Here is a 115,343-nt window from a genome sequence, read left to right as displayed (position 1 = left end):
GCGGCGCTGATGAAGGTTTCGGACATCGCCGCCAGGGCGATGCTCATGCCGCCCGACGCGGAGCCGGTAATGCCCGCCAGCAGCGTCACGGTCACGGCTTCGTTGACCAATGGGTTGGGAATGCTCTTGAGCCAGTCGGCCAGTACCAGGAAGCCCGGCAGCGAGGCGATGACCGCGCCGAAGCCGTATTCCGAGGCGGTGTTCATCGCTGCGAGCAACGCACCGCCCACCGCACTTTTACTGCCTTCGGCCAGTTTGCTGCGAATGGCCCGGAAGCCGAACAGCAGGACCATGATGATGCCCACCAACAGCGCGGCCTGCACCGCCCAGATCGCGGTGAGCTTGGCGACGTCGCTGGTCACCGGTGTCGCCATGCCCGGCAGCGCCAGGCTGTGGGTCTTGCCGTACCACTGGGGAATCCACTGGGTGAACAACAGGTTCATGATGCCGACCGCCAGCAGCGGTGAAACGGCGATCCACGGGTTGGGCAGCTTGATGTCTTCGGCCGTTTCCGGCTCGTTGCGCAGTTCGGTGCCGTAGCCTTCGCCCACGCGCTGGGCCTTGTTGCGCTGGCGTTGCAGGAACAGCATGCCGATGCTGAAAACGAACAGCGTGCCGATCACACCCAGCCACGGCGCGGCCCAGGCGGTGGTGTTGAAGAAGGTGCTGGGGATGATGTTCTGGATCTGCGGCGTGCCGGGCAGGGCGTCCATGGTGAAGGAGAATGCACCGAGGGCGATGGTGGCCGGGATCAGGCGCTTGGGAATATTGCTCTGGCGGAACATCTCGGCGGCGAACGGGTACACCGCGAACACCACGACGAACAACGACACGCCGCCATAGGTCAGCAGGGCGCAGACCAGCACGATCACCAGCATCGCCTGGCGCGTGCCCAGCAGGCGAATCGCCGCGGCCACGATGGAGCGGGAGAAGCCCGACAACTCGATCAGTTTGCCGAACACCGCGCCGAGCAGGAACACCGGGAAATACAGTTTGATGAACCCGACCATTTTCTCCATGAACACCCCGGTGAAGGCAGGGGCGACGGCGGATGGGTCGGTGAGCAGGACGGCGCCGAGGGCGGCGATGGGGGCAAAGAGGATGACGCTGTAGCCACGGTAGGCGGCAACCATCAGCAGCGCGAGGGCTGCCAAGGCAATGATCACACTCATGGTGTGTCTCCTGGGATTGTTATTTTTGTGGTGAAGCGGTGGGAGGAGCTTTAGCGAGTTTTGTGCCAGGTTGGTAACTTGTTGAAATATATGAGGTTTGTTGTTTGACTTGAGGAGATACGAAGAGTGCTGTCTCTTTTTTGAGATTTTTTGATTCGGATGGCCTCATCGCGAGCAGGCTCGCTCCCACAGGGGAGCGCGGTCGTTTGTGGGAGCGAGCCTGCTCGCGATGAGCGCGAAGCGCTCGGAAGTAGTCGTCTACAAAAAGAGAATTGATTTCTCTCTATTGAGACTCGGCAATCCCCAACGCCACCATCTTCTTGTACAACGTCGAACGTCCCAGCCCCAGTCGCTCCGCCGCTTCGATCACCTTGCCGCCGCATTGCGCGAGGGTGGTTTCGATCAGTTGCCGGTCGAATCGGGCCCGGGCCTGGCTGAAGGTTTCCTGCGGCAGCAGTTCCAGGCTTGGGCTGGCCGAGCGGGTCACCGGGGTGAACGTGCCGATGGCCGCACGGATGTCGGCGACGGTGAGCTGCAGGTTATCGCTGAGCAGAGCGGCCCGCTCCAGCACGTTGCGCAATTCGCGGATGTTGCCCGGCCAGGCGTGTTGCCCCAGCAGGTCGAGAGCATCGGGGTTCAGTTCGTGCTGGCTGCGCAGGTCTTCGAGGATCGCCTCGCTCAGGGCCGGCAGGTCATCCAGGCGCTCGCGCAGCGGGGGGACCTGGATCGGCAGCACATTGAGGCGGTAATACAGGTCGGCGCGGAACTCGCCGCGCTTGATCGCCGCCTCCAGATCCATTGACGTGGCCGCGATCACGCGGACATCGCTTTGCAGCACCTCGTTGGACCCCACCGGTTCATATTCCTTTTCCTGTAGCACTCGCAGCAGTTTGCTTTGCAGCGGCAGCGGCATGTCGCCGATCTCATCCAGGAACAACGTGCCGCCCTGGGCGATCTGCAGCTTGCCGGCGCGGCCCTTGCGATCGGCCCCGGTGAAGGCTCCGGGGGCCGTGCCGAAGAACTCGGCTTCCAGCAGCGATTCCGGAATTGCCGCGCTGTTGATGCTGACGAATGCCTTGTGCGCCCGTGGCGAGGCACTGTGGATCGCTTGGGCCAGCAGTTCCTTGCCGGTGCCGGTTTCGCCGAGCAGCAACACCGGGGAATCGGTGCTGGCGCTGCGCCGGGCGCGGCGCTTGACCTCCAGGCCGGCGCTGCTGGTGCCGATGAAATGGGCGAAGTTGTACTTGGTCTGCCGCGCCCGCAGCAGCGAACGGGTCGAGGCCAGTTCTTCCTGCATGCTCTGGTAGCGCTTGAGCATCGGCGACAGACTATGCAGTTCACCGAACAAGGCAAAACCGATGGCGCCGATGACCGCGCCGGCGCTGTCATGGATCGGCAGACGCATGACCACCAACGGCTCCTTGGGCATTTCCTGCATGTCCAACAGGATCGGCCGCCCGGTCCGCACCACTTCCCGCAGCAGGCTGCCGGGGATCACGCTCTCGCAGGCCCGACCGACGGCCTCCTGCGCCGAGTTCAGGCCGAAGCGCCGGGCGTAGCGCTCGTTCATCCAGACGATGTTGGCGTCACGGTCGACAATCACCGTGCCTTCGCTGGACTGTTCGATGATCTCGAACAAGGAGCGAATCGCCAGGGTGCGTACGCGCTTGTAGTCCTTGAGGTTTTCGGTGGGGGTCATGGTCTGGTCCGGGTTGTGTATTGCCTGTCAGGCCGCCTTCGCGAGCAGGCTCGCTCCCACAGGTGATCGCGTTCCAATGTGGGAGCGAGCCTGCTCGCGATGGGCGCGACACGGTGTCGGTATTATGCCCACCCCGGATGCGCCGCCGCCAACAGCTCCTTGGTGTAAGGGTGTTTTGGTGCGTCGAACACCTCATGACTGGCGCCGCATTCAACCACTTTGCCGTCCTTGATCACGATCATGTCGTGGGCCAGGGCGCGCACCACCGCCAGGTCATGGCTGATGAACAGGTAGGTCAGGCCGTGCTTCTCCTGGAGCTGGCGGAGCAGGGCGACCACTTGTTTCTGCACGGTGCGATCCAGCGCCGATGTGGGCTCGTCCAGCAGGATCAGGGCCGGCTTGAGCACCAGGGCCCGGGCGATGGCGATGCGCTGGCGTTGGCCGCCGGAAAATTCGTGGGGGTAGCGATGGCGACTCTGCGGGTCGAGGCCGACTTCCTTGAGGGCCTGGATCACCCGGGCCTCGCACTCCTGGGCGCTGGACGGACTGTGGACCTCAAGGCCTTCGCTGATGATCTGCTGTACCGACATCCGTGGGCTGAGGCTGCCGAACGGATCCTGGAACACCACCTGCATCTGCTTGCGCCACGGCCGCAATGCTTTCTGCGGCAGCGCGTCGAGGGCTTCACCCTGGAAGCGAATGCTGCCTTCGGATTCGATCAGCCGCAGGATCGCCTGGCCGAGGGTGGACTTGCCGGAACCGGATTCGCCGACGATGCCCAGGGTCTTGCCGCGCTGGATGTTCAGGCTGATGCCGTCGACCGCACGCAGGTACTCCTTGCGCCGGAACAACCCACCGCCCAGGGCGAAACTCACCCGCAGGTCCTGGACCTGCAACACGTCTTCGCGCGCGTCCCGGGGCAGGGCTTCACCCTCCGGTTCGGCGTGCAGCAGTTCACAGCTGTAGGGGTGCTTCGGCGCGCTGAAGAGGGTTTCGCACGGCGCCTGTTCGACGATTTCCCCGGCCTTCATCACGCACACCCGCTGGGCGATGCTGCGCACCAGGTTCAGATCATGGCTGATCAATAGCAGGGACATGCCGAGCCGTTGCTGGAGGGATCTGAGCAACAACAGGATCTTGCGCTGCACGGTCACGTCCAGCGCAGTGGTCGGTTCGTCGGCGATCAACAGCTCCGGCTCGCAGGCCAGGGCCATGGCAATCATCACCCGTTGGCGCTGACCGCCGGAGAGCTGATGCGGATAGGCCTTGAGCCGTTCGACGGGCTTCTGGATGCCGACCAGGGCCAGCAGTTCCAGGATGCGTTGCCGCGCCGCTTTACCGCCCAGGCCCTTGTGCAGCATCAGGGTTTCGCCGATCTGCTTTTCGACGCTGTGCAGCGGGTTGAGGGAGGTCATCGGTTCCTGGAAGATCATCGCGATACGGTTGCCGCGCAACGCTCGCAGGGTGCTGGCTTGGGCACCGACCAGTTCCTGGCCGCGATAGCGAATGCTGCCGGTGGTATGGCTCTCGGTTGGCGGCAGCAGTTGCAGGATCGAGTGGGCCGTCACCGATTTGCCGGAACCCGATTCGCCCACCAGGGCCAGGCACTCGCCGGGGCGGATGTCCAGGCACAGGTTGCGCACGACGGCCTGGTCGTTGAAGGCCACGCTCAGGTCGCGGATTTCGATCAGGTTGTCTCGCACGTCCGGATCAGGACCTGGGGTCGAATGCATCGCGCAAAGCCTCGCCAATGAACACCAACAGGGAAAGAATCAGGGCCAGGGTGAAGAATGCCGTCAGCCCCAGCCAGGGTGCTTGCAGGTTCTGTTTGCCCTGGGCAATCAGCTCGCCCAGGGACGCGCTGCCGGCCGGCATGCCGAAGCCGAGGAAGTCCAGGGCGGTGAGGGTGGAGATCGCTCCGGTGAGGATGAACGGCAGATAACTCAGGGTCGCGTTCATCGCGTTGGGCAGGATGTGCCGCACGATCACCTTGCGGTCGGTCAGGCCCAGGGCCCTGGCGGCCTTGACGTATTCGAGGTTGCGCCCGCGCAGGAACTCGGCGCGGACCACGTCCACCAGGGCCAGCCAGGAGAACAGCGCCATGATTCCCAGCAGCCACCAGAAATTCGGCTCGACGAAACCGGAGAGGATGATCAGCAGATAGAGCACCGGCAGCCCCGACCAGACTTCCAGCAGGCGTTGTCCCAACAGGTCCACCCAGCCGCCGTAATACCCCTGCAACGCGCCGGCGGCGATGCCGATCAGCGCGCTGATGGCCGTCAGTGCCAGGGCGAACAGGATCGACACTCGGGCGCCGAAGATCACCCGGGCCAGCACGTCCCGGGACTGATCATCGGTGCCCAGCCAGTTCACCGAGGTGGGCGGGCTCGGGGCCGGTTGGTTGAGGTCGTAATTGGGGGTGTCGTCGCTGAACGGGATCGGCGGGAACAGCAGCCACCCGCCGTCCTTGTGGATCAGGTTCTGCACGTAGCTGCTGCGGTAGTCGGCCTGGAACGGTAGCTGGCCGCCAAACTCCTGCTCGGTGTAGCGCTTGAACACCGGGAAATACAGCGAGTCCTGATAGCTCACCACCAGCGGCTTGTCATTGGCGATCAGCTCGCCGCCCAGGGTCAGGATGAACAGGCCGATGAACAACCACAGCGACCACCAGCCGCGGCGGTTCTTCTTGAAACGCTCGAAACGTCGTCGGCCCAAGGGCGAGAATCTGAACATCAGGCGTTCCTCGCGGCGAAGTCGATGCGCGGGTCCACCAGGGTGTAGCAGAGGTCGCCGATGAGTTTGATCAGCAGGCCGAACAGCGTGAAGATGAACAGCGAGCCGAACACCACCGGATAGTCCCGGGACACGGCTGCTTCGTAGCTCATGCGGCCCAGGCCATCGAGGGAGAAGATCACCTCGATCAGCAGCGATCCGGCGAAGAACACGCTGATGAACGCCTGGGGAATTCCCGACACCACCAACAGCATGGCGTTGCGGAACACGTGCCCGTACAGCACCCGACGTTCGCTCATGCCCTTGGCCCGCGCCGTGACCACGTATTGGCGGGTGATTTCATTGAGGAACGAGTTCTTCGTCAGGATGGTCAGGGTGGCGAAGCCGCCGATCACCAGCGATGTGACCGGCAGCACCAGGTGCCAGAAGTAATCGGTGATCTTGCCCAGGGTCGACAGCGATTCGAAGTTATCCGATACCAGCCCGCGCACCGGAAACCAGTTCAGCGACGTCCCGCCCGCGAACACCACGATCAGGAACATTGCGAAGAGGAACGCCGGCATGGCGTAGCCGATGATGATCGCCGTGCTGCTCCAGACATCGAAGGCCGACCCGTGATGCACCGCCTTGCGGATGCCCAGCGGGATCGACACCAGGTAGGTGATCAGCGTGGCCCACAGCCCCAGGGAAATGGTCACCGGCATCTTTTCCAGGATCAGGTCGGTGACCGTGGCGCCCCGGAAGAAGCTCTTGCCGAAGTCCAGGCGGGCGTAGCTGCTGAGCATCAGCCACAGGCGCTCATGGGCCGGTTTGTCGAAGCCGTATTGTTTCTCGATGTCCTTGATCAGTTGCGGGTCCAGGCCGCGGCTGGCCCGGGAGGTGCCGGTCATGGCATTGCCCGAGCTGCCGACGCTGGCGCCGCCGATGCCTTGGAGGTGGGCGATGGCCTGTTCCACCGGGCCACCGGGAGCCGCCTGGACGATGACGAAATTCACCAGCAGGATGATCACCAGGGTCGGAATGATCAGCAGCAAGCGTCGCGCGACATAGGCCCACATCAGTGACGCCCTCCGGAGGTGCCACGCCTGATTCGCTCGGCGGTCATCTGTTCATTGGTCAAGGGCGTGGTGCTGACTTCCCACCAGCTCTCGATGGCTTCGTCATTGGCGGCCTGCACCTTCGGCATGCCGAAGCGGTTCCACCACACGGTCGAACTGCCCGGTGGGTAGTAGTTGGGAATCCAGTAGTAGTTCCATTGCAGCACCCGGTCCAGGGCGTGGGCATGACGGAGCATGTCGTCCTGGGTGGTGGCCTTGACCAGCCCGTCGATCAGGGTATCGACGGCGGGATTCTGCAGGGCCATGTAGTTGTTGGCGCCCGGGTCGTTGGCCGCCGCCGAACCGAAGTAATTGTAGAGCTCGGTGCCGGGGGAGGTACTGACCGGATAGCCGGTGACGATCATGTCGTAGTCACGGCTCATCAGGCGGTTGACGTATTGGGACGGGTCGATGCGACGGATGCTCATGTCGATGCCGATCTGCGCCAGGGTGCGTTTGTAGGGCAGCAGCAGGCGGTCCATGCCGTTCTGGCTGTTGAGGAAGGTGAAGCTCAGCGGCTCGCCCTCGGCATTGACCAGGCGATCGCCATCGGGTTTCCAGCCGGCCTGTTCCAGCAGCGCCAGGGCCTGCAATTGCTTGTCGCGAATCACGCCGCTGCCGTCGGTCTTCGGGGCCTGGAACACCTGGGTGAAGACCTCGTCGGGGACTTTCCCGCGCAGCGGTTCAAGGATCGCCAGTTCGCTCGCGTCGGGCAGCTCTCGGGCAGCCAGGTCGGTGTTGGAGAAGAAGCTCTGCTGGCGCACATAGAGGTTGCGCATCATCTGCCGGTTGCTCCATTCGAAATCCCAGAGCATCGCCAGGGCCTGGCGGACGCGGGGATCCTGGAACTGCGGCTTTTGCAGGTTGAACACGAAGCCCTGGGCCGTTTGCGGGGCTTCGGTGGCCAGGTGGGCTTTCTGCAGGCGGCCGTCGCGCAGCGCCGGGCTGTCGTAGCCGATGGAAAAGCCCGTGGCGGAGAACTCGCGGTTGTAGTCGTAGGCGCCGCCACGCAGCACCTGGCGCGCCACGTCGGTGTCGCCGAAGTACTCGATGCTGAAATGGTCGAAGTTGTAGAGCCCGCGGCTGACCGGCAGGTCCTTGCCCCACCAGTCGGCGTTGCGCTCGAAGGTGATGCTGCGCCCGGAGTCGACCTTGCCGACCCGGTACGGCCCACTGCCCAGCGGCGCTTCATAGCCACCGCCGCTGGCAAAGTCGCGGGTTTTCCACCAATGCTCGGGAAACACCGGCAGGGTGGCGATGTCCAGGGGCAAGGTGCGGTTTTCGTTGTTCTTGAAATCGAAGCGAACCGTGCGCTCGCCTTCGACTTCGACGCCTTTGACGGCCGCGAATTGGGTGCGATAGCGCAGGCTGCCCTGGGTCATCAGCAACTGGAAGCTGTAGCGCACGTCTTCGGCGGTAATGGGCTTGCCGTCGGCGAAGCGGGCCTTGGGGTTCAGATAGAAGCGCAGGGACAGGCCGTCGTCCGCGCGTTCCATGCTTTGGGCAACCAGGCCGTAGACCGTGTAGGGCTCATCCAGGGAACGTTGGGCCAGGGGCGAATACAGCATGCCGTCGATCTGGCTGACCCCGATGCCTTTGTCGATGTAAGGCAGCACGTGATCGAACTGGCCGATCTCGATGGCCGAGCGGCGCAGAGTGCCACCCTTGGGAGCCTGGGGATTGGCATAGGCGAAATGGCTGAAGCCTTCGGGGTATTTGGCCGGTTCGCCATAGACGGTCAGGGCATGTTGCGGTGCGGCAGACACACCGGCGGCGCCTGTCAGCAGGAGCGCGGCGGTCAGGAACAGAGAGGGAAACACCAGTCGCATTGTCAGCCTTAAAGCCGGGTGATCGATGACCACGATTTTTACGCGAGCGGCGTGCTGATCGCTAGCCCTGTGGTCAAGGAGGTGGTGAGGAGGCACGGTGGTGAGGGAGCAGGCTCCCTCGCCACCGTCATCCTCAGTCCTGGCGGCTGGTCACTTCCAGCAGGTGATAGCCGAACTGGGTCTTGACCGGGCCCTGCACCACATTGATCGGTGCGCTGAACACGACGGTATCGAACTCCTTGACCATCTGGCCTGGGCCGAACGAACCCAGGTCACCACCCTGGCGGCTGGATGGGCACGACGAGTTGGCCTTCGCGACTTCGGCGAAATCGGCACCGGCTTCGATCTGGGCCTTGAGTTCGTTGCACTTGTCTTCGCTGGAAACCAGGATGTGGCGGGCAGTGGCTTTGGCCATGGGAAATTCCTTTCAATGGATTTTAAAGGGTGTGAGCCTACCGGAATCATTAAAGGGTATGTTGTCAAAAATGCGTCAAAACCTTGAACCTGCCGATTACAGGCCCGCTTTGCGCAGGCGTTCGGCGTGCCGCACATAAAGTTCCAGCGGGGTTGTCCCCTTGTGCGCGCACCCGGACGGTTGATTGATGGCCTGCAGGTGATCCATCGGATAGTCGGAGCGGATGACCTTGCCCAGGTGCGAGCTGAAGCGACCCACCAGCCCGTCGTTCTGCCCGGCTTCGGTGATGAAGTACTCGGAAAAGGCCCGGCAGAACACCTGGAAGGGATCCGTCGCCTTGGGCCCTCCGTCGGGTGCTTCTTGCAGCGTTCCGCTCCAAGAGTAGTAGCGCACGCCGTTGACCAACTCCGGTCCCTTGCTCCCCCAGCTCTTGGGTAAACCTTGCGGGTATTTGTCGTTGAATGCGCCAACGCCTTCGGTGGTCAGTGCCGCCAGTGCGGCGATGGCGTTGTGTGGGAGCTGTGCCTGGCCGCTCAGCAAGGAAATGAAGTCGACAAACAACGTGGCGACTCTGCTTGCCACATGCTCCGGCAGGCGCCCGGGCGTGAGGGCCTTGCGCAGGAAATCGGCCAGTTCGGAGCCGTGGTTGGGCCCGCTGACCGATGTCACCGAGGCGACCTTCGCGGGTGCCAGTGCGGCGGCGTAACGGGACGCCAATGCGCCTTGGCCATGCCCGATCAGGTTGACCCGAGTGGCCCCGGTTCCGCTCAGGACCCGATCAATCTGGGCCAGTAACTCTTCACCGCGAGCCTCATTGGCGTAGGTTGCCGACAGGTAGGGAATGAATACCCGGGCGCCGGCGGTGCGCAGCGCCTGCTTGATGCCGTGGAAAAGTTCGGAGCCTGCGACCCTGTCAAACCCGAACAAACCATGTACCAACAGGATAGGAAATTGAGTGGTTGCATTCCGTTGCATGTTCGTACCTTTTTCGAAGAGGTTCATGTTGAATTTGCGACACCACTGTAATGCAGGCTCCTGCGCTGGGGTGTAGGAAGAAACCGCTGTGCCCGACCGAAAACGGACTAAAGAAGGAAGGAAGAATCAGAAAAGTGGCCGAATGATGTGTTTGGTTTCGGGATGCGTCTGATAGACCCTGTCGCATGCAGCTACAGTCTCAAGTGCAAGGGACCACCTGCACTGTCGTCTTGTCTGACTGCGGGTTTGCGAGGAGCAGGTTTTAATGGCTCTATCGGGCGCCGTTACAGGGAGATGGCGCCTTCATCCAAGGACTGGAATCCACACATGACCACTGACCCATTTGGCCGGCGAGCCCGGCTTAGCGCTCGGACGAAATTCCGGGCCCCCATCCTGGCGGCGGCAAAGGGCGGGGTGATCAACCCGGCCTGGAGCAAGGTTGCCATCACCCTCAAACCCTACCCGATGATGACGTGCGGCGATGAAGTGCTGCTGTTCTGGCACGGGCTCAATTCGGACGGCGAACCGTACCGACATGAAGTTCGTCGGTCTGTCACGGAACGACAGGTCGACCGGGACGTCATCTTCGTCGTGCGCGAACCCCATATCGCTGAGCTGGACGGCGGCTCGCTGGAGATTTCGTATCAAGTCACCGGTAAACGACTGCCGGCGCCGATGCATTCGGAGCCCCTGCAATTGGTGATCGGTGATGTAGCACCGCAACTGCTGCCGGCCATCGCCACCGATGCGGTGGGCGGCAGTCTCGATCCGAAGCGTGTCCCCGAGGGCACCTGCGTGAGCATCCGGCCCTATTCAAGAATGGCTGTCGGGGACCGGCTGATCCTGATCGGCAGCAGGGATTCCAGGGCGCTCTGGCGTGACGTGCTGGACATCGAGGCCCATGCCGTTGGCCGCGAGGTCTCATTCTGGATAGATCAGGCGCAGATTGTCCCGCATCTGGGCCATCGCCTGGACCTGTCTTACGTCGTCAGGCGGGGGCATTCCGTGCGTCGTGCCGAATCCTTGTCACTGCATATCGGCGCCCTGGTCCGCCCGCCACTGAAAGCGCCCCGGATCCTGGGTCTGAAGGAGGGGGAGCTGGATGTCGATGAGCAGGAGAAGGGCGTGAAGGTGATCATCGAGACTGGCGGATTCGAGATTGGCGAGTTGGTCTGGCTGCAATGCGATGGCAGCTATGCCTATGTCGAGGAGCGTGAAATCGTCCCGGCCAACGTCGGTCAGCCGATGACCTTCGTAGTCCCGACGGACTATTGGCAGAGTCAACGGGGCAGATCGGTGCGCGTTCGCTATCAGGTCGAGCGCCTGGACGATGTGAGCCAGCCTTTCGCCGGGGTCGAGGTTCATGTGCGTTCCAGGAGCGCCCTCCCGAAGGAGGGCGCGCACAAAACTCAGCTGGCTGACAGCAACTGACGATGGGCCTGGCGCAGCAGTTGCTCGGTGGATGCCCAGCCCAGGCACCCGTCGGTCACCGATACGCCGTAGCGCATCGACGGGCTGATGGGCTGGCAGCCTTCGAACAGGTGGCTCTCGATCATCATGCCGATCAGCGCGCGGTTTCCTTGCAGCCGCTGCGCCAGCACGTCGTTGAATACCTCTGGCTGGCGCGAGGGATCCTTGCCGCTGTTGGCATGACTGCAATCCACCATGATCCGGGCCGGTATCTTCAGGCGGTCCAGGTCATTGTGTATTTGCGCGACGCTCTGGCGGTCGTAGTTCGGGCCGCGGTGTCCACCCCGCAGCACCAGGTGGGTGTCGGGGTTGCCCTGGGTCTGGATGATTGCAGGGTGCCCCTGGCTGTCGACGCCGAAATGCCGGTGGGGGTGGGCGGCGGAGCGCATGGCGTCGCAGGCGATCCCGACGCCGCCGTCGGTGCCGTTCTTGAAGCCGACCGGCATGCCCAGGCCACTGGCCATTTCCCGGTGGATCTGCGATTCGGTGGTGCGTGCGCCAATGGCGACCCAACTGAGCAGGTCGTCGAAGTAGTTGGCGGCCATGGGTTGCAACAGTTCGGTGGCGACGGGCAGGCCGAGCTGCAGCATTTCACGCATCAGTTCCCTGGACAGGGTCAGGCCGGCGGCCATGTCATCGCGGCCATCCAGATCGGGGTCGTAGGCCAGGCCTTTCCAGCCCACCGTCGTGCGGGGCTTTTCCACGTAGGCACGCATCACCAGCAGCATGCTGTCGCTCACTTCGTGGGCCAGACGCGCCAGGTTGGCGGCGTATTCGAGGGCGGATTTCGGATCGTGGAGGGAGCAGGGGCCAACAATGATCAGCAGGCGAGCGTCCTCACCGTCGAGAATTGCGCGGATGGCCTGGCGATGGGCATCGACTTGTTGGCTCAACATGTGGCTGAGGGGCAACTGGTGTTTGAGCTGCAACGAGCTGGGCAGACGCAGGGTCAGGGCTTCGTTGGCCGGGGTGAGCGTGGACAGCGGCAAAGCGGAGACGGACGAATTCATGATCTGGCTTCCTGGGCGGGCAGCGGGTTCTTCCCGCGCCGGCCCTAGTGGGGTGTTCGACAGTTGGCCGTACTGGCCTCAAGTGTTTGCATGCCACCGATAGGTGACCGATCGGAGGCGGCAGGCTGTCCCGAGCGGAGGCTGGTAAATCGCCAGGCGCAAAAGTCGTAACGGTAATAAGTGGCGTAATTCATGGCTCGATCCTCAAAGTTGTCGGTGTTGCGAAAAATACAGGGCTGAAAAAACAAAACCCCCGGTCGGGAGGCCGACCGGGGGTTTATGAACTCTGGAAGGCGACCCGTTTAAAGTGGGCGCCGGTTGGGTATCAGGCGCGCCAGTGGCTAAACCAATACCCAAAATAAAAGTTGACCGGAGCAGCAACGCTGTTCGCCCGGACAGCCGCAACCGAGCGCGGGGCGCTAACGGATTGAAGCGGTGAGAGGGCGTTGAACATGGTCTGTCTCCGATGAATGGTCCTGAGCTTACTCGACGCTGGGGCGCGGGTTCAATAAGAAGTTTCTATCGTCGAGGTGCAATTGTTCATGGTGTTGAGTCTGGCTGGCATTATGACAAACTCGGGTTTTGATCTTTGACGAGGTGGCCATGAGTTTCCAATGGCGTGCGGCCACGGCTACGGACATCGATTTCGTCCGGCAATTGACCTGCGCCAACATGCTGCCGTATTACCTGCGTCATGATTTGCTCTGGCAGGATGAGGCGTTCGACCTGGCGTGGATCATTCGCCAGAACTGGATTATCAGTCGCGAGGATCGGGTGCTGGGGTTTGTCAGTCTCAGCCGTGATGCCCGGGCGCTGTATATCCGGGAGTTGCAGATCGATCAGGCATTCCGCGGGCAGGGTGCCGGTACCTGGGCAATCGGACAGGTCTGGGACATGGTGACCCTGGAACGGCGTCCGGCATTGCGTCTGACGGTGTTCAAGGACAATCCGGCGAGGAAACTCTATGAACGCATGGGACTATACGTCGCGGGCGAGGATGAGTGTTTCCTGAGGATGCAGCGAGACGCCGATGCTTGAGGCCTCGGATCACTTGTCCCAGGAAGATTCGCTGTAACTTTTTAATGCCTCTTGGCGCTAGGTCTGCCGGAAGCTTTTTGCTAAGGTGTAACGCAGTCCATATAAGACCAAAATGGTGAGGTGTCTGCTTGATTAGGGTGTTAGTGGTCGATGACCATGATCTCGTTCGTACGGGCATTACACGAATGCTGGCTGACATCGACGGTCTGCAGGTGGTTGGTCAGGCCGAATCCGGGGAAGAGTCCCTGATCAAGGCGCGTGAATTGAAACCCGATGTGGTCCTCATGGACGTGAAGATGCCTGGCATCGGCGGTCTTGAGGCCACGCGCAAACTGCTGCGCAGTCACCCGGACATCAAGGTGGTCGCGGTCACCGTCTGCGAAGAAGATCCGTTCCCGACCCGGTTGTTGCAAGCGGGCGCGGCGGGTTACCTCACCAAGGGTGCCGGCTTGAACGAGATGGTCCAGGCCATCCGCCTGGTGTTCGCCGGGCAGCGCTACATCAGCCCGCAGATTGCCCAGCAGTTGGCGATCAAATCCTTCCAGCCGACTAATGAGTCTCCCTTCGACGCGTTATCGGAGCGGGAAATCCAGATCGCCCTGATGATTGTCGGTTGCCAGAAAGTGCAGATCATCTCCGATAAACTGTGCCTGTCGCCAAAAACCGTCAACACCTACCGTTACCGTATCTTCGAGAAGCTTTCGATCAGCAGTGATGTCGAGTTGACGCTGCTGGCAGTGCGTCACGGCATGGTCGATGCCAGCGCCTGATAATGACCGAACTGTTTGATCCCAGTGCTTTCCTGTCCACATGCAGTGGCCGCCCCGGCGTGTACCGCATGTTCGACGGCGACGCACGCCTGTTGTACGTAGGCAAGGCCAAGAATCTCAAGAAGCGCCTGGCCAGTTACTTTCGCAAGACCGGCCTGGCCCCCAAGACCGCCGCGCTGGTGGGACGCATCGCGCAGATCGAAACCACCATCACCGCCAACGAAACCGAAGCGCTGCTGCTTGAACAGACGCTGATCAAGGAATGGCGGCCGCCGTACAACATCCTGTTGCGGGATGACAAATCCTACCCCTACGTGTTCCTGTCCGATGGGGCGTTCCCGCGCCTGAGCATCCACCGTGGCGCGAAAAAGGCCAAGGGTCGCTATTTCGGTCCTTACCCCAGCGCCGGTGCGATTCGTGAAAGCCTGAGCCTGCTGCAGAAGACCTTCTTCGTGCGCCAGTGCGAGGACAGCTATTACAAGAACCGCACCCGGCCCTGTCTGCAATACCAGATCAAACGCTGCAAGGCGCCTTGCGTGGGCTTCGTCGAGCCCGAAGTCTATGCAGAAGACGTGCGTCACTCGGTGATGTTCCTGGAAGGTCGCAGCAATGCGCTGACCGATGAATTGTCGAGCGCGATGGAAGAGGCGGCGATCAACCTCGAATTTGAAAAAGCCGCCGAGTTGCGCGACCAGATCGGTTTGCTGCGCCGCGTGCAGGACCAGCAGAGCATGGAGGGCGGCAGCGGCGACGTCGATGTGATCGCGTCGTTCATCAACCCGGGCGGTGCGTGCGTGCATCTGATCAGCGTGCGGGGCGGCCGCGTGCTCGGCAGCAAGAACTTCTTCCCCCAGGTGGGTATCGAGGAAGACGTGGCCGAGGTCATGTCGGCGTTTCTCGGCCAGTACTACGTCAGCAGTCCGGAACGCGACCTGCCGAGCGAATTGATCGTCAACGTGGTCCACGAGGACTTTCCGACCCTGATTGAAGCCATCCATACGCTTCGCGGTCGCGAGCTGACCATCAGCCACCGCGTGCGCGGCACCCGGGCGCGCTGGCAACAACTGGCGGTCACCAATGCCGAGCAGGCCCTTGGCGCGCGTCTGGCTAACCGCCAGCACGTCGCGGCGCGGTTCGATGCCCTGGCCGATGTCCTCAACCTGGACGAGCCACCGCAGCGGCTGGAGTGCTACGACATCAGCCATTCCAGCGGCGAGGCTACCGTGGCGTCCTGCGTGGTGTTCGGCCCGGAAGGCCCGATCAAGTCCGATTACCGCCGCTATAACATCGAAGGCGTGACCGCCGGCGATGACTATGCGGCGATGCACCAGGCACTGATGCGACGCTTCGGCAAGCTGAAGGACGGGGAGGGCAAGCTCCCGGACATCCTGCTGGTAGACGGCGGTAAAGGCCAACTGTCCATGGCTCGCGACGTGCTCAATGAGCTGATGGTCCCCGACCTGATCCTGCTGGGCGTGGCCAAGGGCGCCACGCGCAAGGCCGGTTTCGAGACCCTGTACCTGAACGATGCGGCCCATGAATTCACCCTGAAAGGGGATTCCCCGGCGTTGCACCTGATCCAGCAGATCCGTGACGAAGCCCACCGGTTCGCTATCACCGGCCACCGTGCCCGCCGTGGCAAGACTCGCCGCACCTCCACCCTGGAAGGCGTGGCAGGGGTTGGCCCGACCCGGCGGCGGGACCTGTTGAAACATTTCGGTGGATTGCAGGAGCTGTCTCGTGCCAGCATCGAAGAGATCGCCAAAGCCCCTGGTATCAGTAAAAAGCTCGCAGAGTCGATTTATGCAAACCTGCATAGCGAGTAGAATGCCCGTCAACCTCGCAGCCAGTTGTGCCGATGAATATCCCAAATCTGCTTACCGTTCTACGCGTCCTGCTCATTCCGATCTTCATACTGCTGTTCTATTTGCCGTACCACTGGAGCTACGTGGCCTCCGCTTCGGTCTTTGCCATCGCCGCCGCGACGGACTGGCTGGACGGTTACCTGGCCCGCCGCCTGGAGCAGAGCACACCGTTCGGCGCGTTCCTCGATCCGGTGGCCGACAAGCTGATGGTCGCAGTGGCCCTGGTGCTGCTGGTGCAGGAACACGGCAACCTCTGGCTGACCTTGCCGGCAGCAGTGATCATCGGTCGTGAGATCGTCGTCTCGGCACTCCGTGAGTGGATGGCCGAGCTGGGCGCTCGCGCCCAGGTCGCCGTGTCAAACCTCGGCAAATGGAAAACCGCCGCGCAGATGCTCGCCCTGGTCATCCTGCTGGCCAACCCCTCGGACTTCAGCTTCTGGGTGCTGCTGGGCTATGCATTGCTGCTGATTTCCGCCGGCCTGACGTTGTGGTCGATGGTCCAGTACCTGCGCGCCGCCTGGCCGCATCTGCGGACAGATGTAGAGAAGAAATAAAACTTTTTTGAATCAAAGGGTTGACGGCGTAATCTGAATCTATAGAATGCGCCACACCAAGACGCGGGAATAGCTCAGTTGGTAGAGCACGACCTTGCCAAGGTCGGGGTCGCGAGTTCGAGTCTCGTTTCCCGCTCCAATTATTTTTCTATAGACTTCCATTGAAGTATTTAGAAGTCAAAGAAAGAGGCCTCGGCCTCTTTTTTCGTTCCAGTAAAGTCTACTCTGATACATTAGTATCCACGATTTTTTAGTACATTTTTTAGTACATCAATTCGACGCTTGGTAAATCAGTTTTTTGAGCAGCTTGGTACTCTGAAAACTGTACAACACACCTTCATTTCATATGAGGGAGTTAGTACGATGGTCCTTACCAATACGGCGATCCGGCACGCCAAACCTCGCGCCAAAAACTATACCCTTCCTGACTTTGATGGCCTCGCACTTTTCGTGAATACGAAAGGCACCAAGAGCTGGCACTTCCGCTTTTCCTGGGCGGGCAAGCAGCCTCGTATTTCGCTCGGTACTTATCCTGAAATAGGTCTGCGCAATGCTCGCGCTCTGCGTGATATCGCCAGGGCGCAGGTCGCGAAGGGTATCGATCCCCGCGACCAGCGACGGCTTGAGCTCAATGCCAAACTGTTGGCGGAGAGAACACCTTCTTAGATCGATGTGGTACAAATTTTCGGCCCTTAGGGGAGCGGGACCGCCGGGAATTCAAGCAGTGCTGAGTTGGGTTATGCCAACTTTTTCGATCCACCATTGCTGGTCTTTAGCTCGCTCGCCACACCTGAAAGCCAAGATCGTATCCTTAGACTTTTCGTCCCCAGAGTCACCGTGCTGATCGACGGCATGGCGTGCTCCCCTCAATCCTACCTATGTATCCGGATGAATGGAGGCTAGGCCAGGGCTGGGGTTATCAAAGATATGCTAGTATTTGATAGCGCAGATAACTGGTGAGGAGATTTCCATGAGCGTTACAGAGCAGTCGGGCGTCTCCACTTTGGTCGGTACGCCTAAGGAGGCTCGGGCGAGCTTAAGCCGCTCGCATGCGGACCGAGTGCTGGTCGTGTCTTTTGATCAGGTCAACCTCAGCGTATTTGAGGCGTTGGCGGAAAACTTCGCCAATGTGGCTTCTTCGATGTACGAGGTGCTGCAGGAGCGTCAGGACCCGAAGTCGCTGGAGCGACTGGCCGAGGTGTTTGTGACGCGTAAGCCGCCTTCGCCTCGACTGCTAAAGGAAGCGGCAATGCTGGTCCAAGCCCGCAAAGCGGTGTTGGAAAGCGGTGACTGGCTGACCGCCGCAGACATCGCCCAGGTGGCCCAGTTGAGTACTAGAAACCCGAGTGCCCAGCCCAACAAATGGAAAAAGCAGGGGCAGATCTTTGCCATCAGCCACGGTGGGGTCGATTATTTCCCGGGGTACGGCTTGGATCCGGATGCGGGCTATCGGCCGTTCAAGCCATTAGCCAAAGTCATTGAGGCTTTCGCTGGCCACAAGGACGGCTGGGGTATGGCTTACTGGTTCCGTTCAGATAACAGTTTTCTGGGGGGCAAAAGGCCCCAGGACCTGTTGGCATCGGCGCCTGATCGGGTGATTGCTGCCGCACTGGATGAGATCCAGGGCATCGTCCATGGCTAAGCAGCGTACCGAGTCCAGTGAGGGTAGCGCGACGCCTCCCACGGATTTGGCGGCGTCCGTTACCCCAGTGCCTGCGGCTACGTTGCACGTCACTTTCACCGTGATCGCCAAAGGCGATGTGCTTCACCGTGTGCACCAGGATAAGTATCAGCCTGATCAATTCAATCCTGGTGTGCACGGCAACGCACGCTTCAGCCCGATCCAGGATGATCAGGGGCGGGCGATTCCCACCTTGTATGGAGGCACGACAGTCGATTGCGCCTTGATGGAGACCGTCTTCCACGACGTTCCCCATACGGCTGGGTTTAAGAGCTTCGACAAAGGCAAGCTGACTGGACAGGTGCATTCTGCCGTCCAGGTTAGCCAGCCGCTGCACCTGGTTGATCTGTCCAGCGTGCCACTGCGGAAACTGGGCATCACGCGCAAGCAATTGATCGACACTGAGAAAGATCAATATCCTGCGACGCGCAAATGGGCCGAGGCAATCCACCGTCAGTGTCCAGATGCCCAGGGGCTGTCTTGGGTGTCGCGACAAGATGATTTGGCACGTGCGGTGGTGCTCTTCGGTGACCGGATTCCTGACGGCGCACTCCATCCGCAGGGGGCGTCACGCAGCTTGACCGGCGACTCGACTGTATTCGACACGGTGCTCAATCTGGCAGAGCGGATTGGGGTCGTTATCATCGCGGGAAAAAGCTGAGTCAAAATGACCGAACAGTGGCCCTTGGAATCCGCTCTCTGAGACTGAAATCGTCACTCACCAGTCATTAGATCTTGCTGAAGTCGGCGGGCTTTGATGGGGCATTGATGGGATTCCGTACAAATTTTATGTGGCGTCGACGGCCAGACACGTCTCGCGTACATCCCAAGGAATTGGTGGTGCTTGCCACAGAGCGCAGCAACAACGATGGCTGGTGCCGTGCAGGCCTAGAATGCGGAGCTCGTTATGAAGGTCAACCAGATGTTAAGTGATGAACTGGTGAGCCGGCTGGAAGAGAAAATTCCAGCCATGGCGAAAGGCGCGATTCATGCCGCTTATATCAATATGCTGGCGGCCGGACTCAGTGTGATGGAGATCAGGGATGGCATGCTCATTGAAACAACGGCCGATGGTCCGCACACGGTTATTCGGATGGCCAACCTCAAGCATAAGGTAGCTTCGGGCAGGATTATCAAAGTGCGCCACCTTTCATAGCGAAAGGTTGAGGGCGTCCGTATCTTCACGATGTCGCCGCGCAGCGCGCGGGGAATCTGCACATCCGTCAGGTCAATCTTTATGCTTTGCGCGAAAAATCGCCAGGCTCGCCATCGTATGGGCGGTTAAATCAGTGACCGGTGGCTCTCAGCTTAGCCAAACCCTGTTTGATGTGTCCGGCGTTCTCGCCGATGGTCTGAAGTGCACCTCTGACGTTGGCGCCAATCTCTGTTGCATCTTGGTCTTCTACCTTCAAGGTCAGCTCCATCACCGCCGCCTCCAAGGCGAGCTGATTTTGGTAAAGCCGCTCAAGAACATCAGAAAGTGAATATTCGGTGGGCATTGTTTCGACTCCGATCGAGGAGTCGAAAGCGTAGCAGCGGGAAGGGCAGAAACCAAAAACCAGTAGGGCGGGCGAGTATTTGCAGCAATCGAGTGGCTGCGATCCTCTGAACGAATAACTACGGTATCGAGCTACCGGGCAATCTTTCTAGTGATCGGTATCGTGTTGCTCGCCATCGGCTTCGAGTCATCCAGTGCCTGGCTGCGGCTTATGGTGTTGAAATCAATGGAGCGTGTGCCAAAATAACGTTGGTTAACCGTGATATCCAGCAGATAACTGCCAGGTGCCACAAAGTCGGCATGGGAAAACTGCCCAAGACTGATATCGTCATGGCGATCAATATTCAGGAATTCCGAATTGAACTCCGTTGCGTTCAAACAACGCGCGCAAGAGATCACCGCGCAAAAAATGAATAGTTTGCGACCGGACACGAAAAATCCCTTTGTCAGTGCTTGGGCGGAAATAAAAGAGGGGAGTAGTCCCCTTCTATGCAGCCGATACAGACGTGTTAGTTATAAGCGACGGTGAAGTTGGCAACGCTGTCCGCTTCACCCGTGGTGACGGCAGTGGCGGTGGCTTCGTACATAGCGGCGAAGCTAACGGTGTTATTGCCGTTCTGTAGGCGATAGGAGCAACTTGTTGTTTGCCGTTGTCGAGCATTTCGCCGGCGTTGGCCTGCAAACGAATGCTACGTTCTGGGCCAGGCCAGTGGTGGCGAACAGCGCCGGAACCACCGGATCCTGCACGCCGCTGAAGGTGAAGCGAGCGTTTTGCTGGGTGGTGGTGTCGCAGTCGGTCAACACAATGTCGAATTTGGTCGGCGTTGAACGGTCCCCGTTGCCTTGAACTGATTCGACGGAACCTGGCCCAAGCGAACAGTCTGATCCAGGAAGTTAGCGTCGATACCGCAAGGCGTCGATACGATTTCACCAATGAAGCGCACGGCGCCCGGGTTGCCGGTGGTCGGCGTGGTAGCGTTAACGACGAAAGAAGTGAGGCCCATCACAAGGGGCGCAGCTGTAACAACTACTAATTTTTCATTACGCGAATCCCTTTGAGTAGTTATTTGTTCGGCCAACGGTGATGTCCTGAATGACGCGTGACGGCAACTAGGATTGCCTTGCGGGTCAAAAGACGAACTTCCCGGTACTACAACGGAAGTCTTTGTGCTGCGGGTAGTTGCCGTCGACAGTTAACCGGTTGGCCAGTCAGAGAAAGATGCCGTAATGGTTGTTTAGAACATGAGGCATCCTTGCTCTGGGGAGGATGATGAGCCAAACAATAAGCCAAAATGTAGAGTTTTTCCTGCGTAGCTGTAGGAAATTTTCTGCGGCTATCTTTGGGGCGGTCTGTCGTTTTTTCGGGTGTTCATTTATCGGTCGAAAGATAGCCCGAACGAGGTGCTATGCGTTCTTCAGAATTTTCCTACAGACTCTTGGGAGCCATGTCATATCGTCCTTCCCCTTCTGCTGCAACGATGTTACGCCTTGGCCCAAGGCACCGGCAGACGACAGATGACCTCATTGCGTGTTCTCGTTCTAGACAATCACTCTTTACAACGCGATATGGTCATCAATGCCCTGCAGCGCTCCGGGGTTTCGGACATTTTGCTGGCGAGCAGCGGCGAACAGGCATTGGCATCGATGCAGCGACAGGGCGGGGTGGACATTGCGCTGTGCGATCTGAGCGGCCAAGGCATGGATTGCCTTGATTTCCTGAACTGTGCCAGCCGACTTTCCCTGGTCCAGACGGTGATCATTTATTGCGAGTTCCAGCCGCAATTGCGGCGAGCCATCGAGCAAATGGCTTCGTTTTCCGGCTTGAAGCTTCTAGGCATCCTGAGTACGCCCATTCACATAAAACCGTTGCAGAAAATGTTGCTGCGTTTCAAGTATGAGCACGTCCTGAATGCGCGAGTCCCGGTTCCGGCCAGCACACTGCCCAGCGAAAGCGATATCCGTCGCGGGCTTGCCCTAGGTGAGTTCTGCGCCTTCTTTCAACCGAAGTTCAGGCTGGCTAACGGCAGGGTGGCGGGCGTTGAAGTTCTGGCGCGTTGGCAGCATCCGGTCCACGGGCTGCTATTGCCCAAGGATTTCCTGGCCGCTGTGCTGGCTTATGACTTGATCGATGAGATGTTCAAGCAGTTGCTCAAGAAGGGCTTGGGTTTGCTGGGTGTATTGGATCGGGAAAAACAGCCGTTGGAATTATCCTTCAACCTCCACGCGTCGCAACTGAAGGGCACCACGCTGATCGATCACATCCGCCAGGCACTGCGTTTCCATAACTTGCCCGGGGCAAAGTTGACGTTTGAACTGGCAGAGAACGGTTTGCTCGAAATGCCGCCGGATGTCCAGGAGAACCTGCTGCGCTTGCGGATGATGGGGTGCGGACTTTCAATCGACGATTTCGGCGTGGGCTTCTCTTCGCTCAAGTTGCTTTGCCAATTGCCCTTCACTGAAATCAAGCTGGATGGCGAGTTTGTCCAGAGTCTCCATGAGCCCCGAAGCCGGGCGGTCATCATCAGCACCATCGCCTTGGCCCGCTCATTGAATATGGAGCTGATCATCGAAGGTGTCAGCGAGGATAAACAGTGCCAGGCGCTGATCGAAATGGGCTGTGTGCTCGGGCAGGGGTTTTATTACGCAAAACCGATGTCATCCCATGAATTGCTGCTCTGGTTGCAGAGCCCGGCCATTCTCTCCCGCAAAACCTAAGGGTGGGTCGCGCGATTTGTCTACAGAAAGGACTTCTTTTCGTAAAAAGGTGAGGGCTGGCGCACGGCAAATGGAAAATTATCGGGCAGCTATTCACGCCGACCCGGCGGGGGGCTATCTTGTCTGATTATTTGCCTGCAAACGGCTTTTTACTTCGCTCGTTATTATCAAGTCATTGATTTTAGAGGTTCAAATGCTGAAGGCTATAGTCGTCGATGATCACCCGTTCATTCGTTCCGCGGTGAGAGCCATTCTGAAGCAAGAGCAGTATGAGATCGTTGCAGAAGCAGGCAATGGCGCCGAGGCCGTGCAGTTGGTACGCGAGCATATGCCAGACCTGGTCCTGATGGACATTGCGATGCCCGGTGTCGACGGCTTGGACGCCCTGGGTCGGATTGCCGATTTGAAGCTGCCGGTCAAGATCCTGGTCCTGACGTCCTTGTTGCCGGTTTTTTTCTCCATGCGCTGCATGAGAGCCGGGGCGGCGGGCTATGTGTCGAAAGCCGATGACCTGGACGAATTGGTCAAGGCGATCAACGCGATCAAATCCGGCTACACCTTCTTTCCCGATCTTACCGTCAATACAGTGTGCCGCGACGACGCCCAAGCGTCGGAGCAAGCCCTGATCCAGAAACTGTCCGATCGTGAATTGTCGATCTTGCAGCAACTCGCCAGGGGCATGTCCAACAAGCAGATTGGCGAGGAAATGCTGCTGAGCAACAAGACCATCAGTACCTATAAGGCCCGCCTGATCGAAAAGCTGAATCTGAAGTCGCTGGTGCACCTGTCGGACATGGCCAAACGTAATAGCCTGATCTGATGCGTGCCTGTTTGCGGTTTTCCCTGGTGTGGTTTTTCGCGCTATGGGCCGCTTCCTGCCTGGCCCAAACCAAGACACACGCAGAGCCTGAGCCCGAGGCGTTTCAGCTGTTCGGGCGTTCGACGGTTGATGGCTACGAAGTCGAGCTGGATGAGTCGGACTGGACCTGGCTGCGACACAAAGGCGTGTTGACCTTGGGTATTTCCACGCCCGACTACCCGCCATTCGACCTGACGACCAATGGGCATGATTACGAGGGGCTCACCGCCGACTACGCCGGACTGATTGCTCAGCTCTTGCATGTCCAAGTGCGTATTCGTCGCTTCGATTCAAGGTCGGAGCTCATAGAGGCCTTGAGGAACCGGGAGATTGATTTCCTGGGCACCGCCAATTCCTTCGAGGCGAAGGACCCGGGGGTGGCGATGTCCATGGCATACGCCGAAGACCAGCCGATGCTGGTCACGCGCAACGATGACAAGGCGACGACGGACCTGGCGGGCAAGCGAATCGCCATGCTTTATCACTATTTGCCTTCCCAGGATGTCCATGAATTCTATCCCGGCGCCCATTTGGTGCTTTATCCCTCGACATTGAGCGCGATCAGCGCCGTGGCATTTGGCCAGGCCGACGTCTATCTGGGTGACGTCATCAGCGCTAACTACCTGATCGAGATGAACTACCTGAACAACATCCAACTGGCGGATTTCTCCGGCATGGAAGGTGGTCGTTTCGCCTTTGCCTTGTGTCTGGACGACGAGCGTTTACTACGGATTATCAACAAGACGCTGGACTCCATTCCCTTGGGCGAACGGATGAATATCCTACGTCGCTGGGGCGCGACGGACGTGAATATTCCAGGGCAGCAGCGCTTGCATTTGAACGCCAAGGAACAGCGTTGGATCGAACAGCATCCCCGCGTCAAAGTCACCGCCATGGAGAATTTCCTGCCGCTCTCGTTCTTTGACGAGAATGGCCGGTTTCGCGGTGCCAGTGCCGATGTCCTGGCCAAGATCAGTGCGCGTACCGGCCTGCAATTCGATGTCGAGCGCAATAATTCGGTGGTCAGGCAAGTGGATGACGTCCAGACCGGCAAAGCGGATCTTATCGCCGGCATGACGCCCAGCACCGAGCGTGAAAACAAGGTGCGCTTTACCCGGCCCTACCTGTCGACGCCTTTCATCCTGGTCAACCGGGCGGGCGCGGAAAGTTCGGTAACGTTGAGTGATCTGGAAGGCAAGCGGGTTGCGCTGGTGCAGGGGATCATGTCCCAGGATTACCTTCGCAACAATTATCCGGACGTGAACCTGCTGTTCGCCGACAACAACGACCAAGCAATGGCCATGGTGCTCAAAGGTGAGGCCGAGGCGGCCATCAACACCTTGATCAGTGCCCGCTATACCATCGCGCGGCGCTACCAGGGGCGCCTGCAAATGACCAGCACCGTGGGAACGGAGCCGGCGAGGGTGGCCTTTGCGACCAATCGGGGCGCCTTGGAGTTGTACTCGATCCTGGACAAAGCCTTGTTGAGCATCTCCCCTGAGGAAATGGCCGAAATCACCAATCGCTGGCGCAACGATGTGGTGGTGAACGACAGCTATTGGCTACGCAACCGCGAGGCCATTGTTCAGGGCTTCGCGATTGCCGGCGGGCTGCTGTTGGTGGCCTTTGTCTGGATCGCCTACCTGGCCCGATTGATCCGCCGACGAAAAGAGGCGGAGCGGGCCCTCAGCAACCAATTGGAATTCATGCGCGTCTTGATCGACGGAACGCCTCATCCGATCTATGTCCTAGACCGGGAAGGGCGCCTGTTGATCTGCAACAGTGGTTACCTCGATGCGGTGGGGCTGCCTCAAGAAAAAGCCTTGGGTCAATGGGCGGCTGAAAGCATGTTTGCCGACCCGTCCGAGGCCAGGGCCTATCACGCGGAATATCTCCACGTCATGGCCGAAGGCGTGGCGCGCACGGAGGACCGTGAGTGGACCCTGGCGGACGGGCGTTTATTGACGATCTATCACTGGATGCTGCCGTACCGGGACAGCGACGATGCGATTATCGGCATGATCGCTGGCTGGATCGACGTCAGCGAACGCCAGCAACTGTTGGGGATGGTCCAAGAGGCGAATCGGGCCAAGACGACATTCCTCGCAACCATGAGCCATGAGATTCGTACACCGATGAACGCCGTTATCGGCATGCTCGAGCTCGCGCTGAAAAAGGCCGATCAAGGCGTGCTCGATCGTTTCGCGATCGAGGTGGCCTCCGGCGCGGCCCATGGTTTGCTGGACTTGATTGGTGACATCCTCGACATCGCACGGATCGAGTCGGGCAAATTGTCGCTGGCCCCGGAACGGGCGAACCTGCGGGAAATGCTCAAGTCCCTCGGGTGTATTTTTGATGGACTCGCGCAGCAGAAACACTTGCAGTTGACGTTGGATCTGGATGCCGGGACCGATTGTGACGTGCTGATCGATCCGCTGCGCTTCAAGCAGGTCGTTTCCAATCTGCTGAGCAATGCGATCAAGTTCACTTCCGAAGGGGAGGTGCGGTTGAGCGTTGAAGTGTTGCCGGCGAGCACCGACGAACACCTGTCCATTCGCTTGCGTGTGAAAGACTCGGGCACGGGTATCTCCGAAGAAGACCAGCAGCAACTGTTCAGTCCTTTCAGCCAGGCCAGCAACAACAGCCAATCGGCTCGCAGTGGTTCGGGGCTGGGGCTGATGATCAGCCGTACCTTGTGCGAAATGATGGGCGGCCGGTTGCAGTTGCACAGCGTGCTGGGCGAGGGCACCCAAATCGAGGTGTTGTTGCAGTTGCCGTTGCTGGAACCCGTTCAGGTTGAACAGGAAGCTGTTATCGAGGAATCTTGCGCGCAGCACACCCTGACGATTCTGGTGGTCGATGACTACCCCGCCAACCGGCTGTTGCTGTCCAAACAGTTGGGCTATCTCGGGCACAAGGTCGTTGAGGCGCAGGATGGCGCCCACGGCTTGCGGGCCTGGCGCAGCAAGCATTTCGATGTCGTCATCACCGACTGCAATATGCCGATCATGAGCGGCTATGCGCTTGCCCGCGCGATCCGTGACGAGGAGGCGGAACGACAAACCGCTCGGTGCCTGATTATCGGTTTCACCGCCAACGCCCAGCCCGACGAAAGAGACCGATGCCTGGATGCGGGCATGGATGACTGCCTGTTCAAACCGATCAGTTTGAAAGAGCTGGGCAGGCGCCTGGACCAGATCGCGCCTGAGGAAGCGGATACCTTTATGGAGCAGCCTGTATCGGAGCAAACCAGCGGTATCGACCTGGGCAGTCTCGAACAGCTGGTCCGTGGCGATGAAGCGGCCATGCAGGCGCTGGTGAACGACCTGACCGTCAGCAACCAGGAAGACCTGGAAAACCTGCCGGTTATCCTGCAGGAACAGGACCTGCCAGCGTTGTCGAACCTGGCGCACAAGATAAAAGGCGGGGCGCGCATCGTCAAAGCGTGGCGGCTGATCGCCGCGTGCGAACAAATGGAAGCCGTTTGCGAAGCCCGGGATTTGCATTTACTTGAAGAAGTGGGCGATGCCTTGCAACTTGAAATGACGGAATTAGCGGCGGCGTTGAATATTTACAGTCATAACGCCTGATGACTTGTTTGTTTTTTTGGTCGCAGGAAAATTCCTACAAAGTCTTGAGCCGATGCAGATAGGTCTGTGTCGGCTGTCCCTTTATCCTGTACTCAAATGAAAACGCATTGTTTCGTCTCTTTCTTGAGCGAGGATGTTCGATTTGAGTGCTCTTAAAAAGTTGTTCCTGTTGTTTTTTACTGTGGCGGCTTTAACTGCCGGGCAGGCCTTTGCCTTGGAATGCCAAGTAACGCTCAGCGAGTCGGATGTGAACCTCGGCGACGTCCTGAGGCTGGAACCCGAAGGGTCTCTCGGTAAAAAAGGCAGTCGTACCCTTCGTCTTGACGCGAGCTGTCCCAAGTCGTCTCAGTTGGTGCTGACGCTGCAAAGCGAATTGAAAGAGCCAGCTTCGCCACTGGCGCGGGCCGAACCGTTGACGGTGCGCTTGAGCCAGGTCGAACTTGATGGGCGTAGGGTCGATCTTTCCCAGCCGCGTTCTTTCAACGGCGGGCGCGGCGCTTATGCTTCTTCGATTGCGATGGTGCCGGGCGACATGGTGATTCCGATCCTGGGGGGACGGCCCGTCAAGGGCAGCGTACTGTCGATGAAGGTCGACATCGAAGCGCCGGAGGCGCAGGGGCTGGTTTCGCTGCTGCTCAATGGGTATTGAAGAACCCTGACTGATGGATGCAGGTAAACCACAGACTTCCCTTTTGCCCAACGAAAGTTGGGTTTTTTTTGAACACGATTTAGGGAAACAGCGTCGTGCGGCCGAAAACGCTTGGGAAAATTCCTACATCTTCTGCGGAATTCGCATCTTCAGGATAGCGGTCGCATTTGTGAATATCGTTTGACGTTTCCTGTTTCTTGCGGCTTGAGTTTATTGATCATGATTAATAACAAAGCGATGCGAATATTAATCGTCGATGACAGCCTTGAACGATCATTGCAGATTGAAAAGTGGTTGAATCGGCTGGGGTACTATCGGATCGCGCCGATTCGATGCCCCAAACAATTATTGTCATTGACTGAATATCCCAGCGCACCTTTCGGGTTGTTGATTGTAAGCCGGGCCCTGGTTGAGGAAGCGAACCTGGATATGCACGCGTTCTGCCTGGAGCGACCCAATGTCCTGCGTACATTGATCTTTTGAACACTGACCAGTTGACCCCAGGTTCGAACAGCGACGCTAGTGGAGATGATCACTTGAACATGTTTGGAGTATTCGCCGCGCTCAAGAAGTCAGGCAGATTGTTGAATCACAACCGCAAACAGTTTGACGAGCGAATCAGGCGGGCCGTCAAGGGTTGTCCGGCGGATCGTGGCCAAGTCGTCACTTTCGATGATGAGTTGTTCGAGACGGACAGGACGGAACTCAACGACGGCGCCGAGCGAAAACTACGGCTGCTCGCCGCGTTCCTCAGCGCGCACCCGGAGCGCCGGGTGCGCATCGAAGGGTTCACCGACGACTTCGGTGATGACGCCCTCAACCGACGCTTCTCCGAGCGCAGGGCTGACAGTGTCGCGTTTGCACTGGACCAGATGGGCATTGATGGCAACCGTCTGGTTACACAGGGCTATGGCAACAAATATCCCGTTGCCGACAACGGCAGCGCTCAATCGAGGCAGTTCAATCGCCGTGTCGAGGTAATCATTTCCGACGACGCGAGCGACGTCGAGGCGCGGCCTTGATCGCCTGAAAAAATCTGGGTCGCCATACAGTCACGGCGATTCCCGTTCCCCTTTGCCCAACGAAAGTTGGGTTTTTTTTCGCGGTGTTCCTCCGTCGGCTCAACACCTCAATCCAAAGCGAGCGTCCTGATGTCAATGTCTGCGTTGCGTGTCATGGTTCTTGAAGATCATTCATTCCAGCGGTCAGTGGCTGTCAGCGTATTGCGGGAGCTGGGGTGCGGCGAAATATTCCAGGCGGCGGACGGTGCCAAGGCGCTGGGTGTCCTGGAGAAGGTCGGTCCAGTGGACATCGTGCTGTGCGATTTGCGCATGGAGGGCATGGATGGCCTGGGCTTCCTTCAAGCGGCAGGCCCGGCAGGGCTTGTCGCGTCGGTGATCCTGTGCAGTTCGCTGTCCAGCGATTTACGTCGCACGGTGCGGCAGATCATTCCGTTCCTGGGGCTTGAGTTTCTCGGTGATATCGGCAAACCGCTGCGCTATGAAGCGCTGGAATTGCTAGTGGGCAAATACCTGAGCACGCCGCGAACCCGCAAGGCCCCTCGCGAACCGATCCGACTCCCAACTGAAGCCAAGGTTCGCCAAGCACTTGCCGCCGGTGAATTCCAGGCCCATTTCCAGCCCAAGTTCCAATTGGATACCGGTGAAATACGCGGCGTGGAAGTGCTGGCGCGCTGGCAACAGCCTGACGGGAAAATCTCGCCACCCTCGCACTTCATGCCGGTCCTGGAGCGCTGCGGTTTGATGGACGAACTGCTTTTCAGGCAGATACGCCAGAGCCTCGAACTGCAGCAACGGTTACGCGTCTTCGGTTACGACCTCAATTTCGCCTTCAACTTGCAGGCCGAGCAACTGCTTAACACCGCGCTGGCGCCACGGATCCAGGCCCTGCTTGACGAGCACGACGCGCGGGGCGGCAGCTTGACGTTCGAGCTGACGGAAAGCGGACTGTTGCAGTTATCCGAAGCCAACCTGGAATGCCTGTTTCGTTTGCGCATGATGGGCTGCGGCTTGTCCATTGATGACTTCGGCGCCGGGTTTTCTTCCCTCCATCGCTTGTGCCAGTTGCCGTTCAGCGAAATCAAGCTGGACGCCGAATTCATTCGCACCGCCTTGTATGACCCGCGCTGTCGAGCGGTGATCAGCAGCACCCTGGCCTTGGGGGAAACGCTGGGCATGACGGTGGTCATTGAAGGCATCGAGACCCAGGAACAACAGCAACTGTTGCTCGGCCTGGGCGGGCTGTATGGCCAGGGCTACTGGTGTGCGAAAGCCATGAGTGGTGATGACCTGTTGCAATGGTTGTTGACCGGAAGCTCACGGCTGATCGACGCCTGAACCCACGCGGCTTAGTTCCTGGTCATTACTCGCACTGTTTGAAGCTGATGCTTGGGAAATTTCCTACAAGCTCTACGGAAACCGTATCTGTGTTGCGGAGTAGGTACCTGCGAAGATTCCTACAGCTCTCCTACAGAACAAAGAGAGTTCAAGCCCTTATTAACGTGTAGCTGTTGAATGGGTTTGTAGTTTCGCTGATGCATTACGCAACTTGATAAACGAAAGATTTTCTCAACCTGAAAGGAAGACTGCTATGAAAAAGACTTTGATCGCTGTAACTCTGCTGGCCGGTACGGCTGTTGCAGGCCTGGCTAACGCCGCCGACGGTAAAATCAACTTTACCGGTACTGTAACTTCTGCGGCTTGTACCATTACTCCAGCCACCGCCACCCAGTCGGTCGCCTTGGGTACCGTCAAGACATCAGCTCTGGCAACTGTAGGTAGTGTTGCTTCTCCGACCAAGTTCAGCATCGTATTGAGTTCTTGCCCGGCCGCAGTTACCAGTGCCACCGTGAAGTTCGATGGGCCGACCGATGCAACTAACAAAAATCTGTTGGCACTGACAACCGGTACCGGTGTGGCTACCGGTGTGGGTGTCGGCCTGTATGAAAGCGATGCAACCACTCAGATTCCGGTGGGCAGCGCCTCGGCAAGCAAAACCCTTTCGACCACCGCCGACACCACCTTCGAATTCGTCGCCAAGTACATGGCTACCGGCACCGTGGCCGCCGGTACCGCGAACGCTGTAAGTGACTTCACCGTCAGCTACAACTAAGCAAAAGGGCCGGGCATTAATAAGTTAATGCCCGGCCTGCTCTGGCTATTCAAAGTTGTATCCCTGTGAATGACTGCAACGCTATTCAAGGAGAGTTATCAATGCATTGGCTAAAATCCGTTTGTATCGTCACTTGTCTTGTAGGGGTCGTTAATACCTCTTGGGCCGGCGTGGTGGTCGGTGGAACACGCGTTGTGTATGACGGTTCGAAAAAAGAAGCGTCGATTTCCGTGAGCAATCAGGAAAAGAAAACCCCTTATTTGATTCAATCTTGGGTCGAGGACGGCACCCAAAAGGCGCCGTTTATCATGACACCCCCGTTGTTCCGTCTTGATGCCGGGCAGGAAAACGTGCTACGCATCATCCGTACCGGCGGCCAGTTTCCGGATAACCAGGAGTCGGTGTTCTGGGTCAACGTCAAGTCTATTCCTGCTTCGGAAAAGACCGATACCAATCAACTGCAGATTTCCGTAAAGACCCGGATCAAGCTGTTCTATCGTCCGGCCGGTTTGCCTGGCGACGCTGCTGAAGCTTACAAGTCATTAAAGTTCACCCGCAGCGGGAATCAGTTGGTGGTGAACAATCCTACGCCTTACTACGTTTCTTTTTATAGCGTGAGTGTGGGTGATAAGGAAATCAACGATGCCGGAATGGTTGCGCCAAAAAGTACATTGACCTGGACCTTGCCTGCCGGTGCGGGCGGTGCTGTCAGTTGGACGGCGATCAATGATTATGGTGGCATTTCCCCAGCGGCTGATGCACCGCTCTGATGATATAGCTGCAATGCATCAAGTATCTATCTAGTTCAAGTTTCAATTGCCGGATCGACTGCCTGCCGGGTGTGGGGGTGGCTTGCATTTATACGTTAGTTGGGTGGAGAGTTTTATATGAGAGCGGAATGTCAGGGCCAGGCGCGACAGTGTGAATACAATACGCGCTCTTCTATTTTTACTCCCTCCCGTCTGGCAATGTTGATTACGGCCCATTGTATGGTGGGGTTCAGTTTGCAACCGGCCGTGGTAGTGGCCGAGGATTATTTCAATCCCCATGCGCTGGAAATCGACACCACCGGCCAAGGCTCCATCGACCTTCAGCATTTCTCCAGCCAGGGCGGGCAGCTTCCTGGTACGTATCGGGTGGATATCTACGTGAACGACAACCGGGTCACCCAACGTGACGTGACTTTTGTCGACGTCGAGGGCAAGTTGCAACCCGAAGTAACCCCGCAGCAATTAAAAGACATGGGCGTCAATCTGGAAGCATTGCCGAACCTGCAGAAACTGCCGGCCACCGAGGTGATTACCCGCCTGCAGGACTATATCCCTGACGCCAGCAGCCGTTTCGACTTCAGCCGGCAACGGCTGGACATCAACATTCCGCAAGCGGCGCTCACCAGTGAGGCCCGTGGCTACGTTGACCCTGCCACCTGGGACCAGGGGATCACCGCCGGGCTGTTGAACTACAACTTCAGCGGCGCCAACACTTCTCGGGATGGCCGCTCGGGTACCGACGACAACTATTACCTGAACCTGCGCAGCGGCGTGAACGTGGGCGAGTGGCGCTTGCGCAACTATTCCGCTTTCAACCAGAGCAATGGGAAAAGCAACTGGGACAACGTCAACACCTACGCGCAACGGGACCTCCAGTCGCTGAAGGGCCAGTTGACCCTGGGTGACAGTTCGACCCCAAGCGATGTGTTCAACAGCGTGCAATACCGTGGTGCGCAACTGGCGTCGGACGACAACATGTTCCCCGACAGCCTGAAAGGCTTTGCGCCAGTGGTGCGCGGTATTGCCCAGAGCAATGCCCAGGTCACCGTGCGGCAGAACGGCTACATCATCTATCAGACCTATGTCGCGCCGGGTGCGTTTGCCATTACCGACCTATACCCCACTTCCTCGAGCGGGGATATGGAAGTCATCATCAAGGAGGCCGACGGCACCGAGCGTCGTTCCCTGCAACCGTTCTCCGCAGTGCCGGTGATGTTGCGTGAAGGGCGGCTGAAGTACTCGGCGACTGCCGGTGAGTACCGCTCAAATGCCACTGAAAGCAGCAATCCTACCTTTGCCCAGGGCACGCTGATCTACGGCATGCCTCACGACACCACGTTGTATGGCGGCCTGTTAGGCTCCGATAAATACGCGGCAAGTAGCCTTGGCGTCGGCCATGGTTTTGGCGACTGGGGTTCGATTTCTACCGACGTGACCCAGGCCAAGACCGAACTGCGAGACGGTTCCAAGCATAGCGGCCAGTCCTATCGCTTCCAGTACGCCAAGGACATCGCCGCTACCGGCACCGCGTTCACCCTGGCGGGCTATCGCTATTCCACCAGCGGTTACTACGATTTCCAGGAAGCCAATGAAATTGATCCAGGCAACTTTAACAACTGGCGCGGGCTGTACAACAAGCGCAGCAAGGCGCAAATCAACGTCAGCCAGTCCCTGGGCGGGTACGGCAACTTCTACGTCAACGGCTATCAGCAGGACTTCTGGCGCCAGAAGGGTTACGAGCGCAGTGTGAGCGCCGGTTATACCGCCGGTTATAAGGGTGTGACCTATGGTGTGGATTACACCTACACCCAGGCTCCGACCTACGAAGGCCGCAACAGCAAGGATCAACAGCTGTCCGTGAGCGTGCAGGTACCTTTGGAGAAAGTACTGCCCAACAGCTGGGCGCGCTACAACCTCAGTACCAGCAAGCGGGGTAATACCACCCAGGACGTGGGCCTGAGCGGCACCGCGCTGGCGGATAACAACCTCAACTATAACGTACAGCAAAGTTATGCCAACCAGGGTGTCGGTGGCAGTGGCGGTGCCAGCGCCAACTACAAGGGCACCTACGGCGAAGCGACGGCAGGCTACAACTACGACCGTAATGCCCAGCAGGTGAACTACGGGCTGCAGGGCGGCATCGTCGCTCACCCTTATGGCGTGACGTTCTCCCAGGAGCAGGGTGAAACCCTGGCACTGGTGCGGGCACCGGGCGCTTCGGGTGTGAAGGTGCAGAACAATACCGGAGTCAAAACCGACTGGCGCGGTTACGCGGTGGTGCCGTACGTGAGTACTTACCGTCAGAACCGCGTCACGCTGGACAGCGAAACCCTGGCCGATGACGTCGACATCGAAAACACCACCAAGACAGTTATCCCGACCAAGGGCGCGGTGGTATTGGCCGATTTCCAAACCCGTACCGGCAGCCGGGCGATGATGACCCTCAAGCACCTGGGTAAACCGGTGCCGTTCGGAGCCACGGCCTCCGTGGTGGAAGACACGACGGCGACGCCGAACAGCGCCATCGTAGGGATGGATGGCGAGGTCTTTCTCGGTGGTGTACCGGATGCAGGGCAACTGCAGGTGAAGTGGGGTGATCGTGCCGACCAGCAATGCAAGGTGGACTTCACATTGCCGAAAGTTTCCAAGGACGCGATTTCGACGGTGCGGACATTCGACGCCGCGTGCAGATGAGGGCAATCCATGAAAGGGTTAAAGAGTGGCATTGATATGAAGAAATTATATTTGGCTGCGGCGTTGTTTCTGGCTGGGAGTTATTCGGCTGTTTCGCAGGCGGCCTGTACGTTTATGTCTGGGGCAGCGACGGATGGAGGGGCCATAAATTGGGGTAACCTCGTAGTACAATGGGATACCGCAGTTGGCGCAATATTATCAACTGCTACTCTCCCAGGGGTCTCCGGAAGGAATAATTTTCTTCAGTGCAATCAAGCCAATTATACGACCCGCTGGAGTGCAGAGGGCGTTACCACCATAACATTTAACGGGGAGCAACTTATCAGTACAGGTATCGCCGGAGTCGCGATGAGGGTCATCACGCCGGGCGCGGGAAGTACAACAGGCCGATATACTGGGGTGTTTCCACGAGAGGCTTCCAATAATTTGGGTTGCACTTGGAGTGGCACATATTCATATTTTTGCGGTGGCAGTTTTGGGGCGACTACCCTTCAATTGGTTAAGGTCGCTAATGTAACCGGTAGTGGGTCGTATATTGTGCCTGGATCTATTCGAGCTTCTGTTGCAAATCAAGTTTACGTATACACTATTGGTTTTGTCTCGTCTTCGATATCCACCGTTGCCTGTAGCGTATCCAACACAACTATCCCTGTCGCTATGGACAAGGTGTCGACAAAAGACTTCACCGGTGTAGGCACTACAGCCTCCACGAAAGCGGTCACCATTCCGCTTAATTGCAACGCAGGTACTAAAGTCAATGTGACCCTGGACGGCACTCGCCACAGTTCCGGTGTTACCGGTGTACTGGCGTTGAATTCGGCCTCTACTACCGTGGCTACCGGCCTGGGATTGCAACTGCTTTACAAAAACACCGCGGTCGCTTTGGGCACGCCTATCGCCGTGGGAACGACTACCAGTAGCGGTGCTTACAATATTGATTTGACCGCCCGTTATTACCAGACGGGCGCGAAGGTCACCGCTGGGCAAGCCAATAGTACTGCAACGTTTACCATGACCTACAACTAAGCATTGCAAGCGCCAGTCCTGTTTTTCTTGGTCTGGTTCTGCTGACTACCCCGCGACCCCAGTTCCCTCCCTTGAACCAGCATCTGCTGGTTCTTTTTTATCCAGTACTTTTGCTTGCCTCATCCCTTGGGAAATTTCCTACAAGGATTAAGGCCGTTACCACGGTTGTTCCCTTGAGGCATCCGACAGAATAAGCCCCATGCACTTACGTCAACTCCAGTTCGAGGTGCCAGTAGTTTCGTGGGACTGCACTTGCCAATTTCCCTTTACTGCAAGTGTCTTTAATGCGCGAGGTGACAATCATTCAATAAACCGTGTTGGTAGGTGAAACGCTATGTGCCGTTCAAGTGCACACATGAAGTGTTCGGAAAACAGTTGACCTGAAAAACTTGGAGAGTCCTTATGAAAAATCAACACTTTTACAGCCGGGCCGGCTTCGCGGGCCTGATCATCGTCATGGCCACCGTGCTGGGTGGCTGCTCCAGCGCGCCGATGCCCAATGAGCAAATCGCCTTGTCCACCGATGCTGTCAATCGGGCCGTGGCGGCCGGTGCCACTCAATACGCGCCGCTGGAAATGAAAACTGCCCAGGACAAAGTGTTCGAAATGCAGCGCGCCATTGGCGAAAAAAAATATGTAGAAGCCAAGGCCCTGGCCGAGCAGATCGAAGCCGATGCCAGCTTGGCTGAGCGCAAGGCCCGGACAGTGAAAACCCAAAAGGATCTGGAAGCCGCGAAGCAGGGCATTCAAGTGCTGAAGAACGAAATGCTCAATGCACCGAACTCCGGCATCAATCCAACTTCCGCTCAAACTCACTGAGGACGCACCCATGCGAATTTCTTTGCTGGTACCCATGGTTTCCCTGTTTGGCCTGACCCTGGTGGGCTGCGCCGCGACCCCGGAGAACGCCAATCTGCTCGCGGCCCGCTCGCAGTTCTCGGCTCTGCAGAGCAATCCAGCGGCCAGCACCCTGGCGGCCATTGAAACCAAGGACGCGTTCACGGCGCTGAGCAAGGCCGACATGTTGTCGAACCAGGACCGCAAGGCGCCGGGCGTCGATCAACTGGCCTACATCGCCCAGCAGAAAATCGCGCTGGCCGAGCAGACTATCCAAGGTCGTCAAGCCGAAGCAGGCCTGAGTAATATCGCCGTGGAGCGGACCCAGGTTCAGCTGGATGTGCGCACCCAACAGCTCAAGGCGCTCCAGGCCATCAATGCCAAGAGCACCGATCGCGGGCAAGTGGTGACGTTCGGTGATGTGCTGTTCGACACCGGCAAGGCCGAGCTCAAATACAACAGCGACAGCAATCTGCGTCAGCTCGCTGATTTCCTCAAGGCCAACCCTGAGCGCAAGCTGCGCGTCGAAGGTTTCACCGACAGCGTCGGCAACGACACCTTCAACCAGCGTCTCTCCGAACGTCGCGCCGACAGCGTTGCCTTTGCACTGACGCGCCTGGGCGTGGACCCAAGCCGTATCACCACCGCAGGTTATGGCAGGGAGTACCCGGTGGCCGACAACGCCACGGCTCGCTCGCGTCAGCTTAACCGTCGCGTCGAGGTGATCATTTCCAATGGCTCGTCAGCCGTTCAAAGTCGCGGTTGATCAAGACCCGAGGGCAGGGCAGCAGGGAAGCGCTCTGTCCTCGCGCTCGCGACGGTCATACTCGAAGTGTCCTACATGAAAGCTCAATACTTCTATGGCTGTGCCGGCTTGGCAGGGGCGTTGTTGGCCTTGGTCCTCTTGCTGGACGGTTGCGACAACGCACCATTCCCCAGCAAGCAGATAACCCTGGCCAACGATGCCTTCAATCGGGCTGTCGCCGCCGGTGCCAGTCAATTTGCACCGCTGGAAATGAGAAATGCCCTGGACAAGGTCTTCCAAATGGAGCGCACCCTTGAGCAAAAAGACTACGTGCAAGCCAAAGCGTTGGCCGAGCAGATCGAGGCCGACGCCAGCCTGGCCGAACACAAGGCCCTGACGCTAAAAATGCAAAAGGCGCTGGATGAAGCGCAGAACGGAATTCAAGTGCTGAAGCAAGAGAGTCTGCGAGCGCCGGACTCGCGTTTCAATCCAGCGTCTGCCCAAACAATCGGAGCAGCGCCGCTGTTCGTTTTCTGAGCGACTTTCTGAACGAAAAAATCGATGCTCGCCCAACGCGTGGGATGGTCTATCTGCCCATAACCCATCTCTGTAGAATCGCGCTCACAAGCCTCCGCAAATGGCGGCAGGGCAAGTCGAATTCGGCGCAGGTCGGGCCATGGAGTGGAGTTGTCTTACCTATGAATGTTGACCCCTCGAGCCGACCCAATGCGCAGGACTCGCGCCAGTCAGCTTCTGCCCTGGCGTTTCTCTCGCGCTTTTTCGCCGCCGAATCAGCCGGAGGCCTGATCCTGATGGCTGCGGCATTCCTGGCCCTCGTCGTGGCGAATTCCCCTTGGTCCGCCCTTTATTTCTCGGTGTTGCAGGTCAAAGTCATTGGCCTGTCGGTCGAGCATTGGGTCAATGACGGCCTGATGGCGATCTTCTTCATGTTGGTCGGCCTGGAGATCAAGCGAGAAATGCTCGCGGGCCAATTGTCGACCTGGAGCCAGCGCGCGCTCCCGGGTTTCGCCGCGTTGGGCGGCATGCTGGTGCCGGCGCTGATCTATGTCGCGGTCAATTGGGGCAACCCGCAGACCTTGAGCGGGTGGGCCATCCCCGCGGCGACCGACATTGCGTTCGCCTTGGGCATCCTGTCGTTGCTCGGCAAACGGGTTCCTGTTTCCTTGAAAATTTTTTTGTCGGCCCTGGCGATTCTCGATGATTTGGGCGCGGTGCTGATCATCGCTTTGATCTACACCACGGGCCTGTCCATCGGCATGCTATTGGCTTCGCTGGCGGTGGTCGTTTTCCTGATGGTCTTGAACCGTTGTGGCGTGAAGGCGCTGCTTCCCTATCTGATCGCGGGGGCGCTGCTGTGGTTCTTCATGCTGCAATCCGGCGTTCACGCGACCCTGGCCGGCGTGATCCTGGCTCTTTGCATCCCGCTCGGCGACCCGGAAAACGAACAACAGTCGCCACTGCTGCATCTCGAAGAAAAAATGCACCCGTGGGTCGCATTCGCGGTGGTACCCATCTTCGGCTTCGCCAATGCCGGCGTGTCCCTTGCCGGGATTTCGCCCAGTGACCTGGCCAATCCGGTGCCGCTGGGCGTAACCCTCGGGCTGCTACTGGGCAAGCAAATCGGCGTATTCGGCCTGGCGGCCCTGGCGATACGCGGGGGCCTGGCGAAACTTCCCGAAGGCTGCGGCTGGTTGCAGCTCTATGGCGTGGCGCTTTTGTGCGGCATCGGTTTCACCATGAGCCTGTTTATCGGTGCGCTGGCGTTTCCGGGTGCGCTGGAGCTGATCGACGAGGTCAAGATCGGCGTGCTCCTGGGCTCCATCCTGTCTGCCGTCATGGGCGTTATCGTCCTGCTGATGCCCGGTCGCCCGAAGGCGCCAGCTTCAATCTGAATGGAAGAGGGGGGTTATAACGACAGGCGCGCCCCCTAGTCCGTTTCGTTCCGTCGCCGCTTCCACGGGAAGCTATCCTCACCTGACCGTTAAAGAACGCTTCATGACTGACGACATAGGGTTTAACGACCTGAGGAGTATTCAGTATGAAAAGTCGGTGTTGGGTGATTGGCGTTTCGTTGTTCATGACCCTGGGCAGTGTCTGCCAGGCGGCGCCTGCGGTGAGCCGCGGGGTTATCCACTTCACGGGAAACATTGTCGAACCGGGGTGTCAGTCCCGCGTTGCTTCCAGTTCGGCCATTGAGTTCAATGAGTGTCCAAGTGCCGTTCGAGGCGCGACGCTCAACGTAACCCCCCTCGCCACGAAGAATACCGTCACGACAGATCGGGCCGGCGTCTCTGCCAGACTGGTTGCCGACAGTGGGTACGGCGGGCGTTATTACAACCAGCGCTATGAATTGGTGGACGGTGCCGGTAAGCCTGTGCTCGCGGGGGACTACCTGATCACCGTGACGTCGCCATAAAATCGCTTACAGGACTGCAGATCGCGTGACGGATTCTCATCAAGGCCCAGGGGGAAGTCACTTCTTGGCCTTGATACACCGCAAAAACAAGTCCAGAATCAAGTCTTTTCCTGCTCTGGCAAGAAAAGAAACCCCTTAGATTTCAATGGGTCGGACACCAGATACGAGTCTCGTTTCCCGCTCCAAGATTCAAAAAAAAGCCACTCAGATGAGTGGCTTTTTTTTTGCCTGAGATTTGGATTTGGGGTGCCGGCGATATCCCCAGCAGAGTGAAATGGCGTCTGACGTGGCGTTTGCAGCCGGCTATGAAAGCGCGTCTCAATTCAGCCGCGAGTAGGTAAGGCAATTCGGCGCCTTTCCTGCCCGCGATGCACGCGAAATACGTCAGGCAATCACCGGCGAGGCTTTTAACGCGACTTCAAGGTTTGACAACCATCAGTGAAGCCAACCGAGACTGCTTGATCAAACAGATTGCCACTTAGCGGCAGAAACTGATCGATCTCGCTTATTCAATGCGTAGGCAGGCGTGTAGGAACGTCTTTCAAATATGCATATGGATCAAGTCCATTCATGCACGCCGACTGGATCAAGCTCATGATTGGTGCCGCTCTTTTTCCACAGCGTAGCGACCCGGCAAACAACCCGTTCTAGCGCCCCAAGTGCCTATGGTGGGATTTGATTTTCGACCGGATTGTCAATGGGCACCGCCCCGTCAGCGCTACCCAGTGTTCAAAGCTGTAATCCAGGGCTTTAGCCGTCGCGGATCCGTTAGGCACTACGTCTCGCGAGCCCAGCATCCAGTCTGCGGGTTGTCGTAGGTGCCATCGGGCAGAGCCAGATGGCTACTTTGCGCGCCGGCGTAACTTATCTCTTCGTTGCTGAGGCAATCGCGCAGGTTCTGTTTTTCCAGGCGACCCAGACTCAGGATCAGACCTTCGACTTCCTGGTAGTTGACCAGTCAGTGTCGTGCGAAGAAGCACCTTTTGTTGTTTTTGTAGGCATCGCCCCCCTATTCGGTAAGGGGCTCGTCAGTGACAGTCAATCCCGTGGCACGGTGGAACAAGACGTCGGTTTCCCCCCGTCCCTATGCTTGCCTGGCTTGTTCGCGACACCCAATAAGAAGTCAATTTCAAGATTGTCCACCTTGTTCCCTGCCAAAATAATTCTAATCCAGGTGAAAAGAATGTCTCTTGCAGATGGCGTTGCTCTTAGCGACAAAAAGCCGGGTCGTCCTTTCGACCGTATCGTTTTACGTAGCCCAGCCTGGGCCAAGGCATCCTTGGGACTGGTGCTGGTCGCGTTCGATCACGGTGCATGGGCCACCACGCTTTATACGGACGATGAATCGAAGCTCGATTTTACGGTTCAAGCCATGTATGGCGCTTTTCACAGCAGTGAGTCCTATAACCAGGGTGGGCCTATCGCCTCCGGCGCTGCGGGCTGGCAAGAGGGCTTTATACGCGCAGGCCTGAAAGGCACGACGCGTTTTCCTGCGTTTTTGAACAGCTCCCTGTATGGGGGAACCACGCTGGTGGGCAGCGGTACCTGGGACGGCGGTGATGCCGCCGGATATACGGATGGTTCCGAGCGACGAGTCTCTTTCGACCATGCTTACCTGGGCTGGCGCTCGGGGGATTGGCTTGAGGGGTTGGGCAAGGACTTCGTCGACATTTCCGCTGGCAGCCAGAAAATTCAGGTCGGCGATGGTTTTATCATTAATGGCGACGGTTTGAGTGTGGGCAACAACGTGGCCAACGGGAAATTCGACCGGGGCGGTGCTTACTATTTGACCCCTCGTAACGCCTTTCACCAGACCGCCAAACTGCATTTGGGAGCCCAGGGCGAATGGCGCGGGGATCTGATCTGGCTTAAATCCGACAACGAAATCAAGGCCAAGCCCGAACTGGGGATCGCCGTGCTCGAGCACGGCGACGAGCACGCAACTCTTGGCTTGACCTACATCAAGGGACTGGGCGTCGATGAGCGCCTGGCCAATGCCTTCAGTCGCCAACGCGATGGTCTGGAAGTCACGAGTGTGCGGGGGCAGGGCGACCTGGGGGTGAAGGACTTGTTTTTATCGTTCGAGTACGCCCATGAAGACAAGGCTCAAGGGCAAGAGCACGCGTGGTATGCCGAAGCAGGCTGGACCTTTTCCGATGTGCCGTGGTCCCCTCGAGTGGGATACCGCTATACCCGCTATTCGGAAGACTATGACCCCCTCTTCAGCGGTTACAGTCGGGGATACGGAACCTGGTTCCAAGGCGAAGTTGCCGCCAACTATTCCGGACCTTTTCAGCGCAATGCTGGCATCCATATGGCCCGCCTGGATCTGCACCCGTCTGATCGCTTGACCGTCGGTGCGGTGGCATATTCTTTTCGAACACTCGATAAACGCCAGGGCGATCTGGATGCCGAAGAGGTCGACGCCTACCTCGATTGGGAGGTGGACGAGCATTGGGTCATCAGTCCGCTGGTAGGTCTGTACAAGCCGAAAAAGAGCGCCGAGCAAGGAGGCTCACAGCTAGGTAATGACAACGTGAATCTGTACAGCCAACTGGTCGTGGCTTTTCACTTCTAAGATTGCTCGAGAACGGGAGGCGCATCATGAAACGTAACTTAACCTGGCTGGCCTGTGGTTCCCTCGCCGCGGCGGCGTGCCTGATCACGCCTGCGTATGCGGCCACGCAAAAGCCCAATGTATTGCTGATCGTTGCCGACGACCTGGGCTATTCTGATCTGGGTGCGTTTGGAGGGGAAATCGACACACCCAATCTCGATGAGCTGATCAAGCACAGCACTCAACTCGAGTCTCTATATGTGGCGCCAACCTGTTCACCTACCCGCTCGATGTTGATGTCAGGCACCGACAATCACTTGGCCGGTATCGGTAACATGGCGGAGATGATCACCCCGCACCTGACTCCGGAACAGATCGACAAGCCAGGATACGAAGGGTACTTGAACGATCGGGTCGCAGCCTTGCCCGAGCTATTGAAAGACGCCGGTTACCATACCTATATGGTTGGCAAGTGGCACCTGGGCGGCGCCGATGGCCGACGGCCGCAACAGCGCGGTTTTGAAAAATCTTATGCCCTGATGGGCGGCGGCGCGGCGAATTTCAAGCAGGCTTCACCCATGCAGGTTGCTTCCGATGCGCCTGAGCCTGTGTACCGTGAGAACGATGCCAAGGTCGAGTTGGCGACGGATTTCTATTCCTCGAGCGCCTACACCGACAAGCTTATGGAGTACGTCGATTCCAACCTGAGCGACGCCAAACCGTTCTTCGCGTACGCGGCCTACACTGCGGCGCATCTCCCACTGCAGGCTCCGGACGACTATCTCAAGAAGTATCGCGGACGCTACGATCAAGGCTATGACCTAACGGCTGCGAAACGCATCGAAAAAATGAAAGTGCTAGGCCTTGTAGACGCTGAGGCGACGCCGGTGCCCATGCCCAAGGGCGTCAAGCCCTGGACCAGCCTGAGTGGCGACGAGAAAGCGTATTCCGCGCGTACCATGGAAGCCTATGCGGCTATGGTCGACGCTTTCGACCATGAAGTGGGCAGGCTCATCACGCATCTCAAGGACAAGGGAGTGTACGACCAAACACTGATCATTTTTCTGTCAGATAACGGCCCGGAAGGCAATGACTGGAGCCAGGATGTCGAGAATGACAAGTGGATTCCACAGCACTTCGATGTTTCTCTGGACAACATCGGTCGGCCCAACTCCTTTGCCTATCAAGGCCCCGCTTGGGGGCAGGTTAGCGCCCAGCCGTTCAGGATGTTCAAGGCCTATACCAATGAAGGCGGCGTGCGCTCGGCGTCCTTTATTCGCTTCCCTTCACATGTCGATTTGCAACGCAGTGATGCCGTCGTGACTGCCATGGACATTATGCCGACCATTCTCGACGCCGCTGGCGTCAAGCATCCCGGCGTCGAATACCATGGCAAGACCATTGAGCCCATGAAAGGCATGAGCCTGTTGCCCATGCTCAAGGGCAAGGCGAGTACCGTGCACAATAAGGATTACACGCTGGGTATCGAGCTGATGGGGCGCAGCGCCATTCGCAAGGGCGACTGGAAAATTGTCTACAGCTATACCGATGGCAAAGGGGCCTGGGCGCTGTATGACCTGAAGACCGACCGCGGCGAACTGCACGACTTGTCTGGCAAGAACCCCGGCAAGTTGAACGAGTTACTGGCGGAGTGGGCCCAGTACGTCCAGCAGAACAACGTCATCAGCACTGGTCGGGACACCACGTACCCGCGCCGCGACTATTGAGCCACAGGCCTCCCGCTGACCCGGGAGGCTGCCTCGATGAGTAATCACAATGAATGTTTTTGCGCCATGGGCACTGATCAGCGCACTGCTGGCATGCACTGCCGTACACGCTGAGCCTGCATCCCCCCCTCTGGGCGACGTATCGGCCTGCAAGCAGTACTCCGGCCTCCCACCCAATGGGGGCGCGACAGAGCAGGTCTGGGTTCCCGGCGGCAGTTTCGTCATGGGCTCCAATACGCACTATCCCGAAGAGGGCAAGGCCCGGGAAGCGACAGTCGATGGCTTTTGGATCGATCGGCATGAAGTGACCAATGCCCAATTTCGCGCCTTCACCACTGCCACCGGATACAAGACACTCGCCGAGCGAGGGCTCGATCCGGCGGCCTATCCCGGCCTGCCGCCCGCGATGTATCGCCCTGGGTCCACGGTGTTCGAGATGCCCCGGCAGCTCGATATCGCGAATATGCAATGGTGGCGTTACGTGGAAGGGGCTGATTGGCAACACCCCACAGGTCCGGGTAGCTCCATCGTCAACATGGACAACCATCCGGTGGTGCAGATCGCCTACGAGGATGCACTGGCCTACGCTCGCTGGGCGCACAGGAGCTTACCCGGCGAGGCGCAGTTCGAATATGCGGCCAAAGGCGGCAGCAGCACGACCTACCCCTGGGGCAAGACGTTACACCTGAACGGCAGAGATATGGCTAACACCTGGACTGGGGTATTTCCGTTTCAAAACACCGCAGGTGACGGTTTCGTGGCAACGGCGCCGGTGGGTTGTTTCGCCGAGAACGCTTTTCACCTTTATGACATGGTGGGGAATGTCTGGGAGTGGGTGTCCGACGACTGGACGCCTTACCACTCGCTTGAGGAGCAGCCGCATCCCGATGTCGATCTGGAAGACGCGCTCGCTACCCAGGCTCGCACGACCATGTTGGGCACAATCAAGGGCGGCTCGTTCCTGTGCTCACCTGCTTATTGCAAGCGCTATCGGCCCAGTGCGCGGCATGCTCAGGATCGCACTATGGGCACGAATCACATTGGTTTTCGCACTGTGGCCATCCCTTGAAAGGCAGCGCTGCGGCGATCTGTGCAAGCTCGGCCGCGTCCGTCTTTCCAATATGACGAAGCGCCTGGACGACGGCCCGGGCCAAGCTGCACGTAGAAATCAAATGCTTATCCACCCCCATGAGCGTTGCCGCCGTGCGCGGCGATGAACATGGCAACGGCCGACCGGCAATAGGATTCGACTTCATTGTCATCCGTTGCTCTCGCCTCATCGAAGCGGGCGATCGTCAATAGATCGGATCCTTTGAAAAGCGCGGCGAACAAGCGGGCGGACCCCAGAGGATCGGGCACGTTCAGAACCGCCTTCGCATGCAACTGGCGCAACAGGGCCTCGATCTGAGCGATGACATAAGCGGGGCCAGCTTCATATTGGCGCTTGCTTAACGACTTTTGATTGGTTTTGTCGGCCATGATCATGGCTTCGACACTGCGCACGTCCGGGCTTAACAGCGTGCGAAGCAGGGAGGTTCCCACTGCCATGAGCTGATCTGCCGCCGAACCGCCGACTCCCTCAATAAGGGCCTGCGGTGCAAATTGATGGCAGTGGGCCGCAATGGCCGCACTGAATAGCGCCTCCTTGTTCTCGAAGTGCCTATAGATGCTTAGCTTGGATATCTTCGCCCGCTGGGCGACCTTGTCCATTGTCGTCGCTTGAAAACCCAATTCCACAAAAAGTTCGCCCGCGGCGTTGACTATCGTTTGGCCAAGCGCCTCGTTGGCGGGCCGGCCGCGTCGGCCTTGGCTGTTTTCGGTCATAAAAAATTCCAGTACTTTACAGTATCCTAAATCTTGGATTACAGTACTTCAAAGTATCTTATACGGCAAGCCCATCGCTAGACGAGTCCGCACGCCCTCCATCCACAACACGGAGCCTTTCACCATGAATGACGTCATCATCATCGGCGGCAGCTTTGCCGGCCTCGCCGCCGCCCTTCAGCTCGGCCGTGCCCGCCGCAAGGTCACCGTTCTCGATACCGGCCTGCCACGCAATCGCTTCGCCGGCCGCTCGCATGGCGTGCTTGGCCACGATCACAAGCCTCCATCGGACATCCTGGCCGAGGCGCGGCAGCAACTGGCGCGTTATCCCGCGATCAAGCTGGTCAATGCCCGCGCCGACAGCATCTCCGGTACCCTCGACAATTTCTCCGTCCTCACTGGCGATGGCGAAAGCCTTGGCGCACGACGCTTGATCCTGAGCTATGGCGTCGCCGACCAGATGCCTGCTGTTCCGGGCTTTGCCGAAGGCTGGGGCACATCCATCATCCCGTGCCCCTATTGCGATGGCTTCGAAGTCGCCGACCAGCATTGGGGCCTCGTCTGGTTCCGCCCGCAGTCGCACATTCAGGTCAAGCTGTTTCAGCATTGGACCGACAGGTTGACGGTCTTCGCCGATGGTCACGACATTGCACCCGATATCCGGGCCGATCTGGCCCACCGCAACATACCTGTCGTTGATGGTCGGATCACCGGGATCGCCCGTCACGGGGACCATAGCGCCACCGTCAAGCTCGATACTGGCCCCGATGTCGCAGTCGACATTCTGTTCGCGCATCCGCCCACCAAGCCGTCCGCAAGCCTGCATGACTCATTGGGACTCGCCACGGTCGATACGCCCCTCGGCATCGTCCTCAAGGTCGACGAGCGCCGCGAAACCAGCATGCCCGGCATCTATGCCGCCGGCGACCTCGCCACCCCCGGGCTGCCCTCAGTCACGACGGCATCATGGCAAGGTGCAATGGCGGGTATCTTTGCCCAGCAGTCGATGCTGGTTTGAGAGCAGGCAGCATCGATCACCCTGGTTCAATTTCACAATAGACAGGAGCGCCACCATGCCCGCAGCAAAACCATTCAAACCCCTAGACGAGAAATTTCCGTTTGACCGCCAACTCGGTATCTCGGCCGGGCCTGTCGTGCTCATCAACCTATTTACGGTCGATCTCGCTGACGAAGCGGGCTTCCTGGATGCTTTCAAGGCGGCTGGCGAGATCATAACGAACCAACCAGGCTTCATTTCCATGCAACTGCATCGAGCGATCGGCGATAGCCCGACTTACCTGAATTATGTGGTGTGGGAGTCCACCGAGGCGGTTCGCGCCGGCTTTTCCCAGGCCGAATTCGTCGCGAGACTTTCAGCATACCCTTCGTCCGTCGTGGCCAGTCCGCACCTGTTCCAGAAGGTCGCCGTCCCTGGCTTTTGCACGGCCTGACTCCGGAAATGGCGACTTTGATATGAAGGACCGGTCGACCTGGGGGCGTCATGGCACGCTGTCCTGCAAGCTGACAGGGATTAACAAGGAGACGCCTACGCTTGGTGGAGCGGCGTCTTAGACCGGTTCAGATTGATGCGCCCTCTGGTTTGGACGCCGCTATTGTAGAGGTGGGTTTGGTCGAGACGATGCGCGCCTTGGCATCGGCCCAGCTTTCCCTTGCCTCGTTCAAAGGATTGCTAGTTAAGAACGAATCAAAACGAGGAGATGTCATGACAGAGCAAAATGCCCATCAGGTCGCCGACTGGAATGGCCAAAGCGGGGAGTCCTGGGTCGCCAACCAGGCTCGGCTCGACGCCATGATGGCGGTGTTCGGCGAGGCTGCGATCGAAGCGGCCGCGCCCGCCACGGGCGAACGCGTTTTGGACGTCGGTTGCGGTGCGGGCGCGTCGAGCCTGGCTCTGGCCGCTCGCGTAGGCGCGGGCGGCTATGTTCTGGGCGTGGACATCTCCGAACCGCTGATCGACCGTGCACGTGCGCTTGCGCCACAGGATACGTCGGCTCTGTTCCGTGTGGCCGACGCTAGCAATGCCGTTTTGCCCGAGGGCGCGTTCGACCTTTTGTTCTCGCGCTTCGGAGTCATGTTCTTCGACGATCCGACAGGGGCCTTCACCCATATGCGACACGCGCTCCGGCCGGGCGGGCGGGTCGCTTTCGTCTGCTGGCGCGGTGTGGGCGAGAACGATTGGGTGCGCCTGCCGATGGGCGCGATCAAGGACATCGTCCCGCTACCCGCGCCGCCCGGTCTCGAAGCGCCCGGCCCGTTCTCGTTCGGCGACCGGGGACGCGTGACGCGCATCCTAACGGCGGCCGGCTTTACCGATATCGCCATTGAGCCCTTCGATGCTTCCATTTCATTCGGCGAGGGTGAGACGCGGGACGCGGCAATCGACGACGCGGTAAAAATAGCACTCGAGAGCGGCCCGCTATCGCTTGTGCTCGCCGATCAGCCCGACGACATCCGGGCCCACGCCTGGGCAGCGGTTCGTACCGCCTTCGCGGACTGCCCCGGTGAGCGCTCGGTGATAATCAACGGCGCGGCGTGGATTGTCATGGCTCGCAATCCGACAGCTAGCAGCGATTAACAGGGGGAGACGCCCCCGCAGGGGGAGTGGTGTCCAACTGCGCTACGTGCGAATCGTCTCTCTTTTGGCAGGTGCTGGAAAGTTTTCACTTCGCTAGTACGTGCTCAGGTGTTGGGAGGTTGCTGCCGTGAAACTGGCTATGGGATGAATCAAATCGCATCGTCCCGAAGCCACCCTTCTTTTGGTCCTTGATACCCCTTCGGGAAGAAGTCCAAGATTGAGTCTTTTTCTGCTCCGGCAAGAAAGGAAACCCTTTAGATTTCAATAAGTCGGACGCCAGATGCGAGTCTCGTTTCCCGCTTCAGGATTCAAAAAAAAGCCACTCAGATGAGTGGCTTTTTTTTGCCTGTAATTTACGTGCTGAAACATCGTTCTGAGCGTTTTTGATCAGTCGCAGTTGCAAATCCAGGGTGTCCTGGAGGGGGGGGCGAATGGTTCGAGCTGCAATCAGAACTTTGGCTTGACCACGCAGCTCGGTAAGAAGGCACAAGCTTTTCTGGCAGAAACGGTGGCACGACTTCAGGGCCGCGTACAACATGGGCGACCCTGGCAAACAGTATTTCACTGCCGAGTTTGATCCTTGGTTCTTAGGCGTTCCGGTAAAGCCCAATACAGCAGGGCTGCTGCCAGTAGACTGGTGCAGCCAATCACATAGAGTGCTGGGGTGGTGCTACCGGTTAAATCCTTGATGTGACCCACCATGACTGGGCTGACAATGCCACCGAACTGACCCATGGTATTGATCAGGGCGATCCCACCTGCGGCCCCGGCCCCGGCCCCCGCCAGCAATTTGGGCGGCAACGCCCAAAAGGCCGGGATCGAAGCGATAATGCCTGCGCCCAGCAGCGCCAGGGCGCCGATCAAAAAGATCGTGTGTTGTGCGAAGATGCCGGCGCTGAAGAAGCCGACCGCACCCAGCACGACCAAGCCGCACACGAACTTGCGTCGCTCCCCACTGGCATCAGAAAGTCGACCGATGACCACCATGCTGATCGCACCGCAGATGTAGGGCACAGCGGTCAACAAACCAATGATGACAGGACTTTGGGTGCCGGCACTGCGAATCAGTTGAGGCGCCCAGAAGTTCAGTCCATAGGAAGCCACCTGGATCAAAAAGTAGATCATGCCGAGCATGAGGAAGCCGGGAAGCTTGATCGCCGCCAACAGCGAGCCATGCTTGTTGGCTTCGTGGCTGGAAATATGCCGGGCCAGCAGCGCCTTTTCTTCAGTCGTCAGCCACGCCGCATCCTGCACACGGTCCTTGAGCGTCCGCAGCACGATCAAGCCCAATAGGACACAGGGAACGCCTCCCAGCAGGAACAGCCAATGCCAGCCACGTAAGGCGAGGACACCATCCATATGTCCGAGCACCAGACCGGACACTGGAGCACCGATCAGGCCCGCGAAGGCAGAGGCCAGGAAGAGTGTGGAGGTGATGCGCCCACGGTAGCTCTGGGGGAACCACAGAGTAAGGTAGTAAAGCACGCCAGGTGCGAATCCTGCTTCCATGGCGCCAATCACGAATCGCAAGACATAGAACTGCCATTCGGACGTAACGAAGACCATCAAGGCAGTGGCGACGCCCCAGGACATCATGATCCGTGCGATCCAGCGTCGTGCACCGACCTTATAGAGCATCATGTTGCTTGGCACTTCGAACAGCACGTAACCCACCACAAACAGCCCGGCGCCCAAACCGTAAGCCGTGTCGCTCAAGGACAGGTCGGCCTGCAGTTGAAACTTGGCGAAGCTGATGTTGATACGATCAAAAAAAGCGAACAGGTAGCAGATCATGATCAGGGGCATGATCCGCCAGGCGACTTTGCGCACGACCGATTTTTCAGCATTGACATCGTCGCCGAGGCTGCCGGCAGAGGTTGCGGATACACTCATTTCAATCTCCAGATAGGCTTCCGTTTTGGAGCCCGATTGTTTTTGTAGTCTGGACAACGACCAGGAACTTCGCGCAAGTCCATCGCTTGCGCTGGCGAATCTTCAGAGGGTCAATCCGGCAGGCGTCGGATGGAGATCGCAATTGCGACCGGCCTTGACCAGTTGGCCAGGCAACTCATGCCCGAGTAGTGCGGGAAGCTTGCGTGACTGGTCCAGCAGGAGGGGCAAATCGATGCCCGTCTCGATACCCATCTCATGACACAGGTTCACCAGGTCTTCGGTGCAAATGTTGCCGGATGCTCCGGGGGCAAAGGGACAGCCGCCCAGACCACTCAGCGAGGCATCGAAACGGCGGGCACCGGCCTCATAAGCCGCCAGGACATTGCAAAGCCCCAGGCCGCGGGTGTTGTGGAAGTGCAGGGTCAGCGCAGATGGAGCAACCCGAGTGAGCACGCGCCGGACAATCCGATGGACCTGGCGAGGATTGGCCATGCCCGTGGTATCCGCGAGGGTGATGCCGGTAACGCCAAGGTCCATGTACGTCTCGACGATGTCCAAGACCCGGTCTTCGTCGATGACCCCCTCGAACGGGCAGCCAAAAGCGGTGGCGACGGTCGCGTTAAGCAGGAGGGAAGTTTCTTGGGCCGATTGCACAATGTCGACGAATGCGGCAAGCGACTGCTCACAGCTCATGCGCATGTTCGCTCGGTTATGTGTCTGACTGGCGGACATCACCATGTTGATCTCATCAGCCCCCGCCTGGATTGCCCGCTGGGCACCCTTGAGATTCGGCACCAGAGCGGTATAGATGACTCCCGGCTGCCGCTGGATGCCGGAAAAGACCGCTTCGCCGTCTCGCAGGGCGGGAATTGCCTTGGGCGACACGAACGAACCCGCTTCGATACGCGAGAAGCCGGCCAGCGACAACGCGTCAATCAAGGCAATCTTGTCCACCGTCTCGACCCACACCGGCTCGATCTGCAGGCCATCGCGAGGGGACACTTCCTGCACGACTAGACGCTGTGAATAGTCAGTGATCACTGCACGACTCCTTCAGCCTTGAAGCGCTGGATCTGCGAATCGCTGAAACCCAGCTCGCCGAGAACGCCCTCGGTGTGCTGTCCTAGTGCAGGACCTTGCCAGTTCACCTGACCAGGGGTTTGTGAGAGCTTCGGTACAATGCCGGGCATCATCACCTCGGCACCGTCGGGCAAGGTTGCATCGAGAATCATGTCGCGAGCTTGATAATGGGGATCGGCAACGATGTCCGCCACCGAGTAGATGCGGCCAGCAGGAACTTCAGCCTGTTCAAGAACCCTCAACACGTGCTCGATCGGGTGGCTCGTGGTCCAAGCTGCGATCGCCGCATCGAGCATTTCACTTTGAAGCGCGCGGCCGTCGTTCTGCGCCAGGTCGTCACGTGCGGCAAGGTCAGCCCGACCGATGGCCGTCATCAAGCGCTTGAAGATCGGGTCGCTGTTGCCGGCGATCACCACGTAGGCATTGTCGGCTGTTGGGTAGGTATTGGAGGGTGCGATGCCCGGCAAGGAGCCGCCCGTACGCTCACGAACGTGCCCCATCATGGCGTACTCCGGTACCAGGCTTTCCATGACGTTGAACACACTTTCGACCAGCGATACGTCCACAACCTGCCCGTCACCCTGGCCTGTCTTGACCCGAAGCACCGACATCAGCGCCCCGATCACCGCATGCAACGAAGCGAGCGAATCACCGAGGCTCACCCCGACCCGCGCCGGTGGGATGCCAGGCGTACCGGTGGTGTAGCGAATACCTCCCATCGCCTCGCCAATGGCACCGAAGCCCGGTCGGTCGCGGTAGGGGCCCGTTTGGCCATAACCGGAAATGCGTACCAGCGTGAGCCTGGGGTTCAGTGCATGCAGTACATCCCAGCCCAATCCCAGCTTTTCCAGCGCCCCAGGGCGAAGGTTTTCGATAAGCACATCGGCGCTTTCGACCAATTGCTTGACGATGTCGATGCCCTCAGGGGCTTTCAGATTGAGCGCAAGGGACTTCTTGTTTCGCGATTGCAAGTACCACCACAGCGACGTGCCTTCGTGCATCTTTCGCCACTTGCGTAGGGGGTCACCATGACCCATCGACTCGATCTTGATCACCTCCGCACCAAACTCACCGAGTAGGCGTGCTGCAAACGGAGCGGCGATTAACGTACCGATTTCAATGACGCGAAGGCCGTTAAGGGCAGTCATGGGGATGTAGCCTCGTGTTCTTGGAATTTGATCCAAGCCTAAGAGAGGCCAACCACTCGCTACCAACCGTAAATTTGGAACGAGTCTTCGCGAAATACGAAGACCGCGATTCAGAGCCCTTGAAGATGCCTGTACAACAACTTGCTAACCGGCGAAATTGCGTCCTCGTTCCGGATCACCAGCAGCATGCTGCGAATGGCCCAATCATCTTCCAGTGCCGCCGCCTTCAAGCCCAACGACCGGCCAATAAGCTCGAAAGCCTTGCGCGGCAGTACTCCGATGCCCAGGTCAGCCTGGACCATCCGGCACACCGCGTCGAACCCCGGCACATGGATGCGAAGCCGCAGCGCTTTTCCGCAACTGCGTGCGGCCGCGTGGGTGCGCAGATTGATGAAGCTGTCGGCGTGCAGGCCGACGTGATCGAAGTCGAGCGTCTCGGCGAAGGCGATCCGTTCTCTTGCGGCCAGACGGTGTTCCGGGCGCATGACCACGACCAACTCATCCTGGCGGTACGGTACCGCGTGAAGCCCTTTGATTTCTGTATCCGCAGAGCAGATCCCGATGTCGGCCACCCCATCCAGAATACCCTTCACCACCCCGGCACTGGGGCGCTCTTCCAGATTGATCTTCACTTGCCCGTGATCGGCAATGAATGCCTGTAAGTCCTCCGGCAAGAACTCGATGATGGCGGAGATATTGGCGAGCATACGGACATAGCCACGCACCCCGTGCAGGTGCTCGCCAACATCGATACTGATCTTTTCGACATCGGTCAGAATCCGCTTGGCGTAATAAAGCAGGGTTTCGCCTGCGGCCGTCAGCTCCATGCCCTTGGCGTTGCGCTCGAACAGCTCTATTCCAAGGGCCTGTTCCATGTCGTTCATACGCTTGCTCGCCGCCGAAAGCGCGATCATCTCCAACTCCGCTGCTCGGGTCAGCGTACCCTCCTGATGCACGCTGACGAACAGCTGGAGGGTGATGAGGTCGAGCCGGCGGATGAGGTGTTTCTGGAGCATCGGGGTAAGCTCAAGCTGTATAACAGTTCAGGAAGCCGAGGTTACACTTCTGCTGACCCTTTTGTCCTTGAGTCTTACCGGCTAACTACAGATTACGCGTATAGATGGATGGGTGGCGGACCTAGGCTAACCCTCAAGTGTTGAGGATACGTTTGCGTTCTTCCTGCTGCAGATGAGTCAGTAGAAAATCGGTAAAGGCGGGAACGAAGGACATGGGATCTCCGCATCAGATTCGAAAAGGTGGTGCAAGGTTGATTGATCGGCTGACATCTATTCGGGGAGTTCATGCCGCGTTGATCCTATGGAAATTACAATGCCAGCTTGATGATCGTTCATCCTATTGGCTTGGGCAGCATCCAAAAACCTTGCATGGATTTGCCGCTGTTTTCGCTCTTGTAGCACCCCGAAAACAAGTCCGGAACTGAGTCTTTTCTTGCTTCAGCAACAAAAGAAACCCTTGGATTTCAATGGGTCGGAAACCGGATGCGAGTCTCGTTTCCCGCTCCAGGATTCAGAAAAAAAAGCCACTCAGATGAGTGGCTTTTTTTTGTGCCTGAGATTTGTAGGGTGAAGCGTGGGCCCTCGCGTTTTTGATCAATCGTTCTCGCCATCAACGATATTCATCTGTTTAGCAAGTCTGCAGGCCTTTGCAGGTGGCGATTTCGGTTGATCCATGCTGGAGTGATTACCCATTCGCAGAGGACGGCCACGGCGAGGAGTGGGACAAGTCGCAACGTCCCGCGCTGTAGAAGACGCGCTGCAAAATCTTCCGTAGCAACAATGAGAGGTGGGCCGGTTTCAGTGCTACAGTCTTGCCCTTCCAGGGTGAGGGTACATCATGCGGCTCATGCTAACGGTTTTGACCATGGCGCTGCTGACAGGGTGCGCGACTGTCAACGAAAGCTCCAGTTACGGGCACATGTGTGGCCTCCATCCTTACTGCGGCGTTACTGTCGATCTGGAGATCATCAAAGGCGCGGCTGACGACCACGCTGGGGCCATGAGTGCCCTGACTCCGTTTGCAGTCATTGACCTGCCGTTCAGTTTCGTCGCCGATACGCTGATCCTGCCGTACACGATTTTTCATATGAAGAGTGCCGACGAGTAGCGCTGGCTGATCGCGACCATCATGGCGATCACCCTGGCGGTATGTCCAAGGCTGTGCATTGCGATCGAGCGCTCGATGACGGACCAGGGAATGATCGCTTGGCTTGCGGCGGGGTCGTTAGCGGTTCATTGATGAAGAGTCTTTTGCTGAGCAGCGATTGCCTCTACGCCCGGCGCGGAAACGCTCGTTTCTTTAAGCGGTACTTCACCCACCGAAAGTGCCCGCTCGATCAGCAACTCGCAGCCCTTATCTTGCAATAAGGCTTGTAACCGCTGGAATTCGCCGCACCAGATGGTTTCAACGTCGCGATCCCGCGTCTTGTCGCGGTCGTTGCTGAGAGCGACCGCGCGAACTTGCAGGCGGCCGTTGTCGGCTTTGCCACCCACTTCAACGCCATAACCGGGCGTCGCGGTTTTGCGCAGCACGACCTTGCCGGTTTCTGCCCAGGCGGTTGCCATGCCTTCGCGTACCTCGTAGCCGAGGCTGGCCAAGCCGCCGAGCACGGCTTCGCGGCGGGCAAGGGCGGCTTGAGTCTGCAAGTGGGTTGCGATATGCGTTTTACACTGCTCGATCAGCCCAGCCATCACCGAGAGCTCGCTATCGGTCGTGCAGGCGCCAATCTGACTCAGTAAGGTTGCGTGTTCGGTGCCCATGCAGGTTTCGATTTCGCTGGCCAGGTCCTCCAGCTGTTCGAGGCACTCGCGCTGGCGTTGGAAGTTTCGAGTGGAGGTGCCGAGGTCGAGTACCAAGCTGTCGAGCAACAGATTGCGCCGTTTGGCGTCGACTTCCGTTTCAGCTCTTTCCAGTGCCAGAAGGAACGGTGCGGCACGCTCTGCGCCTTGCAGCAGTTGCAGTTCCACGATGTGGCGATCGATGCGCAGCAGACGTATGTCTCGCGTGGCTTCCGGTTCCTGTGCCGTTATCCAATCGCGCAGGGAAAGCTCGGGTTCGGCAACCTTGAGCTGCTGCGCCAGGGCGCGTTGGGTATCGCTCAGCACTGGCTTCTCGGTGGCCTTGGTCAAGTGGGTGAAACCTTCGGCCAGCAGACGTTCGGCATCTTCCCGATTGGCGCCGCTCGCCAATTGTGAGAGGGACTGCAGCAAGGTTTGATCGGCGCTTTGGGGATTGGCGTGCAAGGCGTCAAGCAATGTCGCGGCGTTTTCCTGGACGCGTCGGTCGCGTTGGCGTCGCTCGGCGGCACGAATGATCGCGCGTTCTTCGCGGTCTTCCAGGTCCCGGCGCAGGTGCTCAATCTCCAAGGGCACGGCCTTCTGCAATTCGGCCAATCGATCTTCTGCCAGCAGAGCGCGCAGGCGAGCGTGTCGCGCCGTGGCGGCGATGCGCTCCTGCTCACTGAGTTCGCCAAGCCTTGTGGCTTGTGTCTGCCAACGCTCCACGGCGCGCTCCAGGCGTTGCAGGTGGCCTTCACAGATGGCGATGATTTCTTCGCGAGTGACAATGCGAACGACCTTGGGACCACTCATGGGCAGATTTCCGTATCAACTGGAACAGGATTGGGTTGCAGTGGCTGCTCGACCTTCATGGCGTCTTCGATTGCTTCACGCAGCCGTGATCGCTCGCTGTCGCCGTTGTGATACCAGGCCTGCGATGACACGCGATGGATGTGCGGAATGGCGCGATGCAGCACGGACGGGCGCCAGATTTCCCGGGCGCGGGCGCGTTCGAGCAGAGTGTGGCAAGGCGCATCGCACTCGATGCCAATGGCGTACAGACCCGTATCTGGATGCTCGATGGCGAAGTCGAGGCCGAAAGCATCGCCTTCACTGGCGGGAGCGGCTTGCCATCCCAGAGAATGAATGAATTCGCCGACCAGCCTGACAAAACCATCACGTTGCGGACCTTGTTCGCGGTGCACGCTGCTGCGATCGGTCTGCAGGCGCTCCAGCAACTTGCCGCTGCTGCTGAACTCGCCAGAGGAGAGCGCGCGGGCATATTCCAGATAGCCTTGCAGATAGTCACGCGGGCTGGCGGGGGCACGGTGGGTGTTGAGCATGTCGGAGATATCGGCGATCGGCATCGATGTGATCATCACCACCTTGTGCCGCGCACGGGTCACCGCCACGTTCAGGCGCCGTTCGCCACCGGTCTGCCCGAGCACGCCGAAGCTGCGGCGGAAGGTGCCTTGGCTGTTGCGGCCGAAGGTGGAGGAGAAGACGATGATGTCGCGTTCATCGCCCTGCACGTTTTCCACGTTCTTGACGAACACCGACATGTCCTCGCCGTCTTCGCTGCGCTCGCGTTCCTGGGCGTAGGCTGTGCGGAACAGCTCATCCTGCTCCGCACGCTGCTCCAGGTGCTCCTCGATGAGGTCGGCCTGCTTGCGGTTGAAGGTGACGACACCCACCGAGGGGCGCTGGTCGTAAGGTTTTTGCCACAACTCGTTGAGGTACTCGACGACCCGCTCGGCTTCTTGGGCATTGCTCTGGTTCTGATACAGCCCACCGACCTGGATCAGTTCCAGCGGTTTGATCCGTTGGATGCTTGCCTGTGGATGACGGACCGGAACGTTCAGGCGATTGCCATAGAAGGAGGCGTTGGAAAAGCCGATCAGTTCACGGTAGGCCGAACGGTAGTGGATCTGCAATGTGGTGCTGGGCAGGGCGTTGCGCGCCAGTTGCAGCAGGTCAGGGCAGTCCTTGATCTCACGACGGTTCCAGGTGTCTTCGAACGCTTCGCGCTGTTCCTCATCCGCGTCCTCGTCAGGCTCGTCGCCGTCGAACACTTCGGCTTCGTCGCTTTCGATGCGACTGGAAAAGAATGCCGTCGGGGGCATTTGCTTCTCATCGCCACTGACAACAGTGACTTGACCGCGGAATAAGGTCGGCAGGGCGAACTCAACCGGCATCTGCGAGGCTTCGTCATAGATGACAGTATCGAACAGGCCGGCCTTGAGTGGCAGTACACGACTGGCGACGTCCGGGTTCATCAGCCATACCGGACGCAGGCTCATCAAGCCGAGGTTACTGCCCAGTTCAATGAATTCGCGCAGGCGCCGCGAGCGTTTGCCCGTCAGGCGGGTGACATCCTCCCATTGCTTGCGATTGCCCAAGTGATCGAGGTTGATGCCTTTGGCCAGCAGCTCACGATTGAGCAGCCGCATCTGTGCATCGGCTTGCGCGAGGCTGGCGACTTTGGCGCGGGCTTCGTCCTGGCTGAACAAGAGTTCGGGATTGGCTTGCTCGACGCGATGTTTCCAACCCAGCCGGGCTTCACGGTTGAGCAGGCGTCGCACTTCGGCTTCCAGTTGCTCGGGTGCAATGTTGTCCAACTGTTCCTGGCGTTGGCGCAGCAGGGCGAGCAACTCGAGGTCGGCTGTCGTCAACTGACCGGCACGCCCGCGGAATGTCTGGTAGGCGGCCAGGTAGGACAACGCCTCATGCAGACGATCAAGACTCAGTTGATTGCTCAGGTTGTGTTCGACGGCATGCTGCAGTTGTCGCACCAGCTCATCACCCAGCCAGTCGCCGAGTATCTTGAGTTGTTCGAGGCTGGAATGGCGAACGCCATGGCGCACCAGCGAAGCATCCAGATCGCTGAGCAGCGCCTCGAGGTGCTGTTTGTCGCCGGCGAGGGCGGCTTCATCCGCCTGTCGGGCGCGAGGCGATTGTGCCAAGGCCAGTGCCAGTGCCTGGATTTCCAGCAGATGGCGGATGTCGCTCTTCACGAGACTGGACAATTCCAGGCAGGCTTGCCTGTTCACCGTTTCCAGTTCCAATGCCTGGTGCAGGGTACTCAGCTCGGCGCGCAAAGGTCGCCACTGGCTTTCCAGGCGAATGGCTGCCTGCAGCGTTGGCAGCGCTTCAACAACCAGACTTTCCCCTTGCTCTTGAAGAAAGTTGCGCAGTCGCTTGCGCCGCAGCAGATGCAGCGGGTTGATGTTCGCCAACCAGGACCGTGCGGCGATGACCTTGGTACAGTCCTGATCCAGATGCCTGAGGGCTTTGTTTTCGAGCAGGCAGAGTGCCGGTGACAAGGTGGGGGCGTAGTGGTCCTGATCCAGTTGGCCGAGTTGCTGATCCAGTTGCTGCAGTTCGGCGAGAATCGACTCGCCCCGTGGGAGTTGGCCCTCTTCGCGGCTGCGGAACAGCGGCAGCCAGCGCGCAAGACGCAGACGTTGCTCTTGCTTCAGACCGAGGAGGGTCGCGACATGGGTCGTCATCCAGTCGCGGTACGGCGCGGGGTCGTCGATCTCGAAGCTGGCGGGGTGTGCCTGCAACGTGGCCTGACGGTTGTTTTCGGCCTGGGTGAAACTGTGCAGATTGTCGGTGAAGGCCTGCAAGGTCGCCCGATCGGCGGCGAATGACTGCAACTGGGCCAATGGACTGCCTTCGTAGCGTGCGGGCAACCACAGGCGTACCAGCGGCGCGCAGCTTTCTTCCAGGCGGGTGAGGCTGGCGAGGTCCAGGGATGCCAGGCGTTGGCGCAAGGCCGGAAACTCGAGCGGCGCTGGGCCGGACTCCAGTTCGATCAATTCGCCAAGCAGCCTGCGGTAGCTGAGGCCGGTATTGTCATCAAGGCGATGCAGGCTCTGTTGGAAGCGGTCGAGCTCGCCCTCCAGGGCTTCGATGCGGGCCGCGACCTGTTCGCGCTGGCGTTGCCAACCCTGCGCCTGGCTGCCGTCCGTGAACAGGCTTTCCAATTGTTCACGAATGCTGCGGATGACGGGCTCGCGGTCGCGGTTGACGTCATTGAGCATGACGATGCGTTGACCGAGGCCTTCGGCGACCAGACGTTTGTACACCACCTCCAGCGCCGCATGCTTCTGACAGACGATAAGCAAGCTGCGCTGGCGGCCGATAGCATCGGCGACCATGTTGACGATAGTCTGGCTCTTGCCGGTCCCGGGCGGCCCCTCGACCAGCAGTCCCGGGCTCTGCCGGGCCTGGATCACGGCCGCTTCCTGTGAGGGGTCGCTGGCCACGGTGAAATAGCGTTGCAGCTCGCCTGGCGGCGCCTCGCGTGGGGATTCGTCGGCGACCTTGAGGCGCAACGCGGTTTCCAGTCCGGTGCCGGCAGGCGAAAGCGTCTTCAGTTGGCGTAGATCTTCACCGATGGCTTGCCCCATGAAGGTCACGTGAAACAGCACGGCCGCGCAGTCCAGTTCATCCTGGTAGGGCGCGATCTCCACGGTGCTGGCGGGTAGATTGCCCAGGGTGCGTGAGCGAATGGTGGCGAGCATCCCGAAGGCGTCCATGACATCCGTTGCGCGAATGGACGAGCGCCCCAGCAGCTCATCGGCGGTCTTGTGCCAGCGCTTGCAGGTTTCGGCACCGAGTACGCTTTCCAGTGCGGGGTTGAGCCGCACTTCCTCACGTTCACTGTCGAACGCCAAGGCGGCGTGCCCACGCGAACCCAACTCCAGCAGCAGCTTCACTGGCCACAGCAGCAGCGGGATGATTCGCGTGCGCGTGGTGCCGCGAGGGTCACGGTTGAGCAGGAAAGGGAAGCCCAGGTACAGGCCATCGATGCCGGTGTCGCGTTTGTAGAGTGCGCTTTGCCGGTACAGGGTATGCAGGCGTGATTCCAGCTGGCCGTTGAGCTGAAAACTCTCCGGGTCGAGATTCACGGCCCGGGCATTACGTTGCAACAGGTGATCGAGCAGCGCCGCGGCCGGACTGCGCTCGCTGTTGAGTTCGTTGAGATCGACCCGTGCGGTGGTCTTGCCGATGCTCATGCGCACCAGCGGCCCGCGCATCACGGCGGTCACAACCTTCTTTTCGAAGAAATCGAGGATCTGTGAGACATACTGCTGTTTCTGTGGCTCCAGCCAGTGACTGGACGGTATAGCCAGCAGCACCAGTGTCTGGGCCAACGGCATACGTCGTTCCAGGCGGAACTGCTCGGCCCACTCGTCCACGACTGGCACGCCACAACGGGCAAAGCCCTGGATACGCTCATCGACACTCCGGTACAGCTCAAGTCGAGAGTGCAACAGCAGCTGGGTTGCCGCTTCGGCGTCGAACCAGCCGACATCGGCGTTCCTGGCCAGCTCGGCGGCGCTCTCTATGATCGAGGGCGCTGAACGAAACTGGCTGATCGCGGCGCTGAGCAGCACAATCAGATCTTCTTCGGCGATCACCCGGCGTTCCGACAGTGAGGCCAACCCCGGATGGTCGGTGTCGGGGAACAGCCGTTGGCGTTCCTGCCACTGTGTGGCCAGCTTGGCGCGCGAGGTCGACAGCAGGAATATCCGCAGTTGCTCTTCGACCAACTCGATGTGTTGGTGCAGGGCACGCTGACGGACGTTTTCGGCGCGGGTTTTGAGACGCGATAGCCAGTTGTCGGTCTGCAATTGCTCAAGCAGGTCCGGGACCGACCCGCTGATCAAGCGATAGCCTTCCAACGGATGCTCCAGCAGCCATCCTGGCGTGACGATGTCGCCACGATGGATCAACGGGATTTCCGGGTTGAGGATTCTCAACGCCAGCATGAGACGGAAGTCGTCCTCGATACCTTCGTGCTGGACAACCTGTCGTAAGCCGGCGACCAGGGAAGGGGCGAGACCGACCTGTTCGGCCCATGTCACGATCACACCGCGCAGCAAGTGGTCCAGGGCCTGTTGCCAGTTATCCGCCTGGGCCGCCGCCAGGGCGAATACGCCGGGCTTGTGGAAGCGACGCTCTCCCAGCCGTAGGGTGGCACCTTCACCTTCGTCCGTTTGCTGGACGGAGGAGGCCGGCGCCTCGATCGCAATGCCGTTGAGCCAGTCCTGGACCTGTTGCCATTGCCAGCGCTGATGACGGTCGCGTGCCAGCAGCCCTCGCAGCAACAGGTTCAGACGCGGGTCGAGGTCGTCGGGGATCGGCACGCCATTGGCCAGCACGTGAATAAGAAAAGCGTTGGCATTGATGCCGTCGAAGCAGGCGCCCTGGGTCAGTTGCTCGAGCAGAATCATGCCCAGGCTCCACCAGTCCGAGGCGGCCGCAACGCCACCTGCGATAGCTTCTGGCGCCATGTAGCGACTGGTTTCCAGAGGCGAGACGATGTCCAGGTCGAACTCGGACAGGCGTGCCGAACCGAAACCGCTGATGACCAGGTCCAGGGGTTCGCGGGAACGTACCAGCAGGCTGGTTGGGCGCAGGTCCCGATGGCGTAGGCCAGCTTCGTTGAAAGCATGCAGCGCCTGTCCCAGTTCCTTGACGACATGGTGCACGCTGTCGCTGTCGCGGATTACGCTGCCGAGTTCTGCCAGGGTTCCGCCGGTGAGTTCTTCAATGACCTCGTAGGCACGGTCATCCCAGCGGCCGGTGGCGATGATTTCAGGCACGTGCTCGCGGGGCAGTCGGCGAATTACATCGTAGATCGCCGGGTCCGGTTCGGCACCGGGTCGATACAACGTCAGAACTGCTCGTTGCGCGGTTTCATTGTGCTCGGCGACGTATCGCTCACGCACGCCGTCGGTACTGCTGATCTGGCGGATCAGGCGCCAGCCGTCGATCAGGGTCTGGGTGATGCCTTCCGGTTCGCTGTTGTCTGGCAGCGCGCCGCAGGGCGTTGCTTGCGCAAGTGAGCTGCCACATTCAAGGCACATCAGGTCGCCATCGACCATCGGGTGACCATTTTCGCAGAGCAGGTCAGGGACAGTTTCCTGGGCCGGACTTACCTGCGGCAGGGTTTCCTCAGTGAAGACGGTTTGCGGCCGCCAACCGGCGGCACGAATGGGTTCGCCGGCGAGGTCCCAGCCGCAGGGTTGTTCCTGAATGAGCCCTTCGCAGAATATCTCCTGGAGAGCGCGCTCGGTTTTGCAGTTGGGGCAGAAACGTATCATGGGGGCTCCACTCAGCGGCGTCGCGACGCGTGTGCGCTGATCTGTAAATGATGGCCTTGTTCATGCAGCAGGTCGCGTAAGCGCAATAAGTCGCCACGTCGTGGGATGCCGGCCATCCAGACGCTGCCGCTTTCGTCAAACATCAGGTCAAGCGCCTTGTCGGCGGGTTCCAACTGACGTTCGTAACGGCCCAGGCGTGCCCGGCCCAGTGGCGTGAGCAGGCTCAGGCGTTGATTGTCACTGCCGCGCAAGGCCATGGTCTGGCCGAGTGCTTCGATATAGGGGTCGCTGATCAAGGCGTCTATCAGGCCATTGGCTTGAAACAACGGCTCATCGAGTTGCTCCAGGGAGTAGCCGCTGTAGACCAGAATGTCGAGATCGCTGCGTTGACGCAGGCTTTCGAGCAGCGACCGCAGGGCGTCGAACTGGTCGAACGGCTCTCCCCCGGAAATCGTGATCCCGTCTGCCTCGTGCAGCCAGGGGGTGATCTGTTCAAGCAGTTGCTCCAGGGACAGGCGTCGGTGTCCTGGTCCCCAGGTATCGGCAGAGATGCAGCCCGGACAACGGATGCTGCAGCCCTGGAACCAGATACCAAGGCGCCGCCCGGGGCCAAGGGTGGTGACCGGAAAGTGTACACGCGACAGACTGAGGTCCATGTTCAGCGACGTTCCATCTTCAGCCCAGAGATGTCCAACTCGTTGATGGTGAAGTGCTCGCCTGGTTGAGCGTCCTGATCAAATAGCGCCCGCGACAGGGGATTGAGCAGGCGTGCCTCCAACTGATTGCGGATGCCTCGGCCACCGTTGGACAGATCCTGCAGACAGAGGCCATGCAATGCCTGGCGTGCCTGGGGGGCTAATTCGATAAACAGGTTCTGTCCCTGCAGATCGCTGAAGGTGGCGTTGACCATCTGTTCAAAGATCTGCATTGCAACGTCTTCACGAATGAAGTCGAAGACAATGATGTTCTCGCCGATTCGATTGAGGATTTCCGGTCGGTTGAGCACTAGCTTGAAATACCGGTCGATCTCGCTATGCACCTTGTCCTGGACCTGCTCGAAGGCTTCGCCCGGCAGGACGTTCGCGACGCGTTCGCCATTGTCGCCCTGGCGATAGATCCCGAGGTTGGAGGTGAACACAATCAGGGCCTCCGAAAAGTACACACGGTCACCACGGCCTGAAGTCAGCACGCCATCGTCGAGAATCTGCAGGAATTTATCGAGGATCCGCGGATGGGCTTTTTCGATTTCATCGAATAACACCACGCTGAACGGCTTCTCGCGGATGGCATTGGTCAGCTCACCGCCGACGTCATAGCCGACGTAGCCGGGCGGTGCGCCGATCAGGCGTTGGTCGGCATGCTCGGCGCTGAATTCGGACATGTCGAAGCGGATGTATGCACTTTCGTCGCCGAACAGCAGGCTGGTGATGGTTTTGGCGAGTTCAGTCTTGCCTACGCCAGTCGGCCCCGCGAGAAAGGCTACACCCCGTGGACGATTGCCCTTGCGACTGGCGCCGACGCCCGTCATCGCCCGTTTGACGATATCGAGCATGTGCGTCACTGCATGCTCCTGGCCTTTGACCCGCTGGTGGACGAGGGCGTCTGCCTGCCGGATACGCTGACGGTCGATCTTCAGCCACGGATCCTCGGTGACACCGATCTTGTAGCGGCGCACCGCGTCGGCAATCTGTGGCATGGGTACACCCTCGACGCGCGCCAGTTGAGCAATGGCACTGAGATCGAGCAGCAGCAAGCCTTCGGTGTTCTGTACGAAGGCATCCACAGCTTGATGCATGATCTCTTCGCTGGCGCCTTGGCTGCCACTGAGCCCCTTGAGCAGCGCCGGTGCCAGTGCGCGGCGGGCCAGTTGATCGGGCTTGGATACAGGAATGTGGCGCAGGCGCGGGTTGTCGACCAGTAGCCAGTCGGGTAGATCACCTTCTTTTTCCACCAACCACAGCAGCGTATTGAAGAAAGGCTTGCGCAATTCTGTGGCCGGACGGCTGCGAGCCTGATGGGATTGCACCAGGGCCTGGGTGAAGAGCTGATGTTCAGCCGCGTTGAGGGCGTCGTTGCGGACCGCCAGGCGCGAGGCGAAATCGATGATCAGCGCGACCGGTTCGCCAGCACGACTCACCAGCCGTGACAGGGTGGCGCCCAGCAGGTCGATACCTGCCGGTGCGACGCCGTTCACCGGGGTCAGGCCAAGTTCCTGAAGTAACGTCAGGCCGGCCTCTGGATCGGAGCCGGGTTTGCCGACTGCCCGGAAACCGGACACCGGATCCCAGGCGATAACCTGGGCGTAGCCAGCATCGAGCAATGCATTGCAAAGGGTCTGGTTGAAGCTCTGTGCGGTCACCGTACCGGGGGCCACTTCACTGGCCTGTAGGTCCCGGATGTTGCCTGACAGGACGAATTGGCTCTTCAGCGGCAAGAAGCGCAGAAGATCTCGCAGCCAACGTGGGCTTTCAAATATCGCAATCCCTGACATGTTTCAGCTCGTAACGTTGGGTCGGTATGGGCAGGGTATTGCTCAATGCGCCCATTTGCCAGTGCGCTGCTACGGAAAGTTGTGTTGAGAGAGCGCTTCTGAGGGGACGCTCGCTTCTTTTATCCTGCGGCACGTAGGCCGCGGATAATCTGCAGCCTTGAGGCATCCGCTACGCTGATCGGAGCTGAGCTTCGATCGCTACCTTATCGATGACCGACCAGACCTCGCGGATCCTGCCGTCCTCGAACGCGTAGAAGACGTTTTCGGCGAAGGAGATGCGTGTCCCATTCACCGCCAGGCCCAGGAATTCCCCAACCGGCGTGCAATTGAACGCCAGGCGAGCCGCCAACTTCGGCGGGTCGATCACCAGGAATTCAATTGCAAAGCGCAAGTCGGGAATGGCCCGATAATCCGCTTCCAGCATGCTTCGATAGCCGTGCAACCCTAATGGTTTCGCGTTGTGAACCACATCCGGGTGCACAAAATGGCCCAGGTTTTCCCAGTCCTGTGCATTCAGGCAGGCGATGTAGTCGCTATAAAGATCGGCAAGGTTCGGGCTCATGGGGCTGATTCTCCTCATCATGTCTGTTCTTGCCTTTGCGATCCTAGGTCCTGTTGTCATGTCTCATCAAGGCAGTGAGCAGAACAGAAAGTCATCGGCGCAGGCATTGACAATGGTCATCACGTCGCTGAAGAGCCATGGCGGAGCGTTCGGCGGACACGGGGCCGCCGACGCGAAGGTGCCAGGCGATGCTGACTTCCAATGGGGTTGAACGGCGACTGGCGAACTTCCCGCCGCGGTCCGGTGAGGGTTCTACAGCGTGATACTGGTGGCAGGGTAGAACAGAATATTGAGTGCGAAGAGGATCATCCAGAAACCGATTTCGAGTGTTTCGGTAATAGGCTGGATCTTTTTGATTGCGCCGTAGACATGCACGAAAAACATCAGCGTGAAGACCGCGAAAAGAATATCGAAGGCATAACTGAAACTGGTGCCGGTGGTGGCCGAACGCAACATCGCTACTTCAACGACAAGGATGAATGCACCGAGGCAACGGCCGAAATAGATAGCCAGATGTTCGTGTTCGGGAACGCTCCAGCGCATGAGCCGGGCCCATTGGAGCGGGGCGAAAAAGATGGGCAAGGCAAACAAGAGGGTGGTCACCACCATCAGCGTTGTGATGTATTCCTTGCTGTATTGCGCATAGTAACCAAGCATATAAGAACTCCTTGTCTCATCGGCGTATCTAGGCGCCCGGCAGTCATTGTTATTGTTGTGAGCGGCGTGAAGTGTTACGAGGGCTGACCAGATGCGTCAATTGTACAAAAGCGCCTGCTACCAAAAGCGCGGAGGGGAGTAGTACCACTTACACACGAAGTTTCGACCGATGGCCGCGGTATCTGGGCGGAACTCACTGCGACGAGGGCGACTGGCGTTTGCGCGGCGGGAAACAGGTAGCGTTGAGGTTGAGCACAGCTGTGGGTTAGAGGCGAAATCGCCCACGGAAGCCAGAGGATCGCTTCCCAAACAAAAAAGAGCATTTCGGCACTCTTATCGAGCATTTCGGCACAGTAGCCATTCTTTGTTCAACCTAGACTCGAGCTTCACTCTAAGACTCAGATGGAGCCGCGATGAACATCAGATCAGTCCTGCCTGCACTCTCCATGGCAGTAGCATTCAGCGGATATGCCGCCGACTTCTCACTGACCAGCCAGGATATTGCTGACAACCGTCCGCTGACCAAGCGCGAGGTGTTCCAAGGCTTCGGTTGCGAAGGTGGCAACACTTCTCCCGAGCTTTCCTGGGCAAACGCTCCCGCAGGTACTAAAAGCTATGCGATCACGGTCTATGATCCCGATGCGCCGACCGGTAGCGGTTGGTGGCATTGGACGGTGGTCAATCTGCCGACTTCTACCCATAGCTTGCCAAGAGGCGTGGGAGCGAACCTGCCTGCCGGCGCAGTACAAGGGCGCACCGATTATGGCCGGCCGGGGTTTGGCGGGGCTTGCCCACCTGTGGGGGATAAACCCCATCGATATCAATTCACCGTATGGGCATTGAAAGTAGATAAGCTACCGCTCGACAGTGAGGCCAGTGGTGCGTTGGTTGGGTACATGCTCAATGCCAACGCCCTTGCCAAAGCGACCATTACTTCAACTTACGGACGTTAAGAACGATGCGCCCTTGTGACGGCATACAGCACCGGGAAAACATTATCGATGCGTGTGTCATACGGGCGCGACAGCCATTGACCTTGCCAAGGGTGCGGGTGTTCGTGACCACCTTGTGTCGAGTGCGACAAGGGGAAAAGCTGTTGCAATGGGATGATCGGGAGATGCGCGCCGGGCCGCAACATCTGATTCTGATGCCGGCCGGACGCGAGCTGGGTTTCTCGAATTTCCCTGGGCTTCACGGTCACTACATCGCCGATGCAGTCACCTTTCCCGTCTCGATATTGCGTAACTTCAGTACCCGATATAGCCAGCAGATCATGAGCCGTCATGGTGAACTGAAGACCGATCTATGCGTCCCTCTGGACAGGCACACCACACAGGCGTGGGATCAATTGTTGGCCTCTATCCATGCGAACTCCCCGGACGCATTACGCGCGCTCTATGGGGAGGCGGTTCTTCTGAGTCTGTGCCTGGGTGGCCACATCGGACCTCTGCTGATGGGGCGCAACGATCCCGTTCGTGAACGTGTGCAGCAGATCGTAATGGGCAGCCCGGAGAAAGACTGGACAGTTGCGACCATTGCACAACGCCTGAACCTGGGTGAGTCGACGTTGCGTCGCCAGCTGGCGAATGAGGGGGACAGTTTCCGGAACATCCTGGAGGGCGTTCGACTGGCCACGGCGTTGCAAGGCTTGCAAACAACGTCTCGCCCTATCGGGGAAATTGCTGCGGCCTGCGGTTACGCCTCGGCCTCACGTTTTGCCGTGCGCTTTCGCTCACACTATGGTCTGTCGCCACGTGAATTGCGGGCAGGGATCTAAGCCTGAAACGTTGCGCTCCGATCAGGGCATTCCTTTGCAAGCACCCGCCAGAGGCAGATGCAATTGCACAGCCGGGATTGATCAGGCGCGGGTCATCAACTACCCGAAGTGGATTTGAAAACACCACTGAGGATGAAGGCATAGCGTTCCGGTCGGATGTAAAACGTCGTACGGTCGCAGCAACGGCCGTCGGCGAAATAGGACGTGCGCTCCATGACCAGCAGCGCTGCGCCGCGTTTGATCTGCAGCGCGTCGGCCAGCTTTTTGTCGGCCTCTTGCGCACGGATTGCCAGGTCGGCGCGAATGACCGGCAGGCCGGTGATGGATTCGAGAATGGAATAAATCGGTTGATGTTCGACTTCCGTCCAGGCCACCTCGGCCAGCTCGGCGGGTAAATGGCTGCGGCCCAGGGCGATGGGTTCGCCATCGACAGAGTGCAGCCGTTCCAGTAGCAGGCAATCCCCGGTGTTTTCAAACAATCCCCGCAATGCCTCTGGAACGGCCTGCAAGGCATGACTGATCACCTGCATGGTCGGCTGAAGTCCTTGCAACAACAACGCCTCATGGAAACTGCGCAACGCATCCAGGCCGTGGCGCACCTGCTTGGCCGCGACGAATGTGCCTTTGCCTTGTTTGCGCTCCACCACGCCGTCCTCGCTGAGCTTGCCGACCGCCAGGCGAACCGTGACGCGGCTCACCCCGAACCGCTCGCCCAACTGCGCCTCGGACGGCAGCTTGCCGCTGGGTTCATAGTCGCCGCGTTGAATTTCCTCCAGCAACCGGTGGGCGATCTGTTCGTAGAGCGAGGTGGTGCTGTCGCGAAGAATGGACGTAGACACTGTCAGCTTCCATGGTCTTGAGTGGGGCAGGGCCGTCACTTCTAAGGTTATAAAAATAGGTTATTAGGCTAACTTGTATTAATACGTATTATGTCGAGCATTGCCATTGTAAACGACCCGACGATACTTGCCATGCTCAAAACCCTACCGCGCCGACAGCTGCAAGCCGATGCCCTGACCGTCGCTGATATCAGCTTCAGTTACCCCAATGGGCATCGGGTGTTTTCCTCGTTCAGCCTGAATGCCAGGCCCGGTGAATTCGTCGCGATCCTCGGGCCATCCGGCTGCGGGAAAACCACGTTGCTGAACTTGTTGTCGGGGTTCGTGCAACCGCAAAACGGGCATATCACCATCAACCAAACCGCGGTGCGGCCAGAGCGTTCGGAGTTGGGGTATGTGTTCCAGGCGCCGCAATTGTTTCCCTGGTTGAGTGCCCTGGAAAACGTCCGTTTTGGCTTGCGGATGAGTGCCCGGACCAGCGAAGCGCAGCAGCGCCAAAAGGCGCTGCAATACCTGCGCCTGGTCGGTCTGGAAAAAGCGGCGCATCGGCTGCCGCATCAGCTGTCCGGTGGTATGCAACAGCGCGTCTCCCTGGCCAGGACCCTGGCGCTCGAACCCAGCGTGCTGCTGATGGACGAACCCTTCGCCGCGCTGGACGCCATCAGTCGCAACAGCATGAACGAAGAGACGTTGCGTATCTGGGCCGAGCTCGGCCAGACGGTGTTGTTCATTACCCACGATATCGACGAAGCGGTGTTCCTGGCGGACCGGGTCATCGTGTTGAACATCGCCCCTGGCGGTATTCACAGCGAACTGGAGATCCGCCTGCCGCGTCCCCGTTCCAACCTGCAAACCCGCCGCTTGCCGGCCTTCCTCGATTACCGCAATGAGCTGATGGAACGCATTTCCCAGGTCATGGACGCGCCGCAGGGTACGGCTTCTCCCACCCCCCGACTTGAGATGACAGCATGACCAAACGTTCGCTGCTTGCCTTTTCCTTGTCTGTTGCCACGTTGGCAGGCAGCGCTTTTGCCGTGGCTGGCGAGGATAAACCCTTGCGTATCGGCTACGTCTTTGCCATGGCCAACGCGCCGGCGTTGATCGCCGACAAGCAGGGGTTCTACCGCGAGGAAGGCCTGGACGTCGACCTCAAGGCGTTGGGCGATGGCCCAGTGATCCAGCAGGCCTTGGCTGCCGGGGAGCTGGATGTGGCCTACGTCGGGACGCCGCCGGTGTACCAGTGGTTTTCCCGAGGCTTGCAAAGCCGGATCCTGGCAAAGGTCAACTACGGGCAGGCCGCCGTGATTGTCGATAGCAAGAGCCTGATCACCGGCCTGGACGCGCTCAAGGGCAAGAAGCTGGCGGGGGTCAAGAAGGGCAGTGGCATGGATGTGCTGCTGCGTGGTTACGTGCTCAAGGAAAAAGCCGGCCTCAATCCTGACAAGGACCTGGACATCATCGACATGCCGCCCGGCAATATGAACGCTGCCCTGGAACGCGGCATCGTCGACGCGGCGTTTTCCTGGGAGCCTTTTGTCAGCCAGTCAGTGCTGCGCGGCTCGAGCCGGATCCTGCTGGATGTCAACCAGGCGCTGCCACAGTATCCCTGGTACGTGGTGATCGCCTTGCCGAAAACCTTGCAGGAGCGACCCGATGACGTGGTCAAGCTGCTGCGCGCCCATCGCAAGGCCATCGCCTTTCTCAACGAGCATCCGGCCGAATCGAACCGGCTCATCGCCGAGGCATTCAAGCTAGAAGCGGTGCAAGGCCTGGATGGCAAGACCATTGCCCCAGAGGCCATTGTTGCCCAGGCACGTACGCGGCTGGGCTGGTCGGCGGATTTGCAGGCCTCGGATATCCAGTTCATCCAGCGCCTGATGGATTACTCCCACGACCTGGGTTTTATCGATACCACGCTCAAGACCGAACAGATCGTGGATACCGCTTACTTGGAAAAAGCCTCGCACTGAGTCCGTCATGTCCCTACCAAAACCGAACTGGGGATGGGCTTCACTGCCGTTCCTGTTGTTGATCTGGGTGGCCTTGGCCAGCCGCTTTCCCACCTACATCCTGCCGCAGCCCTGGGATGTGGCCCGCGAGGCTGTTCGCTGGCTAGACGACAGCTCACTGTGGCAACACCTGCGGGCCAGCGTCCTGGAAGAGCTGGGTGGTTTCTGCGCGGCGGTCGTCGTCGCTGTCGTGCTGGGTACGGCGGGTGGACTGTCGTCGCGTTTTCGCGATTTCAGCTCGCCGCTCAACAGCCTGTTCATGGCTATCCCGCCGATCGCCTGGGCGCCGCTGATCATGATCATTTTCGGCCTGGGTTATGTCTCCATCGTCCTGGTGATCTTCATCGCGGCGATGTTTCCCATGGCGGTGACCATCCAGGAAGGCGTGCAAAGCATCCGTGGCGGAGAAGTCCGCGCGGCACGCACCCTGGGCGCCAACGCCTGGCAACTGCTGGCCCACGTCTACCTGCCGGCTTCGTTGCCCTTCGTGACCGCCGCGTTGCGCATCGGCTTCAGCCAGGGCTGGCGGGCGTTGGTCGCGGCGGAAATGATCGGCGCCTCCCAGGGTATCGGCTGGATGGTGTCCACCGGTGGGCAGATCGGCAACAGCAGCCAGGTGCTGCTGGGCATCGTCGTGATCGGCCTGATTGCCTGGCTGATGGAGAGTTTTGTGTTCCGGCGCATCGAGCGTCATTACCAGAAATGGCGAGTGCAATAAGCATCGCCATTGTCCTGGCCCCCTTTCAAACCTTCAGTGGACCATTGCACGAGGTGTCATGTGAGTAACGTTTTCGATCCCCGCGACGCCGGGCATTACATCGCTCCCCAGGGCCTGTACGAGCGCAATAAGCAACGGCCGTTCCTGGGCAGTATTCACTGCGACCGTGACACGCTGGTCGCCGGTCAATGGGATGAAATCACTCTGATCTACGAGGTCGGTGGCAGTGGTCTGGCCGACGGCGCCTGGCTCAAGCTGGCCTTCAAGTTCTACTCCGATTGGGCCCTGTTCCAGACCTCGAACCCGGCCGGCCCCAACTATGTCAGCGCGGAGTACCAGGCCGGCGAGCTCGTTCCGGGCCAGAGCCAGGCCACCGTGCAGCACCTCAAGGTGCGCTTCGACCAGAAGGGCCATGAGCGGCCGTTCCAAAAGGCGATCATCATCGATATCGTCGACGGCTATCTGAATCCGGGCGACAAGGTCATCATTCGCCTGGGTGATCGCCGTCAGGGCGGGGCGGGCACGCGGGTGCAGAGTTTCGTGGAAAAAGACTTCCGCTTCCGGCTGTTCATCGACCCGTTGGGCAGCTCGAAATTTGCCGAGGTGCCGGGTGATCCGTTGCTCGACATCGTGCCGGGGCCTGCCCACGGCCTGCAGTTGATCGTGCCACGGCTGGTCAGCGCGGGAGAGGCGTTCGATGTGCTGCTCAGGGTCGATGATGCCTGGGGCAACACCTGCCGTGAGTTGCCGCTCAACGGCACCCTGACGTTGGTTGATCCTGAAGGGGTGGAGCGCCAGCAGCCGTTTACCCTGGCGACTGAAGGCTGGGCCATTGCCCGGATTGCCGCCGTTGACCTCGGCACGCCGGGTGAGTGGCGCTTGCGGGCCGAGGTGAAGGCGCGGTCCGTGCGTGGGGCCCAGGCGTTTGTCACGGTCGATCCAGCGGGAACAGCATTGCGCCCTCTCTACGCAGACCTGCATGTGCATTCCGACGACACCGTGGGCACCAACGACACCTTGTACAACCTCAGTTACGGCCGCGACGTTGCCGGGCTCGATGTGCTGGGCTACACCGCCAACGATTTCAATATCACCGAGCAACGCTGGGACCAGGCGGTCAAGTTGATCCATGAACTCAATGAGCCGGGCCGGTTCGTCTGTTACCCCGGGACCGAGTGGTGCGGTAACTCTTGTGCGGGCGGGGATCGCAATGTGGTGTTCCTGCATGACCGCAAGCCCGAGTTTCCCTTCGATAATCAAGGGCGCCTGGTGCGCTCCTTCGAATGGAACGAGTTCACCGCCGGTACCATCAAGCCGGGCGCCTGGCCGGTGGATGAGTTATATGCCGCTTATGCCAAGGATCCCGAAGGCCATCTGATGATGCCTCACGTGGGCGGACGCCGTTGCAATCTTGACTGGCACCACCCGCAGCTTGAGCGGTTGATCGAAGTCGGTTCGGCCTGGGGACAGTTCCATTGGGTCTACGCCGAGGCGCTGGCCCGTGGTTATCGGGTGGGAGCCGCGGCCAATAGCGACGAACACCAAGGGCGTTGCGGCGGCGGTGTCCCGGCCACGGCGGTGTTTGGTTCCCGTGGCGGGTTGACCGGTGTGTTGGCCGACGGCTTTGACCGGGCCAGTGTCGGCAAGGCGCTTCGCGCCCGACGCACCTTTGCCACGACCGGCGAGCGCTCGTTCGCCAGTCTGCGCCAGGGCGAACATTTCATGGGCGAGATCTTCAGCGCCGATTCGACCGCCGCGCTGGACTATCGACTGCTGGGAGAGGCCGGCTGGGAACAGGTCGACCTGTTCGACGGCGACCAGTTGATCTGGTCGCGCAACCTGCATCAGGAGCTGGGTTTTTCCGCGCAACGCATCCGTCTTCGCCTGGGCGGTGCACGGATCAAGGACCGTTATCGCGGGGCCTACTGGACCGGCGAGATTCGCATCACCGGCGCAGTCATCAACGGCTTTCAAGCGTTGGGCCTCGATCACCCCGAGCAAACAGTCTGGCGCCAGGATGCTACGGTCCTGGCCTTCCGTACCGACACCAATGGCGATACCGACAGCATCGAAATCGAGCTGTCGCAACTGGCCGGCGCCACGCTGCAGATCCACAGTCGCATCGACAACTACATCAAGGTCGGCGATCCATCGGAACCGCAGTCCTACGTGCATGCGCCTATGGTGCGGATGGAAGTGCCCGGTGAGCAATTGCTGGCGCTATCGGAAGTGGTTGAAGAGTTGCCGGGTGCCGAGCTGAAGGTGTCCCTGGAGAGGGTCACGGCTGCGTCGCTGCCTCGCGAGTTGCAAGGGACAATCGACCTTGCCCGGTTGAACCTGGAACGAGGTCGTGAACACCCCCTGTTCATTTGCGCCCGGCAGCGGGATCAGTCGCGGGTCTGGACATCCGCGTTGTTTCTCACCTTGCCTGCCTGACAGTGCGCCAAGGAGAGCAGATAGCGTTCGTCGTTGACGCTGATTTCCAGGAGGCGCCTGATCAAATGACATGGGCGTTGTGCAATTCGCCGAGGGCCACTGCCTTGAGCCGAGCCAGCAACGGGTCGCGCCGGTCCCGCGGGTGCTCCAGTTGCACCGTCAGCTCTTGGCGAATGCTGCTGGGGCGGGTATCCATCATCAGCACTCGATCGCTCAGGTACAGCGCCTCGTCCACATCGTGCGTCACCAGCAACAGAGCGATGTCGTGTCGCTCGGTCAGTTGCAATAGCAGGTCCTGCAATTTCATCCGGGTGAAGGCGTCCACCGCGCTGAAGGGTTCGTCCAGCAACAGCACCCGTGGTCGCGAATACAGTCCGCGGGCAATCGCCACACGTTGTGCCATACCGCCGGACAATGCCTTGGGCAAGGCGTCGGCGAAGCCTGTGAGGCCGACTTCGTCGATCAGATGCGCGACCCAGGCTTCGTCGTAGTCGTCGTCTTCGCTGAAGCCGATGTTCTGCTGTACCGTCAGCCAGGGCATCAATCGCGCCTCCTGGAACACGAAGGCCAGTTGTTCGGTGTCGCTGAGCAGGTGTCCTTCGAAGTCTTTTTCCAGGCCGGCGACGATGCGCAGCAAGGTGCTTTTGCCGCAGCCGCTGGGACCCAGCAGGCTCACGGTTTCCCGGGGTTGCAGTTGAAGGTGGATGTTACTGAGCACGGTGGTGGTGGCGAAGGTCTTGCGCTCGACATGGATATCCAGCAGGGCTTGGGTCATGGCTCATTCCTCGGTGCCGGTAAAGGTGTCGCGCCAGGCCAGGAAACGTTTTTCCAAGCCGGCAAGAATGCCGTCGCTGAGCTTGCCCAGCACGGCGAGCACGATGATCGCCGCCAGCACGATATCCGGGCGCGAGGTTTCGCGGCCGTCGCTCAACAGATAGCCCAAGCCCTTGGTGGCGGCGATCAGTTCGGCGGCTACCAGGAACATCCAGGCCAGGCTCATGCCGCTGCGCAATCCGGTGAACAGGCCGGGCAGGGCGGCGGGCAGGAGAATCCGGCGCACCAGGCGGCGGCGATTGAAACCGTACATATGGCCGACCTCCACCAGCTTGCGGTCGATGTTGCGAATCGCGGCCACGCCATTGAGGTAGACGGGGAAGAACGCGCCGATGGCGATCAGCACCACCTTCGAAGTTTCGTCGATGCCCAGCCACAGCAGGAGCAGCGGCACCCAGGCCAGGCTGGGGATCGAGCGCAGGCCGGCGAAGGTGGGTTCTAGGTAGGCTTCGGCCTCCCGGCTCAAGCCAACCCAGGCGGCGAAGATCAATGCCAGGCTGGCGCCGATGGCGAAGCCCAGCAATACCCGCAGCAGGCTGGCGCTGATGTGTTTCCACAGCGCACCCTCGGCCAGGTCGCCTAGCGTCAGGGCGATCTCGCTGGGGGCCGGCATCTGGTAAGAGGGCAGCCAACCGATGCGCACGATGATTTCCAGGATCAAGATGATCAACACCGGCAGCGCCAGCCCCTTGAGCCGCAAGCGCCAGTCGGGGTTGAACGGGGGCGCCTTGCTCGGTAGTGATAGGGCCAGGCGTGGGCTGGAAAGGTCTTTGCTATGACTGCTCATGGTGGTTCTCCGTCAATGCCGAATCCGCGCCAGGCGCGGATCGGTTATCGCCTGGGTTATTGACGGGCCACGGCCTGCTGGCGACCGGTGTCGAGCAGTTGTTCGATCACCTGGTCCACATTCACCCCGCGACGGACCAATTCCTCGGAGACCAGGATCGGCGCGGCCGCCTTGGAGGCCAGCACATCCTTGGCGCTCAGTTGTGGGTTACCCAGGTCAGTGCGCGACAACTGCAATCTGGCCACTTCCAATGGCAGCCCGGATTCGTCGGCCAGCAACTTGGCCAGCTCCTGCGGATGACCTACCGCCCACTCACGCGCTTGTTCGTAGGCGGCAAGCACAGTCTTGATGGTCTGCGGGTGCTCCTGGGCATATCGCTCCGTGACGCTGACCACGCCGTAGCTGTTGAAAGCGGGGTTGCGATACAACAGGCGCGATCCGGCCTGGACTTCGCTGGCGGCCATGTGCGGGTCGAGGCCTGCCCAGGCGTCGACGTCACCTTTTTCCAGGGCGATGCGACCGTCTGGATGTTGCAGGTGCACCAGCTCCACGTCGTCTTTGTTCAGTCCAGCCTGTTGCAGGCTGCGCAGGGTAAACAGATAGGGATCGGTACCTTTGGTGGCGGCGATCTTCTTGCCCTTCAGGTCGGCGACCGTCTGGTACGGCGAGTCCTTGCGCACCACCAGGGCGGTCCATTCGGCGCGGCTGTAGACATACACCGACTTGATCGGGCTGCCGTTGGCTCGGCTCAGCACCGCCGCCAGGCTGGCGGAGGAGGCGAAATCGACGCCGCCGCTGTTGAGGTATTCCAGGGAACGGTTACTGCCCTGGCTCAGGACCCAATTCACCTTGGTCTGGGGCAGGGCCTTTTCCAAATAACCAAAGTGCTTGAGCACCAGACTGACCGGCGAGTAATAGGCGTAATCCAGATGCACCTCGGCCGGCGGGCTTTCTGCGGCCTGAGTCATGGACGGCAAGCCCAGTACCAGGATGCAGGCACTGATCAGGAATCTGGCACGGGCCAGGGGGAAGCGGAAGGCGGGTTTCATGGAACAGCTCCAGACAAGGCGGCGAGAGGGCTATTTTTTATTTCCAAAAGATCGGGAGGCAGAAGCAAATCCCGCTTGAATGGAAGATTGCAGGCTCCGTGCCATAGCTGGGAAAGGACTGTTTTCCGGACACTCCACGGAGTGAGGAGCTTCGGAAGATGTTGCAGGGCCAACAGTCTGTTGCTGCACTGTTGCGCCATGAGCAGTGGTGACGGGTAACGATGAGCTTATGCGCAAATAGAATTTCAAATCGTATTTGTGAGAGCGCTATGTTCTATCAAATTCAATTAGGAGCCTCTCATGACATTCTCTCGAACGTTGCGCCGTCTGCTGATCAGTACATTATTCGCCGCCCCCCTGGCCCAGGCCGCCGAGTCGCTTGTGCTGCATGTCGGTGACCAGAACTACTACAACGTACGGGCTTCGGTGGAAGCCTCCGGTGTGCTTGAAGGTGCGCCTTATCGCGTTGACTGGAAACACTTCCAGGCCGCCGCGCCCTTGGCGGAAGCCCTGGGCACCGGTGACCTGGACTTGGGATTTCTCGGTGATTCGGGCTTCCTGTTCCTGGCCGCCAAGCAGGTGCCGGTCAAGTTGATCGGTGTCTCCCGGCAAAACCCGGACACCATCGCGCTACTCGTACCCAAGGATTCGCCGGTCAAGACCATCGCCGACCTCAAGGGCAAGAAGATTGCCTATTGGCCCGGTGCCTGGAGCCAGCAACTGACGCTGCGTGCCTTGGAACAGGCCGGCTTGCCCGAGAATCATGTCCAACTGATCAAGCTGATGCCCATCGACGCGGCAGCCGCCTTGCCCCAAGGCAGCATCGATGCCTTCCCGGTGTGGGAACCCTACATCTCGCAACAGATTCTGTTTTCCGGCGCACGGCCGATCCTGACGGCGAAGAACCTGATGCCCGGCCTTAGCGCCATCGCCGCCTCGACGCCGGCCATCGACAGCAAGCGTGAAGCGATCGCCGACTTCCTCGCTCGCGTGAAACAAGCCCGCGCCTGGGTTGACACCCATACCGACCAATACGCCGACCTATGGGCGAAAAAAGCCAATCTCGACCAGAACGTCTCGCGTCATTGGTTACGTCAGGCCCACATGAGCGTCGGCCCGGTGGACCAGCAGGCCGCCGCCGATCTGCAAAATACTGCGGACTTCCTGTTCAGCGTCAAGGCACTGCCGGCTCCGCTGGCCACTGCCGGGATTATCGATGCGTCCTTCAGCCAGGCGTTGAGTCATTGAGTGCGAATAGCAGGATCAGTCACGGGCAGGTAGGCGAGCTGTTGGCAGCACTCAGCGTATAAACATATGTGTTTTGAGTCTTTGGTGAATCACTGGCTGATCGAGACGCTTCAGCGCACTATGGGAGCGGGACCCAACCAGAAGCCGCGTGGCTTCCATCCGCGAGCCATCGGACGAAAAATGCGAGTCTCGTTCCCCGCTCCAGAATTCAGAAAAAAGCCCCTCATGAGTGCCGTGAATGAAGGGCAGCGATTTAGGAACCGTCATGCAGACTTCACTGGACCATTTAGTCGTCGTGGCGCCTACGTTGGACGCGGGTGACCGCTTCGTGAGTCAACGATTGGGTGTGGCGCTTCAACAGGGCGGCTGCCATTCGCTTATGGGAACCCACAACAAACTGCTGCGCCTGGGGACGAGTTTCTATCTGGAAGTGATCGCTATTGACCCGGCGGCACCGCCTGTAGGCAGGCCTCGCTGGTTCGCCCTCGACGGGTTGCCAGACAACGCGTCTCCTCGGCTGGCCCATTGGGTTGCTAGAACCGACACCCTGATATCGCTTGGCTCGATATTCGCAGAGGTCGTCGGCCAGCCACAGCCAATGAGCCGAGGTGAGTTGAGCTGGGATATCACGATTCTTGCGGACGGTGGATTGCCTTTGGGGGGAGCCGCCCCCAGCCTGATTCAATGGGGGCAGCCGGCGCACCCTGCGCAGATGCTTGAAGACAGAGGTTGCTCATTGCAGATGCTCGATATTTTCCATCCTGCGCCAGAGAGGATCAGCCACCTGCTTGATGCCATGAATTTTTCCGGGCCGGTTCGGCTTCATCGTTGCGATAGCATGGAAACGTCACGCTTGGTTTCCTGTATCGAAACCCCAGGGGGGCTCAGGAATTTATAGGGCAAACTCGGGAATCACGGAAACCCCTTGTATTGCTGATGCTGTTCGCACCATTCCCGCTATCAACCGGCTCCGTACGCCTTCACAACAACGCTTACTTGGGTAGCGGCGAATTGACCACTGGCGCCGGCGGCCGCTGGGGCTTGACCGACGTACCGAAAGTGTTGCCCATGCGCACCCCGGTGGCCGCCGGGGTCGCCAGGCCGATGCTGTTCGGCGCGCGTTTATCGATCGGTACATTCAACCCCTCCTGCAGGTGCTGCGCAGCAGCCCCGGCCTGGGGATCGTTACCCATCTGTCGGCTCAGGCAATGGTAGTCCGGGGTCTTGTAGCCGCCGACGATCACTTCGATACAGGCCGGGGCTTCTTCGCCCTGAGCCCCGGGTAATGTCATCAGCAACCCGATACCGGCTGTCATGCTCATCCACGGTTTCATCGTTCACCTCCTGGCGCGTCACGGCGGCGGTTCGTTGCCACGGCATCAGTCTAGTGCGGGCGATGAGATTTGTATCGGTTGTCATACGACATTCATAAACACCCATCAGGATGACGTTTTTCAACGGATACGTCAGTCGTGCAGCAGGGCTTAACCGGGGGCGGACGCAGGCGTGGATCGGCCAAGGCGCCCTTAGGGTGGCTGATGGTCGCGTGGTGTCTACTTGCCTGGCCGGTCCAGGCGGCAGGCTGGGTGGACCTGGACATCGCTCCGCAGGAACTGGCTCCGGCACTGGAGCAATTCAGCCGGGCGACGGGCATGGCGGTGCTGGTGGATCACGCATTGTCGAGCAAGCGGCGTACGTTGGGGGTCCAGGGGACGTTCACCCCCGCCCAAGGGTTGAATGTGCTGCTCAGCGGCACCGGGCTGGTGGCACATTACGCCCGTGCCGATGCATTCACCTTGCAACCGGCGCGGGTCCGTGAGGTGCCGCTGCCGCCTGGCACTACCCCTGGCTTGAGCGACAGCAACTATGCAGCGTCGATCCAGGCGGTTATCCAGCGCAACCTGTGTCATTCGCCATTGACCAGGCCGGGCAGTTTTCGCGCGGTGCTGCAAGTGTGGATCGGTCGTGACGGCGTGGTGCAACACAGCCGGTTGGTCAGTTCCACGGGCGATGTATTGCGTGACAAGGCCCTGGTCAACAGTTTGCAAAACCTCAGGATCGACCGCCCGGCGCCCAGTTCGCTGCGCCAGCCGGTGACCCTGCTTTTGTTACCCGACTCATCAGGAAAAAGCATGGAATGCACAGCAGGGGAAGAGGTGTTCGGGCGATGAAAGACGCTGGCCGTAGCCCGATGGTCAAGCTGTTCCTCACCTCCTATGAAGATTTCAAGGTGCGCTTGCGCAGGCGCTTGGGCTCCGAAGAGCTGGCCAACGATGTGTTACATGAAACCTACCTGAGGGTCGATCGAATGGTCGACACGCCGGACATCGCCCAGCCCAACGCCTATCTATACCGCATGGCCCTGAATATCGCTGCCGACCGCCGGCAATCCGATGCTCGCCTGCTCACCGGCAGTGAGATCGAGGAGCTGCTGCAGATCTCGGACGACGCGTTGGACCCCGCCCGGGTGGTGGGTGGGCAGAAAGAGCTGCAGACACTGCTCAAGGCCTTGTATGAGCTGCCGGCGCGGCGCCGGCGGATCTTCATCGCCGCGCGCCTGGAAGAAGCCCCGCACCTGGAAATCTCCCAGCGCTTTGGCATTTCCACGCGCATGGTGGAGAAGGAAATCAAGGCTGCGCTGGGGCATTGCGCCCTGCGGCTGGAAAGAAAAGTCATTCAGCGGTTCGGTCCCGGCGCGGGAAAACCGTCTTGAGAGTAGAGACCCGACCCTTTGGTGAGTGTGTGTGCGCTTGAACATCTTCAGCATCGCTTCCCCTGACGATACGCCAGAGACCCGATTGGCCAGCGAGGCCCGGGATTGGCTGATCCTGCTGACCTCGGGGCGCGCCACCGTCGCCGACGCCCGCGCCTTGCGTCAATGGTGCGGGCAAAGCCCCGAGCATGCGCGGGCATTCGAACAGGCCAAGGCGCTGTGGCACGGCTTGCAACCGGCCGTCGAGGCAGTGCAGGGGCCTCGGCATTTCGGCCGGCGCGCCTTGCTGGGTGGTGCGATCGCCGCGTCGGCGGGGTTCCTGCTGATCCGCGCCACGGTGCCGGGTGGCGTTTCCGGGCTGGGTGCGGATTACGTCACCGAAGTGGGTGAGCAGCGTCGGGTCGAACTGGGAGCCGGCGTGAGCCTTGAGCTCAATACCCAGACTCGTCTCAGTCGCCGTCCGTTGGCTGAGGGCAAGCAAGGGCTGGAATTGCTCGCCGGCGAGGTTGAAGTGTCGGGCGGCGGCACGGCGACGGTCAGTGTCCAGGCCGGCGCCGGTAGGATCAGCGCCGCCGGCGCCCGGTTCAATATTCGCTACGTCGACCAGAGCGTCTGCACGACCTGCCTGGAGGGCGTGGTGCAGATCCAGGTGCAAGGCCAACAGTTTCGCCTCGAGCCAGGCATGCAATTGACTTACGACCCCCGTCATGTCGGCAGCCCACAAACCGCCGATGTGTCGTCTGCCATTGCCTGGCGTGAACAAGTGCTGGTGTTCAACGATGCGACCCTGGCGAGCGTTATCGATGAGATCAACCGCTATCGTCCCGGCATGTTGTTGCTGCTCAATCGCGAATTGGGCCTGCGCAAGGTCCAGGCTCGCTTCCGCCTCGATCAGTTGGCGGGCGTGGCGCTGCTGATTCGTGATGCCTACGGTGCCAAGTGCACCGAGTTACCGGGTGGGGTGGTGGTGCTGAGTTAAGGTCGGCGGGGCCTGGGCTGGTCTCATCGCGAGCGAGGCCGCATTACAAGGGGACGGGATTTACTCCAAAGGCCCCAGCACCTGGCGATAGTGTTCAACTCCCTGAGGCGTCTGCCGGGTCAGGCTGATCTCGATGCCCGCCGGGTTCTCCTGCCGGTTGCCGCTGAGCTTGCGCCAGCCTCTTTCCTTGTCCCAGAACCGCAGCCCCGCATCGCTGACGTCAGTGAGCACTGCAAGCCCTGCGCCCGGTGCCGGCAACGGGTAGCGGCTGCGGGACTGGCCCTGGGCGCGGTAAAGCGTGTCGCCCTTGAGCCACCAGCGCACCCGTTGCAGCCCGCCCTCCAGATCGGCGGCCTCGCGGATCACGTCCAGGCGAAACCCCTGGCCGTCGGTGCTGCGCACAGTGACGGCGGGTGGGGCCGTCGAGGGTTCGTCGTCGGCGCCAGGCTTCCCCGGTTCGCTCAACTCGACGCTGGCGCGCAGGGCGACGTCGCGCTCCAGTTGGTTCAACACCCGCAGCAACGCTTCGGTCTGCTCGGTGCTGGCCTGCAAGTGGCTGTCGGCCCGGGTCACGCTGTCCAGACCGCGCCAGGCGATCAGGCTGACCACCGCCATCAGCAGGATCGCCACCATGACTTCAAGCAAGGTGAAGCCCGTCTCCCGGCCGCTCATTGCACTTGCACCTGGCCGGCAGCGCTGCGTTGCACGCTGAGGCTGTTCTGGCCGTCCGACAGGCGGATCACTACAGGGGCGCCGATCCATTCGGCGTTGAGTACGACACGTTGCCTGGGTTCCACACGAATCTCCATGGACGGGCTCTGCCACCGCTGCGGATGCAACTGCGGGTCTTCCTTGAAGCGGTCCAGCCCCGGTCCTTGGTCCAGACGCCGGCTGAAACCGAACCCCTTGGCGTCCCCGCGCCAGGTGATCGGCCGCCCGTCGCTGCGAGCTTCCGTCTGGGCCAGTTGCAGCAGTTGCGCCAGCCGTTGGGCATCCTGGCGCAGCAGCTTCGTCGGGTCCGGCTTGATGCTCAGGCTCACGGCGGCGCTGGCGATGCCGATGATCACCAGCACCACCATCAATTCGATCAGGGTGAAACCGCGTTGCTTGTCGCACATAGGGGGCGCGCTCCTTGGCATCGGTCCTCATCCTGCCGGGTGAAGATGATAGGGATGTGAAATAAAACGGAGAGAATTGACGTGTACGCTGGGCACTGGATCGAAAAGGAGATCAAGCCATGGTGTTCATCGAGCGGGTGTCCGCGGCGCAAATCGTACAGGCGCTGGGATTGTTGGCGGCGCTGGCCGGGGTCGCGACCTGGTCTTCGCTGCTGCTGACCTCCGCCGAGTCACGCACCCCGGACGTGGCCCCGCAACGCATGGCCGAGCGCTCCGATAGCCCGGCGTTGCAGTGGTTCTCCAGCCAGCCGGCGGCGGTGGAAATCAAGGTCAGTGGGGTGCTGGCCAGTGCTCGCGGCGCTGTGGCGATCATGAGCCTCAACGACGGACCGCCACGCAGCTTCCTGGCCGGCGAACGGGTCGCCCAAGGGGTGAGGCTGGTGTCGATCGAGGCGCAATCCGTGGTGATCGAGCGCGGTGGCGAGCAAACCCGGCTGACGCTTGCGCGGTTGCCGGATTCGGTGGTGTTGCCTTCGCTGACCCGTCCCTGAGATCACCGCGTTTCATTGACTGACCTCCCGACTGAGCAGGGTCTCCAGCCGAGCCAGCGGCGGCGCTTCATGGCTGCGGTCGGATACGCTCAACTCGACCCGCAGCATCCGCCCGTTTTCCGCCGGGCGCAGGTTCTGCTCGCAGCGCAGCAGCAACCGTCCCTGGTCACAATCGAAGACCTTCGTACCCGGCACCGAGCGTCCTTCCAGGCGCAGTTGCGCCAGTTGGCTGCGAGCCGCCAGCAGGGCGATGGATTTGTCCCGCAGCAAGCCGTTGCTCTGGGTCATGACCGCGGCCACACGCACCGCGGCGGACATGGCCACGGCTATGATCGCCAGGGCCACCAGCACTTCGATCAGGGTGAAGCCGGCTTGCGAGGCAGGGCGTGGCATCGGTAGGGCTCGATGGGCGAGGGCAGCCCCCAAGCGTACTCGACGCTTTTGACAAAATGACGACGCAAGCTCCTGAGCAATTTCAATATCACTGACATATTTTCTTGCAACACTGCGCCTCGAATCGAATCCAGCGAAGGACCGTCGAGATGCAGATCGCCTATTACAACACCCCAGGTCCACGCGGGCAGCGGGGGTTCACCCTGATCGAAATCATGGTCGTGGTGGTCATCCTTGGCATCCTCGCGGCGATGGTGGTGCCCAAGGTCCTCGACCGGCCCGACCAGGCCCGCGCCACGGCGGCGAAACAGGACATTGGCGGACTGATGCAGGCCTTGAAGCTGTATCGCCTGGACCACGGCAGCTACCCCAGCATGAACCAGGGGCTCAAGGTGTTGGTGGAGCGGCCGGCCGATGCCAAGAACAGCACCTGGCGTTCCTACCTGGAACGCTTGCCCAACGACCCATGGGGCCGCCCCTACAACTACCTCAACCCTGGCGCGAACGGCGAAGTCGACGTCTTTTCCCTGGGGGCCGACGGTCAACCCGATGGCGACGGCGTGAATGCCGATATCGGCTCCTGGCAGCTATAAGGGTCGTGATGCGAACGGATTCGCCCACAGCGGCGAAGCAGCGCGGCATGGCGGTCATCAGTGCCTTGCTGATCGCCGCCGTGGTGGCGGTGATCGCCGGTGGCATGCTCAGTCGCCAGACCCTGTTCACCCGCAGCCTGGAAGCCGAGCAACTGCGCATCCAGGGCACGGCGCGGTTGCAGGGTGGTCTGCAAGTGAGCCGCCAGTTGCTTTGGGATGCCCGCCAGCGAGACCCCTTGACGCGCTTCGGCCAGGCCTGGGCGAAGCCTATCGTGATGCCGGGCTCCGGCCTGGTCGACACGCCGTTCGAAGGGCAACTGGAGGATGAACAGGGCAAGTTCAACCTGCGTAATCTCGTGGCCAATGAGCAGGTGGATCAGGAACAACTGCGGGCCTTCGAGCGGCTGTGCGAGCAGCTTGGCGTCGCCGTTACGGTGCGGACGCGGATCGTCGAGCGGGTGATTGCCGGTTATCCGCGCCTGTTGAATCCGGAGCACGCCGACAAGACGCCCGCGAACAATACGTTCGACAGTGGTCGCAGCACCGCCCCGGACGCGCCCGGCGTCCTGGCGCCGACCCGGCCAATGCTCCGCACGCTGCAAGACCTGAGCGACATCGAGGGCGTTACCCCGGCATTGCTGGAGACGCTGGCCCCTTTTGTCACGATCCTGCCGGCCAATACCTGGCTCAACGGCAACACCGCCAGCGCTCCAGTGCTGGCCGCCTATGTGCCGGGATTGTCGCTGCAACGGGCCCAGGCGCTGGTCAATGAACGCGACGGCGGCCACTGGTTCATCAATCGTGGGGATTTCGTCAATCGCCTGCGCATGCCGGAATTGGAAACGAGTGCCGTCAAAGTCGGCATCACCAGCGACTGGTTCCGCCTGCGGGGCCAGGCACGCAGCGGTCAACGGAGGGTCGAGCTGGATGCCTTGCTGCAACGCAGTCAGGACCAATTGCCACAGGTGATCTGGTCGCGGGTGGGGGTATGAGTCGTTTGCGCATCGCCCTGGCGCCGCTGGATGGCCTGGGCCTCGACAGCCCGGTGCCGTTTGCCAGGCTGGATCGCCAGGGTCAGGTTCGCGACGCCGGACGCAGCACTCTCAGGGCCCTTGGCCAGGGCACGAAGCACCTGGCGGTCGAGTGTTTCCTGCATCCGCGTGACAGCTTGCTGACGAGCCTGGAATTACCCCCGTTGTCCGCGGCGAAGATTACTGCCGCCGTGACCTGCGCGGCCCAGGCGTTGATGCTGGGTGCCGATGACCAGATGCAGGTGGCCCACGGCCCACGAGGTGCCGACGGGCAGGTGCAGGTCGCCTGGCTCGACCGTGAGTCGCTGGGCGCGCTGGGCCGGATCTTGCTCCAGGCGGGCCTGAAACTGCGCGGCCTTTATCCGGCCGCCTACGCTTTGCCGGTGCTGTCCGGGCCAGTGGCTTGCATTGAGGACGGGCACCTGTTGGTGCGCCACGGATTGCAGCACGCCGTGGTCCAGCCGTTGATGGAGGAAGCGCTGGATGAGTGGTTGCTGGAAGTAGGCCCCGGCCTGCATTGGGTGGGCGAGTCGCCGCCGCAAGGGTCGATCGACACCTTGCCCGCTACCCAACGGTGGACCGGTACTGCACCGGGCTGGGGACTGCATGCCGGGCTGACGCAGGGTCGGGGCGAACGTGGCGGGTGGGGACGGGCCGCGGGAATCTGCGCACTGGCGTTGGCGGTGTGGGTGATCGGTCTGAATCTCTATGCCAGCCGTGAAACCGCTCAGGGCCAACGACTCAAGGCGCAGATGAGCCAGCGGGTCAAGCAAGCGTTTCCTCAATTGCCACTGATTCTCAACCCTCTGCAGCAGGCGCGCCAGCAAGTCGCCGCTCGGCAAAACGGTTCGGTGTCGGACCCGGCGCAACGCTTTGCCAGCCTGGTCCAACAGGCCGGCAGCGCCATGCCGTTCATCAGCGGCAACGTGCAGGAACTGGTGTTCGAGGACGGTGAGTTGCGCTTGAAGGTCGTGGCCGAGGCGCAGAAAACCGCCGCGGGAGAGGATTGGAAAATGCCCCTGACCCAGGCCGGCATCGAGGTCGCAACCATTGACCAGGGCTGGATCCTGCGGGTGGCTCCCGTGGGGCAGGGCAGCTCCGGCGAAACCCCGGAATCGGACGATGAATAAGTCATCCGCAGGCCTGCTGTGGGCGCGTTGGCAGCACCTTCGCGCGGGTTGGCGCATGCGCTGGCAGGGCCTGGCTACGCGGGAGCGACGTGCCGTGACCCTGGCGGCGCTGGTGCTGGGCAGCGGGCTGGCCTGGCTGACGCTGATCGAGCCGCCGCTGAAAACCATCGCCTACTGGCAGGCCGAAACCCCGAAGCTGCGTTCACAGACCGAGGCCCTCGAAGTGCTGCTGCGCGACATCGGCGGGCCTGCCCGAGGCGAGCCCCTTGACGTCGCCCTGCGCCACAGCCTGGAGGCCAGTGGCCTGGGCGAGCACTACCAGTTACAACCGCCGGGGGTCGAGGCCACTGAAACCTGGCAGCTCACGTTCACTGACGCGCCGGCCGATGGTGTGATCGACTGGTTGCTGGGCAATCCACGGCAGTTTTCCCTGGAAGTGACCGAGGCCCGCTTGCACCGTACGGCCCCGGCAAATTCCGCCCAAACCCCCGGCACTCTGTCCGGAACCGTTCGCATGAATCAGGCGTCAAGCGCTAAGGAAGCTTCATGAAGGGGTCCGTATACCCGCATCATTGGCGCAAGGTCGCGCCGCTGCTATTGCTTGCATTGGGCGCGTGCACCAGTACGCCGCCGGCATCGCAGCGACCCTTGCTGGTGGACAGCGAACTGGGCATGCCGCTGGGCAGCACTCAGCGCAGCGGCGATGTACTGCTGGACCGCCAGCGGGCCCAGGCTTCGCGTGAGCAGAAGCCGCCGGTGCGGCACCAGGTCGATCTCACGGCCCGCGCCCGCGAGCCACGCAGCAGCGCTCCGGCGGCCAACCCCTTGGGCGATCAACCGGTGACCCTGAATTTCGTCGAGGCCGATATCCAGGCGGTCGTTCGGGCCTTGTCCCGTTCCACCGGGCAACAGTTTCTGGTGGATCCGCGGGTCAAAGGCAATCTGACCCTGGTCTCCGAAGGCCAGGTGCCGGCCCGCCAGGCCTACCAGATGCTGCTCGCCGCCTTGCGCATGCAGGGGTTCAGCGTGGTGGACGTCGGCGGGGTGGCCCAGGTGGTGCCTGAGGCCGATGCCAAGCTGCTGGGCGGGCCGATCTACAGCGCCGACAAACCGGGCGGCAACGGCATGCTGACCCGCACCTTCCGCCTGCAATACGAAAACGCGGTGAACCTGATTCCGGTGCTGCGCCCGATCGTTTCGCCGAACAATCCGATCAATGCGTACCCCGGTAACAACACCATTGTCGTCACCGACTACGCCGAGAATCTGGCCCGTGTCGCGCAGCTCATCGAGGGCATCGACACGCCGAGCGCCATCGACACCGACGTGGTGCCGGTCCAGAACGGCATCGCCGTGGACATCGCGCAGATGGTCTCCGACCTGTTGGAGACCCAGGGTGGCGACCAGACCCAGAAAATCAACGTGATCGGCGACCCGCGCTCCAACGCCATCATCATTCGCGCCGGCAGCCCCGAGCGGACCGAGCTGGCGCGAAACCTGATCTACAAGCTCGACAATGCCCAGAACAATCCGAGCAACCTGCATGTGGTGTACCTGCGCAACGCCCAGGCCGCCAAACTGGCCCAGGCCTTGCGCGGCTTGCTCACCGGGGAAAGCGAAGGCGAGGGCAACGACAACTCGCGTTCAGTGCTCAGTGGCATGGGCGCCAGCACCAATGGCCAGAGCGGACAGAGCAACGAAAGCAGCACCGGCACGGCGAACGGCGCAACCTCGACCAGCAGCAGCGGCTACGCCAAGGGCAGCAGCGGGCAAACCTCCACCGCCAGCCAGAGCGAGCAGAACACGGCCTTCAGCGCCGGTGGCGTGACCATCCAGGCCGACGCCACCACCAACACCTTGCTGATTTCCGCGCCAGACCCCTTGTACCGCAACCTGCGCGAGGTCATCGATCTGCTGGACCAGCGCCGGGCCCAAGTGGTGATCGAGAGCCTGATCGTCGAAGTCGGCGAAGACGATGCCAGTGAGTTCGGCGTGCAATGGCAGACGGGCAATCTGGGGGGCAGCGGCGTGATTGGCGGGGTCAACCTCGGTGGCAGCGGGCTCAACCTCAACGGCAAGACCAGCATCGATGTGTTGCCCCAGGGCTTGAACCTGGGCCTGGTCAACGGCACGGTGGACGTCCCCGGCATTGGCAAGATCCTCGACCTCAAGGTGCTGGCCCGGGCCTTGAAGAGCAAGGGTGGCACCAACGTCTTATCGACGCCGAACCTGCTCACCCTGGACAACGAGGCGGCGAGCATCTTTGTCGGCCAGACCATCCCCTTTGTCAGTGGCAGTTACGTCACCGGTGGGGGTGGCACCAGCAACAACCCGTTCCAGACCGTGACCCGTGAGGAGGTGGGGCTGAAGCTCAACGTCCGCCCGCAGATTTCCGAGGGTGGTACGGTCAAGCTCGACATCTACCAGGAGGTCAGCAGTGTCGACAACCGCGCCTCCAGCACCACGGGGATCGTCACCAACAAACGGGCCATCGATACCAGCATCCTGCTGGACGATGGACAGATCATGGTCCTCGGCGGCTTGCTGCAGGACGGCTACAGCCAGAGCAACGACGCGGTGCCTTGGTTGTCGACCATCCCCGGCATCGGCGCGTTGTTTCGCAACGAGCGGCGTCAGGTCACCAAGACCAACCTGATGGTGTTCCTGCGGCCCTACATCATCCGCGACACGGCGGCAGGACGCGGGATTACCCTTAATCGCTATGACTTTATGCGCCGCGCCCAAGGCCTGCTGCAACCGGAGCGCAGTTGGGCGCTGCCGGACGTGCAGGCTCCGCAATTGCCGGCCTCGGCCCGGGCGATTCCCGCTATCGCGCCCGCCGGGCTGCAAACCCCGAGGGCGGCGATCAAGGCGGTGCCTGTCGAAGGAGGCACTCGCTGATGAACAACAACCCTGGAAACACTGCATTTGTGGCGAGGGGATTTAGCGAAACGTCGCACCGCCCCGTTGGGCTGTGCAGCGGCCCCAAAAAATCTTACAACATCCACCTGGCATACCGTGGTGTCAGGCTGGGGGCTGCTGCGCAGCCCAGCGGGGATAAATCCCCTCGCCACAGGTTTTGTGCATGGCTAAGTGGTCGGGGGTTGTTTTCATGAGCACGCTTCCATACGCCTGGGCCAAGGCCCAGCGCCTGGTGTTGCGCCAGGCCGGGGAAGAGGCGGTGTTGATGGTGTGCCCATCCACGCCGGGCTGGTCCATCAGCGAAGTGCGTCGCCAGTTCGGCGAGGTGCGGCTGGAGCGGGTGCGTGACGAGGAGCTCGACGGCCTGCTCAACATGGCCTATGCCGACACCGGCAGCGCCGCCGCGGTGGTGGGCGCGGCAGAGAACGAGGTGGATCTCGACCGCCTGATGCAAGACATGCCCGAGATCACCGACCTGCTGGACACCCAGGATGGCGCGCCGGTGATCCGCATGATCAACGCCTTGCTGACCCAAGCGGCGCGGGACGAGGCCAGCGACATTCACATCGAGCCCTATGAGAGCCATTCGGTGGTGCGCTACCGGGTCGACGGCACCCTGCGCGACGTGGTCTCGCCACGCAAGGCCCTGCACGGCGCGCTGGTGTCACGGATAAAGATCATGGCCCAGCTCGACATCGCCGAAAAACGCCTGCCCCAGGATGGTCGCATTGCCTTGCGGGTGGCTGGGCGGCCCATCGACATCCGGGTCTCCACGGTGCCCACCGGCCACGGTGAACGGGTGGTGATGCGGCTGCTGGACAAACAGGCCGGACGCCTGCAACTGGAAACCCTGGGCATGGACCCGGACGTCCTGGGCAAACTCGATCACCTGATCCGCCAGCCCCACGGTATTGTGCTGGTCACCGGCCCCACCGGCAGCGGCAAGACCACCAGCCTCTATGCCGCCCTGGCCCGACTCGACGCCAGTGTGCATAACATCCTCACCGTGGAAGACCCGGTGGAATACGACCTGCCGGGCATCAGCCAGATTCAGGTCAATGCCAAGATCGACATGACCTTCGCCCTGGCCCTGCGGGCGATCCTGCGCCAAGACCCGGACATCATCATGATCGGCGAAATCCGTGACCTGGAGACGGCTCAAATCGCCGTGCAGGCTTCCCTCACCGGTCACCTGGTGTTGGCGACGTTACACACCAACGACGCGGTGTCGGCCATCAACCGCCTGATCGACATGGGCGTCGAGCCGTTCCTGCTGGCCTCGTCGATGCTCGGTGTGCTGGCCCAGCGCTTGGTGCGCAGGCTCTGCCCGCAGTGCAAACAGCCTGATCCGGCCACGCCCGGCACCTGGCGCCCGGTGGGTTGCCCGGGCTGTAACCAGACCGGCTACAGCGGGCGCACCGGCATCCATGAATTGTTCTGTATCGACGACGACATTCGCACACTGATCCACCAAGGGGCGGGGGAGCAGGCGTTGCGCGCCGCCGCCCGCCAGGCCGGTATGTTCAGCATGCGCGAGGATGGCGAACGCTGGGTACGCAGTGGCACCACGGCGCCTGAGGAAATCCTGCGCGTGACACGGGACGCCTGATGAATCGTTACCGTTTTGAAGCCGCCGACGCCACTGGCAAGATCGAGATCGGCCACCTGGAAGCCGACAGTCAGGGCGCCGCTTTCAACCTGCTGCGCAGTCGCGGGCTGACGGCGCTGCAGGTGCAGTTGGAACGCAACAGCGCCCAAGCCAATGGCGGCGGCTTGTTCAGCGCCAAACTGTCGGATAACGACCTGGCCTGGGCCACCCGGCAACTGGCGAGTCTGCTAGGTGCCAGTCTGCCGCTGGAAGCCGCGTTGAGCGCCACAGTGGAACAGGCGGAAAAAAAACACATTGCCCAGACCCTCAGCGCGGTGCGCGCCGATGTGCGCAGCGGCATGCGCCTGGCCGAAGCCTTGGCGGCACGACCCCGGGATTTTCCGGAAATCTACCGGGCGCTGATTGCCGCCGGTGAAGAGTCCGGCGACCTGGCCCAGGTGATGGAGCGGCTGGCGGACTACATCGAAGAGCGCAACAACCTGCGGGGCAAGATTCTCACGGCGTTCATCTACCCCGGCGTGGTGGGGCTGGTGTCGGTCGCCATTGTGATTTTCCTGCTCAGTTACGTGGTGCCGCAGGTGGTCAGTGCGTTCTCCCAGGCGCGCCAGGATTTGCCTGGATTGACCTTGGCGATGCTCACCGCCAGTGACTTCATCCGTGCCTGGGGCTGGCTATGCTTTTGTATCTTGGCCGGTGGCTTCTGGAGTTGGCGGATGTACCTGCGCAACCCCCAGGCGCGGTTGAGCTGGCACGCACGGGTGCTGCGCCTGCCGCTGCTCGGACGTTTCGTGCTGGGCCTCAACACCGCGCGTTTCGCCTCGACCCTGGCGATTCTCGGCGGCGCCGGGGTGCCCTTGCTACGGGCGCTTGAGGCTGCACGCCAGACTTTGTCCAACGACCGCCTGAGCCTGAGCGTCAGCGAGGCCACCGCCAAGGTCCGCGAAGGCGTCAACCTGGCGGCAGCGCTGCGGGTGGAAAAAGTCTTTCCGCCGGTGCTGATCCACCTGATCGCCAGCGGTGAGAAAACCGGCTGCCTGCCACCGATGCTCGAACGTGCCGCGCAGACCCTGTCCCGCGACATCGAACGCCGGGCCATGGGCATGACCGCGCTGCTGGAGCCGCTGATGATCGTGGTCATGGGCGGTGTGGTGCTGGTGATCGTCATGGCGGTGCTGCTGCCGATCATCGAGATCAATCAGTTGGTTCAATAACCCGACCGCCTTCTGGTTGACCCATTATTTGTGGCAGGCACAGTTCTCTCGCCACAAAAGCACACCGAGCAAAATAAATTTTGACACCGCCAACACCTCCCGAGCCTCGCTATCGCCAAACTCGGGTTCCTCGTTCTGTCATGTTTCGCCGTCGCACCACCGCCCGCCGCCGACTTCGCTGACAACCCTTGCCGCATCCCCGCAAAACCAGCCTGAAGTCTTAGTCCAGAGCCCTCGAACACCCGAGGAAAAAACTCGGAAAACGGCCCTCAGCTCCCGAGGTTTTTTCCTTTATCTGTCACCGGAAGCTGCGAATTTCTAACCCATGGCCTCACCCCATCGCCGACGGCACAGGACCGAGCGCCATGACGGCAAGCACGCGTCATCCAACCTACGTACGAACACGATGAAAGGAGATTCTTCATGTTTAAGCGCAACGTTCTCGCGGTATCCCTGACCCTCGCCGGCCTCTGCGCCGCTCAGGCCGCCATGGCTGATGTCAACGGCGGTGGTGCTACCTTGCCTCAGCCGCTGTACCAGACTTCCGGCGTACTGACTGCCGGTTTTGCCCCCTACATCGGCGTGGGCAGCGGTAACGGCAAACTGGCATTCCTGAACAACGACTACACCAAGTTCGTGGCCGGCAACACCAGCAAGAACGTGCATTGGGCTGGCAGCGACTCGAAGCTCAGCACCACTGAACTGAACAACTACGTCACCGCTCACGGTGCTGCCTGGGGTCCTTTGATTCAAGTGCCTTCGGTTGCCACTTCGGTTGCGATTCCGTTCAACAAGACTGGCACTGCCAACGTTGACCTGAGCGTCAATCAACTGTGCGGTGTGTTCTCCGGCCGTTTGACCGACTGGAGCCAGATCACCGGTTCGGGCCGTACCGGTACGATCACCGTGGTTTACCGTGCAGAAAGCAGCGGCACCAGTGAGTTGTTCACCCGCTTCCTGAACGCAAAATGCGCTGAAACCGGCACGTTCGCGATCACTACCAACTTTGCCTCCAGCTACAGCGGTGGCCTGCCGGCCGGCGCCGTGTCTGCCACTGGCAGCCAGGCTGTGATGACTGCGTTGAACGCTGCCCAAGGCCGTATCACCTACATGAGCCCGGATTACGCCGCTACCACCCTGGCCGGCCTGGATGACGCCACCAAGGTTGCCCGCGTTGCCGGTATTTCCCCAGCCCCTGCCAACGTGTCGGCCGCCATCGCAGCCGTCGCCGTACCGGCCGCCGCCAACCGCGCCAACCCGAACGCCTGGGTACCTGTGTTCGCTGCGACCACCAACCCCAACGATCCAAGTGTTGTGCCTTACCCTTCGACCGGCTACCCGATCCTGGGCTTCACCAACCTGATCTTCAGCCAGTGCTATGCCGACGCTGCACAAACCACGCAAGTGCGTGACTTCTTCACCCGTCACTACAACGGCACGGCAGCCAGCAGCAACGATGCCGCCATCACTGCAAACCGCTTCGTACCGCTGCCAGCCGCCTGGAAGTCCGCCATTCGTGGCAGCTTCCTGACCACCACCAGCGCTCAAAGCATCGGCAACACCAACGTCTGCAACGGCATTGGTCGTCCGCTGTAACACCACGCCTGAGCGGCACGCAGTATCAATCAGCAACGACGTCAGTCGTTGCTGATTTTTTGCGTAACGCCCGTACCGACACAGCCACATGAAATTTTCATGACATCCGTTCGGTCCCGAGCGGCTGTAACCGCCTATCCCCTATAACCAACGCTGGCAGCTTGATGGCACTGCGTTGCGATCCCTTAGAGCGAACCCGAAAGGATGAGTAGGATGCTGCGCTGCAAACCCCAGACGAACCTGAATGCTCCACGTTGCGATGGTGAGTTGTCGCTCTTGCGACTCAAACCGTTGGCTCAGGCCATTGCGCTGCTGATGGTGGCCGGCAATGCCCACGCGGCGACGGCGTTCAGTTCGGCCTGGTTTGCCGCCAAGGGCTCATCCCAGGCCGGTGGCGCGACGCGACCTACGACCGCGCAGCCAGGCATGCCGCCGCCCCTGGCGCAACAACAACGGGCCAATGCGCAGTTGCAGCGTTCGTTGACCAACCTGAACAACACCGTCGCCGCCATCGCAGCCCAGCAGGCCGCCCAGGCTGCGGGGCGGCAAGCGGCGTTTGGGCAGGTGCAGGTCGTGCCGGATGGGCTGGGCGAGGGTGGGCTCAAGGTCGATAACAGCCTGACCCAGGGCTGGCTCAACGCCAAGGGACCGCAGCAGACCCAGGCCGGCGGCAAGACTACGGTGAAGATCGAGCAGACCGCCGACAAGGCGATTCTCAACTGGGAGACCTTCAACGTCGGGCGCAATACCACGGTGGATTTCCAGCAACAAGCGGACTGGGCCGTGCTCAACCGGGTCAATGATCCCTTGGCGCGACCGAGCCAGATCCAAGGCCAGATCCAGGGCAACGGCACGGTGATGCTGGTCAACCGCAACGGCATCATTTTCAGCGGCACCAGCCAGGTCAATGTGCGCAACCTGGCAGCGGTGGCGGCCAACATCGGCGATGAGCAATTCAGCCAGCGCGGGTTGTACGTCGATGCCACCGGCAGCCAGCCGACCTTCACCGATGCGGCCGGCAAGGTTGAAGTGCAGCGCGGCGCACGGATTGAAACCCATCGCGCCGCTACCTCCACCTCCGGCGGTGGTTATGCCCTGCTGTTGGGCTCGGAAGTGGAGAACGCCGGCTCCATCATCACCGCCAAGGGCCAGACCACCCTGGCGGCGGGTGACAGCTTCTACATCCGGCGCGGCCAGGGCACCAGTGGCAACCTGCGCTCCACTACCCGTGGCAACGAGGTCGCGACGTCGCTCAAGCCGGGCAGCAGCGCCGGCACGGTGATCAACAGCGGCCTGATCCAGGCGAGCACTGGCGACATCACGCTGACCGGGCACCGGGTGGAGCAAAACGGCGTCGCCGTCGCCAGCAGTTCGGTGGACACCCGCGGCACTGTGCACCTGCTCAACGCCGCGAGCGACAGCAGCGGCAGCGTGACCCTGGGGCAGGGCAGCGCCACGGCGGTGCTGCTCGATGCCGCCGGCGGCAGTGCACTGGACAGCCAGCGCAACGCCGGGCCTGCCGGCCTGGACGGCACACCGAACAACCTGATCACCGGTCAGTTCAACAACCTCAGCAGCGTGGTCGACCGCACCGATCAGTCGCGGGTCGAAATCGTCAGTGGCGGCAGTGTCGATTTCCAGAACGGCTCCATCACCCTGGCCACCGGCGGCCAGGTCGCGGTCAGCGCGGCCGGTCGCAGCCTGGTGCGCGATGGCGCGGTGATCGATGTGTCCGGCGCCATTGGCGTGAAGGTGGCGATGGAATCCAATTCCATCAAGGTCAACGTGCAGGGTAACGAGCAGCGCGATGCGCCGGTCAACCGCGAGGGCGGAAAACTCACCAACAACGATATCTGGGTCGACGTGCGCGACTTGATCTACGTCCCGGCGGGCACCAACGGTTACGCCACCGATCGCTGGTACACGGCGGGTGGCTTGCTGGAGGTCGGCGGGTACCTGGGCACCCGTGGGCACAGTCTCGGAGAATGGGCGGCCCAGGGCGGTACGCTGACGTTCACCGGCAACGATGTGGTGACCCAGCAGGCGGCGCAGCTGAACCTGTCCGGCGGCACCCTGGATGTGCAGAGTGGCTACTTGCGCCAGTCCTGGCTCAAGGGCGCCAATGGTCGGCTGTACGAGGTGTCCAAGGCGCCGGGGGACATCCTCTATACCGGCCTCTACAAAGGCTATGAAGATCACAGCCAACGCTGGGGCCAGACCGATTACTACTACAACCCGCTGATCGCTCCGCGCGAGCGCTTCGAAGCGGGTTATACCGTGGGGCGCGATGCCGGCAAGCTGGTGGTGTCGACCCGCAACGCGGTGCTGGAAGGCCAGATCGTCGGCGAGGTCTACCAGGGCGAACGCCAGACCCAGGCACCGAACCTCAACCTCGATGGCTACCTGCAATCGCAAACCGCCGTGGCCCGACGCGCCCAGTTGTGGGTGGGTAGCTACACGCCGATCTATGACAAGGCCAGCGGCGTGATCAACAGCGGCCTGAATCCGACCTTCGATCAGGTCACCCTTGGCAAAGTGACCGATAAGATCGCTGCGGGGCTGGACCTGACCTCGGTGGTCGGCACTGATCGGCAAGGCAAACTGGTTCTGGATAACGATCTGCTCAATGGCTTCCAGCTCGGCGCGGTCAAGGTGGCGGCGCGCGAGGGCATCAAGGTCGAGGGCGCACTCCAGGTCGCCGATGGCGGTGACATCACGCTTTACGCGCCGCAGGTCGAAGTGGATGCCGACCTGACTGCCCGTGGTGGTCGTATTGCCTTGGGCAACGTGCTTAAACAGGTCAGGACCGACAATTTCAAGATCGAAGATGTCGTGCTTGCGCCTGCCGCCGGTCAGCGGGCAAAAGTCACATTGGCCGAAGGCCGGACGCTCAATACCGCTGGCCGTTGGAGTAATTTGTTGCTGGAGGGGGGCGACCGGCAGGACCTGCCGTTCATCAATGGCGGCACCGTGTCCGTGCGCAGTGGCGGCGACATCGATATGCGCTCGGGCAGCGTCATCGACGTCAGCTCCGGCGCCGCCGTCATGGCCGATGGCAAGACCCGTGGCGGCAAGGGCGGTGATTTGACCCTGACGGCGGCCACCCTTGCGTCGTCAGGCGGCAACTTGAACCTGGGCGGTGAACTGCGCGGTACCGGTGTGAATGGTGGCGGTACCTTGAAGCTGGCGGCTAACAAGGTGCTGATCGGCAACAGCGTCGCTCCCCTCGAATCCGGCACTCTGCAACTCGGCGGCGATTTCTTCGACAAGGGTTTTTCAGCCTATGACATCACCGGCAACCAGGGCCTGACGGTGGCCGACGGAACCCACGTCAATGTGACCATGCCGGTGTACCGCTTTGGCGAGCAGGCGTTGAGCACGGGCAGCGATGCGGAGCCGGCCGCTGCCTTGCAGCGTTGGACGCCGGAGCTGTACCAGGAAGACGCGATCAAGGGGGTACTTACCCAGCGTCGCGGCGCGAGCCTGAGCCTCAATGCTGGCACCGAGAACGCCAGCGCCGCCGACATGGCGAGCACGGTATTGAATCTGGGCAAAGGCAGCGTGATCAGCGTTGATCCAGGCCAGGGCATCGATGTGCGCAGCATCGGGCAATTGACCGTCAATGGCACGCTCAATGCCTGGGGTGGCCGGGTCAGCCTGACCGAGTTGAGCGTCAACGATACGGTCCGCGATCAGGTCAATGCCCAGGGTCACGGTCGCTCCATCTGGCTGGGTGAACACGCGCTGATCGATGTATCGAGCCGGGCCATGACTGCTCGGGACATGCGCGGCCAGACTTATGGCCTGGTCCGCGACGGCGGCCAGATTGTCATCGGCGGCCAGATTGATGCCGCGAAAGGATCGACGTCAGCGTCCGAACTGTTTGTGGTGGTGCGCGAAGGTGCGCGTCTGCAAGCAGATGGCAGCCAGGCGCTGCTGGACATCCCAGGCCAGGGACGCACGCTGGTGGCGAGCAATGGTGGCAGCATTTCGCTGGCGTCGGCCAATGGTTTGTACCTGGACGGCGAGTTCCGCGCCCGTTCGGGGGGCACAGGGGCGGCAGGTGGCAGCTTGTCGGTGGCGCTGGAAACCCCCTATTACTTGAAAAGCGCGGTCAATGACCGTGTGTTGAACGTGCGTGAACTGGTGTTGGAGCAAGTTGCCCAGAAAAATTCGCTGGACGCTACGCCTGAAACCTCGGCGGACCTGCTGACTTATGGTCACGGTTGGCTAGGTGTCGACCAGGTCCAGGCAGGCGGTTTCGACAACCTGTCCCTGTTGAGCAACGGCCTGATGAGCGTCGATGGCAACCTGTCGATGTCCCTCGGACAAAGCCTGAGTCTGTATGCCCGCAGCTTTGGACTGAGCGCAACTGCGCCTGCCGGCACTCGGGTCCAGCTCAATGCTCCCCATGTATTGTTGTCTGCTGCAACAGGGCTGACGGCCACTCGACCCAGCTTTGACCCTTACACCCGACCTGTGGTCGATGGCGGCGGGGTGTCGCGGTCGTCGAACGAGGCCGTGCTTTCCGTTAACGCTGACCTGCTGGATGTGCGGGGCAATGTGATGTTCAGCAGCAAAGGCACGGTGAGGCAGGCCGACGGCAGTACGGTCGAGCTGGAACGCGCCGGTTTCGACCAGGTTCAGCTAAGCAGTCGGGGTGATTTTCGATTCCTGGCCGGGCTTTCGAGCGACGGGTTGCCTACCGGTTTCACCACTCAATTGCTGACCCCTTCGGACATGCTGCTGCGAGCGGCGCAGCTGTACCCGGCGACCGGCGTTGGCGCGCGGGTGTTGGCGGGATACATCGGCGCCGATGCCCCGGTCTTTGATCCGACGCGCAGTCTGGTTATCGAGCGCACTACCCAGGTCACGCCGCCAGTGCCCTATTCGGTATTCGGCCGCTTGCAACTGGGCAGCGCGAAGATCGAGCAGGGCGGTGTGGTACGAGCTCCGTTGGGGCTGATTGAAGTCGGCATCAACGACGGCACCGGCACCACTGATCTGGTGCAGTTGTTACCGGGTAGCCTGACTTCGGTCAGTGGCCTGGGCCTCGTTTTACCTTACGGCGGCACTGTCGATGGCCAGAGCTACGAATACGCCGGCAAGAAGGTCGTGTTGTTGGGGCAAGGCGCGGTACCCAGCGAAAACGGCGATTTGAACATCGGCGTGATTCTGGGTGGTCGATCGGTGGCGGCGCAGGAAGGCTCGGTGCTCGACCTCTCGGGTGGCGGTGAGTTGCTCGGCGCCGGTTTTATCTCGGGCCGCGGCGGTTCCACCGATGCGCGTTTCAACCCGCTGGTGCAAATCGGCGCCAACGGTGGTTTTACCTTGCCTGGTCTGTCCAGCAACCCGGTCTACGCCATCGTGCCGGGCAACCAGAGCCAGTACGCGCCGGTCGCTCCTGAAGGCGGCGCGGTGGATCCCAGGGTCGGTCAGCAAATGACCATTGGCGCCGGTGTGCCAGGGCTCGCCGCTGGTACCTATACGCTGATGCCATCCACTTACGCCTTGCTGCCGGGAGCGTTCCGGGTCGAGATCAATGGCTTGGCGGGGCAAGGCTCCGTTTCAGGTACCCAACAGATGCGCAACGGGTCCTGGACCACCGCCGGTGTGCTGTCGGTGGCCAATACCGGGCAACGTAACAGTTTGTCCAGCCAAGTCATCCTGACCTCGGGAGAGGTGCTGCGTCGTTACTCGCAATACAACGAAACCAGCTACGCCCAGTTCGCTGTGGCCGACGCCGCGCGCCTGGGTATCCCCAGGGCTCTGTTGCCAGTCGATGCCAAGACGTTGAAGTTGAACCTGGCAAAGGGCGCAGGAGATCAGGCGTTCTCCTTCAAGGGGATCGGCAAGTTCGCGCCTCAGGCCGGAGGGTATGGCGGTTCCGTCGCGGTAGTCGGCAGCACCGGCACCGCGCTGGAGGTGGTTGCCGAGGGGCGAGGGGCTACGGCCGGCTTCGAGGGCGTGACCCTCAATGCCGAAAGCCTCAATGCGTTGAATGCTTCACGCCAAGTGATCGGCGGCCAGTTTTCGGTCCTCTATGGCCAGGGTGGTCAGTACATCACGCCACAACGGGTATCCCGCAGTGTCGCGCTGCGTGAAGGTGCGACCCTGTCGGCGCCTGAGGTATTCCTCTTGGCCGATGGGGGGGAACTGTTGGTGGAACAAGGCGCCGCCATCAACACCGTCGGACAGGGCAAGGCCGCTTACGATGCGCGTGATGGTTTTATCTATAACCTCGATGTGAGAAATCAAAACTACAGTTTGCTGGCTGTTTCCAATGGCTTGCTCAATGTACGGGCCCCTATGTCAGGCACCACTGGCAGCGTCAACATAGGCGGGTGCAGCCTGACACCGTGCAGCGGCGTGACGCGAATTCACTCCGAGGGCAGCATCGTTGCGGCTTCCGGCAGCAGCCTGGCGTTGGACGACCAGGTGCGCTACGGCACCCGTCACTTGACCCTGGCCCTGAGCAACATCAACGTCGGCACCGCCCAGGCCCTGAACGACGCGGCGACGCGCCACGTCTTGCCAGCGGGTTTGACCCTGAGCCAAGCCGTGCTCGATCGCCTGCTGCGCGGTGACACCGAATACGGCGCCCCGGCCCTGGAAACCCTGGAGCTGTCGGCCAGCCAGGCGCTCAACTTCTACGGCACCGTCAGCCTGGACACTTATGACCCCACGACGGGCAAGTCACGCCTGAACAACTTGATGCTCAGCACCCCGGCCCTCTATGGCGCTGGTAACGCCGGTGACGTGGCGAGCATCCGCACGACCAACCTGATCTGGAACGGCGCTGTCGGCGCGCCGGGTTCGGTGATTGCCGGCGGGGCCGGCACCGGTGCCGGTCGCCTGGACATCCAGGCCCAGCGCATCGAGTTCGGCTACGGCGACTTCGCCCAACCGAGCTCGATCACCACCCTGGATCGTCTGGCGCTGGGGTTCGCCAACGTCAACCTCCGTGCCAGCGAACGCCTGACCGCCAACCACAAGGGCAGCCTGGCGGTGTATCAGAGCCAAGGGGCCTATGACGCAAAAACGGGTTATGCCTACAGCGGCGGCAACCTGAATATCCTCACCCCGTTGCTGACCGGTGAAGCCGGATCGGTCAACCGCATCACGGCAGGCGGAGCCCTCAATGTGGCGGGAACAACCGCCAAGCCGGGCACCGTTTCGGGACTTGGCGGCGAGTTGTCCCTCAAGGGCGCGAGCCTCAACCTCGCCAGCGCGATCATACTGCCCAGCGGCAAAGTGACCCTCAGCGCGACGGATGATCTGAACCTGGCCGATGAGGCGCTGATCGATGTGGCCGGCCGCACGCTGACCTTCAACGATGTCACGCGCTACAGCGCCGGTGGCGAGGTGATCCTGCAAAGCCGCAACGGCAGCATCCGCCAGGCGGATGGCTCGAGCATCGACCTCTCGGCCCGCCACAATCAGGCCGGTCGGCTCAGTGCCGTGGCCCTGGGCAGCACGGCGGGAGTCGTCGATCTGCAAGGACGGATCCTGGGCACCAGCACGGGCGAATATGACGCCGGCGGTACCGACATGCCGTATTTGGCCGGTGGCGTGGAGATCCAGGCTCAGCGTCTGGGTGGCAACGGCAATCTCAGTGCGCAGTTCGCGGCGTTGAACCAGCGGTTGAATGACGGGCAGGTGTTCGGCTCCCGCGGTTTCCAGCTCAAGCAGGGCGATCTGGTGATTGGCAACGAGCTCCGGGCCTCGTCCATCGACGTGTCCCTGGACAACGGCAGCCTGTTGGTCAACGGCAAGGTGGACGCCAGTGGCGAGCGCGTCGGCAGTATCCATCTGGCCGCCGGGCACGCCCTGACCCTGGGCGACGGCGCTGTGCTCGATGCCCATGGCCGCCGCCTGCGGGTGGACAGCTACGGCAAGATCATCGATTCACCGAACCGCGCCATCGTTGATTTGACCGCCAGGGAAGGGCTGCTGACCCTGGGTAACGGCGTGCGTATCGACCTGCGTCACGGTACCGAGGTCGCGCAGGGCAATTCGTCCGGCATGAATGACGGTCGGCCTCGCGGAACGTTGCAACTCAGCGCACCGCGACTGGGCGGCGTGTCCGGGGGCGACGTGGCGATCGACGCCAGCGGCGCCCTGGACGTACAAGGCGCTCGTTCGATCGCGGTGGTTGCCACGTGGCAGTACAGCGACGCGCCGCTGGTCAACGTACCGGCGGCCAGCGGCAAGCCTTATCAGGTCATCAATCAAGCGTGGCTGGAAGGGGTGCATGACGACAACACTGCCTTCATCACCAACGCCCTCGACAACACCGATCTGTTGCAACACAAACTCGCCGGGCTGAACAACAGCCGCTATCGCGATGTGTTCCATCTGCGCCCAGGCGTGGAGGTGGTGAGCGCGACCGCCGATGGCGATCTGGTGGTCCAGGGCGATCTGGACCTGTCGCGCTATCGCTATGCGAGCCTCAATCCGCATAACGTCCTGGATGCCAACGTCTACGGTTCCGGTGAGTCCGCCAGTCTGACACTGCGGGCCGGCGGCGACCTGAACATCTACGGCAGCATCACCGACGGATTTGCCCAGCCACCGGCCAGCAACGATGACAAGGGCTGGGTGCTGTTGCCGGGGATTGATTTCGCAGCGGGCGATATCGTCGTGCCCGGTACCGGCGTGACCCTGGCGGACGGCACGGCGTTTCCGGCCGGTTCGGTACTCAATTTCGACGTGCCGCTCAAGGGCGCCACGTTGGCGGCGGGAACGCGGCTGCCAGTGGCGGCGACGCTCGACCAGCCACTGGAACTGCCGGCCGGCACGGTGCTGGCTGCGGCGGTGCACGATGCCTCGGGCAACCTGTTGTTTGCGGCCGGCACCTTGTTGCCGACGACCCAGACTTTTGACGCGGGAACGGTGTTCGGGGCCGGCAGCCTGATGAGCAGCAGCGTCACGGTACGAAACCTGATCTGGCCCAAAGGCGTCGCACTGCCAGGCATTGCGGGCGCGAGCAACGGTTTGACCAATGTACAGCGCCTCAATGGTGAACTGCCGCTGAGCATCGGGTCGAAGATCCCGTCGGGCACCGACATCAAGTTGCCGACCGGGGTCGAATCGGTGCAACTGCGTCCGGAAGTGGCGGGCAGCAACTGGGCCATCGCGCCGATGCTGGCCGAGGGCTCGCAGTCCTGGTCATTGCGACTGGTGGCGGGTGCCGATACGCAGGCGGCGGACAGTCGGGTCGTGCAGCCTGTGACGACTGGCGGAGATCTGCATTTGGCTGACAGTCATTACGGCATGTTTGGCGCGCCCAAGGCCAGTGAAATGCTGTGGACCGAAGCAGGATCACTGGATTTTTTTGGCGACACTAGCATGGCTGGCAAACCGATTGACTTCGAGGCGATTGGTTACCCTGGGCTATGTACTGAGATACCGGATTTTTGCAAGGCCAGCAGCGGATATATCTGGACTGAGGTAGGGGCTATCGAATGGGGGGATCCGAGTCTCGCCGGTCAGCCAATTGATTTCGATGCCATCGGCTGGCCTGAGATGTGCACGGACAATCCAACGTATTGCCAAGCCTCGGGACAAGCCGAGTACAAAGTCGGCAGCCAACGTTGGAGTGTCATTCGCACGGGCGCAGCGGACCTGGAACTATTGTCTGCGGGCGATCTGAAAATGGACTCGCTGTATGGCGTCTACACCGCCGGCAGTTCAGCCAGCGAAACTTATGCCAACGACCCGTACAACCAACCCAAGGCGCGTGGGGCGGCGGGCAAGGTGCTCAATGACGCGCTGGGTGAAAACGAGCAGTTCGTGGATGGCGGTAGCAACAGTCTCTATCGCGCCTGGTACCCGGACTTTGGTGGGAACCTGAGTTTGAAGGTCGGCGGCGATCTGACCGGCAATAGCCTGGACGTATCGAGAACCAATGCTGGGCGGCCCAATGGGGGAGACGTTGGTTACGACACGGTTAATCCTGGCAACTGGCTCTGGCGCCAGGGCAATGGCTCAGTCGCAACCGGCACGCAGGCACAACCCACCGCTTGGTGGATCAATTTTGGTAGCTACACCGCCGTACAAAATGGCAAGGCCGACCTGATGGTGGGCTTCACCGGCTTCGGCACCCTGGGCGGCGGTAACCTGAATGTTCAGGTCGCAGGCGATGCCGGGGTCATCGATCAAATGGCGGGGAGTCTTCTTGAACCGCGCAGCAACAGCCGTAGTCAAGGGCTGGTGCTTGCCGTGGGCAGCACCGGGCGCGTGAGTGCTGACGGCAGCCTGCAACTGACCGGCGGCGGTGATCTCAATCTGCGGGTGGGCGGTGGCTTGAATCCCGGCAGTTCGTTCACGAATGGTCATCTCAACGGCGCGCTGATCAACCTGCGGGGGCACGCTCAAATCGATAGCGGCGCCATCGGCCGAATCGACCTGCGCTATGGCAATCTCGCTTCGGCACAATCCCCTGGCGAAACCCGGGCATACGATTCCTTCAGAGCGACACGAAGCCTGCCCACAGGCGGACTCACACTGATGCCGGGTGATGCCACTTTCGATCTGGCGACGTCGGGCGATCTGGTGGTGACGGATGTAGCAGACCCGGGCCGGACGCCGATGATGAGCGTGTCGCCCTTCAAGGATGGCCAGACTAACGGATCCGGTGTGAGCTGGTTTTCGTTATGGACAGCCAATACGGCGATTGACCTGTGGTCGTCGGGAGGCAATCTGACACCTGTGGTGTCAGGGGTCGAGACGGATCTGGCCGTGGTCTATCCCTCGATCCTGAGGGCGGTGGCGGCCAATGGCAGTCTTTACTACGGGCAGTCCACGGTATGGGACGGAACAGGCTACAACGGCGAAAATCGCCCGGCCCTGCTGCTCGCTCCCGGCAAAAACAGTGAACTGCAATTCATGGCTGGCGACTCCATCTACGGCGGCGACATGTCAGTCAGTCGTTCCGGTGCCGCATCGACTGCCTTGGCGACGCCGTTGCGGCCGGCCTATGCAGCGTCGGTCGATGGGGGCATCAGCATCAAGGCCAGCAACCTTTCGGCCGATGGTAATCCCGTGCGCTTGAGTTCGAACCTGTTGCCGCTGCTTGCCTTCGACACCAGCAGCGCCTCCGGTGAATGGGCCCTCAATGACGATCCTGCGCGCTTCTATGCACTGGAAGGCGACTTGCTGGCAGTCACCACCGGACGGTCCATGGCATCAGCCTCCGTAGGCAGATGGCCGGGGCGAATCGCCTACGAAGGTGCTGGCACTGTACGGATGATGGCTGGGCGAGACATCGTCAGCAGCGGGATACCCCTGGGCGGCTCTCGGAACAACATCAACGCCGAAGCGGGGAATTACACCAGCACCGGCAACCTCTTCATCCACAACAACCCCACCGACATCTCCATCGTCTCGGCCGGGCGCGACATCCTCTACAGCAGTTTCAACGTCGCCGGCCCCGGCCTGCTGGAGATCACCGCCGGGCGCAACATCCTGATGGACGACAAGGTCAGCATCAACAGCATCGGCGCCGTGGTGCCGGGGGATTCGCGCCCTGGGGCGAGCCTGGTGCTGCAAGCCGGCGCGGGCCTCGACGGCGCGGATTACCAGCGCTTCGTCAAAGCCTACCTGGACCCGGCGAACCAGGCCCTGGCCGGTGTGCCATTGGCGAGCCAGGACGGCAAGGTTGCCAAGACCTACGAGGCCGAGTTGGTGGACTGGCTCGAGGAGCGCTTCGGCTTCAGCGGCGACACCGAACAGGCCCGCAACTTCTTCGCGGGGCTGCCGGCGGAGCAGCAGCGGGTATTTGCCCGCGATGTGTACTTCGCCGAACTCAAGGCCGCTGGCCGCGAGTACAACGAGGCCGGCGGCGTGCGCCAAGGGAGCTACCTGCGAGGCCGGGAGGCTATTGCGCTGCTGTTCCCGACCAAGGACGTGGCGGGCAATCCGATCACCTACAAGGGCGATATCACGATGTTCGGCGGGGCGGGGGTGCACACCGATTTCGGTGGCGGTATCCAGATGCTCACGCCGGGCGGCGGGCAGACCTTCGGCATCGAGGGCAACGCGCCGCCATCCACCGCCGGGGTCATTACCCAAGGCGAGGGCGATATCCAGCTGTATGCGCAGAACAGCATCCTGCTGGGGCAGAGCCGGATCATGACCACCTTCGGTGGCTCGATTCTCGGCTGGTCGGCCCAGGGCGATATCAACGCCGGCCGTGGTTCGAAGACCACCGTGGTCTACACACCGCCCAAGCGCTTGTACGACACCTGGGGCAACGTGACGTTGTCGCCGTCGGTGCCGAGCACCGGTGCCGGTATCGCCACCCTCAACCCGATTCCCGAAGTGGCACCGGGGGATATCGACCTGATCGCGCCGCTGGGCACCATCGATGCGGGCGAGGCGGGGATTCGGGTGTCGGGCAACGTGAACATTGCGGCGTTGACTGTGGTGAACGCGGCCAACATCCAGACCCAGGGCAAGTCCACCGGGGTGCCGTTGGCGGCTTCGGTGAACACCGGGGCCATCACCTCGGCCAGTTCGGCGGCGTCTTCCGCGACACAAGCGGCGGAGGACGTGGCGCGCCAGCAGCAGAACGCGGCGCGGCAGAACCAGGCGTCGGTGTTTACCGTGCAAGTGGTGAGTTTCGGTTCGGAGCAACTGGCGCCATCGCGCGACGGTGCCAGTCGTGAGGCGCCACGCAGCTATGATCCGACCAGTCCCGTGCAGGTACTGGGCGCGGGGCCGCTGGATGAGCAGGCGCGGCAGCGGTTGACCGAGGAGGAGCGGGGGCGCTTGAGCTTGTAGTGCCCGACGACGCTGCGCTGGTAACAAGGCTCTGTGGCGAGGGGATTTATCCCCACTGGGCTGCGTAGCGGCCCCAGGCAGTCAACTCAATTTTCCTGACACACCGAGTTGCCTGGTTTGGGGGCCGCTGCGCAGCCCAGCGGGGATAAATCCCCTCGCCACAGAGAGGGGGCGCAAGCTCCTCGCCTCACTCCGCGAAATGAAGCTTTCATGACAAAAGTTCGGTAGCACATCGCCATTCCCGTCATGCCTGTGTGACGTGTTCGAGGGGACCTTTCAGGTCGTTTGGAACCGGGGCGCGAAGCCGGGAGTGAGGCGATGGGAACTATGGAACGTTATTCGAAAGTGGGCATGCAGGAGCTCGACCAGCGGCTGTCGAAAATCGTCGAGGCGGCGCGCAAGCAGCCGGTCTCGGTGTATCGCTACGGCGCGCCGTGGGTCTGGATCGTTTCCCAGGATGATTGGCAGGGCGCGCTCAAGGAGGTGTCCAGCTACATCCCCCAGGGTCATTCCCTGGTGCTGTTACGGCCACAGATCGACGACCTGCTGGCCGAACACCGCGACGTACTGCAGGGCCTCAATGCCGATGCCGGCATGCTGATCGCACCGCAAACGGCCATGCACATCCTGCTGCTGCAACTGCTCTATTCGGTGCCCAGCGAGCAGCAACTCTACGAACAACTCAATTACAACCTGCTGTTCCGCTGGTTCGTCGGCCTGGACCTGAATCAGAAGGTCTGGAGCTTCAACGTCCTGAGCAAGGACCTCGCCACGCTGCTGGGCGATGGGCGGGCGGTGCGGCTCATCGAGAAAATCATCGGTGAAGTGTTCTGTGGCGCCTTGCTGCAAATGCCGGAGTTCTCCTTGAACTTCGCGCTGCTGCACACCTGGCTGGCCCGACATGCCTCGACATCGACCGCAAGCAATTGAGCCGTATCTTGAATTCAGGGGGTGATGTGGAGCATTTCTTCAAATTGCGGCCAGCATTGTGGGGCTGGCTGTTGCTGATGGTCGGGGGGCCGTCAGCCTATGCGGCAGAAGGAGAGCCGGAGGTCGAAGCGGCGCCGGCTCGCCTGGTGGACGTGAACGAGTATTTCGTGCGGGGCAATACGGTGCTCGATGCCCGGGCGATCGAGGAAGCGGTGTACCCGTTCCTGGGCCCGCAAAAGACCTTGAACGACATCGAAGGCGCCCGCGAGGCGCTGCAGAAGGTCTATCAGGCTCGCGGCTACCAGTCGGTGTTCGTGGAGTTGCCGGAGCAGAAAGTCGAGGACGGCATCGTCTACCTGCAGGTCAGCGAGACCAAGGTGGGCCGGGTGCGGGTGGTCGGCGCCAAGCATTATTCGCCCGTGGAAATCCGCGAAGACGTCCCAGCGCTCAAGGAAGGCGAGGTGCCGGACTTCGCCCAAGTCCAGGCCGAGCTGGCGCAACTGAATAAAACCCCGGGACGCCAGGTGATGCCCCAGGTGCGCGAAGGACAGCGGCCCGGCACCATGGACGTGGACTTGCAGGTCGAAGACCAGGACCCCTGGCAGGCCAGCCTGGGCTTGAACAACGACTACAGCGCCGACACCGAAAAGCTGCGCTCGGTCGCCAGCCTGGGCTACAACAATCTCTGGCAACTGGGCCACAGTGTTTCGCTGACCTTCTTCACCGCCCCCCAGGACACCGAAAACGCCAAGGTCTGGTCAGGCTCCTACACCGCGCCGTTGAGCGAGCGCTGGAGCGTGCAGTTCTCCGGCTACCAGTCTGACAGCAACGTGGCGACCGTCGGCGGTAGCAACGTGTTGGGCAAGGGCCATTCCTATGGGGTGTCGGCGATCTACAGCCTGCCGTCCAGCGGCGCATGGGCCAACAGCTTTTCGGTCGGGGTGGATTTCAAGGACTTCGACGAAGAGCTCAACCTGGGCGGCGCCAGCGACAAGGCACCGCTCAAGTACGCACCGTTCACCTTCGCCTACAACGGCTTTCGCTACACCGAAGCCAGCCAGTTGGGGCTGGGCCTGAGCCTGGTGGCGGGTACCCGCGGCCTGCTGGGTTATGGCAGCTCCGACGAAGAATTCGACTACAAGCGCTATCGCGCCAGCCCCAGTTTCGCGGTGCTCAAGGGCGACGGCAACTACACCTTCACCTTCGCCAACGACTGGCAGACCGCTTCCAAGGCTGCCTTCCAGCTGGCGTCCGGGCCGCTGGTTTCCAACGAACAGTTCTCTGCCGGTGGCGCTACGTCGGTGCGTGGCTACCTGGCCGCCGAGCGTACCGGTGACGACGGCTATCTGCTGTCCCAGGAGCTTCGCACGCCATCCCTTGCCAAGTTTCTCGGCACCTATGTCCAGGAGTGGCGTTTCTACGCCTTCGCCGAGGGGGCGCGGTTGTACCTGCGCGATGAACTGCCCGACCAGGATCCCGATTACAGCCTCGCGAGCGTCGGCCTCGGCACCCGCGCGAGCTTGAGCAAATGGTTGTCCGGCAGCCTCGATTGGGGCTACCCGCTGCTCGACGGGCCGAATACCACGAAACAGGAGTCGCGCCTGCACTTCAACCTGCAAGCGACGTTTTGAACCCAGGAGTCATGTCCATGCAACGCTTATTCATACCGCTGTTGATCTGCCTGGGGCTGCTGCTTCCGGCGACCGCCAACGCCTGGTGGCAGGACGACTGGCATTACCGCAAACAGATCTCGGTGGACACCACGCCACAGGGCGCGGCCATCGCTCAGGCGCTGGGCCGCACGGCATTGCTGGTGCGCCTGCACACCGGCAATTTCACCTTCGACGGAGTCAAGGACGACGGTTCGGACCTGCGTTTCGTCAGTGCCGACGACAAGACCGTGCTCAATCACCAGATCGAAAGCTTCGACCCGTTGATGGGCATGGCGTTGATTTGGGTCGACGTGCCGAACCTGGAGGGCGGCCAGCGCCAGGACTTGTGGATGTACTACGGCAACCCGAAAGCCGCAGCCACCTCCAGCGGCCAACTGGCCTTCGACCCGGACTACACCGCGCTGTACCACTTCGACACGGCCACCGGCGTGCCGCCCAAGGACACCACGGCTTACGGCAACAATGCCCAGGGCGCGGCGGGTGCGACTATTGACGGCGTGATCGGACGGGCCTTGCAGTTCAATGGCCAGCCGCTGCTGTTACCCGCCAGTCCTTCGTTGCAACACAACGCCGGCGCGGCGTTTACCTTCAGCACCTGGTTGCGCCAGGACCAGGCCAGCGGCGAACAGATCGTCCTGGCCCGTCGCGAAGCCGCCAGTCTGCTGGTTGGGGTCAATCAGGGCGTGCCGTTCGTGGCGATCGATAACCAGCGTGCGGTCTCGACTCAGCCGCTGAACCCTGGTCAATGGCAGCACCTGGCGGTGACCGCCTCGGGTGATCGGGTCGTGCTGTACGTCAATGGGCGTGAAGCCGCGAGCCTGGCGCTGGCGATGCCGGCGTTCAACTCGCCAATCGCCCTGGGGGCGGATGTTATCGCCGGTCCCTTCGCGCCGTTCAACGGGGCCATGGACGAGGCGCGCCTGTCCAAGGTCGCCCGGCCGGCGCCGCTGCTCCTGGCTGACGCCAATGCCCAGGGCGCCGAGTCCAAGTTGGTGGCCTACGGTGTCGATGAAGAACAGTCCGGGTTCGGTTTTGGCAGCCTGGGTTTCCTGCTCAACGCCGTGCCGCTGGACGCCTGGGTGATCATCGCTGTGCTGGTGCTGATGATGTTCCAGTCGTGGATCATCATGATCCGCAAGAACCGTATGGTCAGCCGCCTCAGCGTCGCCAACGAAGCCTTCCGCGAGCAGTTCGCCAGGATCGGCACGCGCCTGGAAATGTTCGCCGACGACCAGGAACTCGCCCAGCGCCTGCAACACTCGTCCCTGTGGCGGCTGTACCTGGTGGCGGTCAAGGAAATCCGCACCCGTCGCGAGCAGGGCGCCGATACCTCGTCGGTCTCGGCGGCCACCATCGAGGCGATCCGCTGTTCCATGGACGGCGTGCGCACCCGTGAAAACCAGGCACTGAGTTCGAAGCTCTCGACCTTGTCCAACGCCATCGCCGGCGGTCCGTACATCGGCCTGCTCGGCACCGTGCTGGGGATCATGGTGGTGTTCCTCGGCACGGCCATGGCCGGCGACGTCAACATCAACGCCATCGCCCCGGGCATGGCCGCGGCCTTGCTCGCCACCGCCATGGGCCTGTTCGTCGCGATTCCGGCACTGTTCGGCTACAACCGCCTGATCACCCGCAACAAGGAAGTCAGCGCCGACATGCGGGTGTTCGTCGACGAGTTCATTACGCGCCTGGCGGAAATGCACGGTGAAGGCCAATCCGGTGAAGCGGTTCATCGCCGCGACCATCACATCCAATCGTCCGTACCGGCCTGAGGAGCATCGCCATGGCTAGCGTCAATGCTTCACACGATGACGACGATGATGCGGCAGTCGACAGCATCAACATCACGCCCCTGGTGGACGTACTCATGGTGGTGCTGGTGATGTTCATCCTCACCGCCACGGCCCAGGTCTCGGGTATCCAGATCAACTTGCCCAAGGCCAGCGCCTCGGTGTCGCTGTCGGAGGCCAAGACCAAGGCAATTTCGGTGAACGACGGTGGCCAGGTGTTCCTCGATGCCTACCCGGTGACCCTGGCCGAGCTGGAGGAACGCCTGCGTATCGAGAAGGCCCAGAGCCCGGACTTTCCGGTGATCGTGCGTGGCGACGCGACGGTGCAGTACCAGAAAGTCATTGAAGTACTGGACCTGTTACGGCGTCTGGAATTGTCCCAGGTCGGTCTGGTGACCGGCAAACCGAGCCAGGGCTGATCATGACCGCCAGACTTCCCGTCAATCCACCCCCGGTGAAGCGCTCGCCGCTGCGCCTGCTCAAGTGGGCCCTCGGCCTGGCGCTGGCGGCCGTGGCCGCCTGGCTGCTGTGGCAGTGGGTCAACGATATGAGCGGCGTGCGCCGTGAAGCGCCGAAGGTGCCGACCATCATCCCGCTCCCACCACCCCCACCGCCGCCCCCGGAAAAACCCAAGGAGCCGGAACCCAAGGTCGAGGAGAAAGTGGTCGAGCCAGAGCCGACCCCGGAGCCCGAAGAGGTCAAGCCCGAGGAAGAGGCACCACCGTCGCCGGTGGATGACCTGGCGAACCCGATGCAGATGGACGGCGATGCCCAGTCCGGCAACGACGCTTTCAACATCGGCGCCGGCAAGGGCGGCGGCATGGCCGGGGCTGGAGGCGGGCGCCTGGGCAACGGCACCTACAGCCAGTTCCTGGCGTTCACCTTTCAGCGCCTGCTGCGGGAGAACCCCGATTTGCGCAGCCTGGCGTTCTCGCTGCAAGCCGATGTCTGGCTCAGTGCCGTGGGCGAAATCACCCGCGTCGAGCTGGTCAAGTCCAGCGGCAACCCGCAAGTGGACGAGCAAGTGATTTCCGCCCTGCGGGCCGCGCCCCATTTGAGTGAACGGCCACCGGCCTCCCTGACCTTGCCCGTGCGCCTGTCCTTGCAGGGACGGCGTCCGGGCTAACCCGAATTCTTCAAAGTTTGCCAACAGGAGTTGTGTGCTGATGATTGCCAATGTGAATCGATTGTCGTGGGCGGTCGGCCTGGTTGTCTTGAGCCTGGCCGGGCACGCGTCGGCGGCCCCGGCGCCTTCGGAAAACGCCACGATCAATCTGATCCGTCTGCTGGTGCAGCAGGGCGTGGTGAAGCAGGATCAGGCCGATGCCCTGATCGCCCAGGCCGAGCGTGAAGCCGTGCAGGCCCGCCAGGCTGCCACCGCGGTCGTCGCCCCCAGCGGCGCCCCGGGCGATGTGCGGGTGCAGTATGTGCCGAACATCGTGCGCGAGCAGATCCGCGATCAGGTCAAGGCTGAAGTGATGGCCACCGCCAAGCAGGAAAACTGGGCCCAGCCCAACACGTTCCCGGACTGGGTCTCGCGCATCAGTTTCAATGGCGACATTCGCTTGCGGGATGAGTCGCGCTATTACTCGGGCACCAACAGCAACGAGATCGTCGACTTCGCCCGACTCAATGACAAGGGACCTTACGACGTCAATCCCAACAGCAGCTCCAGCCTGCCACCGTTGCTCAATACCCGCGAAGACCGGGAAAACCTGTTCCGTCTGCGCGCCCGCCTGGGCATGAAGGCGGTGATCGCTCCGCAATGGACGGCGGGCATCCGCATCGGCACCGGCTCGGACAACAATCCGGTGTCCACTACCCAGACCCTGGGTGGCGGCTTTGGCAAAAAAGACATCTGGCTCGACCAGGGCTACCTGACCTGGAAGCCCTCGGACGAATTGACCCTGACCGGCGGGCGTTTCGCCAACCCGTTTTTCTCCACCGACCTGTTGTATTCCGGTGATCTGAATTTCGATGGCGTGGCGGCGAACTTCAACCACAAGCTCAGTCAGGACTGGGGCCTGTTCGGCACCGTCGGCGCGTTCCCGGTGGAGTACACCAACGACACCAGCACCAGCAACGGCAGTGACAAGGAAGAAAGCGATAACAAGTGGCTGTACGGCGCGCAACTGGGGGCCAACTGGGCCATCAACGACAGCAACCGGATCAAGGGGGCGGTGGCCTATTACCGCTTCGACGACATCGAAGGCCAGCGTTCTTCGCCGTGCCAGCCCTGGGCGGGTGATCCCGGGTGCGACAGCGACGGTTCACGGGTGGCGTTCATGCAGAAGGGCAACACTGTGTTCCTGCTGCGCGACATCACGGCCAATCCGCTTAATCCGGCCACCACGCCACAGCCGCAATACGTCGGCCTGGCCTCGGAGTTCAACCTGTTGGACCTGAACTTTGCCTGGGACACCGACCTGCCCGAAGACCTGAAGCTGCGCAGCCAGGCCCATTACGTTCACAACCTGGGCTACGACGAGGGCGAGATGCGCAAGCGCTCCGCAGGCCAGTTCGCCAACAACCTGGACGAGAACGGCGAGGTGGAAAGCGGCGCCAACGCCTGGATGCTCCAGTTCACCCTCGGCAACTCGTTGGAACTCAAGCGCGAGGGCGACTGGAACCTGTTCGCTGGCTACAAGTACATCCAGCCGGACGCCTTGCCGGATGGCTTCAACGATTCGTCGTTCCACCTGGGCGGTACCAACGCCAAGGGGTATTTCCTGGGCGGCAACTACGGCTTGGCGAGCAACGTCTTCGCGACCGGTCGCTGGCTGAGTTCCGAAGCAGTCTACGGCGCGCCGTACGACATCGATGTCTTGCAGCTTGAAATCAACACGCGCTTCTAAGCGCCGGGAGGCCTCATGAAAAGGCGAGCCATCAACCCTTGTCCGGCCGCGTTGTTGCTGGGCCTGCTGCTCGGTCCGTTGCTGAGCGGTAGTGCCCACGGTGAAGGCCTGGAAGAACGCCTGCGGGCGCAATTGCGCAGCACCACCGCCCAGTTGCAGGCCTTGCAGAGTGAACAGGCCCAGGCCAGTGCCGCCCGGCAGGCGGCGGAAAACCGGGCCAAGGAAGCCGAGGGGCAGGCCACGCGCTTGAGCGCCGAACTGGCCAAGGCCCAAGGCGTGATCGAGCAATTGACCGGGCGCCAGGAAAGCCTGCAAAGCCAGGCCCAGGCTCAGGTCGCGGCCAGTCACGAACAGATCGGCAAGTTCAAGAAGGCTTATGACGAACTGCTGGTCCTGGCCCGTGGCAAGGAAGCCGAACGGACCCGTCTCGAGGCTCAGCTGCATGAACGTGACACACAAGTGCAGCAATGTTCGGTCAAGAATCAACAGATGTACGAAGTCGCCAAGGAGGTGCTGCATGCCTACGAGACCATCGACATGGCTGACGTCATGAAAATCCGCCAGCCATTCGCCGGCAAGGCCCGGGTGCGCTTCGAAGAGCTGGCCCAGGGCTTTGGCGACGAACTCTACAAGAACCGTTTCGACGCCCCCCAGGCCTCGATCACCCATTGATAGCAAGGATGAACCGTCCATGACTGCATTGATTGAACACGTCACGCCCCAGTCCCTCACCGAGGTGTTGCAAGCCGCCGGTTATCGGGTCAACGAAACCGAGCAGAACGGCATCGTGCAACTGCTCAGCGCCAGCCAGGGCATCGGCTACGCGGTGCGTTTCGGCAATCCAACGCCCACGCCGGGTCAATACCTGGATTTCACCTTCAGCTGTGCGTTGCGCGTGCAGGGTGAGTTGCCGGCCGGGCTGGCGGAGCTGTGGAACGCCTCGCGGCGCTTCGCCCGGTTGTCGGCGCAGAGCGAGTTCCTGGTCATGGAAATGGACGTGGTGGTGGCGGCCGGTGTCAGCGCCGAGCACCTGCGCAGCAACCTGGAACTGTGGGACCGTCTGCTTCAGGAGTTCATCGTTTACCTGCGCGAATTCAGCCAGAACGCGGCGCGGATGGACAGCGCCGCCGAGCCTGCTGAAGCCGTTCGGGAGGAGGCCGCTGCACTGTGAAGAAGCCAACCTTTGTCATCAGCGCCACGGCGCTGGGCCTGGTGGCCGTCGCTGTCACTCTCGGCTTGCGCCCCGGCAACGATCCGGTCGCGGCGGTGCAGACGGCCGCCGTGGCGACAACCGACTCGCCGAGCCTGGCGCGATTGGGCAGTCAACAGGTCAGCCCTGAAGAGTTGAAGACCCTGCTCGCCGGGCTGGCGCCCGAGGTTCGCCAGCAGATGCGCGGCAACCGGGCTGCACTGGAAGGCTGGATCCGCGCGCGGCTGGCGGAAAAGGCCGTGCTGGAACAGGCCGATGCCCAGGGCTGGCGGCAGCGACCGGAGGTGGAGCGCCAGACCCGGGCGGCTACCGAGCAGATTGTCTTTCGTGATTACCTGCAGTCGGTCAGCCAGGTGCCGGCGGGGTATCCCAGCGAAGAGGAACTGAAGCAGGCCTACGAGGCGGGGAAAGCCAACTGGACTGCGCCAGCGCTGTATCGGGTGAGCCAGATCTTTCTCGCGGCGACCGAACCGCAGACGGTGGAAGCGGTACGCCGGCAAGCCGTGGAGCTGAGCAAAAAGGCCCAGGCCTCACCGGCTGAATTCGCCGCGCTGGCCAGCCGCTTCTCCCAGGACCGCGCCAGTGCCGAGCGCGGCGGCGACAACGGTTTCCAGCCCTTGCAGCAACTGCTGCCCACAGTCCGCGAAGCGGTGATGCGGTTGAAGGTGGGGGCGGTGTCGGATCCGGTGCAGAGCGCGGCGGGGTTTCACGTGATCAAACTCACCGAGCAGCAACCGCCTCGGCAAGCCAGCCTGGATGAAGTGCGCGAGCGCCTGACCCAGGCCTTGCGTGCCCAGCGCCAGGAACAGATTGCCAAGGCCTACCTGGACGGCATGCTCGACACCGCG

At 60.8% G+C, this 115,343-nt stretch carries 93 protein-coding genes, 1 tRNA gene and 2 pseudogenes (2 of these 96 running past the window's edge); 65 read left to right on the top strand and 31 right to left on the bottom strand.

Annotated features, from left to right (window positions below; genetic code table 11):
• The 8 genes from CGA22_RS00890 to CGA22_RS00855 all read right to left on the bottom strand — a co-directional run.
• A protein-coding gene (locus CGA22_RS00890) for a GntP family permease (protein WP_041022584.1) crosses the window boundary here: on the bottom strand, nucleotides 1–1,172 show its 5' portion. It extends 220 nt beyond the left edge of the window; the window shows 1,172 of its 1,392 coding nt (coding positions 1–1,172); its start codon is at nucleotides 1,170–1,172; its stop codon lies beyond the left edge, outside the window.
• Between the two features lie 283 nt (nucleotides 1,173–1,455).
• Nucleotides 1,456–2,871: a sigma-54 interaction domain-containing protein gene (locus CGA22_RS00885; protein WP_041022585.1), complete on the bottom strand. Its 1,416-nt coding sequence runs from the start codon at nucleotides 2,869–2,871 to the stop codon at nucleotides 1,456–1,458.
• Between the two features lie 122 nt (nucleotides 2,872–2,993).
• Nucleotides 2,994–4,574 (bottom strand): ABC transporter ATP-binding protein, encoded by a 1,581-nt coding sequence (locus CGA22_RS00880; RefSeq protein ID WP_041022598.1) that lies wholly within the window; start codon nucleotides 4,572–4,574, stop codon nucleotides 2,994–2,996.
• A 7-nt stretch (nucleotides 4,575–4,581) separates the two neighbouring features.
• Nucleotides 4,582–5,604 carry an ABC transporter permease gene (locus tag CGA22_RS00875; RefSeq protein WP_041022586.1) on the bottom strand — a complete coding sequence of 341 codons (1,023 nt, stop codon included), beginning with the start codon at nucleotides 5,602–5,604 and terminating at the stop codon, nucleotides 4,582–4,584.
• A complete protein-coding gene (locus CGA22_RS00870) occupies nucleotides 5,604–6,662 on the bottom strand; it encodes a microcin C ABC transporter permease YejB (RefSeq protein WP_041022587.1) in 1,059 nt (352 codons plus the stop codon). The genes CGA22_RS00875 and CGA22_RS00870 overlap by 1 nt, the downstream gene beginning before the upstream one ends.
• On the bottom strand, nucleotides 6,662–8,530 hold the full coding sequence (locus tag CGA22_RS00865) for an extracellular solute-binding protein (protein WP_041022588.1): 1,869 nt from the start codon (nucleotides 8,528–8,530) through the stop codon (nucleotides 6,662–6,664). The genes CGA22_RS00870 and CGA22_RS00865 overlap by 1 nt, the downstream gene beginning before the upstream one ends.
• A gap of 133 nt (nucleotides 8,531–8,663) precedes the next feature.
• The gene (locus CGA22_RS00860) at nucleotides 8,664–8,945 is read right to left on the bottom strand and encodes a peptidylprolyl isomerase (RefSeq protein ID WP_016774509.1); all 282 of its coding nucleotides are present in this window, start codon (nucleotides 8,943–8,945) and stop codon (nucleotides 8,664–8,666) included.
• A gap of 96 nt (nucleotides 8,946–9,041) precedes the next feature.
• Complete coding sequence (locus CGA22_RS00855) at nucleotides 9,042–9,920, bottom strand: esterase/lipase family protein (RefSeq protein WP_041022599.1); 879 nt, start codon at nucleotides 9,918–9,920, stop codon at nucleotides 9,042–9,044.
• Between the two features lie 327 nt (nucleotides 9,921–10,247).
• On the opposite strand from CGA22_RS00855, the gene CGA22_RS00850 reads away from it, so the two are divergent.
• A complete protein-coding gene (locus CGA22_RS00850; protein ID WP_223194622.1) occupies nucleotides 10,248–11,351 on the top strand; it encodes a hypothetical protein in 1,104 nt (367 codons plus the stop codon).
• On the opposite strand, the gene CGA22_RS00845 is transcribed toward CGA22_RS00850, so the two are convergent.
• Nucleotides 11,330–12,400 (bottom strand): 3-deoxy-7-phosphoheptulonate synthase, encoded by a 1,071-nt coding sequence (locus CGA22_RS00845; protein WP_041022589.1) that lies wholly within the window; start codon nucleotides 12,398–12,400, stop codon nucleotides 11,330–11,332. The genes CGA22_RS00850 and CGA22_RS00845 overlap by 22 nt on opposite strands.
• Before the next feature lie 603 nt (nucleotides 12,401–13,003).
• On the opposite strand from CGA22_RS00845, the gene CGA22_RS00840 reads away from it, so the two are divergent.
• From CGA22_RS00840 to CGA22_RS00800, 9 genes and pseudogenes are all read left to right on the top strand, one after another.
• Nucleotides 13,004–13,438: a GNAT family N-acetyltransferase gene (locus CGA22_RS00840; RefSeq protein ID WP_024781218.1), complete on the top strand. Its 435-nt coding sequence runs from the start codon at nucleotides 13,004–13,006 to the stop codon at nucleotides 13,436–13,438.
• A gap of 128 nt (nucleotides 13,439–13,566) precedes the next feature.
• Nucleotides 13,567–14,208 (top strand): UvrY/SirA/GacA family response regulator transcription factor, encoded by a 642-nt coding sequence (gene uvrY / locus CGA22_RS00835; RefSeq protein ID WP_024781217.1) that lies wholly within the window; start codon nucleotides 13,567–13,569, stop codon nucleotides 14,206–14,208.
• A 2-nt stretch (nucleotides 14,209–14,210) separates the two neighbouring features.
• Nucleotides 14,211–16,034: an excinuclease ABC subunit UvrC gene (uvrC, locus tag CGA22_RS00830; RefSeq protein ID WP_041022590.1), complete on the top strand. Its 1,824-nt coding sequence runs from the start codon at nucleotides 14,211–14,213 to the stop codon at nucleotides 16,032–16,034.
• Nucleotides 16,035–16,066: 32 nt separating this feature from the next.
• Nucleotides 16,067–16,627 (top strand): CDP-diacylglycerol--glycerol-3-phosphate 3-phosphatidyltransferase, encoded by a 561-nt coding sequence (gene pgsA / locus CGA22_RS00825; protein ID WP_041022591.1) that lies wholly within the window; start codon nucleotides 16,067–16,069, stop codon nucleotides 16,625–16,627.
• A 63-nt stretch (nucleotides 16,628–16,690) separates the two neighbouring features.
• Nucleotides 16,691–16,766 (top strand) — tRNA-Gly (locus tag CGA22_RS00820).
• Nucleotides 16,767–16,990: 224 nt separating this feature from the next.
• Nucleotides 16,991–17,254: pseudogene (locus tag CGA22_RS00815) on the top strand (Arm DNA-binding domain-containing protein); the annotation flags it as partial.
• A gap of 343 nt (nucleotides 17,255–17,597) precedes the next feature.
• Nucleotides 17,598–18,269, top strand: a complete 672-nt coding sequence (locus tag CGA22_RS00810; RefSeq protein WP_041020405.1) for a hypothetical protein — start codon at nucleotides 17,598–17,600, stop codon at nucleotides 18,267–18,269.
• The gene (locus CGA22_RS00805) at nucleotides 18,262–18,969 is read left to right on the top strand and encodes an RES family NAD+ phosphorylase (RefSeq protein WP_041020406.1); all 708 of its coding nucleotides are present in this window, start codon (nucleotides 18,262–18,264) and stop codon (nucleotides 18,967–18,969) included. Before CGA22_RS00810 ends, CGA22_RS00805 begins: the two co-directional genes overlap by 8 nt.
• A gap of 246 nt (nucleotides 18,970–19,215) precedes the next feature.
• Nucleotides 19,216–19,464 (top strand): hypothetical protein, encoded by a 249-nt coding sequence (locus tag CGA22_RS00800; protein ID WP_041020407.1) that lies wholly within the window; start codon nucleotides 19,216–19,218, stop codon nucleotides 19,462–19,464.
• A 130-nt stretch (nucleotides 19,465–19,594) separates the two neighbouring features.
• Here CGA22_RS00800 and CGA22_RS00795 read toward each other — a convergent pair whose 3' ends face one another.
• Nucleotides 19,595–19,807: a hypothetical protein gene (locus CGA22_RS00795; RefSeq protein WP_041020408.1), complete on the bottom strand. Its 213-nt coding sequence runs from the start codon at nucleotides 19,805–19,807 to the stop codon at nucleotides 19,595–19,597.
• A 131-nt stretch (nucleotides 19,808–19,938) separates the two neighbouring features.
• Nucleotides 19,939–20,238 carry a FimD/PapC N-terminal domain-containing protein gene (locus CGA22_RS00790; RefSeq protein ID WP_256223049.1) on the bottom strand — a complete coding sequence of 100 codons (300 nt, stop codon included), beginning with the start codon at nucleotides 20,236–20,238 and terminating at the stop codon, nucleotides 19,939–19,941.
• A gap of 208 nt (nucleotides 20,239–20,446) precedes the next feature.
• Here CGA22_RS00790 and CGA22_RS00785 point away from each other — a divergent pair, with 208 nt between their 5' ends.
• From CGA22_RS00785 to CGA22_RS00705, 17 genes are all read left to right on the top strand, one after another.
• Nucleotides 20,447–20,653: a hypothetical protein gene (locus tag CGA22_RS00785; protein ID WP_041020410.1), complete on the top strand. Its 207-nt coding sequence runs from the start codon at nucleotides 20,447–20,449 to the stop codon at nucleotides 20,651–20,653.
• 518 nt (nucleotides 20,654–21,171) lie between these two features.
• Nucleotides 21,172–22,521, top strand: coding sequence for an EAL domain-containing protein (locus CGA22_RS27270; protein ID WP_177329216.1), 1,350 nt, complete (start codon nucleotides 21,172–21,174; stop codon nucleotides 22,519–22,521).
• 193 nt (nucleotides 22,522–22,714) lie between these two features.
• Nucleotides 22,715–23,341 (top strand): response regulator transcription factor, encoded by a 627-nt coding sequence (locus CGA22_RS00775; RefSeq protein ID WP_041020412.1) that lies wholly within the window; start codon nucleotides 22,715–22,717, stop codon nucleotides 23,339–23,341.
• Nucleotides 23,341–26,970, top strand: coding sequence for a transporter substrate-binding domain-containing protein (locus CGA22_RS00770; RefSeq protein WP_052435070.1), 3,630 nt, complete (start codon nucleotides 23,341–23,343; stop codon nucleotides 26,968–26,970). The genes CGA22_RS00775 and CGA22_RS00770 overlap by 1 nt, the downstream gene beginning before the upstream one ends.
• Before the next feature lie 133 nt (nucleotides 26,971–27,103).
• On the top strand, nucleotides 27,104–27,619 hold the full coding sequence (locus tag CGA22_RS00765; RefSeq protein WP_041020413.1) for a hypothetical protein: 516 nt from the start codon (nucleotides 27,104–27,106) through the stop codon (nucleotides 27,617–27,619).
• A gap of 219 nt (nucleotides 27,620–27,838) precedes the next feature.
• Nucleotides 27,839–28,102 (top strand): hypothetical protein, encoded by a 264-nt coding sequence (locus CGA22_RS00760; protein WP_052435071.1) that lies wholly within the window; start codon nucleotides 27,839–27,841, stop codon nucleotides 28,100–28,102.
• A gap of 101 nt (nucleotides 28,103–28,203) precedes the next feature.
• Nucleotides 28,204–28,641, top strand: coding sequence for an OmpA family protein (locus tag CGA22_RS00755; RefSeq protein ID WP_177329217.1), 438 nt, complete (start codon nucleotides 28,204–28,206; stop codon nucleotides 28,639–28,641).
• A 129-nt stretch (nucleotides 28,642–28,770) separates the two neighbouring features.
• Nucleotides 28,771–29,976, top strand: coding sequence for an EAL domain-containing protein (locus tag CGA22_RS00750; protein ID WP_041020414.1), 1,206 nt, complete (start codon nucleotides 28,771–28,773; stop codon nucleotides 29,974–29,976).
• A 253-nt stretch (nucleotides 29,977–30,229) separates the two neighbouring features.
• Nucleotides 30,230–30,751: a fimbrial protein gene (locus CGA22_RS00745; RefSeq protein WP_041020415.1), complete on the top strand. Its 522-nt coding sequence runs from the start codon at nucleotides 30,230–30,232 to the stop codon at nucleotides 30,749–30,751.
• Nucleotides 30,752–30,852: 101 nt separating this feature from the next.
• The gene (locus CGA22_RS00740) at nucleotides 30,853–31,521 is read left to right on the top strand and encodes a molecular chaperone (RefSeq protein ID WP_041020416.1); all 669 of its coding nucleotides are present in this window, start codon (nucleotides 30,853–30,855) and stop codon (nucleotides 31,519–31,521) included.
• A 219-nt stretch (nucleotides 31,522–31,740) separates the two neighbouring features.
• Nucleotides 31,741–34,215, top strand: coding sequence for a fimbria/pilus outer membrane usher protein (locus CGA22_RS00735; protein ID WP_041020417.1), 2,475 nt, complete (start codon nucleotides 31,741–31,743; stop codon nucleotides 34,213–34,215).
• Between the two features lie 9 nt (nucleotides 34,216–34,224).
• Nucleotides 34,225–35,241 (top strand): fimbrial protein, encoded by a 1,017-nt coding sequence (locus tag CGA22_RS00730; RefSeq protein WP_084213692.1) that lies wholly within the window; start codon nucleotides 34,225–34,227, stop codon nucleotides 35,239–35,241.
• Between the two features lie 402 nt (nucleotides 35,242–35,643).
• Nucleotides 35,644–36,060, top strand: coding sequence for a DUF4398 domain-containing protein (locus tag CGA22_RS00725; RefSeq protein ID WP_052435074.1), 417 nt, complete (start codon nucleotides 35,644–35,646; stop codon nucleotides 36,058–36,060).
• A 10-nt stretch (nucleotides 36,061–36,070) separates the two neighbouring features.
• Nucleotides 36,071–36,844 (top strand): OmpA family protein, encoded by a 774-nt coding sequence (locus tag CGA22_RS00720; RefSeq protein WP_041020418.1) that lies wholly within the window; start codon nucleotides 36,071–36,073, stop codon nucleotides 36,842–36,844.
• 75 nt (nucleotides 36,845–36,919) lie between these two features.
• The gene (locus tag CGA22_RS00715; RefSeq protein ID WP_041020419.1) at nucleotides 36,920–37,360 is read left to right on the top strand and encodes a DUF4398 domain-containing protein; all 441 of its coding nucleotides are present in this window, start codon (nucleotides 36,920–36,922) and stop codon (nucleotides 37,358–37,360) included.
• Between the two features lie 161 nt (nucleotides 37,361–37,521).
• Nucleotides 37,522–38,736 carry a Na+/H+ antiporter NhaA gene (nhaA, locus tag CGA22_RS00710; protein ID WP_041020420.1) on the top strand — a complete coding sequence of 405 codons (1,215 nt, stop codon included), beginning with the start codon at nucleotides 37,522–37,524 and terminating at the stop codon, nucleotides 38,734–38,736.
• A gap of 146 nt (nucleotides 38,737–38,882) precedes the next feature.
• Nucleotides 38,883–39,260 carry a hypothetical protein gene (locus CGA22_RS00705; RefSeq protein ID WP_041020421.1) on the top strand — a complete coding sequence of 126 codons (378 nt, stop codon included), beginning with the start codon at nucleotides 38,883–38,885 and terminating at the stop codon, nucleotides 39,258–39,260.
• 509 nt (nucleotides 39,261–39,769) lie between these two features.
• On the opposite strand, the pseudogene CGA22_RS00700 reads toward CGA22_RS00705, so the two are convergent.
• A pseudogene (locus CGA22_RS00700) lies at nucleotides 39,770–40,099 on the bottom strand (transposase domain-containing protein); the annotation flags it as partial.
• On the opposite strand from CGA22_RS00700, the gene CGA22_RS00695 reads away from it, so the two are divergent.
• The 3 genes from CGA22_RS00695 to CGA22_RS00685 are packed head-to-tail and all read left to right on the top strand — an operon-like array spanning nucleotide 40,099 to nucleotide 44,613.
• The gene (locus CGA22_RS00695) at nucleotides 40,099–41,838 is read left to right on the top strand and encodes a hypothetical protein (RefSeq protein ID WP_317451649.1); all 1,740 of its coding nucleotides are present in this window, start codon (nucleotides 40,099–40,101) and stop codon (nucleotides 41,836–41,838) included. The pseudogene CGA22_RS00700 and the gene CGA22_RS00695 overlap by 1 nt on opposite strands.
• A 26-nt stretch (nucleotides 41,839–41,864) precedes the next feature.
• Nucleotides 41,865–43,544 carry an arylsulfatase gene (locus CGA22_RS00690; RefSeq protein ID WP_052435075.1) on the top strand — a complete coding sequence of 560 codons (1,680 nt, stop codon included), beginning with the start codon at nucleotides 41,865–41,867 and terminating at the stop codon, nucleotides 43,542–43,544.
• 49 nt (nucleotides 43,545–43,593) lie between these two features.
• Complete coding sequence (locus tag CGA22_RS00685) at nucleotides 43,594–44,613, top strand: formylglycine-generating enzyme family protein (protein WP_084213693.1); 1,020 nt, start codon at nucleotides 43,594–43,596, stop codon at nucleotides 44,611–44,613.
• Between the two features lie 107 nt (nucleotides 44,614–44,720).
• Here CGA22_RS00685 and CGA22_RS00680 read toward each other — a convergent pair whose 3' ends face one another.
• The gene (locus tag CGA22_RS00680) at nucleotides 44,721–45,368 is read right to left on the bottom strand and encodes a TetR/AcrR family transcriptional regulator (RefSeq protein ID WP_041020422.1); all 648 of its coding nucleotides are present in this window, start codon (nucleotides 45,366–45,368) and stop codon (nucleotides 44,721–44,723) included.
• Nucleotides 45,369–45,492: 124 nt separating this feature from the next.
• On the opposite strand from CGA22_RS00680, the gene CGA22_RS00675 reads away from it, so the two are divergent.
• The 3 genes from CGA22_RS00675 (at nucleotide 45,493) to CGA22_RS00665 (ending at nucleotide 47,964) form a co-directional block, all read left to right on the top strand.
• Nucleotides 45,493–46,386, top strand: a complete 894-nt coding sequence (locus tag CGA22_RS00675; protein WP_041020423.1) for an NAD(P)/FAD-dependent oxidoreductase — start codon at nucleotides 45,493–45,495, stop codon at nucleotides 46,384–46,386.
• Nucleotides 46,387–46,441: 55 nt separating this feature from the next.
• Nucleotides 46,442–46,819, top strand: coding sequence for an antibiotic biosynthesis monooxygenase family protein (locus CGA22_RS00670; protein WP_041020424.1), 378 nt, complete (start codon nucleotides 46,442–46,444; stop codon nucleotides 46,817–46,819).
• 149 nt (nucleotides 46,820–46,968) lie between these two features.
• Nucleotides 46,969–47,964 carry a class I SAM-dependent methyltransferase gene (locus CGA22_RS00665; RefSeq protein ID WP_223194621.1) on the top strand — a complete coding sequence of 332 codons (996 nt, stop codon included), beginning with the start codon at nucleotides 46,969–46,971 and terminating at the stop codon, nucleotides 47,962–47,964.
• Between the two features lie 561 nt (nucleotides 47,965–48,525).
• On the opposite strand, the gene CGA22_RS00660 is transcribed toward CGA22_RS00665, so the two are convergent.
• From CGA22_RS00660 to CGA22_RS00645, 4 genes are all read right to left on the bottom strand, one after another.
• Nucleotides 48,526–49,857: an MFS transporter gene (locus CGA22_RS00660; protein ID WP_041021002.1), complete on the bottom strand. Its 1,332-nt coding sequence runs from the start codon at nucleotides 49,855–49,857 to the stop codon at nucleotides 48,526–48,528.
• Between the two features lie 102 nt (nucleotides 49,858–49,959).
• Nucleotides 49,960–50,898 (bottom strand): hydroxymethylglutaryl-CoA lyase, encoded by a 939-nt coding sequence (locus CGA22_RS00655; RefSeq protein ID WP_041021003.1) that lies wholly within the window; start codon nucleotides 50,896–50,898, stop codon nucleotides 49,960–49,962.
• Complete coding sequence (locus CGA22_RS00650; protein ID WP_041021004.1) at nucleotides 50,895–52,085, bottom strand: CaiB/BaiF CoA transferase family protein; 1,191 nt, start codon at nucleotides 52,083–52,085, stop codon at nucleotides 50,895–50,897. The genes CGA22_RS00655 and CGA22_RS00650 overlap by 4 nt, the downstream gene beginning before the upstream one ends.
• Before the next feature lie 110 nt (nucleotides 52,086–52,195).
• Nucleotides 52,196–53,101, bottom strand: a complete 906-nt coding sequence (locus CGA22_RS00645) for a LysR family transcriptional regulator (RefSeq protein WP_041021005.1) — start codon at nucleotides 53,099–53,101, stop codon at nucleotides 52,196–52,198.
• Nucleotides 53,102–53,966: 865 nt separating this feature from the next.
• Here CGA22_RS00645 and CGA22_RS00640 point away from each other — a divergent pair.
• Nucleotides 53,967–54,209, top strand: coding sequence for a YceK/YidQ family lipoprotein (locus CGA22_RS00640; RefSeq protein WP_223194620.1), 243 nt, complete (start codon nucleotides 53,967–53,969; stop codon nucleotides 54,207–54,209).
• Between the two features lie 125 nt (nucleotides 54,210–54,334).
• On the opposite strand, the gene CGA22_RS00635 is transcribed toward CGA22_RS00640, so the two are convergent.
• The 5 genes from CGA22_RS00635 to CGA22_RS00615 form a co-directional block, all read right to left on the bottom strand.
• A complete protein-coding gene (locus CGA22_RS00635; protein ID WP_041021007.1) occupies nucleotides 54,335–55,693 on the bottom strand; it encodes a hypothetical protein in 1,359 nt (452 codons plus the stop codon).
• On the bottom strand, nucleotides 55,690–61,998 hold the full coding sequence (locus CGA22_RS00630) for an AAA domain-containing protein (protein ID WP_188258456.1): 6,309 nt from the start codon (nucleotides 61,996–61,998) through the stop codon (nucleotides 55,690–55,692). Before CGA22_RS00630 ends, CGA22_RS00635 begins: the two co-directional genes overlap by 4 nt.
• A gap of 11 nt (nucleotides 61,999–62,009) precedes the next feature.
• Complete coding sequence (locus CGA22_RS00625; RefSeq protein WP_041021009.1) at nucleotides 62,010–62,654, bottom strand: 4Fe-4S single cluster domain-containing protein; 645 nt, start codon at nucleotides 62,652–62,654, stop codon at nucleotides 62,010–62,012.
• A 2-nt stretch (nucleotides 62,655–62,656) separates the two neighbouring features.
• Complete coding sequence (locus tag CGA22_RS00620) at nucleotides 62,657–64,489, bottom strand: AAA family ATPase (protein WP_052435085.1); 1,833 nt, start codon at nucleotides 64,487–64,489, stop codon at nucleotides 62,657–62,659.
• Nucleotides 64,490–64,658: 169 nt separating this feature from the next.
• Nucleotides 64,659–65,051, bottom strand: coding sequence for an ester cyclase (locus CGA22_RS00615; protein ID WP_041021010.1), 393 nt, complete (start codon nucleotides 65,049–65,051; stop codon nucleotides 64,659–64,661).
• On the opposite strand from CGA22_RS00615, the gene CGA22_RS00610 reads away from it, so the two are divergent.
• Entirely contained in the window at nucleotides 65,050–65,262 is a 213-nt protein-coding gene (locus tag CGA22_RS00610; protein WP_041021011.1) for a hypothetical protein, read from the top strand. The two genes, CGA22_RS00615 and CGA22_RS00610, sit on opposite strands and share 2 nt — an antisense overlap.
• Before the next feature lie 41 nt (nucleotides 65,263–65,303).
• Here the strand turns inward: CGA22_RS00610 and CGA22_RS00605 are convergent, their stop codons facing one another.
• Nucleotides 65,304–65,708 (bottom strand): hypothetical protein, encoded by a 405-nt coding sequence (locus CGA22_RS00605; protein ID WP_041021012.1) that lies wholly within the window; start codon nucleotides 65,706–65,708, stop codon nucleotides 65,304–65,306.
• Between the two features lie 413 nt (nucleotides 65,709–66,121).
• On the opposite strand from CGA22_RS00605, the gene CGA22_RS00600 reads away from it, so the two are divergent.
• Together CGA22_RS00600 and CGA22_RS00595 are read left to right on the top strand one after the other, a co-directional pair.
• Nucleotides 66,122–66,661: a kinase inhibitor gene (locus tag CGA22_RS00600; RefSeq protein WP_041021013.1), complete on the top strand. Its 540-nt coding sequence runs from the start codon at nucleotides 66,122–66,124 to the stop codon at nucleotides 66,659–66,661.
• Between the two features lie 5 nt (nucleotides 66,662–66,666).
• Entirely contained in the window at nucleotides 66,667–67,485 is an 819-nt protein-coding gene (locus tag CGA22_RS00595; RefSeq protein ID WP_041021014.1) for a helix-turn-helix transcriptional regulator, read from the top strand.
• A gap of 95 nt (nucleotides 67,486–67,580) precedes the next feature.
• Here the strand turns inward: CGA22_RS00595 and CGA22_RS00590 are convergent, their stop codons facing one another.
• Nucleotides 67,581–68,324, bottom strand: a complete 744-nt coding sequence (locus CGA22_RS00590; protein ID WP_041021015.1) for a GntR family transcriptional regulator — start codon at nucleotides 68,322–68,324, stop codon at nucleotides 67,581–67,583.
• A gap of 132 nt (nucleotides 68,325–68,456) precedes the next feature.
• Here CGA22_RS00590 and CGA22_RS00585 point away from each other — a divergent pair, with 132 nt between their 5' ends.
• From CGA22_RS00585 to CGA22_RS00570, 4 genes are read left to right on the top strand one after another with little or no spacing between them, the layout of a single operon-like run.
• A complete protein-coding gene (locus tag CGA22_RS00585) occupies nucleotides 68,457–69,296 on the top strand; it encodes an ABC transporter ATP-binding protein (protein ID WP_041021016.1) in 840 nt (279 codons plus the stop codon).
• Nucleotides 69,293–70,294, top strand: coding sequence for an ABC transporter substrate-binding protein (locus CGA22_RS00580; protein WP_041021017.1), 1,002 nt, complete (start codon nucleotides 69,293–69,295; stop codon nucleotides 70,292–70,294). Before CGA22_RS00585 ends, CGA22_RS00580 begins: the two co-directional genes overlap by 4 nt.
• A 7-nt stretch (nucleotides 70,295–70,301) precedes the next feature.
• Nucleotides 70,302–71,051: an ABC transporter permease gene (locus CGA22_RS00575; protein ID WP_041021018.1), complete on the top strand. Its 750-nt coding sequence runs from the start codon at nucleotides 70,302–70,304 to the stop codon at nucleotides 71,049–71,051.
• A 60-nt stretch (nucleotides 71,052–71,111) separates the two neighbouring features.
• Nucleotides 71,112–73,487, top strand: coding sequence for a hypothetical protein (locus CGA22_RS00570; RefSeq protein ID WP_041021019.1), 2,376 nt, complete (start codon nucleotides 71,112–71,114; stop codon nucleotides 73,485–73,487).
• A 61-nt stretch (nucleotides 73,488–73,548) separates the two neighbouring features.
• On the opposite strand, the gene CGA22_RS00565 is transcribed toward CGA22_RS00570, so the two are convergent.
• The 3 genes from CGA22_RS00565 to CGA22_RS00555 are packed head-to-tail and all read right to left on the bottom strand — an operon-like array spanning nucleotide 73,549 to nucleotide 76,157.
• Nucleotides 73,549–74,262 carry an ABC transporter ATP-binding protein gene (locus CGA22_RS00565; RefSeq protein WP_041021020.1) on the bottom strand — a complete coding sequence of 238 codons (714 nt, stop codon included), beginning with the start codon at nucleotides 74,260–74,262 and terminating at the stop codon, nucleotides 73,549–73,551.
• 3 nt (nucleotides 74,263–74,265) lie between these two features.
• Complete coding sequence (locus CGA22_RS00560; RefSeq protein ID WP_041021021.1) at nucleotides 74,266–75,108, bottom strand: ABC transporter permease; 843 nt, start codon at nucleotides 75,106–75,108, stop codon at nucleotides 74,266–74,268.
• Between the two features lie 56 nt (nucleotides 75,109–75,164).
• On the bottom strand, nucleotides 75,165–76,157 hold the full coding sequence (locus CGA22_RS00555; RefSeq protein ID WP_041021022.1) for an aliphatic sulfonate ABC transporter substrate-binding protein: 993 nt from the start codon (nucleotides 76,155–76,157) through the stop codon (nucleotides 75,165–75,167).
• A 300-nt stretch (nucleotides 76,158–76,457) separates the two neighbouring features.
• Here CGA22_RS00555 and CGA22_RS00550 point away from each other — a divergent pair, with 300 nt between their 5' ends.
• Together CGA22_RS00550 and CGA22_RS00545 are read left to right on the top strand one after the other, a co-directional pair.
• Nucleotides 76,458–77,405, top strand: a complete 948-nt coding sequence (locus tag CGA22_RS00550) for an ABC transporter substrate-binding protein (protein ID WP_041021023.1) — start codon at nucleotides 76,458–76,460, stop codon at nucleotides 77,403–77,405.
• Nucleotides 77,406–77,670: 265 nt separating this feature from the next.
• The gene (locus CGA22_RS00545) at nucleotides 77,671–78,303 is read left to right on the top strand and encodes a VOC family protein (RefSeq protein WP_041021038.1); all 633 of its coding nucleotides are present in this window, start codon (nucleotides 77,671–77,673) and stop codon (nucleotides 78,301–78,303) included.
• 94 nt (nucleotides 78,304–78,397) lie between these two features.
• On the opposite strand, the gene CGA22_RS00540 is transcribed toward CGA22_RS00545, so the two are convergent.
• Nucleotides 78,398–78,739 (bottom strand): hypothetical protein, encoded by a 342-nt coding sequence (locus tag CGA22_RS00540; RefSeq protein ID WP_041021024.1) that lies wholly within the window; start codon nucleotides 78,737–78,739, stop codon nucleotides 78,398–78,400.
• Between the two features lie 204 nt (nucleotides 78,740–78,943).
• On the opposite strand from CGA22_RS00540, the gene CGA22_RS00535 reads away from it, so the two are divergent.
• Genes CGA22_RS00535 through CGA22_RS00525 form a run of 3 tightly spaced genes read left to right on the top strand, consistent with a single transcriptional unit; the run spans nucleotide 78,944 to nucleotide 81,097 of the window.
• A complete protein-coding gene (locus tag CGA22_RS00535; RefSeq protein WP_041021025.1) occupies nucleotides 78,944–79,576 on the top strand; it encodes a secretin and TonB N-terminal domain-containing protein in 633 nt (210 codons plus the stop codon).
• A complete protein-coding gene (locus CGA22_RS00530; protein ID WP_041021026.1) occupies nucleotides 79,573–80,118 on the top strand; it encodes a sigma-70 family RNA polymerase sigma factor in 546 nt (181 codons plus the stop codon). The genes CGA22_RS00535 and CGA22_RS00530 overlap by 4 nt, the downstream gene beginning before the upstream one ends.
• Before the next feature lie 37 nt (nucleotides 80,119–80,155).
• Nucleotides 80,156–81,097, top strand: coding sequence for a FecR family protein (locus CGA22_RS00525; protein WP_041021039.1), 942 nt, complete (start codon nucleotides 80,156–80,158; stop codon nucleotides 81,095–81,097).
• A 60-nt stretch (nucleotides 81,098–81,157) separates the two neighbouring features.
• Here the strand turns inward: CGA22_RS00525 and CGA22_RS00520 are convergent, their stop codons facing one another.
• Both CGA22_RS00520 and gspH read right to left on the bottom strand, forming a co-directional pair.
• Nucleotides 81,158–81,769, bottom strand: coding sequence for a type II secretion system protein GspJ (locus CGA22_RS00520; RefSeq protein ID WP_041021027.1), 612 nt, complete (start codon nucleotides 81,767–81,769; stop codon nucleotides 81,158–81,160).
• A complete protein-coding gene (gspH, locus tag CGA22_RS00515; RefSeq protein WP_041021028.1) occupies nucleotides 81,766–82,215 on the bottom strand; it encodes a type II secretion system minor pseudopilin GspH in 450 nt (149 codons plus the stop codon). Before gspH ends, CGA22_RS00520 begins: the two co-directional genes overlap by 4 nt.
• A gap of 119 nt (nucleotides 82,216–82,334) precedes the next feature.
• Between gspH and CGA22_RS00510 the strand changes: the two genes are divergently transcribed.
• On the top strand, nucleotides 82,335–82,766 hold the full coding sequence (locus CGA22_RS00510; protein WP_041021029.1) for a type II secretion system protein N: 432 nt from the start codon (nucleotides 82,335–82,337) through the stop codon (nucleotides 82,764–82,766).
• Between the two features lie 12 nt (nucleotides 82,767–82,778).
• On the opposite strand, the gene gspI is transcribed toward CGA22_RS00510, so the two are convergent.
• Nucleotides 82,779–83,159, bottom strand: coding sequence for a type II secretion system minor pseudopilin GspI (gene gspI, locus CGA22_RS00505; RefSeq protein WP_041021030.1), 381 nt, complete (start codon nucleotides 83,157–83,159; stop codon nucleotides 82,779–82,781).
• A 149-nt stretch (nucleotides 83,160–83,308) separates the two neighbouring features.
• On the opposite strand from gspI, the gene gspG reads away from it, so the two are divergent.
• The 18 genes from gspG to CGA22_RS00415 all read left to right on the top strand — a co-directional run.
• Nucleotides 83,309–83,752 carry a type II secretion system major pseudopilin GspG gene (gene gspG, locus CGA22_RS00500; RefSeq protein ID WP_041021031.1) on the top strand — a complete coding sequence of 148 codons (444 nt, stop codon included), beginning with the start codon at nucleotides 83,309–83,311 and terminating at the stop codon, nucleotides 83,750–83,752.
• An 8-nt stretch (nucleotides 83,753–83,760) separates the two neighbouring features.
• The gene (gspK, locus tag CGA22_RS00495) at nucleotides 83,761–84,744 is read left to right on the top strand and encodes a type II secretion system minor pseudopilin GspK (protein ID WP_041021032.1); all 984 of its coding nucleotides are present in this window, start codon (nucleotides 83,761–83,763) and stop codon (nucleotides 84,742–84,744) included.
• Nucleotides 84,741–85,913, top strand: coding sequence for a type II secretion system protein GspL (gene gspL, locus CGA22_RS00490; protein WP_041021033.1), 1,173 nt, complete (start codon nucleotides 84,741–84,743; stop codon nucleotides 85,911–85,913). Before gspK ends, gspL begins: the two co-directional genes overlap by 4 nt.
• Nucleotides 85,906–86,463, top strand: a complete 558-nt coding sequence (gene gspM / locus CGA22_RS00485) for a type II secretion system protein GspM (RefSeq protein WP_041021034.1) — start codon at nucleotides 85,906–85,908, stop codon at nucleotides 86,461–86,463. Before gspL ends, gspM begins: the two co-directional genes overlap by 8 nt.
• Entirely contained in the window at nucleotides 86,460–88,814 is a 2,355-nt protein-coding gene (gene gspD, locus CGA22_RS00480; protein WP_041021035.1) for a type II secretion system secretin GspD, read from the top strand. The genes gspM and gspD overlap by 4 nt, the downstream gene beginning before the upstream one ends.
• Nucleotides 88,815–89,025: 211 nt before the next feature.
• A complete protein-coding gene (gene gspE / locus CGA22_RS00475) occupies nucleotides 89,026–90,444 on the top strand; it encodes a type II secretion system ATPase GspE (RefSeq protein ID WP_041021036.1) in 1,419 nt (472 codons plus the stop codon).
• Nucleotides 90,444–91,655, top strand: coding sequence for a type II secretion system inner membrane protein GspF (gspF, locus tag CGA22_RS00470; protein WP_188258455.1), 1,212 nt, complete (start codon nucleotides 90,444–90,446; stop codon nucleotides 91,653–91,655). Before gspE ends, gspF begins: the two co-directional genes overlap by 1 nt.
• Before the next feature lie 423 nt (nucleotides 91,656–92,078).
• Nucleotides 92,079–93,251: a substrate-binding domain-containing protein gene (locus CGA22_RS00465; protein ID WP_041020962.1), complete on the top strand. Its 1,173-nt coding sequence runs from the start codon at nucleotides 92,079–92,081 to the stop codon at nucleotides 93,249–93,251.
• 213 nt (nucleotides 93,252–93,464) lie between these two features.
• Nucleotides 93,465–106,037 carry a filamentous haemagglutinin family protein gene (locus CGA22_RS00460; RefSeq protein ID WP_188258454.1) on the top strand — a complete coding sequence of 4,191 codons (12,573 nt, stop codon included), beginning with the start codon at nucleotides 93,465–93,467 and terminating at the stop codon, nucleotides 106,035–106,037.
• Nucleotides 106,038–106,364: 327 nt separating this feature from the next.
• Nucleotides 106,365–106,967, top strand: coding sequence for a transposase (locus CGA22_RS27345; protein WP_041024038.1), 603 nt, complete (start codon nucleotides 106,365–106,367; stop codon nucleotides 106,965–106,967).
• A gap of 26 nt (nucleotides 106,968–106,993) precedes the next feature.
• Nucleotides 106,994–108,598, top strand: coding sequence for a ShlB/FhaC/HecB family hemolysin secretion/activation protein (locus CGA22_RS00450; protein WP_041024039.1), 1,605 nt, complete (start codon nucleotides 106,994–106,996; stop codon nucleotides 108,596–108,598).
• Between the two features lie 17 nt (nucleotides 108,599–108,615).
• On the top strand, nucleotides 108,616–110,412 hold the full coding sequence (locus CGA22_RS00445; protein ID WP_041024040.1) for a DUF2341 domain-containing protein: 1,797 nt from the start codon (nucleotides 108,616–108,618) through the stop codon (nucleotides 110,410–110,412).
• An 11-nt stretch (nucleotides 110,413–110,423) separates the two neighbouring features.
• A complete protein-coding gene (locus CGA22_RS00440; RefSeq protein WP_003201710.1) occupies nucleotides 110,424–110,849 on the top strand; it encodes an ExbD/TolR family protein in 426 nt (141 codons plus the stop codon).
• 2 nt (nucleotides 110,850–110,851) lie between these two features.
• Nucleotides 110,852–111,556: an energy transducer TonB gene (locus CGA22_RS00435; protein ID WP_041024041.1), complete on the top strand. Its 705-nt coding sequence runs from the start codon at nucleotides 110,852–110,854 to the stop codon at nucleotides 111,554–111,556.
• A gap of 40 nt (nucleotides 111,557–111,596) precedes the next feature.
• Nucleotides 111,597–113,285 (top strand): putative porin, encoded by a 1,689-nt coding sequence (locus CGA22_RS00430; protein WP_041024042.1) that lies wholly within the window; start codon nucleotides 111,597–111,599, stop codon nucleotides 113,283–113,285.
• A gap of 15 nt (nucleotides 113,286–113,300) precedes the next feature.
• Nucleotides 113,301–113,957 (top strand): hypothetical protein, encoded by a 657-nt coding sequence (locus tag CGA22_RS00425; protein ID WP_041024043.1) that lies wholly within the window; start codon nucleotides 113,301–113,303, stop codon nucleotides 113,955–113,957.
• A 19-nt stretch (nucleotides 113,958–113,976) separates the two neighbouring features.
• Nucleotides 113,977–114,456: a YbjN domain-containing protein gene (locus tag CGA22_RS00420; RefSeq protein WP_041024044.1), complete on the top strand. Its 480-nt coding sequence runs from the start codon at nucleotides 113,977–113,979 to the stop codon at nucleotides 114,454–114,456.
• A protein-coding gene (locus CGA22_RS00415) for a peptidylprolyl isomerase (RefSeq protein ID WP_188258453.1) crosses the window boundary here: on the top strand, nucleotides 114,453–115,343 show its 5' portion. The gene runs 54 nt beyond the window's last position; the window shows 891 of its 945 coding nt (coding positions 1–891); the start codon lies at nucleotides 114,453–114,455; the stop codon falls past the right edge of the window. The genes CGA22_RS00420 and CGA22_RS00415 overlap by 4 nt, the downstream gene beginning before the upstream one ends.

The sequence above is a fragment of the Pseudomonas sp. PSB18 genome (genome assembly GCF_014596565.1).
Taxonomy (GTDB): Bacteria; Pseudomonadota; Gammaproteobacteria; order Pseudomonadales; family Pseudomonadaceae; genus Aquipseudomonas.
This window is presented reverse-complemented; position numbering and strand designations above follow the sequence as displayed.

Coding starts and splice junctions, on each gene's coding strand:
- CGA22_RS00885 (WP_041022585.1), bottom strand. CDS start 2,871: ATGACCCCCACCGAAAACCTCAAGGACTACAAGCGCGTACGCACCCTG.
- CGA22_RS00875 (WP_041022586.1), bottom strand. CDS start 5,604: ATGTTCAGATTCTCGCCCTTGGGCCGACGACGTTTCGAGCGTTTCAAG.
- CGA22_RS00870 (WP_041022587.1), bottom strand. CDS start 6,662: ATGTGGGCCTATGTCGCGCGACGCTTGCTGCTGATCATTCCGACCCTG.
- CGA22_RS00865 (WP_041022588.1), bottom strand. CDS start 8,530: ATGCGACTGGTGTTTCCCTCTCTGTTCCTGACCGCCGCGCTCCTGCTG.
- CGA22_RS00860 (WP_016774509.1), bottom strand. CDS start 8,945: ATGGCCAAAGCCACTGCCCGCCACATCCTGGTTTCCAGCGAAGACAAG.
- CGA22_RS00855 (WP_041022599.1), bottom strand. CDS start 9,920: ATGCAACGGAATGCAACCACTCAATTTCCTATCCTGTTGGTACATGGT.
- CGA22_RS00850 (WP_223194622.1), top strand. CDS start 10,248: ATGACCACTGACCCATTTGGCCGGCGAGCCCGGCTTAGCGCTCGGACG.
- CGA22_RS00845 (WP_041022589.1), bottom strand. CDS start 12,400: ATGAATTCGTCCGTCTCCGCTTTGCCGCTGTCCACGCTCACCCCGGCC.
- CGA22_RS00840 (WP_024781218.1), top strand. CDS start 13,004: ATGAGTTTCCAATGGCGTGCGGCCACGGCTACGGACATCGATTTCGTC.
- uvrC (WP_041022590.1), top strand. CDS start 14,211: ATGACCGAACTGTTTGATCCCAGTGCTTTCCTGTCCACATGCAGTGGC.
- pgsA (WP_041022591.1), top strand. CDS start 16,067: ATGAATATCCCAAATCTGCTTACCGTTCTACGCGTCCTGCTCATTCCG.
- CGA22_RS00810 (WP_041020405.1), top strand. CDS start 17,598: ATGAGCGTTACAGAGCAGTCGGGCGTCTCCACTTTGGTCGGTACGCCT.
- CGA22_RS00805 (WP_041020406.1), top strand. CDS start 18,262: ATGGCTAAGCAGCGTACCGAGTCCAGTGAGGGTAGCGCGACGCCTCCC.
- CGA22_RS00800 (WP_041020407.1), top strand. CDS start 19,216: ATGAAGGTCAACCAGATGTTAAGTGATGAACTGGTGAGCCGGCTGGAA.
- CGA22_RS00795 (WP_041020408.1), bottom strand. CDS start 19,807: ATGCCCACCGAATATTCACTTTCTGATGTTCTTGAGCGGCTTTACCAA.
- CGA22_RS00775 (WP_041020412.1), top strand. CDS start 22,715: ATGCTGAAGGCTATAGTCGTCGATGATCACCCGTTCATTCGTTCCGCG.
- CGA22_RS00770 (WP_052435070.1), top strand. CDS start 23,341: ATGCGTGCCTGTTTGCGGTTTTCCCTGGTGTGGTTTTTCGCGCTATGG.
- CGA22_RS00765 (WP_041020413.1), top strand. CDS start 27,104: ATGTTCGATTTGAGTGCTCTTAAAAAGTTGTTCCTGTTGTTTTTTACT.
- CGA22_RS00760 (WP_052435071.1), top strand. CDS start 27,839: ATGATTAATAACAAAGCGATGCGAATATTAATCGTCGATGACAGCCTT.
- CGA22_RS00750 (WP_041020414.1), top strand. CDS start 28,771: ATGTCAATGTCTGCGTTGCGTGTCATGGTTCTTGAAGATCATTCATTC.
- CGA22_RS00745 (WP_041020415.1), top strand. CDS start 30,230: ATGAAAAAGACTTTGATCGCTGTAACTCTGCTGGCCGGTACGGCTGTT.
- CGA22_RS00740 (WP_041020416.1), top strand. CDS start 30,853: ATGCATTGGCTAAAATCCGTTTGTATCGTCACTTGTCTTGTAGGGGTC.
- CGA22_RS00735 (WP_041020417.1), top strand. CDS start 31,741: ATGGTGGGGTTCAGTTTGCAACCGGCCGTGGTAGTGGCCGAGGATTAT.
- CGA22_RS00730 (WP_084213692.1), top strand. CDS start 34,225: ATGAAAGGGTTAAAGAGTGGCATTGATATGAAGAAATTATATTTGGCT.
- CGA22_RS00725 (WP_052435074.1), top strand. CDS start 35,644: ATGAAAAATCAACACTTTTACAGCCGGGCCGGCTTCGCGGGCCTGATC.
- CGA22_RS00720 (WP_041020418.1), top strand. CDS start 36,071: ATGCGAATTTCTTTGCTGGTACCCATGGTTTCCCTGTTTGGCCTGACC.
- CGA22_RS00715 (WP_041020419.1), top strand. CDS start 36,920: ATGAAAGCTCAATACTTCTATGGCTGTGCCGGCTTGGCAGGGGCGTTG.
- nhaA (WP_041020420.1), top strand. CDS start 37,522: ATGAATGTTGACCCCTCGAGCCGACCCAATGCGCAGGACTCGCGCCAG.
- CGA22_RS00705 (WP_041020421.1), top strand. CDS start 38,883: ATGAAAAGTCGGTGTTGGGTGATTGGCGTTTCGTTGTTCATGACCCTG.
- CGA22_RS00695 (WP_317451649.1), top strand. CDS start 40,099: ATGGCTACTTTGCGCGCCGGCGTAACTTATCTCTTCGTTGCTGAGGCA.
- CGA22_RS00690 (WP_052435075.1), top strand. CDS start 41,865: ATGAAACGTAACTTAACCTGGCTGGCCTGTGGTTCCCTCGCCGCGGCG.
- CGA22_RS00685 (WP_084213693.1), top strand. CDS start 43,594: ATGAATGTTTTTGCGCCATGGGCACTGATCAGCGCACTGCTGGCATGC.
- CGA22_RS00680 (WP_041020422.1), bottom strand. CDS start 45,368: ATGACCGAAAACAGCCAAGGCCGACGCGGCCGGCCCGCCAACGAGGCG.
- CGA22_RS00675 (WP_041020423.1), top strand. CDS start 45,493: ATGAATGACGTCATCATCATCGGCGGCAGCTTTGCCGGCCTCGCCGCC.
- CGA22_RS00670 (WP_041020424.1), top strand. CDS start 46,442: ATGCCCGCAGCAAAACCATTCAAACCCCTAGACGAGAAATTTCCGTTT.
- CGA22_RS00660 (WP_041021002.1), bottom strand. CDS start 49,857: ATGAGTGTATCCGCAACCTCTGCCGGCAGCCTCGGCGACGATGTCAAT.
- CGA22_RS00650 (WP_041021004.1), bottom strand. CDS start 52,085: ATGACTGCCCTTAACGGCCTTCGCGTCATTGAAATCGGTACGTTAATC.
- CGA22_RS00645 (WP_041021005.1), bottom strand. CDS start 53,101: ATGCTCCAGAAACACCTCATCCGCCGGCTCGACCTCATCACCCTCCAG.
- CGA22_RS00640 (WP_223194620.1), top strand. CDS start 53,967: ATGGCGCTGCTGACAGGGTGCGCGACTGTCAACGAAAGCTCCAGTTAC.
- CGA22_RS00635 (WP_041021007.1), bottom strand. CDS start 55,693: ATGAGTGGTCCCAAGGTCGTTCGCATTGTCACTCGCGAAGAAATCATC.
- CGA22_RS00630 (WP_188258456.1), bottom strand. CDS start 61,998: ATGATACGTTTCTGCCCCAACTGCAAAACCGAGCGCGCTCTCCAGGAG.
- CGA22_RS00625 (WP_041021009.1), bottom strand. CDS start 62,654: ATGGACCTCAGTCTGTCGCGTGTACACTTTCCGGTCACCACCCTTGGC.
- CGA22_RS00620 (WP_052435085.1), bottom strand. CDS start 64,489: ATGTCAGGGATTGCGATATTTGAAAGCCCACGTTGGCTGCGAGATCTT.
- CGA22_RS00610 (WP_041021011.1), top strand. CDS start 65,050: ATGGGGCTGATTCTCCTCATCATGTCTGTTCTTGCCTTTGCGATCCTA.
- CGA22_RS00615 (WP_041021010.1), bottom strand. CDS start 65,051: ATGAGCCCGAACCTTGCCGATCTTTATAGCGACTACATCGCCTGCCTG.
- CGA22_RS00605 (WP_041021012.1), bottom strand. CDS start 65,708: ATGCTTGGTTACTATGCGCAATACAGCAAGGAATACATCACAACGCTG.
- CGA22_RS00600 (WP_041021013.1), top strand. CDS start 66,122: ATGAACATCAGATCAGTCCTGCCTGCACTCTCCATGGCAGTAGCATTC.
- CGA22_RS00595 (WP_041021014.1), top strand. CDS start 66,667: ATGCGCCCTTGTGACGGCATACAGCACCGGGAAAACATTATCGATGCG.
- CGA22_RS00585 (WP_041021016.1), top strand. CDS start 68,457: ATGCTCAAAACCCTACCGCGCCGACAGCTGCAAGCCGATGCCCTGACC.
- CGA22_RS00580 (WP_041021017.1), top strand. CDS start 69,293: ATGACCAAACGTTCGCTGCTTGCCTTTTCCTTGTCTGTTGCCACGTTG.
- CGA22_RS00575 (WP_041021018.1), top strand. CDS start 70,302: ATGTCCCTACCAAAACCGAACTGGGGATGGGCTTCACTGCCGTTCCTG.
- CGA22_RS00565 (WP_041021020.1), bottom strand. CDS start 74,262: ATGACCCAAGCCCTGCTGGATATCCATGTCGAGCGCAAGACCTTCGCC.
- CGA22_RS00560 (WP_041021021.1), bottom strand. CDS start 75,108: ATGAGCAGTCATAGCAAAGACCTTTCCAGCCCACGCCTGGCCCTATCA.
- CGA22_RS00555 (WP_041021022.1), bottom strand. CDS start 76,157: ATGAAACCCGCCTTCCGCTTCCCCCTGGCCCGTGCCAGATTCCTGATC.
- CGA22_RS00550 (WP_041021023.1), top strand. CDS start 76,458: ATGACATTCTCTCGAACGTTGCGCCGTCTGCTGATCAGTACATTATTC.
- CGA22_RS00545 (WP_041021038.1), top strand. CDS start 77,671: ATGCAGACTTCACTGGACCATTTAGTCGTCGTGGCGCCTACGTTGGAC.
- CGA22_RS00540 (WP_041021024.1), bottom strand. CDS start 78,739: ATGAAACCGTGGATGAGCATGACAGCCGGTATCGGGTTGCTGATGACA.
- CGA22_RS00535 (WP_041021025.1), top strand. CDS start 78,944: ATGGTCGCGTGGTGTCTACTTGCCTGGCCGGTCCAGGCGGCAGGCTGG.
- CGA22_RS00530 (WP_041021026.1), top strand. CDS start 79,573: ATGAAAGACGCTGGCCGTAGCCCGATGGTCAAGCTGTTCCTCACCTCC.
- CGA22_RS00520 (WP_041021027.1), bottom strand. CDS start 81,769: ATGAGCGGCCGGGAGACGGGCTTCACCTTGCTTGAAGTCATGGTGGCG.
- gspH (WP_041021028.1), bottom strand. CDS start 82,215: ATGTGCGACAAGCAACGCGGTTTCACCCTGATCGAATTGATGGTGGTG.
- CGA22_RS00510 (WP_041021029.1), top strand. CDS start 82,335: ATGGTGTTCATCGAGCGGGTGTCCGCGGCGCAAATCGTACAGGCGCTG.
- gspI (WP_041021030.1), bottom strand. CDS start 83,159: ATGCCACGCCCTGCCTCGCAAGCCGGCTTCACCCTGATCGAAGTGCTG.
- gspG (WP_041021031.1), top strand. CDS start 83,309: ATGCAGATCGCCTATTACAACACCCCAGGTCCACGCGGGCAGCGGGGG.
- gspK (WP_041021032.1), top strand. CDS start 83,761: ATGCGAACGGATTCGCCCACAGCGGCGAAGCAGCGCGGCATGGCGGTC.
- gspL (WP_041021033.1), top strand. CDS start 84,741: ATGAGTCGTTTGCGCATCGCCCTGGCGCCGCTGGATGGCCTGGGCCTC.
- gspM (WP_041021034.1), top strand. CDS start 85,906: ATGAATAAGTCATCCGCAGGCCTGCTGTGGGCGCGTTGGCAGCACCTT.
- gspD (WP_041021035.1), top strand. CDS start 86,460: ATGAAGGGGTCCGTATACCCGCATCATTGGCGCAAGGTCGCGCCGCTG.
- gspE (WP_041021036.1), top strand. CDS start 89,026: ATGAGCACGCTTCCATACGCCTGGGCCAAGGCCCAGCGCCTGGTGTTG.
- gspF (WP_188258455.1), top strand. CDS start 90,444: ATGAATCGTTACCGTTTTGAAGCCGCCGACGCCACTGGCAAGATCGAG.
- CGA22_RS00465 (WP_041020962.1), top strand. CDS start 92,079: ATGTTTAAGCGCAACGTTCTCGCGGTATCCCTGACCCTCGCCGGCCTC.
- CGA22_RS00460 (WP_188258454.1), top strand. CDS start 93,465: ATGCTGCGCTGCAAACCCCAGACGAACCTGAATGCTCCACGTTGCGAT.
- CGA22_RS27345 (WP_041024038.1), top strand. CDS start 106,365: ATGGAACGTTATTCGAAAGTGGGCATGCAGGAGCTCGACCAGCGGCTG.
- CGA22_RS00445 (WP_041024040.1), top strand. CDS start 108,616: ATGCAACGCTTATTCATACCGCTGTTGATCTGCCTGGGGCTGCTGCTT.
- CGA22_RS00440 (WP_003201710.1), top strand. CDS start 110,424: ATGGCTAGCGTCAATGCTTCACACGATGACGACGATGATGCGGCAGTC.
- CGA22_RS00435 (WP_041024041.1), top strand. CDS start 110,852: ATGACCGCCAGACTTCCCGTCAATCCACCCCCGGTGAAGCGCTCGCCG.
- CGA22_RS00430 (WP_041024042.1), top strand. CDS start 111,597: ATGATTGCCAATGTGAATCGATTGTCGTGGGCGGTCGGCCTGGTTGTC.
- CGA22_RS00425 (WP_041024043.1), top strand. CDS start 113,301: ATGAAAAGGCGAGCCATCAACCCTTGTCCGGCCGCGTTGTTGCTGGGC.
- CGA22_RS00420 (WP_041024044.1), top strand. CDS start 113,977: ATGACTGCATTGATTGAACACGTCACGCCCCAGTCCCTCACCGAGGTG.